Source organism: Streptomyces sp. NPDC001100 (assembly GCF_053598575.1).
Genome location: NZ_JBSFKO010000019.1, coordinates 1 through 112,660 on the forward strand (window position 1 = coordinate 1; position 112,660 = coordinate 112,660).

General features: G+C 69.9%; 104 protein-coding genes, 1 pseudogene and 1 riboswitch (1 of these 106 cut by a window edge). Of the genes and pseudogenes, 39 read left to right on the top strand and 66 right to left on the bottom strand.

Translation table 11 applies throughout. From position 1 onward, the window contains the following. The 3 genes from ACWDEW_RS26420 to ACWDEW_RS26430 form a co-directional block, all read right to left on the bottom strand. The coding region (locus ACWDEW_RS26420; RefSeq protein ID WP_450515583.1) for an NADH-quinone oxidoreductase subunit C at window positions 1-1,536 on the bottom strand (1,536 nt) is incomplete at its 3' end. Beyond that, window positions 1,533-2,276, bottom strand: a complete 744-nt coding sequence (locus ACWDEW_RS26425; protein ID WP_450515584.1) for an NADH-quinone oxidoreductase subunit B — start codon at window positions 2,274-2,276, stop codon at window positions 1,533-1,535. The genes ACWDEW_RS26420 and ACWDEW_RS26425, both read right to left, overlap by 4 nt. Next, the gene (locus ACWDEW_RS26430) at window positions 2,267-2,713 is read right to left on the bottom strand and encodes an NADH-quinone oxidoreductase subunit A (RefSeq protein WP_200716810.1); all 447 of its coding nucleotides are present in this window, start codon (window positions 2,711-2,713) and stop codon (window positions 2,267-2,269) included. Before ACWDEW_RS26430 ends, ACWDEW_RS26425 begins: the two co-directional genes overlap by 10 nt. 285 nt (window positions 2,714-2,998) lie before the next feature. Here ACWDEW_RS26430 and ACWDEW_RS26435 point away from each other — a divergent pair, with 285 nt between their 5' ends. Both ACWDEW_RS26435 and ACWDEW_RS26440 read left to right on the top strand, forming a co-directional pair. After that, window positions 2,999-4,216 carry a sensor histidine kinase gene (locus tag ACWDEW_RS26435; RefSeq protein WP_450515585.1) on the top strand — a complete coding sequence of 406 codons (1,218 nt, stop codon included), beginning with the start codon at window positions 2,999-3,001 and terminating at the stop codon, window positions 4,214-4,216. Window positions 4,217-4,354: 138 nt separating this feature from the next. Then, complete coding sequence (locus ACWDEW_RS26440; RefSeq protein WP_450515586.1) at window positions 4,355-5,710, top strand: sensor histidine kinase; 1,356 nt, start codon at window positions 4,355-4,357, stop codon at window positions 5,708-5,710. Window positions 5,711-5,766: 56 nt separating this feature from the next. Here the strand turns inward: ACWDEW_RS26440 and ACWDEW_RS26445 are convergent, their stop codons facing one another. Continuing rightward, window positions 5,767-6,777 (bottom strand): quinone oxidoreductase family protein, encoded by a 1,011-nt coding sequence (locus ACWDEW_RS26445; RefSeq protein WP_450515587.1) that lies wholly within the window; start codon window positions 6,775-6,777, stop codon window positions 5,767-5,769. A 342-nt stretch (window positions 6,778-7,119) separates the two neighbouring features. On the opposite strand from ACWDEW_RS26445, the gene ACWDEW_RS26450 reads away from it, so the two are divergent. From ACWDEW_RS26450 to ACWDEW_RS26460, 3 genes are all read left to right on the top strand, one after another. Beyond that, complete coding sequence (locus tag ACWDEW_RS26450) at window positions 7,120-7,779, top strand: response regulator transcription factor (protein WP_026179104.1); 660 nt, start codon at window positions 7,120-7,122, stop codon at window positions 7,777-7,779. Window positions 7,780-8,028: 249 nt separating this feature from the next. Then, window positions 8,029-9,966, top strand: coding sequence for a 2-oxoacid:acceptor oxidoreductase subunit alpha (locus ACWDEW_RS26455; RefSeq protein WP_450515588.1), 1,938 nt, complete (start codon window positions 8,029-8,031; stop codon window positions 9,964-9,966). Next, a complete protein-coding gene (locus ACWDEW_RS26460) occupies window positions 9,959-11,038 on the top strand; it encodes a 2-oxoacid:ferredoxin oxidoreductase subunit beta (RefSeq protein ID WP_450515589.1) in 1,080 nt (359 codons plus the stop codon). Before ACWDEW_RS26455 ends, ACWDEW_RS26460 begins: the two co-directional genes overlap by 8 nt. A gap of 63 nt (window positions 11,039-11,101) precedes the next feature. Here ACWDEW_RS26460 and ACWDEW_RS26465 read toward each other — a convergent pair whose 3' ends face one another. From ACWDEW_RS26465 to ACWDEW_RS26475, 3 genes are all read right to left on the bottom strand, one after another. After that, window positions 11,102-11,389, bottom strand: a complete 288-nt coding sequence (locus ACWDEW_RS26465) for a hypothetical protein (protein ID WP_450515591.1) — start codon at window positions 11,387-11,389, stop codon at window positions 11,102-11,104. Between the two features lie 112 nt (window positions 11,390-11,501). Beyond that, a complete protein-coding gene (locus ACWDEW_RS26470; RefSeq protein ID WP_450515592.1) occupies window positions 11,502-11,936 on the bottom strand; it encodes a DUF6082 family protein in 435 nt (144 codons plus the stop codon). Window positions 11,937-12,286: 350 nt separating this feature from the next. Continuing rightward, window positions 12,287-12,691 (bottom strand): winged helix-turn-helix transcriptional regulator, encoded by a 405-nt coding sequence (locus ACWDEW_RS26475; protein ID WP_450515594.1) that lies wholly within the window; start codon window positions 12,689-12,691, stop codon window positions 12,287-12,289. Between the two features lie 89 nt (window positions 12,692-12,780). Between ACWDEW_RS26475 and ACWDEW_RS26480 the strand changes: the two genes are divergently transcribed. The 3 genes from ACWDEW_RS26480 (at window position 12,781) to ACWDEW_RS26490 (ending at window position 15,317) form a co-directional block, all read left to right on the top strand. Then, window positions 12,781-13,635: an SDR family oxidoreductase gene (locus ACWDEW_RS26480; RefSeq protein WP_450515596.1), complete on the top strand. Its 855-nt coding sequence runs from the start codon at window positions 12,781-12,783 to the stop codon at window positions 13,633-13,635. 214 nt (window positions 13,636-13,849) lie between these two features. Beyond that, window positions 13,850-14,767 carry an EamA family transporter RarD gene (rarD, locus tag ACWDEW_RS26485; RefSeq protein ID WP_450515843.1) on the top strand — a complete coding sequence of 306 codons (918 nt, stop codon included), beginning with the start codon at window positions 13,850-13,852 and terminating at the stop codon, window positions 14,765-14,767. Window positions 14,768-14,834: 67 nt separating this feature from the next. Further along, window positions 14,835-15,317 (top strand): VOC family protein, encoded by a 483-nt coding sequence (locus ACWDEW_RS26490; protein ID WP_450515597.1) that lies wholly within the window; start codon window positions 14,835-14,837, stop codon window positions 15,315-15,317. Between the two features lie 82 nt (window positions 15,318-15,399). On the opposite strand, the gene ACWDEW_RS26495 is transcribed toward ACWDEW_RS26490, so the two are convergent. Then, window positions 15,400-16,980 (bottom strand): tetratricopeptide repeat protein, encoded by a 1,581-nt coding sequence (locus ACWDEW_RS26495; RefSeq protein WP_450515599.1) that lies wholly within the window; start codon window positions 16,978-16,980, stop codon window positions 15,400-15,402. 206 nt (window positions 16,981-17,186) lie between these two features. Between ACWDEW_RS26495 and ACWDEW_RS26500 the strand changes: the two genes are divergently transcribed. Together ACWDEW_RS26500 and ACWDEW_RS26505 are read left to right on the top strand one after the other, a co-directional pair. Then, window positions 17,187-17,717, top strand: coding sequence for a DUF6668 family protein (locus ACWDEW_RS26500; RefSeq protein WP_450515600.1), 531 nt, complete (start codon window positions 17,187-17,189; stop codon window positions 17,715-17,717). A 276-nt stretch (window positions 17,718-17,993) separates the two neighbouring features. Next, complete coding sequence (locus tag ACWDEW_RS26505) at window positions 17,994-18,581, top strand: flavodoxin family protein (RefSeq protein ID WP_450515602.1); 588 nt, start codon at window positions 17,994-17,996, stop codon at window positions 18,579-18,581. A 20-nt stretch (window positions 18,582-18,601) separates the two neighbouring features. Here ACWDEW_RS26505 and ACWDEW_RS26510 read toward each other — a convergent pair whose 3' ends face one another. Genes ACWDEW_RS26510 through ACWDEW_RS26520 form a run of 3 tightly spaced genes read right to left on the bottom strand, consistent with a single transcriptional unit; the run spans window position 18,602 to window position 21,699 of the window. Further along, complete coding sequence (locus ACWDEW_RS26510; protein ID WP_450515604.1) at window positions 18,602-19,474, bottom strand: ABC transporter permease; 873 nt, start codon at window positions 19,472-19,474, stop codon at window positions 18,602-18,604. After that, on the bottom strand, window positions 19,461-20,435 hold the full coding sequence (locus ACWDEW_RS26515) for an ABC transporter ATP-binding protein (RefSeq protein ID WP_450515606.1): 975 nt from the start codon (window positions 20,433-20,435) through the stop codon (window positions 19,461-19,463). The genes ACWDEW_RS26510 and ACWDEW_RS26515 overlap by 14 nt, the downstream gene beginning before the upstream one ends. Window positions 20,436-20,472: 37 nt before the next feature. Continuing rightward, window positions 20,473-21,699: a LolA family protein gene (locus tag ACWDEW_RS26520; RefSeq protein ID WP_450515608.1), complete on the bottom strand. Its 1,227-nt coding sequence runs from the start codon at window positions 21,697-21,699 to the stop codon at window positions 20,473-20,475. A 353-nt stretch (window positions 21,700-22,052) separates the two neighbouring features. Between ACWDEW_RS26520 and ACWDEW_RS26525 the strand changes: the two genes are divergently transcribed. Beyond that, complete coding sequence (locus tag ACWDEW_RS26525; RefSeq protein WP_450515610.1) at window positions 22,053-22,577, top strand: hypothetical protein; 525 nt, start codon at window positions 22,053-22,055, stop codon at window positions 22,575-22,577. Window positions 22,578-22,583: 6 nt separating this feature from the next. Here the strand turns inward: ACWDEW_RS26525 and ACWDEW_RS26530 are convergent, their stop codons facing one another. Beyond that, window positions 22,584-23,594, bottom strand: a complete 1,011-nt coding sequence (locus tag ACWDEW_RS26530; protein ID WP_450515612.1) for a polyprenyl synthetase family protein — start codon at window positions 23,592-23,594, stop codon at window positions 22,584-22,586. Between the two features lie 208 nt (window positions 23,595-23,802). Here ACWDEW_RS26530 and ACWDEW_RS26535 point away from each other — a divergent pair, with 208 nt between their 5' ends. From ACWDEW_RS26535 to ACWDEW_RS26545, 3 genes are all read left to right on the top strand, one after another. Further along, window positions 23,803-25,305 (top strand): peptide MFS transporter, encoded by a 1,503-nt coding sequence (locus ACWDEW_RS26535; protein WP_450515613.1) that lies wholly within the window; start codon window positions 23,803-23,805, stop codon window positions 25,303-25,305. A 16-nt stretch (window positions 25,306-25,321) separates the two neighbouring features. After that, complete coding sequence (locus ACWDEW_RS26540; protein WP_450515615.1) at window positions 25,322-27,316, top strand: CocE/NonD family hydrolase; 1,995 nt, start codon at window positions 25,322-25,324, stop codon at window positions 27,314-27,316. Between the two features lie 262 nt (window positions 27,317-27,578). After that, a riboswitch (cyclic di-AMP (ydaO/yuaA leader) is annotated at window positions 27,579-27,750 on the top strand. Window positions 27,751-27,753: 3 nt separating this feature from the next. Then, window positions 27,754-28,221 (top strand): transglycosylase SLT domain-containing protein, encoded by a 468-nt coding sequence (locus tag ACWDEW_RS26545; RefSeq protein WP_019074260.1) that lies wholly within the window; start codon window positions 27,754-27,756, stop codon window positions 28,219-28,221. An 89-nt stretch (window positions 28,222-28,310) separates the two neighbouring features. Here the strand turns inward: ACWDEW_RS26545 and ACWDEW_RS26550 are convergent, their stop codons facing one another. The 5 genes from ACWDEW_RS26550 to ACWDEW_RS26570 all read right to left on the bottom strand — a co-directional run bounded on the left by ACWDEW_RS26550 (window position 28,311) and on the right by ACWDEW_RS26570 (window position 33,505). After that, window positions 28,311-29,117: an HAD family hydrolase gene (locus tag ACWDEW_RS26550; protein WP_450515617.1), complete on the bottom strand. Its 807-nt coding sequence runs from the start codon at window positions 29,115-29,117 to the stop codon at window positions 28,311-28,313. Between the two features lie 106 nt (window positions 29,118-29,223). Further along, entirely contained in the window at window positions 29,224-30,252 is a 1,029-nt protein-coding gene (locus ACWDEW_RS26555) for a LacI family DNA-binding transcriptional regulator (RefSeq protein ID WP_450515618.1), read from the bottom strand. Window positions 30,253-30,309: 57 nt separating this feature from the next. Further along, a complete protein-coding gene (locus ACWDEW_RS26560; RefSeq protein ID WP_450515620.1) occupies window positions 30,310-31,188 on the bottom strand; it encodes a carbohydrate ABC transporter permease in 879 nt (292 codons plus the stop codon). Then, on the bottom strand, window positions 31,185-32,174 hold the full coding sequence (locus ACWDEW_RS26565; protein WP_450515622.1) for a carbohydrate ABC transporter permease: 990 nt from the start codon (window positions 32,172-32,174) through the stop codon (window positions 31,185-31,187). The genes ACWDEW_RS26560 and ACWDEW_RS26565 overlap by 4 nt, the downstream gene beginning before the upstream one ends. After that, window positions 32,171-33,505 (bottom strand): ABC transporter substrate-binding protein, encoded by a 1,335-nt coding sequence (locus ACWDEW_RS26570; RefSeq protein ID WP_450515624.1) that lies wholly within the window; start codon window positions 33,503-33,505, stop codon window positions 32,171-32,173. Before ACWDEW_RS26570 ends, ACWDEW_RS26565 begins: the two co-directional genes overlap by 4 nt. 177 nt (window positions 33,506-33,682) lie before the next feature. On the opposite strand from ACWDEW_RS26570, the gene ACWDEW_RS26575 reads away from it, so the two are divergent. From ACWDEW_RS26575 to ACWDEW_RS26585, 3 genes are all read left to right on the top strand, one after another. Further along, a complete protein-coding gene (locus ACWDEW_RS26575) occupies window positions 33,683-35,689 on the top strand; it encodes a beta-galactosidase (RefSeq protein WP_450515625.1) in 2,007 nt (668 codons plus the stop codon). A 76-nt stretch (window positions 35,690-35,765) separates the two neighbouring features. Next, on the top strand, window positions 35,766-36,908 hold the full coding sequence (locus ACWDEW_RS26580) for a glycoside hydrolase family 53 protein (RefSeq protein WP_450515627.1): 1,143 nt from the start codon (window positions 35,766-35,768) through the stop codon (window positions 36,906-36,908). Between the two features lie 308 nt (window positions 36,909-37,216). Beyond that, a complete protein-coding gene (locus tag ACWDEW_RS26585) occupies window positions 37,217-37,822 on the top strand; it encodes a hypothetical protein (RefSeq protein ID WP_450515629.1) in 606 nt (201 codons plus the stop codon). Window positions 37,823-37,837: 15 nt separating this feature from the next. On the opposite strand, the gene ACWDEW_RS26590 is transcribed toward ACWDEW_RS26585, so the two are convergent. Then, window positions 37,838-39,040 (bottom strand): NAD(P)-binding domain-containing protein, encoded by a 1,203-nt coding sequence (locus tag ACWDEW_RS26590; RefSeq protein WP_450515631.1) that lies wholly within the window; start codon window positions 39,038-39,040, stop codon window positions 37,838-37,840. A gap of 98 nt (window positions 39,041-39,138) precedes the next feature. Further along, window positions 39,139-40,413 (bottom strand): carboxylate--amine ligase, encoded by a 1,275-nt coding sequence (locus ACWDEW_RS26595; protein WP_450515633.1) that lies wholly within the window; start codon window positions 40,411-40,413, stop codon window positions 39,139-39,141. Between the two features lie 197 nt (window positions 40,414-40,610). Here ACWDEW_RS26595 and fahA point away from each other — a divergent pair, with 197 nt between their 5' ends. Further along, a complete protein-coding gene (gene fahA / locus ACWDEW_RS26600) occupies window positions 40,611-41,825 on the top strand; it encodes a fumarylacetoacetase (protein ID WP_450515635.1) in 1,215 nt (404 codons plus the stop codon). Window positions 41,826-42,091: 266 nt separating this feature from the next. Further along, complete coding sequence (locus ACWDEW_RS26605; protein ID WP_450515637.1) at window positions 42,092-43,030, top strand: M56 family metallopeptidase; 939 nt, start codon at window positions 42,092-42,094, stop codon at window positions 43,028-43,030. 49 nt (window positions 43,031-43,079) lie between these two features. Here ACWDEW_RS26605 and recQ read toward each other — a convergent pair whose 3' ends face one another. Further along, window positions 43,080-45,146, bottom strand: coding sequence for a DNA helicase RecQ (recQ, locus tag ACWDEW_RS26610; protein WP_450515638.1), 2,067 nt, complete (start codon window positions 45,144-45,146; stop codon window positions 43,080-43,082). Between the two features lie 253 nt (window positions 45,147-45,399). Between recQ and ACWDEW_RS26615 the strand changes: the two genes are divergently transcribed. Then, window positions 45,400-45,948 carry a hypothetical protein gene (locus ACWDEW_RS26615; RefSeq protein WP_450515640.1) on the top strand — a complete coding sequence of 183 codons (549 nt, stop codon included), beginning with the start codon at window positions 45,400-45,402 and terminating at the stop codon, window positions 45,946-45,948. Between the two features lie 66 nt (window positions 45,949-46,014). Here the strand turns inward: ACWDEW_RS26615 and nuoN are convergent, their stop codons facing one another. The 14 genes from nuoN to ACWDEW_RS26685 are packed head-to-tail and all read right to left on the bottom strand — an operon-like array spanning window position 46,015 to window position 61,948. Next, window positions 46,015-47,670 carry an NADH-quinone oxidoreductase subunit NuoN gene (gene nuoN, locus ACWDEW_RS26620; protein ID WP_359608973.1) on the bottom strand — a complete coding sequence of 552 codons (1,656 nt, stop codon included), beginning with the start codon at window positions 47,668-47,670 and terminating at the stop codon, window positions 46,015-46,017. Continuing rightward, on the bottom strand, window positions 47,667-49,238 hold the full coding sequence (locus ACWDEW_RS26625) for an NADH-quinone oxidoreductase subunit M (protein WP_450515642.1): 1,572 nt from the start codon (window positions 49,236-49,238) through the stop codon (window positions 47,667-47,669). Before ACWDEW_RS26625 ends, nuoN begins: the two co-directional genes overlap by 4 nt. A 5-nt stretch (window positions 49,239-49,243) precedes the next feature. Further along, complete coding sequence (gene nuoL, locus ACWDEW_RS26630; protein ID WP_450515644.1) at window positions 49,244-51,139, bottom strand: NADH-quinone oxidoreductase subunit L; 1,896 nt, start codon at window positions 51,137-51,139, stop codon at window positions 49,244-49,246. Window positions 51,140-51,153: 14 nt separating this feature from the next. Continuing rightward, window positions 51,154-51,453 carry an NADH-quinone oxidoreductase subunit NuoK gene (gene nuoK, locus ACWDEW_RS26635; RefSeq protein WP_016437642.1) on the bottom strand — a complete coding sequence of 100 codons (300 nt, stop codon included), beginning with the start codon at window positions 51,451-51,453 and terminating at the stop codon, window positions 51,154-51,156. Then, window positions 51,450-52,298 carry an NADH-quinone oxidoreductase subunit J gene (locus ACWDEW_RS26640; RefSeq protein ID WP_450515646.1) on the bottom strand — a complete coding sequence of 283 codons (849 nt, stop codon included), beginning with the start codon at window positions 52,296-52,298 and terminating at the stop codon, window positions 51,450-51,452. Before ACWDEW_RS26640 ends, nuoK begins: the two co-directional genes overlap by 4 nt. After that, on the bottom strand, window positions 52,295-52,897 hold the full coding sequence (gene nuoI, locus ACWDEW_RS26645; RefSeq protein ID WP_450515648.1) for an NADH-quinone oxidoreductase subunit NuoI: 603 nt from the start codon (window positions 52,895-52,897) through the stop codon (window positions 52,295-52,297). The genes ACWDEW_RS26640 and nuoI overlap by 4 nt, the downstream gene beginning before the upstream one ends. After that, the gene (gene nuoH, locus ACWDEW_RS26650) at window positions 52,890-54,257 is read right to left on the bottom strand and encodes an NADH-quinone oxidoreductase subunit NuoH (RefSeq protein WP_450515650.1); all 1,368 of its coding nucleotides are present in this window, start codon (window positions 54,255-54,257) and stop codon (window positions 52,890-52,892) included. The genes nuoI and nuoH overlap by 8 nt, the downstream gene beginning before the upstream one ends. Further along, complete coding sequence (locus ACWDEW_RS26655) at window positions 54,254-56,758, bottom strand: NADH-quinone oxidoreductase subunit G (protein ID WP_450515652.1); 2,505 nt, start codon at window positions 56,756-56,758, stop codon at window positions 54,254-54,256. Before ACWDEW_RS26655 ends, nuoH begins: the two co-directional genes overlap by 4 nt. Further along, a complete protein-coding gene (gene nuoF / locus ACWDEW_RS26660; protein ID WP_019074287.1) occupies window positions 56,755-58,101 on the bottom strand; it encodes an NADH-quinone oxidoreductase subunit NuoF in 1,347 nt (448 codons plus the stop codon). The genes ACWDEW_RS26655 and nuoF overlap by 4 nt, the downstream gene beginning before the upstream one ends. Continuing rightward, entirely contained in the window at window positions 58,101-58,949 is an 849-nt protein-coding gene (gene nuoE / locus ACWDEW_RS26665; protein WP_450515654.1) for an NADH-quinone oxidoreductase subunit NuoE, read from the bottom strand. Before nuoE ends, nuoF begins: the two co-directional genes overlap by 1 nt. Further along, a complete protein-coding gene (locus tag ACWDEW_RS26670) occupies window positions 58,946-60,283 on the bottom strand; it encodes an NADH-quinone oxidoreductase subunit D (protein WP_450515656.1) in 1,338 nt (445 codons plus the stop codon). Before ACWDEW_RS26670 ends, nuoE begins: the two co-directional genes overlap by 4 nt. Then, window positions 60,280-61,023, bottom strand: coding sequence for an NADH-quinone oxidoreductase subunit C (locus ACWDEW_RS26675; RefSeq protein ID WP_450515658.1), 744 nt, complete (start codon window positions 61,021-61,023; stop codon window positions 60,280-60,282). Before ACWDEW_RS26675 ends, ACWDEW_RS26670 begins: the two co-directional genes overlap by 4 nt. Continuing rightward, window positions 61,020-61,574, bottom strand: a complete 555-nt coding sequence (locus ACWDEW_RS26680; protein WP_007383964.1) for a NuoB/complex I 20 kDa subunit family protein — start codon at window positions 61,572-61,574, stop codon at window positions 61,020-61,022. The genes ACWDEW_RS26675 and ACWDEW_RS26680 overlap by 4 nt, the downstream gene beginning before the upstream one ends. Window positions 61,575-61,588: 14 nt before the next feature. Next, window positions 61,589-61,948, bottom strand: coding sequence for an NADH-quinone oxidoreductase subunit A (locus ACWDEW_RS26685; RefSeq protein WP_007383963.1), 360 nt, complete (start codon window positions 61,946-61,948; stop codon window positions 61,589-61,591). Window positions 61,949-62,693: 745 nt separating this feature from the next. On the opposite strand from ACWDEW_RS26685, the gene ACWDEW_RS26690 reads away from it, so the two are divergent. Continuing rightward, entirely contained in the window at window positions 62,694-63,497 is an 804-nt protein-coding gene (locus ACWDEW_RS26690; protein WP_450515660.1) for a C40 family peptidase, read from the top strand. A 196-nt stretch (window positions 63,498-63,693) separates the two neighbouring features. Continuing rightward, complete coding sequence (gene def / locus ACWDEW_RS26695; protein ID WP_450515662.1) at window positions 63,694-64,320, top strand: peptide deformylase; 627 nt, start codon at window positions 63,694-63,696, stop codon at window positions 64,318-64,320. 13 nt (window positions 64,321-64,333) lie between these two features. Here the strand turns inward: def and ACWDEW_RS26700 are convergent, their stop codons facing one another. After that, complete coding sequence (locus tag ACWDEW_RS26700; protein ID WP_400979569.1) at window positions 64,334-65,617, bottom strand: geranylgeranyl reductase family protein; 1,284 nt, start codon at window positions 65,615-65,617, stop codon at window positions 64,334-64,336. A gap of 98 nt (window positions 65,618-65,715) precedes the next feature. On the opposite strand from ACWDEW_RS26700, the gene ACWDEW_RS26705 reads away from it, so the two are divergent. Together ACWDEW_RS26705 and ACWDEW_RS26710 are read left to right on the top strand one after the other, a co-directional pair. Beyond that, window positions 65,716-66,222: a GNAT family N-acetyltransferase gene (locus tag ACWDEW_RS26705; protein WP_450515664.1), complete on the top strand. Its 507-nt coding sequence runs from the start codon at window positions 65,716-65,718 to the stop codon at window positions 66,220-66,222. 120 nt (window positions 66,223-66,342) lie between these two features. Beyond that, window positions 66,343-66,657, top strand: coding sequence for a PASTA domain-containing protein (locus ACWDEW_RS26710; RefSeq protein WP_450515666.1), 315 nt, complete (start codon window positions 66,343-66,345; stop codon window positions 66,655-66,657). A 62-nt stretch (window positions 66,658-66,719) separates the two neighbouring features. Here ACWDEW_RS26710 and ACWDEW_RS26715 read toward each other — a convergent pair whose 3' ends face one another. From ACWDEW_RS26715 to ACWDEW_RS26730, 4 genes are all read right to left on the bottom strand, one after another. After that, window positions 66,720-67,424 (bottom strand): demethylmenaquinone methyltransferase, encoded by a 705-nt coding sequence (locus ACWDEW_RS26715; RefSeq protein ID WP_450515668.1) that lies wholly within the window; start codon window positions 67,422-67,424, stop codon window positions 66,720-66,722. Window positions 67,425-67,485: 61 nt separating this feature from the next. Beyond that, the gene (locus ACWDEW_RS26720) at window positions 67,486-68,832 is read right to left on the bottom strand and encodes an acyltransferase family protein (protein WP_450515670.1); all 1,347 of its coding nucleotides are present in this window, start codon (window positions 68,830-68,832) and stop codon (window positions 67,486-67,488) included. Beyond that, window positions 68,829-71,234, bottom strand: coding sequence for a bifunctional polysaccharide deacetylase/glycosyltransferase family 2 protein (locus ACWDEW_RS26725; protein WP_450515672.1), 2,406 nt, complete (start codon window positions 71,232-71,234; stop codon window positions 68,829-68,831). The genes ACWDEW_RS26720 and ACWDEW_RS26725 overlap by 4 nt, the downstream gene beginning before the upstream one ends. Before the next feature lie 19 nt (window positions 71,235-71,253). Then, window positions 71,254-71,562: a hypothetical protein gene (locus ACWDEW_RS26730; RefSeq protein ID WP_450515673.1), complete on the bottom strand. Its 309-nt coding sequence runs from the start codon at window positions 71,560-71,562 to the stop codon at window positions 71,254-71,256. A gap of 401 nt (window positions 71,563-71,963) precedes the next feature. On the opposite strand from ACWDEW_RS26730, the gene ACWDEW_RS26735 reads away from it, so the two are divergent. Further along, window positions 71,964-73,010, top strand: coding sequence for a chitinase (locus ACWDEW_RS26735; protein ID WP_450515675.1), 1,047 nt, complete (start codon window positions 71,964-71,966; stop codon window positions 73,008-73,010). A gap of 95 nt (window positions 73,011-73,105) precedes the next feature. Here the strand turns inward: ACWDEW_RS26735 and ACWDEW_RS26740 are convergent, their stop codons facing one another. The 5 genes from ACWDEW_RS26740 to ACWDEW_RS26760 form a co-directional block, all read right to left on the bottom strand. After that, the gene (locus ACWDEW_RS26740) at window positions 73,106-73,510 is read right to left on the bottom strand and encodes an imidazolonepropionase-like domain-containing protein (RefSeq protein ID WP_450515677.1); all 405 of its coding nucleotides are present in this window, start codon (window positions 73,508-73,510) and stop codon (window positions 73,106-73,108) included. Between the two features lie 7 nt (window positions 73,511-73,517). After that, complete coding sequence (gene mqnC, locus ACWDEW_RS26745; protein WP_450515679.1) at window positions 73,518-74,717, bottom strand: cyclic dehypoxanthinyl futalosine synthase; 1,200 nt, start codon at window positions 74,715-74,717, stop codon at window positions 73,518-73,520. Between the two features lie 72 nt (window positions 74,718-74,789). Continuing rightward, the gene (locus ACWDEW_RS26750) at window positions 74,790-75,371 is read right to left on the bottom strand and encodes a hypothetical protein (protein WP_450515681.1); all 582 of its coding nucleotides are present in this window, start codon (window positions 75,369-75,371) and stop codon (window positions 74,790-74,792) included. A gap of 7 nt (window positions 75,372-75,378) precedes the next feature. Next, the gene (locus ACWDEW_RS26755) at window positions 75,379-77,181 is read right to left on the bottom strand and encodes a serine/threonine-protein kinase (RefSeq protein ID WP_450515683.1); all 1,803 of its coding nucleotides are present in this window, start codon (window positions 77,179-77,181) and stop codon (window positions 75,379-75,381) included. 60 nt (window positions 77,182-77,241) lie between these two features. Beyond that, entirely contained in the window at window positions 77,242-78,090 is an 849-nt protein-coding gene (locus tag ACWDEW_RS26760) for a menaquinone biosynthetic enzyme MqnA/MqnD family protein (protein ID WP_450515684.1), read from the bottom strand. Between the two features lie 286 nt (window positions 78,091-78,376). Between ACWDEW_RS26760 and ACWDEW_RS26765 the strand changes: the two genes are divergently transcribed. Continuing rightward, complete coding sequence (locus ACWDEW_RS26765) at window positions 78,377-78,580, top strand: cold-shock protein (RefSeq protein WP_003992177.1); 204 nt, start codon at window positions 78,377-78,379, stop codon at window positions 78,578-78,580. 157 nt (window positions 78,581-78,737) lie between these two features. Further along, window positions 78,738-79,433, top strand: coding sequence for a class I SAM-dependent DNA methyltransferase (locus ACWDEW_RS26770; protein ID WP_450515686.1), 696 nt, complete (start codon window positions 78,738-78,740; stop codon window positions 79,431-79,433). Here ACWDEW_RS26770 and ACWDEW_RS26775 read toward each other — a convergent pair. The 7 genes from ACWDEW_RS26775 to ACWDEW_RS26805 form a co-directional block, all read right to left on the bottom strand. Next, window positions 79,386-79,907 (bottom strand): hypothetical protein, encoded by a 522-nt coding sequence (locus ACWDEW_RS26775; RefSeq protein WP_450515688.1) that lies wholly within the window; start codon window positions 79,905-79,907, stop codon window positions 79,386-79,388. The genes ACWDEW_RS26770 and ACWDEW_RS26775 overlap by 48 nt on opposite strands. Beyond that, window positions 79,904-80,449: a hypothetical protein gene (locus ACWDEW_RS26780; protein ID WP_450515690.1), complete on the bottom strand. Its 546-nt coding sequence runs from the start codon at window positions 80,447-80,449 to the stop codon at window positions 79,904-79,906. Before ACWDEW_RS26780 ends, ACWDEW_RS26775 begins: the two co-directional genes overlap by 4 nt. Next, complete coding sequence (locus ACWDEW_RS26785) at window positions 80,430-81,704, bottom strand: WXG100 family type VII secretion target (protein ID WP_450515692.1); 1,275 nt, start codon at window positions 81,702-81,704, stop codon at window positions 80,430-80,432. Before ACWDEW_RS26785 ends, ACWDEW_RS26780 begins: the two co-directional genes overlap by 20 nt. After that, a complete protein-coding gene (locus tag ACWDEW_RS26790) occupies window positions 81,704-82,006 on the bottom strand; it encodes a DUF6317 family protein (protein ID WP_093627414.1) in 303 nt (100 codons plus the stop codon). The genes ACWDEW_RS26785 and ACWDEW_RS26790 overlap by 1 nt, the downstream gene beginning before the upstream one ends. Continuing rightward, window positions 82,006-82,494: an SAV_915 family protein gene (locus tag ACWDEW_RS26795; protein ID WP_450515694.1), complete on the bottom strand. Its 489-nt coding sequence runs from the start codon at window positions 82,492-82,494 to the stop codon at window positions 82,006-82,008. The genes ACWDEW_RS26790 and ACWDEW_RS26795 overlap by 1 nt, the downstream gene beginning before the upstream one ends. Window positions 82,495-82,695: 201 nt before the next feature. Further along, on the bottom strand, window positions 82,696-84,468 hold the full coding sequence (kstD, locus tag ACWDEW_RS26800; protein ID WP_450515696.1) for a 3-oxosteroid 1-dehydrogenase: 1,773 nt from the start codon (window positions 84,466-84,468) through the stop codon (window positions 82,696-82,698). 105 nt (window positions 84,469-84,573) lie between these two features. Then, window positions 84,574-86,487, bottom strand: a complete 1,914-nt coding sequence (locus tag ACWDEW_RS26805) for an AMP-dependent synthetase/ligase (protein ID WP_450515698.1) — start codon at window positions 86,485-86,487, stop codon at window positions 84,574-84,576. 341 nt (window positions 86,488-86,828) lie between these two features. On the opposite strand from ACWDEW_RS26805, the gene ACWDEW_RS26810 reads away from it, so the two are divergent. Then, window positions 86,829-87,677: a MaoC family dehydratase gene (locus tag ACWDEW_RS26810; protein WP_450515845.1), complete on the top strand. Its 849-nt coding sequence runs from the start codon at window positions 86,829-86,831 to the stop codon at window positions 87,675-87,677. 207 nt (window positions 87,678-87,884) lie between these two features. Then, a complete protein-coding gene (locus ACWDEW_RS26815) occupies window positions 87,885-89,177 on the top strand; it encodes a DUF6716 putative glycosyltransferase (protein WP_450515700.1) in 1,293 nt (430 codons plus the stop codon). Between the two features lie 4 nt (window positions 89,178-89,181). Here ACWDEW_RS26815 and ACWDEW_RS26820 read toward each other — a convergent pair whose 3' ends face one another. From ACWDEW_RS26820 to ACWDEW_RS26845, 6 genes are all read right to left on the bottom strand, one after another. Then, window positions 89,182-89,847, bottom strand: a complete 666-nt coding sequence (locus ACWDEW_RS26820) for a TetR/AcrR family transcriptional regulator (protein ID WP_450515701.1) — start codon at window positions 89,845-89,847, stop codon at window positions 89,182-89,184. Window positions 89,848-89,874: 27 nt separating this feature from the next. Then, window positions 89,875-90,174, bottom strand: coding sequence for a DUF4229 domain-containing protein (locus ACWDEW_RS26825; RefSeq protein WP_019074321.1), 300 nt, complete (start codon window positions 90,172-90,174; stop codon window positions 89,875-89,877). Window positions 90,175-90,272: 98 nt separating this feature from the next. Beyond that, complete coding sequence (locus ACWDEW_RS26830) at window positions 90,273-90,797, bottom strand: N-acetyltransferase family protein (protein WP_450515703.1); 525 nt, start codon at window positions 90,795-90,797, stop codon at window positions 90,273-90,275. A gap of 10 nt (window positions 90,798-90,807) precedes the next feature. Further along, a complete protein-coding gene (gene mqnE, locus ACWDEW_RS26835; RefSeq protein ID WP_019074323.1) occupies window positions 90,808-91,971 on the bottom strand; it encodes an aminofutalosine synthase MqnE in 1,164 nt (387 codons plus the stop codon). Between the two features lie 84 nt (window positions 91,972-92,055). Continuing rightward, window positions 92,056-92,511, bottom strand: coding sequence for an Lrp/AsnC family transcriptional regulator (locus ACWDEW_RS26840; protein ID WP_262063773.1), 456 nt, complete (start codon window positions 92,509-92,511; stop codon window positions 92,056-92,058). A 73-nt stretch (window positions 92,512-92,584) separates the two neighbouring features. Continuing rightward, on the bottom strand, window positions 92,585-93,226 hold the full coding sequence (locus ACWDEW_RS26845; RefSeq protein WP_450515706.1) for a UbiX family flavin prenyltransferase: 642 nt from the start codon (window positions 93,224-93,226) through the stop codon (window positions 92,585-92,587). A gap of 153 nt (window positions 93,227-93,379) precedes the next feature. Here ACWDEW_RS26845 and ACWDEW_RS26850 point away from each other — a divergent pair, with 153 nt between their 5' ends. Further along, window positions 93,380-93,985, top strand: a complete 606-nt coding sequence (locus ACWDEW_RS26850; protein ID WP_450515708.1) for a rhomboid family intramembrane serine protease — start codon at window positions 93,380-93,382, stop codon at window positions 93,983-93,985. Here the strand turns inward: ACWDEW_RS26850 and ACWDEW_RS26855 are convergent. Genes ACWDEW_RS26855 through ACWDEW_RS26865 form a run of 3 tightly spaced genes read right to left on the bottom strand, consistent with a single transcriptional unit; the run spans window position 93,976 to window position 96,898 of the window. After that, on the bottom strand, window positions 93,976-94,533 hold the full coding sequence (locus ACWDEW_RS26855) for a Uma2 family endonuclease (protein WP_450515710.1): 558 nt from the start codon (window positions 94,531-94,533) through the stop codon (window positions 93,976-93,978). The two genes, ACWDEW_RS26850 and ACWDEW_RS26855, sit on opposite strands and share 10 nt — an antisense overlap. A gap of 14 nt (window positions 94,534-94,547) precedes the next feature. Next, window positions 94,548-95,450, bottom strand: coding sequence for a menaquinone biosynthesis prenyltransferase MqnP (mqnP, locus tag ACWDEW_RS26860; RefSeq protein ID WP_450515712.1), 903 nt, complete (start codon window positions 95,448-95,450; stop codon window positions 94,548-94,550). Next, the gene (locus tag ACWDEW_RS26865; protein ID WP_450515713.1) at window positions 95,447-96,898 is read right to left on the bottom strand and encodes a menaquinone biosynthesis decarboxylase; all 1,452 of its coding nucleotides are present in this window, start codon (window positions 96,896-96,898) and stop codon (window positions 95,447-95,449) included. The genes mqnP and ACWDEW_RS26865 overlap by 4 nt, the downstream gene beginning before the upstream one ends. A 76-nt stretch (window positions 96,899-96,974) precedes the next feature. Here ACWDEW_RS26865 and ACWDEW_RS26870 point away from each other — a divergent pair, with 76 nt between their 5' ends. Beyond that, complete coding sequence (locus tag ACWDEW_RS26870; protein WP_450515715.1) at window positions 96,975-97,274, top strand: PLD nuclease N-terminal domain-containing protein; 300 nt, start codon at window positions 96,975-96,977, stop codon at window positions 97,272-97,274. Window positions 97,275-97,370: 96 nt separating this feature from the next. Further along, window positions 97,371-98,798: a purine-cytosine permease family protein gene (locus ACWDEW_RS26875; RefSeq protein WP_450515717.1), complete on the top strand. Its 1,428-nt coding sequence runs from the start codon at window positions 97,371-97,373 to the stop codon at window positions 98,796-98,798. A 330-nt stretch (window positions 98,799-99,128) separates the two neighbouring features. Here the strand turns inward: ACWDEW_RS26875 and ACWDEW_RS26880 are convergent, their stop codons facing one another. Together ACWDEW_RS26880 and ACWDEW_RS26885 are read right to left on the bottom strand one after the other, a co-directional pair. Continuing rightward, on the bottom strand, window positions 99,129-100,028 hold the full coding sequence (locus ACWDEW_RS26880; protein WP_450515847.1) for an SDR family oxidoreductase: 900 nt from the start codon (window positions 100,026-100,028) through the stop codon (window positions 99,129-99,131). 12 nt (window positions 100,029-100,040) lie between these two features. Then, complete coding sequence (locus ACWDEW_RS26885; protein ID WP_362972925.1) at window positions 100,041-100,382, bottom strand: ArsR/SmtB family transcription factor; 342 nt, start codon at window positions 100,380-100,382, stop codon at window positions 100,041-100,043. 88 nt (window positions 100,383-100,470) lie between these two features. Between ACWDEW_RS26885 and ACWDEW_RS26890 the strand changes: the two genes are divergently transcribed. The 3 genes from ACWDEW_RS26890 (at window position 100,471) to ACWDEW_RS26900 (ending at window position 103,241) form a co-directional block, all read left to right on the top strand. Continuing rightward, entirely contained in the window at window positions 100,471-101,442 is a 972-nt protein-coding gene (locus ACWDEW_RS26890; RefSeq protein ID WP_450515719.1) for a quinone oxidoreductase family protein, read from the top strand. A 201-nt stretch (window positions 101,443-101,643) separates the two neighbouring features. Further along, on the top strand, window positions 101,644-102,258 hold the full coding sequence (locus tag ACWDEW_RS26895) for a TetR/AcrR family transcriptional regulator (protein WP_450515721.1): 615 nt from the start codon (window positions 101,644-101,646) through the stop codon (window positions 102,256-102,258). A gap of 53 nt (window positions 102,259-102,311) precedes the next feature. Next, window positions 102,312-103,241, top strand: a complete 930-nt coding sequence (locus tag ACWDEW_RS26900; RefSeq protein WP_450515723.1) for a transglutaminase-like domain-containing protein — start codon at window positions 102,312-102,314, stop codon at window positions 103,239-103,241. Here the strand turns inward: ACWDEW_RS26900 and ACWDEW_RS26905 are convergent. Then, window positions 103,238-104,497 (bottom strand): PucR family transcriptional regulator, encoded by a 1,260-nt coding sequence (locus tag ACWDEW_RS26905; protein WP_450515725.1) that lies wholly within the window; start codon window positions 104,495-104,497, stop codon window positions 103,238-103,240. The two genes, ACWDEW_RS26900 and ACWDEW_RS26905, sit on opposite strands and share 4 nt — an antisense overlap. Window positions 104,498-104,597: 100 nt before the next feature. Here ACWDEW_RS26905 and ACWDEW_RS26910 point away from each other — a divergent pair, with 100 nt between their 5' ends. From ACWDEW_RS26910 to ACWDEW_RS26925, 4 genes are all read left to right on the top strand, one after another. Then, window positions 104,598-105,056, top strand: coding sequence for a nucleoside deaminase (locus ACWDEW_RS26910; RefSeq protein ID WP_450515727.1), 459 nt, complete (start codon window positions 104,598-104,600; stop codon window positions 105,054-105,056). Beyond that, complete coding sequence (locus ACWDEW_RS26915; protein WP_450515729.1) at window positions 105,049-106,026, top strand: isopenicillin N synthase family dioxygenase; 978 nt, start codon at window positions 105,049-105,051, stop codon at window positions 106,024-106,026. The genes ACWDEW_RS26910 and ACWDEW_RS26915 overlap by 8 nt, the downstream gene beginning before the upstream one ends. Window positions 106,027-106,154: 128 nt before the next feature. Then, entirely contained in the window at window positions 106,155-108,299 is a 2,145-nt protein-coding gene (locus tag ACWDEW_RS26920) for a hypothetical protein (RefSeq protein ID WP_450515731.1), read from the top strand. Then, window positions 108,296-109,837, top strand: coding sequence for a hypothetical protein (locus ACWDEW_RS26925; RefSeq protein WP_450515733.1), 1,542 nt, complete (start codon window positions 108,296-108,298; stop codon window positions 109,835-109,837). The genes ACWDEW_RS26920 and ACWDEW_RS26925 overlap by 4 nt, the downstream gene beginning before the upstream one ends. 13 nt (window positions 109,838-109,850) lie before the next feature. On the opposite strand, the pseudogene ACWDEW_RS26930 reads toward ACWDEW_RS26925, so the two are convergent. From ACWDEW_RS26930 to resB, 3 genes and pseudogenes are all read right to left on the bottom strand, one after another. Then, a pseudogene (locus ACWDEW_RS26930) lies at window positions 109,851-110,588 on the bottom strand (CU044_5270 family protein); the annotation flags it as partial. 110 nt (window positions 110,589-110,698) lie between these two features. Beyond that, window positions 110,699-111,781: a c-type cytochrome biogenesis protein CcsB gene (gene ccsB / locus ACWDEW_RS26935; protein WP_450515735.1), complete on the bottom strand. Its 1,083-nt coding sequence runs from the start codon at window positions 111,779-111,781 to the stop codon at window positions 110,699-110,701. Continuing rightward, on the bottom strand, window positions 111,778-112,660 hold the 3' portion of the coding sequence (gene resB / locus ACWDEW_RS26940; RefSeq protein ID WP_450515737.1) for a cytochrome c biogenesis protein ResB. 854 nt of this gene lie beyond the right edge of the window; only the last 883 of its 1,737 coding nucleotides appear in the window; its start codon lies off the right edge, out of view; its stop codon occupies window positions 111,778-111,780. The genes ccsB and resB overlap by 4 nt, the downstream gene beginning before the upstream one ends.

Genomic DNA, 112,660 nt, shown 5'->3' on the forward strand with positions numbered 1-112,660 from the left:
TTCGGCTTCGGCTTCGGCTTCGGCTTCGGCTTCGGCTTCGGCTTCGGCTTCGGCTGACGGTCCGTGGGACGGCCTCGTGGTGGAGGCCGACTCGGACACCGGCTGCGGCTTCTGCTGCAGCTCCGGCTCCGGCTCCGACACCGGCTTCGGCTCGGACTCCGACTGGGATGCCCGCTCGTCGAAGGCGGGCCGGGCGTGGTGCCACGGTGCGTCCGGGCTGCGGGGTGTGGTGGGGGGCTGGGCGGGAGTGTCCTCCCCTGCCGGTACCGATTCCGGTGCGGGTGCCGGGCCCTGCTGCGAAGCTGAGCCGTCGCTCGCGCTGCGTGACCGTCGGGGGGTTGCCGTGCCCGTCGGTTGTTGACTCGCCGAGCCTTCCGATGCGCTACGGGCGCGGCGCGGTGTGGCCGGGGTTCCCGAGGCCGGTTCCCCGGCCGTGGTCCCGCCGACCTCAGTCCCAGTCCCAGTCCCGGCCTCGGTCCCAGTCCCCGCCCCGGGCCCGGCCTCGCGGATCTGGCTCGCCGAACCCTCGCTCGCGCTCCGCGCCCGGCGTGGCCCGGTCGACGGCACCGCACGGCCGCGCCCGCTCTCGGTCGAGGGCACCACAGAGGTGCCCTCGGCCGCCTGACCCTCGGTCGACGGCACCGCACCCTCTGGCGCTGTCGTCGGCGCAGGCGCCGCCTTCTCGGCCTCGGGCACCTCACTCCCGCCCGGTGCGGCCTGACTCGCCGAGCCGTCCGCTGCCGTGCGGGCACGCCGTGCCGGCCGGTCACCTGGTGCACCCGTTCCTCGCACCGGACGGTCGCCTGCCCCACCCTCTGCTCGTACCGGACGGTCGCCCGCCGCCCGGGCCGGTCGCTCCCCCGCGGCCGCACGTACCGGGCGGTCTCCTGCCCCGCCCTGTCCTCGCGTCGGACGGTCGCCCGCCGCTCGGGCAGCGCCTCGGGCGGGGCGGGCCGGGGCCGGCGGGAGTTGGCCCTTCAGGGGGCCCCATTCGTTCGGGTCGGGGACGCCCGGCGGGAGCATCTGGCGGCGTTTGGGGCCGCCGTGGTCGGACTCGCCCGGTTCTTTTGCACCGGGCCAGGCCTTGGCCACGCGGGCCGCCAGGACGAAGTCCTTACGGAGGGGGTGGCCTTCGAAGGTTTCCGGGAGAAGGAGGTGGTCCAGTGCCGGGTGGCCCTCGAAGTCGACGCCGAACATCTCGTGCGTCTCGCGTTCGTGCCAGGCGGCGCCCGCGTAGACGTCGACGGCGGTGGGGAGTACCGGGGCCTCGTGCGGGACCGTCGTACGGACGAGGAGTCGGCGTACCGGTGACAGCGCCACGACGTGGGCCGAGACGCGGAAGCCGGTGCCGGGTTCGTCGACCGCGCTCAACCAGTCGAAGTAGGTGCAGCCGAGGTCGTCGCGGGCGGTGCGCAGGGCGGCGAGCCAGGTGGTGGGCGGTACGTCGACCGTGAGGAGTTCGTAGGACTCCTCGGCCGTGGCCTCCGTACCGAAGAGTTCCTCGGTGGGCGCCGGCAGCCAGCCGACGGCGGTCATCGGGCGTCCCCCGACCCGGAGTTGGAGTTGGAGTTGGAGTTCGAACCGGAACCGGAACCAGAGTCCGAGACGGAACCGGAGTCCGAGCCGGAACCGGAGGGAATCTCCTCAGCCTCACCCGAACTCCCGCCGGGCACCGGCGACGGCGTCGGGGCCGGCGACGGCGCCGCGACCAACCCGCTCTGCAAAGCCGCCGTCGAAGGCCGCGCCCCCGACGCCCCGTACCCGTACCGCTCCCCCAGCGACTCCCGGGCGATCTTCTCCTGGAGTTTGAGGATGCCCTGGAGCAGGGCTTCGGGGCGGGGCGGGCAGCCGGGGACGTAGACGTCGACCGGGATGATCTGGTCGACGCCCTTGGTGACGGAGTAGGAGTCCCAGTAGGGGCCGCCGCAGTTGCTGCACGCGCCGAAGGAGATGACGTACTTGGGCTCGGGCATCTGCTCGTAGAGGCGTTTCACGGCGGGGGCCATCTTGTCGGTGACCGTGCCGGAGACGACCATCAGGTCGGCCTGGCGCGGGCCGGGGGCGAAGGGGATCACGCCGAGGCGGATGAAGTCGTGGCGGGCCATGGACGCGGCGATGAACTCGATGGCGCAGCAGGCGAGGCCGAAGTTGAAGACCCAGAGGGAGTAGCGGCGGCCCCAGTTGAGGACGACCTTCATCGGTTCGGGGGCGAGGCGGGCGAGGGTGCCCAGTCGTTTCGGCTCCGGGAGCAGCACGGGCTCGGGGTTCACGTCCATGTCAGGACGCCCTTCTTGTATGCGTACAGCAGGCCCACGGTGAGGAAGCCGAGGAAGACGAACATCTCGACGAGGGTGGTCGCGCCGTAGCCCGGGGCGGCGAAGACCGTGGCCCAGGGGAAGAGGAAGATCGAGTCGACGGCGAAGATGACGTAGAGGAACGCGTAGACGTAGTACCGGACTTGGGTGTGGGCCCAGCCCTCACCGACGGGGTCGACGCCGCACTCGTAGGTGAGGAGTTTCTCAGGGGTGGGGACGACCGGGCGCAGCAGGCGGCCGGCGCCGAAGGCCACGGCGACGAAGAGGACGCCGACGACGGTGAGCAGGCCCACGACGGAGTAGGAATGGAAGTAGTCCGCCGCGACGACCACGGCCGGTTCCCGGAGGGCGACCGGCGAGGTCGCCGGCAAACCGTCCGGCAAGGTCCCCTGCACCATCTCCCGCAAGTCCGACCCCTCCTCTTCCCCATGGGCCCGCTGCAGGCCCGTTCCCCACAGGCCCGCTGCAGGCCCGCTCCGATGCCCCGGTGACCCATGTGAACTCTGTGTTCGACGATGTGTACGCACGGGAGTCTAGGCCCTGTTAAAGGGGCGGTAAGCAGCCCGTCGGGGCTTGAGATCCGGTCGGAATGATGAGATGGAGGCGATGGTGGGGTTTTCCCCCGGGAACCGGGGCGGCGGACCTCATGGCGCCGGGGCCGCTCGCGCGGCACGCTGGCCCATATGACCGTACGCATCCCCTACGCCGACCCGGCGGCCTCCGGTGGCGACAAGCTCGACGAGCCGTTGCCGCCGGCCCGTTTCGCCTACGACAGACACACCTGGAAGGAGATCGCGCATCTCCTGACGAATCTGCCGGTGTCGGTGTTCGGCTTCGTCTATGTGGTGACGATGCTGTCCGTCAGTGGCGGGCTGACCATCACCGTGGTCGGGTTCCCGCTGCTCGCGCTGGGGTTGATGGGCGCGCGGCTGGTCGGGAAGTTCGAGCGGGGCCGGGCCCGGCGGCTGCTCGGGGTGCGGATCGAGGAGCCGAGCCCGTTGCCGTTGCGCAAGGGCGGCGGGCTGCTGCAGCGGGTGTGGATGGCGCTGAAGGACCCGGTGGGCTGGCGGACGGTGCTGTACGACGGGATGCGGCTGCCGTGGGGCATCGCCACCTTCACGATCACGCTGACCTCCTTGTTCGTGCTGTGGCCTGTGCTGCCGTTCATCGCGCGGGGGTTGACGAACGTGGACCGGGCGATGGTGCGCGGTCTCCTGTCCCCCTCCGACGAACTGGAGCGCCGTATCGCCGAGTTGGAGTCGGACCGGGGTGTCGTGGTCGACACGGCGGCGGCGGATCTGCGGCGGATCGAACGCGATCTGCACGACGGGGCGCAGGCCCGGCTGGTGAATCTGGCCATGGGGCTCGGGCTGGCCAAGGAGAAGCTGCTGGAGGGGCAGGCGGACGAGCACGTTGCCGCGATGGTCGACGAGGCGCACGGCGAGGTGAAACTCGCGCTGCAGGAACTGCGGGACCTGGCCCGCGGGATCCACCCCGCAGTACTCACCGACCGCGGGCTCGACGCGGCCCTGTCCTCGGTCGCCTCGCGCTGCACGGTGCCGGTGAAGGTGACGGCCGAACTGGGGGCGCGTCCGGCGGCGGCGATCGAGGGGATCGCCTACTTCACCGTGTCCGAGCTGCTGCAGAACATCAGCAAGCACAGTGGCGCCCGTACCGCGTCGGTGGACGTGTGGCGGGCGGACGACCGGCTGCTGATCCAGGTGTGGGACGACGGCCGCGGCGGCGCACGCCTGGACGGCGGCACGGGCATGCGCGGTCTCGCCGACCGACTGGGCGCCGTGGACGGCCTGTTCGTCCTCGACTCCCCGCCCGGCGGCCCCACGACGGTCACCGCGGAGTTGCCCTGGCGCCCCCGCACCTCCGAACCGGGCAGGGGGTAGGGAAAACCCCCCTCCGAGGACGCCGACGGACTCCATGGCCCGTGGACCTGCGACCGAGCAGTGTGGAGATACGACAGCACGGCTGCGGAAACCACCCGACTGCGCGAGCAGGCGGACGAACAGGACAGGACTACGCCGATGGCCACGGAGTACGGGCAGGGGTACGGACAGGGGTACGGACCGCACGGCACGCTCGACCTCGACGAGCGGCGCCGGCGCCGGCTGCCGGCCGCGCTGCGCGCGCCCCTGGAGGCGCGCAGCTGGCGCGAGTTCGGCTACGTACTGCTGAGCCTGCCGATCAGCATCATGCTCTTCACCTACGCGGTCACGATGGTCGCGCTGGGCGCGGGCCTGCTGATCACCTTCCTCGGCGTACCGGTCCTGGCGGGCGCCCTGGCCGGCTGCCGCGGCTTCGGCGCGCTGGAGCGGGCGCGGGCCCGCCGGCTGCTCGACCTGGACGTCGCCGACCCCGAGCCGCTGCGCATGAAGAAGAACGGCCCGCTGGCCTGGATCGGCGCCGTCCTCAAGAGTGGCACGTCCTGGCGCCATCTCCTGTACGCGGTGCTGCACTTCCCGTGGGCGGTCTTCTCCTTCGTCGTAGCCCTCAACTTCTGGGCCTACGGCTGGGCCCTGCTGACGTACCCGCTGTGGTTCTGGCTCTTCCCGATGTACGGCGGTGGGGGCGGCCTTCAGCTCTACGGCGACGAGCACCACCGGATCTATCTGGACAACCCCTTCGAGATCACCGTGACTGCACTGGTGGGACTGCTGTTCACGCTGGCCGCCCCGTGGATCGTGCGGGCGCTGACGATGGTGGACCGGCTGCTGGTGCACGGGCTCCTCGGACCGTCGACCCTGGCGACACGGGTCGTGGAGCTGGAGTCGGACCGGGGTGTCGTGGTCGACACGGCGGCGGCGGATCTGCGGCGGATCGAGCGCGACCTGCACGACGGGGCGCAGGCCCGGCTGGTGGCGCTGGCCATGGATCTGGGGCTGGCGAAGGAGAAGCTGACGGAGGACCCGCAGGCCGCGGCGCGGATGGTGGGCGAGGCGCACGGCGAGGTGAAGACGGCGTTGCAGGAGCTGCGGGACCTGGCCCGCGGGATCCACCCCGCAGTACTCACCGACCGCGGGCTCGACGCGGCCCTGTCCTCGGTCGCCTCGCGCTGCACGGTGCCGGTGAAGGTGGACGTGGACCTGCCGTCGCGGCCGGCCGCCGCGATCGAGGGCATCGCGTATTTCACCGTCTCCGAGCTGCTGCAGAACATCAGCAAGCACGCGAAGGCCACCTGGGCGGCGGTCGACGTGTGGCGGGTGGAGAACCGGCTGATGCTCCAGGTCGTGGACAACGGGGTGGGCGGCGCGGACGCCTCCGGCGGTTCGGGGCTCGCCGGTCTCGCCGGGCGGCTGGACGCGGTGGACGGGATCCTGGTGGTCGACTCACCGCCGGGCGGCCCGACGAGGATCACGGCGGAGCTGCCCTGGCGGGGCTGAGCGCCGACCACGAACGTGCCGTGGCCCCGGGATGTCTCCGGGCCCACGGCACTCGTCTACGCCGGATCGCCCACCGCCAGCACCACCTTCCCCCGGTTCCGCCCCTCCCCCGGCAGCCGGTGCGCCTCCGCCGCGTCCGCCAGCGGGTACTCCTCCGTGACATCGATCCGTACGGCACCGGAGGCGGCCCGTGCCAGGGCGCCGAGCGCGTGGGCGCGCACCGTCGCCGGGGCGCGGCGGGCGAGGTCGCCGATGTTGTAGCCAGTGAGGGTGCGGTCGCCGATGTTGTAGCCGGTGAGGGTGCGGTTGTTCTTCCTGATCGGGAGGACGGGGAGCTGGAGGTCGGGGTGGCGGCCCGCTTCGCCGTAGACCGCGAGGCGGCCGAAGGGGGCCGGGACCTCGAAGCTCGCCAGCCGGGTGGGGCCGCCGACCGGGTCGAGGACGATGTCGACGCCCCGGCCCGAGGTGGCCGCGAGGACCGCCTCGGGGAAGCCCTCGCGGACGAAGACCTCGTCGTAGCCGAAGGAGCGGCGGGCGTACTCCGCCTTCTCCGGGGTGCCGACGGTGCCGTAGACCGCGGTGGCCCCCAGCGCCCGGGCGAGCTGCGCCGCCGCACCGCCGACACCGCCCGCCGCCGCGTGGACGAGGACCGTGTGGCCGGGCACGATCCGGGCCGCGCCGACCAGCACACCGTAGGCCGTCGTCAGAACGAGCGCGGCACCCCCGGCCGTACGCAGGTCGAGGCCGCCCGCCCGCCGGTCGGAGTCGCCAGTACCGCCATCAAGGCCGCCCCCCAGCGGGAATGCGAACGCCGCCCGAGCCACCGCGTACTCCGCGTAGCCCCCGCCGTCCGGGAGGTACGCCGTCACCGTGTCGCCGACCGTCACTCCCGTCACGCCCTCGCTGAGCGCCGCCACCCGGCCGGAGGCCTCCAGGCCCGTGACGGTCTCGCCGTCGGGTTCGCCGAAGTCGCCGAGGCGGTGCTGTATCTCGCCGTAGTGGACGCCTGCGTAGGCGACGCGGATCAGGAGCTCGCCGGGGCCCGGCACGGGGTCGGGGAGGTCCACGAGGCGCGCAGTACCTCCGGTCCGCCGGTCTCCTTGAACGCGCTCGCCCGCATGGGCCCATCCCTCCGTGTCGAGTGCCCGGCGCCCGGTGATCGGGACCGGGTCGTGCGGAGAGCCGAAACCTGCGATCTCCTGTCCCTGTTCCGGCCGTCCGAAGGCGTGAGTTCCGGCCGTCCGAAGGCATGTCGTTCCGGCCGTCCGGGGTGCCCCGGTCCGAATTCCGCTCGCCCGGGCGCACCGCGGTCCGAATACTGGAATGCTGGACTTGTCGTGCGGACGGACGCGAACAGGGCGCGGACGGGCAGGGCGGGCTATGGGGGGCCGAACATCGTGGAGGACAGAGTGCGGGTGGTCATCGCCGAGGACTCGGTGCTGCTGAGGGAGGGCCTGACCCGGTTGCTGACCGACCGCGGGCACGACGTGGTGGCCGGGGTGGGCGACGGGGACGCGCTGGTCAAGACGATCACCGAGCTGGCCGACCAGGGCGCGCTGCCGGACGTGGTCGTGGCCGATGTGCGGATGCCGCCGACCCACACGGACGAGGGCGTACGGGCGGCCGTGGAGCTGCGCAAGGCGCATCCCGGTCTCGGTGTGCTGGTGCTGTCGCAGTACGTGGAGGAGCGCTACGCCACCGAACTGCTGGCCGGTTCCACCCATGGCGTGGGCTATCTGCTGAAGGACCGGGTGGCCGAGGTACGGGAGTTCGTCGACGCGGTGGTGCGGGTGGCCTCGGGGGGTACGGCGCTGGACCCGGAGGTGGTCGCGCAGTTGCTGGGGCGCAGCCGCAAGCAGGACGTGCTGGTGCGGCTCACCCCGCGGGAGCGGGAGGTGCTGGGGCTGATGGCGGAGGGGCGGACGAACTCCGCGATAGCCCGGCAGCTGGTGGTGAGCGACGGCGCGGTCGAGAAGCACGTCAGCAACATCTTCCTGAAGCTGGGGCTGTCGCCGAGTGACGGGGATCACCGGCGTGTTCTGGCCGTCCTCACCTACCTCAACTCCTGACAAACTGACACGGTGTCAGACATCAGCCACCAGTCGGGTCGAGAACCGGACAATGCATGAGGAGCGTCTTCAAGGGAAGCGCCGGGGGGCGAGAAATCATGACAAGTCAGGTTGTCAAGCCGTCTCAAAACAGTGTCCACCATGCGAACGGCCCAAGGAAGGCGACCCTTACGGACGTAGGGTTGATCCTGGGAGGGTCGGCGGTTCGACCATGCCCGGACAGCGTCCTCGAAGAGGAGGTCCAGTTCAGTGACCAGCCAGGTCAGTAGCCCAGCGGAACAGGCCGACGGAGCCGACAGCACGTTGGTCGGGGAGCAACGCAAACCGGCGGGGGTGAAGGACGTCCACCGCCTGGACCGGGTCATCATCCGGTTCGCCGGTGACTCGGGTGACGGTATGCAGCTCACCGGTGACCGCTTCACCTCGGAGACGGCGTCCTTCGGAAACGACCTCTCCACACTGCCGAACTTCCCGGCCGAGATCCGCGCCCCCGCAGGCACCCTGCCGGGGGTTTCGTCGTTCCAGCTGCATTTCGCCGACCACGACATCCTGACCCCGGGCGACGCGCCCAACGTGCTGGTCGCGATGAACCCGGCCGCCCTGAAGGCGAACATCGGTGACGTTCCGCGCGGTGCGGAGATCATCGTCAACACGGACGAGTTCACCAAACGGGCGCTGCAGAAGGTGGGTTACTCCGCCTCGCCCCTCGACGACGGCTCGCTGGACGGCTACAGCCTCCATCCCGTCCCCCTCACCACCCTCACCGTGGAGGCGCTCAAGGACTTCGGCCTGACCCGCAAGGAGGCCGAGCGCAGCAAGAACATGTTCGCGCTGGGCCTGCTGTCGTGGATGTACCACCGGCCGACCGAGGGCACGGAGAAGTTCCTCAAGTCCAAGTTCGCCAAGAAGCCGGAGATCGCGGCGGCCAACATCGCCGCGTTCAGGGCGGGTTGGAACTTCGGCGAGACGACGGAGGACTTCGCGGTCTCCTACGAGGTCGCCCCGGCCGCCACCGCGTTCCCGACCGGCACCTACCGCAACATCTCCGGGAACCTGGCCCTGTCCTACGGCTTGATCGCCGCGTCCCGGCAGGCGGACCTCCCCCTGTTCCTGGGCTCGTACCCGATCACCCCGGCCTCCGACATCCTGCACGAGCTCAGCAGGCACAAGAACTTCGGCGTACGGACCTTCCAGGCCGAGGACGAGATCGCCGGCATCGGCGCGGCCCTGGGCGCGGCCTTCGGCGGCTCGCTGGCCGTCACCACCACGTCCGGCCCGGGGGTGGCGCTGAAGTCGGAGACGATCGGTCTCGCCGTCTCCCTCGAACTCCCGCTCCTCGTCCTGGACATCCAGCGCGGCGGACCCTCCACCGGCCTGCCGACCAAGACCGAACAGGCCGACCTGCTCCAGGCGATGTTCGGGCGCAACGGCGAGGCGCCGGTCCCGATCGTCGCCCCGTGCACCCCGGCCGACTGCTTCGACGCGGCGATCGAGGCCGCGCGGATCGCGCTCACCTACCGCACCCCGGTGATGCTCCTCTCGGACGGCTACCTGGCCAACGGCTCCGAGCCATGGCGCATCCCGGAAATCGACGAACTCCCGGACCTCACGGTCCAGTTCGCCCAGGGCCCGAACCACACCCTGGACGACGGCACCGAGGTCTTCTGGCCCTACAAGCGCGACCCGCAGACCCTCGCCCGCCCCTGGGCGATCCCCGGCACCCCCGGCCTCGAACACCGCATCGGCGGCATCGAGAAGCAGGACGGCACGGGCAACATCTCCTACGACCCCGCCAACCACGACTTCATGGTCCGCACCCGCCAGGCCAAGATCGACGGCATCGACGTACCGGATCTGGACGTCGACGACCCGCACGAGGCGCGCACGCTGGTCCTCGGCTGGGGCTCGACGTTCGGCCCGATCACGGCGGCGGTACGGCGCCTGCGTGCCTCCGGCGAGTCGATCGCCCAGGCGCACCTGCGCCACCTCAACCCCTTCCCGCGGAATCTCGGCGCGGTCCTGAAGCGTTACGACAGAGTGGTGATCCCCGAGATGAACCTCGGCCAGCTCGCCACGCTGGTCCGGGCGAAGTACCTGGTCGACGCGCACTCGTACAACCAGGTCAACGGAATGCCGTTCAAGGCTGAGCAGCTCGCCACGGCTCTCAAGGAGGCCATCGATGGCTGAGACGTCCACGGAAGGCACGGGCACGATCGAGGCACTTTCGCTCGTCCCCAAGGCCGAGGCAGTGCAGTCCATGAAGGACTTCAAGTCCGATCAGGAAGTGCGCTGGTGCCCCGGCTGCGGTGACTACGCGATCCTCGCGGCGGTGCAGGGTTTCATGCCGGAACTGGGCCTGGCCAAGGAGAACGTCGTCTTCGTCTCCGGCATCGGCTGCTCCTCCCGCTTCCCGTACTACATGAACACGTACGGCATGCACTCCATCCACGGCCGCGCGCCCGCCATCGCGACCGGACTCGCCTCGTCCAGGCGGGACTTGAGCGTCTGGGTGGTCACGGGCGACGGCGACGCCCTCTCGATCGGCGGCAACCATCTGATCCACGCACTGCGCCGTAACGTCAACCTGAAGATCCTCCTCTTCAACAACCGGATCTACGGCCTGACGAAGGGCCAGTACTCGCCGACCTCGGAGGTCGGAAAGATCACGAAGTCGACGCCCATGGGCTCCCTGGACGCCCCCTTCAACCCGGTGTCCCTGGCCATCGGCGCGGAGGCGTCCTTCGTGGCCCGCACGATCGACTCGGACCGCAAACACCTCACCCAGGTCCTGCGCGAGGCCGCCGCCCACCCCGGCACGGCGCTCGTCGAGATCTACCAGAACTGCAACATCTTCAACGACGGCGCCTTCGACGCCCTGAAAGACCGCCAACAGGCCGAGGAGGCGGTGATCCGCCTCGAACACGGGCGGCCGATCCGGTTCGGCGCGGACGGTGCGCGGGGTGTCGTACGGGACGCGGCGACGGGTGACCTGAAGGTGATCGACGTGACACCGGAGAACGAGTCCCAGGTCCTGGTGCACGACGCCCACGCGACATCTCCGACAACAGCCTTCGCCCTGTCCCGCCTGGCCGACCCGGACACCCTGCACCACACGCCGATCGGTGTCCTCCGGTCCGTGGAACGGCCGGTGTACGACACGCAGATGGCGGACCAGCTCGATTCCGCGATCGTGCAGAACGGGAAGGGTGACTTGGCTGCGCTTCTTGCCGGCGGGGACACCTGGACGGTGGTGGGCTGACGGTTCGTCCCACTAAAACGTGAGGGCCTGGGCGTGCTGCCCAGGCCCTCTTCTCCGTTCACGTCACGCGTCGGGGATGTCCCGCTTGGCTCTCAGGAGAGTGTCGCGGGTGATGACGACGATGCGCTCGTAGTCGGCGCGGGCGGCGTCGGCGGGGAGGAGGGCGTCGAGTTCTTCGGTGCGGTCGGTGCCAATCACGGCGAAGGTGCCGTCGGTCAACTCGAAGAGGTCAGGGCAGGTTTCACCATTCATACTCCCTCGCTGCCGAGGGGAATCGCCGAGCCGGCGGACAACACTAACGCGAGGGAATTCGGTGTGCACGGAGACCCTGTTCCAGGGCCAGGCACACATGAGGCCCGGCCCTCCGATGAGACGTAGGACACGTCCGATGAATGGTACCCCTCGTGTCCCACCAGTTCACCGCAATGGAATGTGACACCAGATCAGGTCTCGTGACACCACGTCAGCTCTCGTCGGACAACCCGACTACCCACCACTCGTCCGGATCCTCGGCGAGCTCCTCCATGATGAGGTCAACCGCCTTGCCGACCCTCGCCTCATGCGACTCCCCCAACAGACTGCGGCGGTGCTCGGCGGTCATCGCCCAGTACTCCTTGAACACCTGATTCCGCGCCAGAACCCGTAAGTACCCGATCATTTCAGCCCACCCGTAGGCGCCGATGCGCTGTCCCAGCATGGTCGCGCTGTACTCGCGGTTGACGAACAGCACCTGCCGCCGCTTGCTGTCCGACAGGCCCTCAAGCGTGCTCATCGCCGACGCCAGAGCGGGATCCGCCATCGCGTGATCGACCTGGGCCGCCGTAATGCGATGCAGCTGAATCAGGTTGGCGTTGCGGATTTCGTCGGCGAGTCGGGTGACTTCGACCAGAAGGTGCAAGGCCAGTTCTTCCTGGCGGCGTCGCCAGGCCTGACGCGGAAAAGGGACACGTGTCCGGCCAACCCTCGACCGTCCTGCAGAACCGATTCCTCGCGCGTCCGAATTCTGTCTGGCCAATGCGAACCCCCGAATAGGCGTCCACTCGCCGGTCGACGATCTCGCGGGCGGGACGATGACCAGCGGGCGGTTGGGCACAGCGCCCCACCCCAGCATGCCCGGCGATTCAAGACAGCGTGAGAGGCGGAGAGGGGGCGCATGGATGGACGTACCGCTCATGTCAACCGGCGCCCTGACATGTGTGTGCCCGGCGAGCGCCCGCCGCATTCCTGCGCCGGAGGCATCCGCGCTGCTCAGCCCCGCCCCTTCGCCTCGTCGTAGGCCTCCCGCGCCTTCTCCACCTCCCCCATCCGCGCCTCCGTCCACAGCGCCAGCCCCCGCACCTGTTCCGCCGCTTCGCGGCCCAGGTCGGTCAGGGAGTAGTCGACCCGCGGCGGGATCACCGGCTTGGCGTCGCGGTGGACCAAGCCGTCCCGCTCCAGGGTCTGGAGTGTCTGCGCCAGCATCTTCTCGCTGACCTGCCGCACCTGCCCGACCGCCCGGCGGAGTTCGCTGAAGCGGTAGGGGCGGTCGAGGAGTTCGATGAGGACGAGGACGCCCCAGCGGGATGTCACGTGTTCCAGGACCAGGCGGTACGGGCACATCCCCTCGCCCGCGACATACCTGCCCTTGTCCGCCACCTCGCTGCTTACCGTCATGGAAGTACCTTACTTCAAAGTGTGTACTTTCCCAGAGTTAGCGCACCTCATATGGTTAGTGCCATCGCACCCCACAAGGAGTTGGCATCATGAGCATCGTCGTCACCGGAGCCACCGGACACCTCGGCCGTCACGTAGTGGAGCAGCTGCTGGAGAAGGTTCCGGCCGACCAGGTCACCGCCGTCGTGCGCACCCCGGAGAAGGCCGCCGACTTCGCCGATCGCGGCGTGAAGATCGCGGTCGCGGACTACAACTCCCCCGAGACCTTCGACTCCGTCTTCGCCGCCGGCGACAAGGTGCTGCTGATCTCCGGCAACGAGTTCGACAAGGGCCGCGTCGGACAGCACAAGATCGTCATCGACGCCGCCAAGGCCGCCGGCGTGGCGCTCCTCGCCTACACCAGCGCCCCCGGCACCCTCACCGCCGCCCTGGCCGACGACCACCGCGGCACCGAGGAGGCGCTGCTCGCCTCCGGTCTGCCGTACACCCTGCTGCGCAACGGCTGGTACAACGAGAACTACACCGAGCAGCTGGCCCCGGTCCTGGAGCACGGCGCCGTCGTGAACGCCGCCGGTGACGGCCGGGTCTCCTCCGCCTCCCGCGCCGACTACGCCGCTGCCGCCGTCGCCGTACTGACCGGCGAGGGCCACGAGAACCAGACGTACGAACTGGGCGGCGACGAGGCCTGGGGCTTCGCCGAGTACGCGGCCGAGCTGAGCCGGCAGACCGGCAAGGAGATCGCCCACAACAACGTCCCCGGCGAGGTCCTCGTCGGCATCCTCACCGGCGCCGGGCTGCCCGAGCCGTTCGCCGCGATCCTCGCCGGTGTCGACGCCTCCATCGAGAAGGGCGAACTGGTCGTAGCGAGCGGTGACCTGTCCCGGCTCTCCGGCCGTCCGACCACGCCGATCGCCGAGTCGATCGCGCTCGCGCTCAAGGGCTGACACCGCTCACACACGGAAGCGCCTCCGCCTGTCATGACCGTATGGCGATACGGGCATGACAGACGGGGGCGCTCGGCGCTACCTTCGTGCAGGTTGCACCGACGCAGCCGGGGCGAGGCGCGCGAAGGAGGGGCCCGTGAGCGGGAAGCCGAGCGGGAGGCCGAAGGGCGAACAGCACCACATAGGACTGCTGAACGGCTTCGCGGCATACGGCATGTGGGGACTGGTCCCGCTGTTCTGGCCGCTGCTCAAACCGGCCGGCGCCGCCGAGATCCTCGCCCACCGGATGGTGTGGTCGCTCGCCTTCGTCGTCGTGGCGCTCCTCGTGGTCCGGCGCTGGGCCTGGATCGGCGAACTGCTGCGCCAGCCTCGCAAGGTGGGGCTCGTCGCGATCGCCGCGGGCTTCATCACCGTCAACTGGGGCGTCTACATCTGGGCCGTGAACAGCGGCCATGTCGTCGAGGCCTCGCTCGGCTACTTCATCAACCCCCTCGTCACCATCGCGATCGGCGTCCTGCTCCTGAAGGAACGGCTGCGCCCGGCGCAGTGGGCCGCGGTCGGCGTCGGCCTCGCCGCCGTGATCGTGCTGACCGTCGGCTACGGGCAGCCGCCCTGGATCTCCCTCTGCCTCGCCTTCTCCTTCGCGACCTACGGACTGGTGAAGAAGAAGGTCAACCTCGGCGGCATCGAGTCGCTGGCCGCGGAGACCGCGATCCAGTTCCTGCCCGCGCTCGGCTATCTGCTGTGGCTGGGCGCGCACGGCGGGGCGACGTTCGCGCAGGAGGGCGCCGGGCACGCCGCGCTGCTCGCCTCCACCGGCATCGTCACCGCACTCCCTCTCGTGTGCTTCGGCGCGGCGGCGATCCGGGTGCCGTTGTCGACGCTGGGGCTGCTCCAGTACCTGGCCCCGGTGTTCCAGTTCCTGCTCGGCATCCTCTACTTCCACGAGTCCATGCCACCCGCACGCTGGGCGGGCTTCGCACTGGTGTGGCTGGCCCTCGTCCTGCTGACGACGGACGCGTGGCGCTCGTCCCGGAGGGGCAGGGCGGCAGCGGCGGCGGCAACAGTCGTAGTCCTACGGGACAAGGGCCCGGCTCCGGACACGAACCCCGTGGACACGGTCGAGGCGTAGTCCGGCGGGCGCAGCGGGCGCGTCCGGTCGGCGGCGACTGTCAGTGCCGGGTGCCACAGTGGATGGCATGACACAGACTCCCGAGCCGACAGGCACCCCCGCCCCGGTCCACTGGAAGCTCGTCGTCGACGCCGCCGACCCGCACGCGCAGGCGGACTTCTGGGCCGCCGCGCTGCACTACGAGGCCGAGGACAACAGCGCGCTCGTCGAACGGCTCCTGGAGCTGGGCGCGTTGCCCGCCGCCGCGACGGTCGAGTTCCACGGCCGCCCGGCCTTCCGCGACCTGATGGCCGTACGGCATCCCGAGGACCCGTACGACAAGGAGCGCGGCACCGGGCTCGGCCGGCGGCTGCTGTTCCAGCGGGTGCCGGAGGCGAAGACCGTCAAGAACCGGCTGCACATCGATCTGCATCCGGGGGAAGGACGGCGGGAGGCGGAGGTGGCACGGCTGACGGGGCTGGGCGCGAGCGTGCTGCGCCAGGTGTCGGAGCCCGCCGGCGCGTGGGTGGTGATGGCGGACCCGGAGGGCAACGAGTTCTGCGTGTCGTAGGCCCCCTCCCGCAGCCCTTCGCACAGCCTTTCCCGCAGCTCCTTCTTGCAGCTCCTTCTTGCAGCCTTTCCCGCGGCGGGGTTCAGTCGGTGGTGCGGCGGGCGCGTTCGGTGAGGCGGCCCATGCGGGCGCGGGCGGACTCCAGTTGCTCGATGTCGTCGACGGCGGGGCCGTCCTCGGTGGCGAGTTCGGTCCACAGGTCGATCAGGGCGCGGCCGAGGGACAGTCCCTGCCCGGGGTCGCGTACGGCGCGCCAGGCGGTGGCCGCGCTCTGGACGTTGCCGTAGGCGCCCTCCGCGTCGTGGGCGCGGTGGCGGATGCCGGCGAGGTCGAGGGAGAGGTGGAAGGAACGGACCGGGTCACCGGCCAAGTAGGCGATGTAGGCGGTGAGTTCACGCAGCCGCAGCACTTCGGAGTGGTCGGGCCCGAGGGCGCCGGCCGCCTCGTCCACGGTCCGCTCCGCCAGTCCCGCCGCCTCGTCGATCCGACCCGCCTTCACGGCCTCGTTGATCAGCGCCATCGGCTCCGCGAGAAACGCGACACCCTCGCCGGCGGTCACCAACGGATCGTCCCCCAGCACGGCCTCGGCCACCGCGTCGAACCCACGGGCGGGCGTCGGCTTGGGATCCGGTTCGGGCGCGGTGAGCACCAGGTCGGGGATGGGGGCGGGAGCGGGGGCGGGTGCGGGTACTGGGGCGGGGTTGAAGCTGGGTGCGGAGGTGGGGAGGGGGGCGGGGTCGGGGGCGCGTTCGGGGGTGAAGGGGAGGCGCTCCGGAGTGAGCGGCGGGGTGTCCGCGACAGGCGGGACATCCCTGCCCGGCGGAAGAGCGTTGGCCCGCGGCGGAGCGTCCATGTTCGGCGGAAGGGCGTCCACGGCCCGCGGCGGAGCGTCCATGTTCGGCGGCGGGCCGAACTGCCCCGTCGGGGGCTGGACCGAGCCGAGCGGTGTGCCGGTCCGCGCCGACTCCGGTACGGCGGGCAGGGGGAACGTCGGCGCGGTCTCCCCCGCAGACTCGGGCACCGCCCGCAACGGGAACGTCGGGACCACCTGCCCCGTCGCCCCTCTCTCCGGTTCCGGCACGTGCACCGCCCGCAGCCGATGCGTCGCCGGGTCGACACCCGGAAGGCGGTCCCCGGGCGCCCGCTCCGGTTCCGGGTGCGGTTCCGGGTGCGGTTCCGGGTGCGGTTCCGGGTGCGGTTCCGCTGCTACGACCGCTGCGGGCGCGGGCGGAAGGACCGGCGGGAGTGCCGGCTGCGGCGGTGGAAAGCCCGCCGGGGCGCCGGTACCCGAGGGCGCCGCCGCGATCTCGCCCACCCGCGCCGTACCGCCCGTACCGCCCGTGCCCCCCGTCGCCCGCGGCTCCGCCGTGAAGTGCGTGGAGCCGTCCAGGTCCATCTGGAGGGGGACGACGTAACCGATGCGGTCGTCGTGGATCGTGGCGTGGACGGGGTGGCCGGTGGCCGTGGCGATGCGGTGGAGGTGGGTCAGGACCACCTGCTGGATCTCCTCGCCCGGTGGCACGGTGACCGGCACGCCACCGATCGACGCGCCGCCCGCGCCCGGGCCGTCCACGGGGACGCGTACCTCGAAGGGTGACGCCGCGGGTGCCGAGCGTGCCGCTCGCTTCTGTTCCCGCTTCTTCTCGCGGCTGAGTCGAGACATCGGTTCCCTCACTCGCATGCGCCGGGGAGCCGGCCGGCGCTCCCCAGCGTCAAGATCCGTTCGTACGCGTACTGTTGAGTCTCGCCGTCCCCTTCCGGTTCTCAGGTCACCGCGACGTCACAGCCTCGTCCCAGGAGTTCCCGGACCCGTCGCGCCCGTTCGGAGACCGTGAGGATCCGGCGGGGCCACGAGGGAGGAGCTCGGTCATGCAGACAGGTGGACGGCGGGGGCCTGAGATCTGGCTCCGCGGACCGGTGGACGACGGTCCACGCGCGGGCACACCTGCGGCGCCCGGGCACGTCTCCAGTATCCCCGCCTCCCCGCGCCGCTTCTCCTGGGTCGCCACCCACGGCGGCGCCGGCGTCACCACCCTCACTGCGGTCTACGGCGGCCAGGACTGCGGACGCGACTGGCCCGGGCCCGAGGACCCGCCGTCGGTGCTGTTCGTAGCCCGTACGCACGCGGCCGGGCTGGCGTCCGTCTCGCGGGCCGTGGAGGCGTTCCGGCGCGGTGCGGCACCGGCCGGGCTGGACCTCGACGCGGTGGTCCTGGTCGCGGACGCACCGGGGCGGCTGCCGCGCGAGCTCGCCGCGCACGTCAGGGCGATCGAGTCGGTGATCGACGTGTACCGGGTGCCCTGGGTACCGGCCTGGCGGCTGGGCGACCCGAGCGGTGAGCCGCCCCGCGAGACCGAGGCACTGGTCCGGCTCACGGGGTCCGATCGACGCCCTCGCTGACACCCGCGCCCCGATCGACCCCGTCGACCCCCTGTCGCCCCCGTCGATCCCCATCGATCCCTTGTCGCCCCCGTCGACTCCCTTCGATCCCCCGTCGGTCCCCTCCTGTCGACTCCCGTCGCCCCCCGTCGCCCCCCGTCGGTCCCCGTCGCCCCTCGCCGCCCTCGCCGCCCCGTCGACCCTCGCCGCCCCTCGCCGCCCCATAGACAAGTAATTGCGCACGCATATAATGCATACGGCTATAACGCCCGCGCGCCGACTATCCCTGGGGGACCCATGACCCGCCGTTTCCTCTTCGTCCTGGGCAGTGCCCGCGGCGACGGCAACACCGAACTGCTCGCCCGCCGGGCCGCCGAGCAGCTGCCCCCTGACGTGGAGCAGGAGTGGATACGCCTCGCCGAGCACCCGCTCCCCGACTTCGTGGACCTCCGGCACGACGGCCCCGTCCAGGCGCCCACCGACGACAACGTCACACGGCTCCTCGACGCCACCCTCGCCGCGACGGACATCGTGATCGCCTCGCCGGTCTACTGGTACTCCCTGTCCGGCCTCACCAAGCGCTACCTGGACTACTGGTCCGGCTGGCTGCGGGTTCCCGGCGCCGACTTCAGGGCGACGATGGCCGGCCGCACCCTGTGGGGCGTCTCCGTGCTCGCCGGGGAGGAAGAGGTGGTCGCCGATCCGCTGGTCGGCACGCTCAACAACTCGGCCGCGTACCTGAGGATGCGCTTCGGCGGGGTCCTGCTGGGCAACGGCAGCGACCGGGGTGACGTACTGAAGGACGAGCGGGCGCTGGCCCGGGCGAAGACGTTCTTCGCGCGGGATCCTGCTCCGGCCCGCTTCCCGCACGAGACCGGAATCTGACCGGAATCCGACCGGGCGTCCTACGCCGTGATGTCCTTCGCCGTGAACCTCGCCCACGCCGCCGAGCCGAACACCGCCGCGTACAGCACCTGGAGGCCGAGGTTCTTCACCAGGTCGTCCCAGTAGACCGGGTCGCGCATGAGGTCGGCGAAGGACAGCCAGTAGTGGGAGAAGAAGTACGGCTGGAGCGCGTGCAGTTGGGGGATCTGGTCGAGGATCTGGACGGTGATCAGCAGGCCCACGGTCGTCGCCATGGCCGCGATGCCGCTGCTCGTCATCGTCGAGACGAAGAGCCCCAGGGCCGCTACGCCGATGAGGGAGGCGGCGACCACCAGCGCGATCAGCAGGGCCCGGCCGAGACCGTCCGCGAAGCTGATCTGGGTGCCGGAGATCGTCGTCAGGTCGCCGAGTGGGAAGAGCAGCGCCCCGACCGTGAGCGCCGAGAGCGCCACCACGAGGGTGGCGACCAGGCAGAACGTCATCACCGTCGCGTACTTGGTGAGCAGCAGGCGGGTGCGGCCCGCCGGGGCGACGAGGAGGTAGCGCAGGGTGCCGCCGCCGGCCTCGCCGGCGATCGCGTCGCCCGCGACGACCCCGATGGCCATGGGGAGGAAGAAGGGGAGGGTCGCGGCCAGTGCCGTGAACACCAGGAACAGGCCGTTGTTGGTGATCTGCGCGATGAACGCCGGTCCTCCGCCGCCGTCTCCGCGCCCGGGCCCCGATCCGTCCTGCGTCTCCAGCTTGACCGCGATGCCGACGAGGATCGGCACGGCGGCCAGGACGCCGAGCAGGGCGAGGGTGCGCCAGCGGCGGAACGTGGTCACCAGCTCGCTGCGCAGCAGTCCGAAGGTCCACAACGGGCTGACTCTGCGCAGCACTTCAGCCTGCGACATCGAAGCCCTCCCCCGTGAGCGCCACGAACGCGTCCTCCAGGGAGGCCCGTTCGACGCCGAAGCCGCGGACGCGGACCCCGGCGGTCACCAACGCCTTGTTCACCTCGGCCAGTTCACGGTCCGGCGGCTCCGCCGTCACCCGCTCCTCGGCCACGACCACGTCGGCCAGTCCCTGTTCCTTCAGCACCCGGGCCGCGTCGCCGATGTCGGGGGTCGCCACGAACAGCCGCCCCCTGGTCCCGGCCGCCAGGTCGGTCACCGAGCCCTGGGTGATCAGCTTGCCCTGGGCCATCACGGCCGCGTGGGTGCAGACCTGCTCGATCTCGTCCAGGAGGTGGGAGGAGAGGAAGACCGTCGTACCGTCGGAGGCCAACTCCCGGATCAGGGAACGGATTTCCCGCATGCCCTGCGGGTCGAGGCCGTTGGTCGGCTCGTCCAGCACGAGCAGCTTGCGGGGCTGGAGCAGTGCGGAGGCGAGGCCGAGGCGCTGCTTCATGCCCAGGGAGTAGGCCTTGGCCTTCTTGCCGGAGGCCGCCGTCAGACCGACCCGGTCGAGCGCGGCGGCGACGCGGGTCCGCCGGGTGCGCGGGTCGGCGGTCGGGTCGGCGGCGTCGTAGCGCAGGAGGTTGTCGCGGCCGGAGAGGAAGCCGTACAGGGCGGGGCCCTCGATCAGGGCGCCGACCTGCGGCAGGACCGTGCGGACGGATCTCGGCATGGGGCGGCCCAGGACGCGGGCCGTGCCGGAGGTGGGTTCGATCAGGCCCATCAACATGCGGATGGTGGTGGTCTTGCCGGAGCCGTTGGGGCCGAGGAAGCCGAAGACGCTGCCCGCCGGGACGGTCAGGTCCAGACCGTCCACGGCGAGCTGTCCGCCGCGGAAGCGCTTGGTGAGGCCGCGGGTGGCGATGATGCCGCCGCCCGCGTCCGCCTGTTCCGTCTGCTCAGCGGACGGTTCGTCCATCGGCTCCCTCGATTCCCGTGCTCCACAAGGTACTTGCCTACTTCGCCGCGTCGGCCGCCTTCACCAGCGCGCTCTTGGTGACCGCGCCGACGTAGACCTTGCCGTCGTCGGTGACCAGGGCGTTGATCAGCCGGGTCGAGTAGACCGTGCCCGAGCCGAAGGAGCCCTTGACCTGGTCACCGAGCGAGCTGAGGAAGCCGCCGAGGTCGCCGCCGCCGGACGAGGAGCCGGTCGGGATCCCCTGGCCGCCGGTCTCGAAGACGGCGATGGAGTTCCAGCCCTTGCCGATGACCGTGGGATCGTCGGCGCTCTTGCCGAGCCCCTTGTCCGCCTTGTTCGTCTTGTCGTCCTTGCCGAACGGGGCGGAGTGGTCCGGGGTGGCCTTCGCCGGACTGTCCTCCGTGGTGACCTTCGCGCCCTTGGGGGTCTTGAAGTCGAAGGTGGAGGCGGCCGGCTTGGCGAGGCTGAGCTGGGTGAAGCCGACGTCGACGACGGCCGCGCCGCCGCTCGCCGGGGTGAGCGTGAACTTGAGCGGCAGGCCGGTCTTCGCGTCGACCGCGACACTGATGGTGCCGACCGTCGTGCCGGACTGCTTGGGCTTGATCAGCAGCTTGTAGGCGTCGCGGCCCGCGACGTGCTCGGTGCCGTCGACGGTGACCGAGGTGGTCGAGTCGACCGACTTCAGCGCCTCGTCGGTGAGGCCCTTGGGCGTGGCCCGGGTCTCGTCGCCCTTGGACGTGTCGGCGGAGGTCGTGGCGTGGAAGACCTCGTTCGACTGACTGTCGTAGCCCCAGACATCCTTGCCGTTGTGGATGAGGCTGTACTCCGCCGCGTTCTCCAGGAGGGAGACCTTCTGCTTGTCGGGGCCGTCGGCCGCGACGCGCAGGGTGTGGCTGCCGGTGGCCAGCTCGGTGAGCTTGGCGGTGGGATCGGCGGAGGAGCCGTCGCCGGACTTCGTGGCGCCGGACATCAGGCTGCTCTCCAGGCCGCCGAGGTCGGGCAGGCCCAGGTCCGTGCTGATCTTCACCGTGCCGGACAGCTGCTGGACGTCCGACTTGGCGACCTTGTCGAGGAGCTGCTGTGCGGTGATCTTCGGGAGATTCGGGTCGCCGGAGTCGGCGAGCGCGGGGACCAGTCCGATGGTCGCCGCCGCCACCCCCACCACGGTGACCGGGACGATGTACCGCGCCGCCCTGCGCCGCCCGGCCCGGAGCTCGTCGACCTCTCCGGTGTCCGTGCTGTCGTCGGTTTCGTACGGTGCCATGTCTGCCTTACCTCCGTCGTCGGCGGCGGCCAGTCCGTCCTCTGCGCTCCCCCAGTTCTCGACTTCGCTCGAACCGGGAGGTGCCCCCATCACCCTGTGCCGCCATTCTCACCCGAATCGGTGAGGAGTGGTGATTTCCGTGTTCTCCATCTGACCAAATCCGCGAGGGATAAGCGTCAGACCCGGGAGCCAACTCCGCGTACACCTGGGGTATGACACGCGGACGCGGCAGCTCTCCGAAACCCCTAGGGGAAGGCACAGCCCGCGCAGGTCAGTTGACCGGCATCGAGTAGAAACCGCTCCGAATCCGTACATATGGGTGGCAGCACACCGCATCGACCGAAGGGGTCGCCATGCACGCCACCCAGCACCTCACCGGATACGCGGTCACGGGCGCCGCGGTCCTGACCCTCACGCTCGCCGGATGCGGAAGCGGCGGCGGCAGTGGAAGCGGCGGTTCGGCCGGCACTCCGGCCGCGGTCACCACCGGGACGACCCTCATGACCGCCAAGGTCGACAAGGTGGGCACCGTCGTGACCGACAGCAAGGGGTACGTCCTCTACCGCTTCGACGCCGACTCGGTCCACCCGACGAGGGTCAGCTGCTACGGCACCTGCGCCGTGGTGTGGCCCGCCGCGACCGCCAAGGGCTCCGTCACCGTCAAGGGCATCGACAAGAAGCTCGTCTCGACGGTCAAGCGCTCCGACGGGACCTCACAGCTCACCCTGGCCGGCTGGCCGCTCTACCGGTACGCCAAGGACGACCAGCCCAAAGAGGCCTACGGCCAGGGCGTGGACGGCACCTGGTGGGCGGTGACGCCCACAGGGGCGAAGGCCACGGCCGCCTCCTCGTCCAGTACAGGAGGGAGCGGCTACTGAACGGGCTCAGCCCGCGCGGTGCACCACCGCGTCGCACATCTCCAGGAGGGCGACCTTGGCATCGCACTCGGGGAGCGGGGCGAGGGCCGCGCGGGCGTCCTCCGCGTAGCGCACGGTGTCGCGGCGGGCCTGCTCCAGGGCCGGGTGCTCGCGGAGCCGGGAGATGGCCTCGGCGAGCCGGTCGTCGTCCGTGAGGTCGGAGTCGAGCAGTTCGCACAGGGCGATGTCCTCGGCGAGACCGAGGCGGTCCGCGCGCTCCCGGAGCCGTAGCACCGGCAGGGTGGGGATGCCCTCGCGCAGGTCCGTGCCGGGGGTCTTGCCGGACTCGTGGCCGTCGGAGGCGATGTCCAGGACGTCGTCGGCGAGCTGGAAGGCGACGCCGAGGCGCTCGCCGTACTGGGTGAGGACGTCCACGACCGTGTCGTCGCAGCCGGCCATCATCGCGCCGAACCGGCAGGCGACCGCGACCAGGGAGCCGGTCTTGCCGCCGAGCACGTCGAGGTAGTGCTCGACCGGGTCACGCCCGTCGGAGGGTCCTGCGGTCTCCAGGATCTGGCCGGTGACCAGGCGTTCGAACGCCTCGGCCTGCACCCGCACCGCCTCGGGGCCGAGGTCGGCCAGGGTGTGCGACGCGCGCGCGAAGAGGAAGTCGCCGGTGAGGACCGCGACCGAGTTGCCCCAGCGGGTGTTGGCGCTCTCCACGCCCCGGCGCACGGCGGCCTCGTCCATCACGTCGTCGTGGTAGAGCGTGGCGAGATGGGTCAGTTCGACGACGACCGCCGAGGGGACGACCCCCGGCGCGTAGGGATCGCCGAACTGCGCGGCGAGCATCACGAGGAGCGGCCTGAACCGCTTCCCGCCCGCGCGCACGAGATGCTGGGCGGCCTCCGTGATGAAGGGCACCTCGCTCTTGGTGGCTTCGAGCAGACCCTCCTCGACTGCCGCCATTCCGGCCTGGACATCGGCTTCCAGAGCCTGGTCCCGCACGCTCAGCCCGAACGGCCCGACGACGGTCACGAGGGGTCTCCTGTCTGCTGGTGTCCCTGGGCGGTCACACGGTTTGTCGATAGGTCGCTGCCATCACTCAAGTCAGCGTATCCGGTCGGCTTTCGATCACCCATGCCGCCCACCCCGTCCACCCCAGGCGGTATCGGATCATGACCGGTATGTTTTTGATCACCTGATAAGAACGGATATTTATCGACTTAGGTGGAAGCAGTGGATCGTGTCCCGTACCGCAGTTGAAGCCGAGCCCGCCGACCAGCCGCCTCCCGGGGACGACCACGCCTTCTTCGGCCAGCCCAAGGGGCTGCTCACGCTCTCCGGCCTTGAGGTCTGGGAGCGTTTCTCGTTCCTGGGCATGCAGGCCATCCTCGTCCTCTACTTCGCGGATACCGTCGCGCACGGCGGCATGGGCATGTCGTCCGGAACGGCCGCATCCGTATCCGCAGCCTATGGAACGCTGGTCTACCTCGTCTCGGTCGCGGGCGGCTGGCTCGCCGACCGCATCCTCGGCTCCTACCGCGCGGTGCTGTGGGGCGGCGTCCTGATCGCCTGCGGGCACTACGCGATGGCGGTCCCCACGGCCACGATGACCTGGGCCGGCCTCGGCCTCATCAGCGCGGGCACCGGCCTGCTCAAGCCCAACGTGGCCACCATGGTCGGCAAGCTCTACCGCACCGACGACGAGCGCCGGGACGCCGGTTTCGCGCTCTACTACATGGCGATCAACATCGGCGCCTTCGCGGGCCCGCTGATCACCGGCTGGCTCGGCGACCACGAGGGCTGGCACTGGGGCTTCTCGGCCGCCGCGGTCGGCATGACCTTCGGGCTGATCCAGTACGTCGCCGGGCGGGGTCACCTCGCCGGCCGCCGGAACACCGCCGAGTTCGCACTCGCACCGGACGCGCTGCGCCGCGCGGTACGACTCATCGTCGTAGGCATCCTGGCGGCCGCCGTGCTCGCGACCGCGCTGGCCCTCGCCGGGTGGCTCACCATGGGCCGCTTCGTCGACCTGCTCACCGTCGTCTCGGTCGTCGCACCCGTCGTGTACTTCGCGGTGATGTTCATGAGTCCGCGCGTGACCGCCGAGGAACGCGGCCGACTGCGCCCGTACATCGTGCTGTTCCTGGCCTCCACGGTCTTCAACTTCATTCTCTTCCAGGCCTATTCGACGATGATGCTGCTGGCCGCGTCGAACGCCGAGACGACCATCCTGGGCTTCGACTTCCCCGCGAGCTGGTACGCAAGCGCGCTCGGCGCCTTCGAGGTCGGGCTCGCGCCCGTGGTCGCCGCGCTCTGGGTCCGCATGGGCCGCGGCCAGCCGCACGCCTCCAACAAGATCGCGATCGGCGTCGTCCTGGGCGGCCTGTCGTTCCTGCTGATGGTCCTGCCGACCAGCGGGCACAGCGGCGACGCCTACCGCATGTCGGCCTGGTGGATCGTCGGCTCGTACTTCCTGCTCGGCCTCGGCGACATCCTCCTGGAGACCTCCGGGATGTCGGCCACCACGAAGCTCGCCCCGGCCGCGTTCTCCAGCCAGACCATGTCCCTCTGGTTCCTGTCCCTCGCGCTCGCGAACGGCATCCAGGCCCAGACGGTGAAGCTCTACGACGACGTCTCCAAGCCGGCCTACTTCGGCGTCAACGGCGCGATCGCGGTGGCCGCCGGCCTCGCGGTGATGGCCGCCGCGCCCTGGCTGCGCCGCACCATGCACCCGGTCCACTGAACCCAGGGGTCCCCTCATGCGCATCCGTACGTCCTTCCCCCACGAGACGGCCCACGAGGACATCCGCATCCCGATGCCCGACGGAACACGCCTCTACGCGCGCGTGTGGCGCCCGCTGACGGACGAACCCGTACCGGCGCTCCTCGAATACCTCCCGTACCGCCTGACCGACTGGACCGCGCCCCGCGACGCCCAGCGCCACCCCTGGTACGCGGGCCACGGCTACGCCTCCGTGCGGGTCGACGTGCGCGGCCACGGCAACAGCGAGGGCGCGCCCGGCGACGAGTACGACGCGCAGGAACTCGCGGACGGCGTCGAGGTGGTCAACTGGCTTGCCGCGCAGCCCTGGTGCACCGGCAAGGTGGGCATGTTCGGGATCTCCTGGGGCGGCTTCAACTCCCTCCAGATCGCCGCCCTCGCGCCGGAACCGCTGAAGGCGATCGTCACCGTCTGCTCCACCGACGACCGCTACGACAACGACGTGCACTACATGGGCGGTTCGGCCCTCGCCGTCGACCTGCACGCCTGGGCGGCCACCATGCTCGCCTTCGTCGCCCGCCCGCCGGACCCCGAGTACGCGGGCCTGGTCTGGCGCGACATGTGGCTCAAGCGCCTGGAGCGGATCGACCCGTTCATCCACACCTGGCTCGCCCACCAGCTCCGCGACGACTACTGGAGGCACGGCAGCGTCTGTGAGGACTACGGCGCGATCGGCGCCGCCGTCCTGGCGGTGGGCGGCTGGCACGACCCGTACCGCGACACGGTCCTGCGGCTCGTCGAACACCTCCCGCCCGACCGGGTGCGCGGTCTGATCGGACCGTGGTCCCACCAGTACCCCGACCGGGGCCTGCCGCCAGGACCCGCGATCGGCTTCCTCCAGGAGACGCTGCGCTGGTGGGACCACTGGCTGAAGGGCGAGGACACGGGAGTCATGGAGGAACCTCCGCTGCGGGCCTACGTCAGCGACTCGCATCCTCCGGCCACGGCCTACGACACCCTGCCGGGCCGTTGGGTCGGCGAGCCCACGTGGCCCTCGCCCCACGTGAAGACGACGACGTACGGCCTCCGGGGCGCGCCCGTCCTGGTGCGCTCCCCCATGCACACCGGTGTGGACGCGGGCCGGTTCTTCCCGTTCGGGAACGACGCCGACCTGCCGCCGGACCAGCGGGACGAGGACGCGCGGTCGGCGTGCTTCGAGTTCGAGGTGCCGGCCGAGACGTGGGTACTGGGGCGGCCGAGGGTGCGGCTGCGGCTGACCTGCGGTGTGCCGCGCGGGCAGGTGGTCGCGCGGCTGTGCGATGTCGCGCCGGACGGGTCGTCGACGCTGGTCACCCGCGGTGTGCTGAACCTGTCGGCCCGGCACGGGCGGGACCGGGCGGTGCCGTGGACGCCGGGCACCACGGAGGACGTGACCTTCGAACTGAACGGCATCGGGCACGCGTTTCCGCCGGGCCATCGGATCCGGCTCGCGGTGTCGTCGGCGTACTGGCCCTGGATCTGGCCGCAGCCGGAGTCCGGGGCGGGGTTCACGCTGGATCCGGAGGGATGTGCGATGGAACTTCCGGTGCGGGAAAGGGAGTTGACGTACGACATTCGCTTCGACGAGCCCGAGGAGGCCGCGCCGATCGGGGTCAACCACCCCGCCACGCTGGACGAGCCGCGGCCCGAGCGGCTGGTCGTGCGGGATGTGGCGAAGGGTGAGTGGCGGCTGGAGGTGGATCCCCGGTACGGCGGCACGCGGGTGTATCCGGACGGGCTCGAATTCACCGAGGACGCGCTGGAGACGTACACGATCGACGAGTCGGACCCTTTGTCCGCCCGCACGCGGTCCGACTGGACGATCCGGCTGCATCGGCCGGAGCTGGGATGGGACACGACCGTGCGGACGCGGTCCGAGATCACCTGCGACGAAACGGACTTTATTACCTCGAATGAGGTGATCTGCACCGAGGGCAGCGAAGTGATCTTTCACCGCACTTGGGAGAAAAGGATTCCGAGAACTGCCAGTTGAGGACGAATGCCCGATTTGCCGTTCTTTATCTCGCCGTGAGTTGGGTCACGCGTTTGTGTGCGTGGCCTGTGGTCCTGCGTTTTTACGTTTCCCTTGTGGTTATTGACAGTTGAACCTTGGCTTACGCAAAGGATCAAGTGCCCCATACGCCTCAGACCAAGGTCAATAGGGGTTAGGTGTGATTCCGCCACTTGTTCCGGACATGTGCTCTCGCATAGTTTCCGGGCCTGTCGAGCGGAACGCCGAATCCTGCCGCCGCCCGGCATCCCAGTCACGAACTTCTCGCACGGCAGGAGCGGGGGACCCAGGTAAGTCGCCGGACCGGTCGCTGCGACCGGGACGGCTCGGGGTTAAGTCACGTCCGTGAGGGCGTGGCCGGGCACCTCCCAGCCCGAACCCGACAGCTCACCTCGCAGGCGACGGAGAGGAACCTCGTCATGCCTGCATCCGCTCAGTCCCGCCGCGCCCGCCTTGTCCGCCGTGTCGTTGTCGCCGGTACCGGTGTCGCGATCCTCGCGCTGCCTGTCGTCGGGGCGACCACCGCCTCGGCCGCCACGACCTCGTCGACCACGCTCGCCGGATACCCCAACACCCTTGACGGGTGGATCCGTGAGTCGCTCGCGATCATGGCGCAGAAGGGAATTCCGGGTACGTACAACGGGATCTACCGGAACGTGATCCGTGAGTCGTCCGGCAACCCGTACGCGATCAACAACTGGGACTCCAACGCGGCGGCGGGTACGCCGTCGAAGGGGCTGCTCCAGGTGATCGACCCGACGTTCAACGCGTATCACGTTGCCGGGACTTCGTTCGATCCGTACGACCCGGTTGCGAACATCACCGCCGCCTGCAACTACGCGGCGGCCGTGTATGGCTCCATCGACAACGTGTACGGGGCTTACTAGAGACTGTCGGATCAGCCACGACGGGTTGTCTGTCCGTCTGCCGCGCCGTCGTGGCTGGTCGCGCGGTTCCCGCGCCCCTGAAAGACGCTTCAGTCGAGGAGTCTTTCCAGGACCAGCGCGATGCCGTCGTCCTCGTTCGACTTCGTCACCTCGTCGGCCACCGCCTTGAGTTCGGGGTGGGCGTTGGCCATCGCCACTCCGTGGGCCGCCCAGTCGAACATGGGGATGTCGTTCGGCATGTCGCCGAAGGCGATGGTGTCGGACGGGGTCAGGCCCAAGTGGCGGGCCGCCAGGGCGAGGCCCGTCGCCTTGGTGATGCCGAGTGGCTGGAGTTCGACGGTACCGGGACCCGACATGGTGACCGAGGCCAGGGAACCGACCACCGAGCGGGCCGTGGACGCCAACTCGTCGTCCTCCAGGGCGGGGTGACGGAGCAACACCTTGCTGATCGGTTCGGACCACAAGTCGTCGCGCCTGCCCACCCGTACGGCGGGGAGCGTGGGGTGCGGCATCAAGTAGCCGGGCTCGATGAGGGTGAGGCCGTCCACTCCGTCCTGGTCGACCGCCGCGAACACCTGGCCCACTTCCGCCTCGATCTTGCCGAGCGCGGTCTCCGCCAGCTCACGGTCCAGGGTGACCGACCAGAGCAGACGGTCCGCGCCGGCGTCGTACAACTGCGCGCCCTGTCCGCACACCGCGAGCCCCCTGCTGCCGAGGTCTTCGAGGAGCGGGCGCACCCTCGGAGCGGGCCGGCCGGTGACGACCAGGTGCCGGGCGCCGGCCGCCGACGCCCTCGCCAGTGCGATGCGGGACCGGTCGGAGAGCGTGTCGTCGCCGCGCAGCAGCGTCCCGTCCAGGTCGGTGGCGATCAGTGCATATGCGAGGGGTGCGGCCATGATCAGAGAATACGGATGGAACGCCCCACCGACTCGACACGAACCGGACGGCTGCTGCCTTCACATACGTTGACCCGAGTTCCGGTTGGTTTGACAGTTACGGCGGTTATGCCGACTCCCGGATCACCAGTTCGGTGGGCAGGATCACGCCCGCCGTGTCCTCGCCGGCGATCTGCGCGAGCAGCATGCGGACCATTTCGGCGCTGATGCGGTCGTAGGGCTGGCGCATGGTCGTGAGGGCCGGGGTGATCGCCGTGGCCGCCGCCGAGTCGTCGAAGCCTCCGACAGCGATGTCATCCGGGACCGAACGGCCGGATTGCTGGAGGGTGTTGACGACTCCCAGAGCCATCAGGTCCGACGCCACGAACACCGCGTCCAGGTCGGGGGCCCGCGTCAGGAGTCTGCGGGCCGCTTCCTCGCCGCCCGTGCGGCGGTAGTCGCCTTCCACGACGAGTGCGGGGTCGTGGGGCAGGCCCGCCTCCGTGAGGACGTCCCGGTAGCCGGCCAGGCGGTCGGGGCCGCCCGGCGCGTCGAGCGGGCCGGTGACCATGGCGATGCGGCGTCTGCCGCGGGAGATGAGGTGGCGGACCATTTCCTGGGCGCCGTCGCGGTCGGCCGCGGCCACGTAGCTGTACTTGGAGGCGGGGCCGAGCGGTTTGCCGCAGGCCACCAACGGGATGCCGGCGTCGCGGAGTTCGGCCGCCACCGGGTCGCCGCTGTGGTTGGAGACCAGCAGGACTCCGTCCACGTGGCCCGAGGTGATGTAGCGGGTGAGGCGGCGGCGGTCGTCCTTGGAGGAGGCCAGCATCAGGAGCAGGGGGATGTCGTGGCGGGCCAGGTGCTCGGTGCAACCCCGCAGCAGGACATTGAAGTTGGGGTCCTCGAAGAACTTCTCCTGCGGCTCGGTGAGGAGGAACGCCACCGAGTCCGACCGTCCGGTGCTCAGGGAGCGGGCGTGCCGGTTGACGACGTAGCCCGTCTTCCTGATCGCCGTCTCCACGGCGGTGCGGGCGGCCGGCGAGACGTAGTGGCCGCCGTTCAGGAAGCGGGAGACGGTCCCCCGGGAGACGCCTGCCTCCCGGGCCACGTCGTGGATGGTGGGCGGTTTGCGGCGTCCGTTCGGACTGGTGGTCATGGTCCTCGTTCTGCCGGTTCAGTGCGGTGGGGGGAGGTACTGCTCGCTACATACGTCTCACGCCTTGACCGAGCCGCTCAGCAGGTCCAGGGACCAGAACCGCTGGATCACCAGGAAGAGCGCGATCAGCGGCAGGATCGCGAGGAAGCAGCCCATGATGACCAGCGTGTAGAGGGCGGGCTGTGAGGCGCCCTGGTTGAGCAGGGTGTAAAGGCCCAGCGTGATCGGGAACTTGGTGTCGTCCGCGAGCATCACGTACGGCAGCAGGAAGTTGTTCCAGATGCCGACGAACTGGAACAGGAACACCGTGATGAGCCCCGGCATCATCATCGGGACCGCGATCCGCGAGAAGATCCGCCACTCGCTCGCGCCGTCCATGCGGGCGGCTTCGAGGAGTTCGGCGGGCACGGAGGCCGCCGCGTAGATACGGACGAGGTAGACGCCGTACGGGGAGAGGATCGACGGCAGGAGCATCGACCAGTACGAGTCGGCCAGGCCCAGCTTCGAGAGGAGCAGGTACTGCGGGACCGTCAGCACGATGCTCGGGACCAGGACGCCGGCCAGCATCAGCTTGAAGACGAACTCCCGGCCGCGGAAGGCGAATCGGCCCAGCGCGTAGCCGCCGGCGGCCGAGACCGCGGCGGAGAGCAGGGCGCCGCCGCCCGCGTAGAAGAGGGAGTTGACCATCCACTCCCAGTAGATGCCGTTCCGGTAGGAGCTCAACTCCTTGAAGTTGTCGAGGAATCCGGAGCCGGGGGCGAAGGTGAAGGTGGAGAAGAGTTCGCCGTGGCCCTTGCTGGCGGCGATGACCACCCAGGCCACGGGGATCAGGCAGTACAACGAGCCGAGGATCAGTACCAGGGTCGGCACCCACGCGGTGCGCTTCGGCTTGCCGAGTCCCTGGCCGTCGGTGGCGGTGAGGGTGAGGGGGGTCATGCCCGGTCCTCCCGGGTGTAGCGGTCGGAGACGCGCAGCAGCGTGAAGGAGACCACGAAGGTCGCCAGGGCCAGGACCACCGCGGTGGCGGACGCGCCGTAGATGTCGGACCTGAGGAAGGCGCTGTCGTAGATGGCCATCAGCGGACTCCAGGTACCGGAGAGGCCGTTGGTCAGCGGCTTGAGGGCCATGGGCTCGGTGAAGACCTGGAGGGTGGCGATGACCGAGAAGAAGAACGTGAGCACGAGGGAGGGCAGCACGATCGGGATCTTGATCCGCAGGGCGATCTTCAGGTCGGAGGCGCCGTCGATCTTCGCGGCCTCGTAGATCTCCTGCGGTATCGAGCGCAGGGCCGTGTAGATCACGATCATGTTGAAGCCGGTGCCGCCCCACACCGCGATGTTCGCGAAGGAGAGGTACAGGTTGCCGCCGTCGAACAGGTCGGGCTGCGGGAGGTTGAACTCGCGCAGGAGGTAGTAGAAGGGGCTGACCGTCGGGAGGTAGAGGAAGCCCCACATCAGGGCGGCGATGATGCCGGGGACGGCGTACGGCAGGAAGATCGCCAGGCGGGCGAACTTGGCGCTGCGCGCCTGCGGGGTGTCCAGCATCAGCGCGAAGACCAGGGCCAGACCGAGCATCGTGGGGATGACGATCAGGCCGTAGCCGAAGGCGCGCAGGACGCTGTGGCCGAACTCGGAGTCGTTCAGGACGTCGGTGTAGTTGCCGATGCCGTTCCACACCTGCTGACGGGCGCCCTTGCCGAGGCCGATGCCCTTGACCTGGACCTTGTGGAGACTGAGCCACACCGCGTACCCGATCGGTACGACGGTGAAGGCGGCGAACAGGAGCACGGCCGGTACGAGGAACCAGTACGGCGCGCTGCGGCCACGGCGGCGGATGCGGCGGGGGCGGACGGTGGTGGCGGTGCCGTCCGCCAAGGGCCCGGCCGTCGTGCTGCCGGAGCCCTTGAGCGGAGTGGCGGTCATGCCTCGGTCACCTTGAAGCCCTGCTTCTTCATGTCGGTGAAGGTCGCCGACTGCATGGTGGCGAGCGCGGTGTCGAACTGGGCGGACTTCTTCGCCTTGGTGGCCTTGCCGAAGGCGTCGCTGAAGGTGTCGTAGGCGACCTGGACGTTCGGGCCCCAGGCGGAGGCTGCCGTGGTGGCGGCGATCTTCGCGGCGGTGTCGTAGAAGTCGGTCTGGTTCGGGAAGAACGCGGGCGGGGTGAGCACCGAGCCGGACTGGCCCTTGGTGGCCGCCGGGTAGATCGCGACCTCCTTGACCAGGGCGGCCAGCGCCTCCGGGTCGGTGTTCAGCCAGGCCGCGAACTTGGCCGCGGCCTCGGCGTGCTTGGAGTCGGTGGAGACACCGGTGGAGGAGCCGCCCCAGCTGCCGGTGACGTTCTCGCCCGCGGACCACTGCGGCAGCGGGGCCATACGCCACTTGCCCTTGGTGTCGGGGGCCGAGCTGACCAGCACACCGGGCGCCCACACGGCGGAGACCCAGGCGATGTTGGTGCCCTTGTTCAGGGCGTTGTTCCAAGCCGGCGTGTACATCGGCTGGTTGTCGATCACGCCCTCCTGGACGAGACCGCCCCAGAAGTCGGCGACCTTCTTGGTGGCCGCGTCGTCGATGCCGACGGTCCACTTGCCGCCGCTCTCCACGGTCCACCACTTGGCGCCGGCCTGCTGCGCCAACCCGGCGAACAGACCGGGGTCGTTGGAGGAGAACGTCGTCAAGTAGGCGTTCGGCAGTGCCTTCTTGGCGGCGCGGGCGGTCTTGGCGAAGTCGTCCCAGGTGGCCGGGACGGTCAGGTTGTGCTGCTTGAACAGGTCCTCGCGGTAGAAGAACATCAGCGGGCCGGAGTCCTGCGGTATCGCGTAGACCGCGTCGGTGCCGAGCGTGACCATGCCCCAAAGGCCCTCGGCGAACTCGGACTTGGCGGACTTCGCGTACTTGGAGATGTCGGCGAGGACGTCGTTGGAGACCAGCGTCGGCAGCGCCTGGTACTCGACCTGGATCAGGTCGGGGGCGTTGCCGGCCTTCTTCGCGGTGATCAGCTTGGAGATGATGTCCTTGCCCGCGGCCTGCTTGGAGACGGTGACCGTGATGTCCGGGTTCTTCTTGTTCCAGATCGCGGCGACCTTGTCCATGTTCGGCGCCCAGGACCAGTAGGTCAGCTTGACGGGCCCGCTGCTCTTGCCGGAGTCGTCGTCGGAACCGCCGCAGGCGGCGAGGGTGCTCGTCAGGCCGACAGCGGCGGCCCCGGCAAGAATGCTGCGCCTGCTGATCTGGCGGCGGTGGATCGACATCTTCATCTCCCCTGACTGAGTGCGAGCCTGTCCACGGCTCTGTGACCGTGCACAGTAGAGAATTGTTTCGAACCCTTGTCAATGGGTGTCGCCTGGGGTTACCTACTTGTTGCTGACGGGTTGGAGCCGCGACCATTCATGTGCACGATCACAGAAACAGCCCTCTACTTCGGGAGTGAACCTATGCCGTCCCCCGTCCCCCACGACCGTCTGCCACTCGCCTTCGGAGGTGACTACAACCCCGAACAGTGGCCGCGGGAGGTCTGGGAGGAGGACGTACGGCTGATGCGGGAGGCCGGTGTCACGGCGGTCTCCCTCGGCGTCTTCTCCTGGGCCCGTCTTGAGCCGCGACCGGGCGAGTACGACTGGGAGTGGCTGGACACGGTGATCGGCCTGCTGCACGGTGCGGGCATCGCGGTGAACCTCGGCACGCCCACGGTCGTACCGCCGGCGTGGTTCTACCGCGCGCACCCCGACGCACTGCCGGTGACGCGGGAGGGCGTGCGCCTCGCCTTCGGCTCGCGCGGCGCGATCTGCCACTCGAACCCCGCCTACCGCGCGGCGGCGACGACGATCACACGGGTGCTGGCCGAGCGCTACGGCAGCCACCCGGCCGTCGTCCTGTGGCACGTCCACAACGAGTACGGCGCCCCTGTGCTCGCCTGCTACTGCGATGTGTGCGCGGCGGCCTTCCGGGTCTGGCTGCGGGAGCGCCACGACACCCTCGACGCCCTCAACCACGCCTGGGGAACGGCCTTTTGGGGCCAGCAGTACGGCGACTGGGAGGAGATCACCCCGCCCCGCGCGACCCCGTCCGTATGCAATCCGACCCAGCAGCTCGACTACCACCGCTTCGCCGACGCACAGGCCCGCGCCAACTTCGCCGCCGAGCGGGACATCCTGCACCGCCTCTCCCCCGGCGTGCCCGTCACCACCAACTTCATGGTCGCGCCGAGCCAGGGCCAGACCGTCGACTACTGGGCCTGGGCCAAGGAGGTCGACCTCGTCACCAACGACCACTACCTGATGACGGACGGCCGCCGCACCCACGTGAACCTGGCGCTGGCCGCCGACTTGACCCGCTCGGTGGCGGGCGGCGGCCCGTGGCTGCTCCTGGAACATGCCACGTCCGGGGTCAATTGGCAGCCGTACAACCCCGCGAAGCGTCCCGGTGAGATGGCCCGCAACTCACTCGGGCATGTGGCGCGCGGCTCCGAGGGCGCGATGTTCTTCCAGTGGCGGCAGTCGCAGTCGGGCGCGGAGAAGTTCCATACGGCGATGCTGGCGAACTCCGGTACGGACAACCGGGGTTGGCGCGAGGTGACGGAACTCGGCCGCCGGGTGGGGGACTTGAGCCGGGCCGGGCTGCGGGGCACCCGGACGCGCGGTGACGTGGCGATGGTGTGGTCGTGGGACTCCTGGTGGGCGCAGAGCCTGGAGTGGCGGCCGAGCCAGGACCTGGACGCGCGGGAGCGCCTGGACTCCTTCTACGAGGCGCTCTACGACCGGCACTTGACGGTGGACTTCCTGCCGCCGACGGGGTTGGGGGACCTGGACCCGGCGCGGTATCCGCTGCTGGTGGTGCCGCAGTTGTACTCGGCGCCGGTCGGGGTGGGGGGCGATCTGGAGCGGTACGTCTCGCGGGGCGGGACACTGCTGGTCTCCTTCTTCTCCGGGATCGTCGACGAGAACGACACGCTGCATCCGGGCGCGTATCCGGGGGCGCTGCGGGACGTACTCGGCCTGACCGTCGAGGAGTTCGACCCGTTGCTGCCGGGCGAGACGCTGTCGGTGCGGGGTGCGGACGGGTCGTCGTACACGGCGGATCTCTGGTCGGAGGTCGTGATCCCGGGTGCGGGCTGCGAGACGGTCGCGGTCTTCGCGGACGGTCGTACGGCGGGCGGGGCGGCGCTGACGCGGCATCCGGTGGGGTCGGGTTCGGCGTGGTACCTGGCGACGCGGCTGACCGGTGCCGACCTGGCCGCCGTGGTGGACCTCGCCCTCGCGGACGCGGGCATCACGCCGGTCGATCTGCCGCGCGATGTCGAACTCGTCGTACGGGAGGGCGAGTCGGGGACGTTCCGTTTCGCGGTGAACCACACCGGGAGCGAGGTGAAGGTGGTGCTGCCGGACGGGAGCCGGGCGGCGGTACCGGCGGGCGGGGTGGAGGTCTTCCGCGACCCGCGCTGACCTCCGCTCGACCCGTTTGCTTCTTCGGCTCAACTCGCTTGTTTCTTTGGTTGCTTGGTGAAGGGAAGCTTTTGTGATGCGCAGACGCAGTGTTCTCACGGCGGCGGGTGCGGCGGCACTCTCGATCCCGGTGTTGGCGGCAGCGCCCGCGGTCGCCGCCGACCGGCGCCGGCTGGAGATCCGGGGGATGGACATCTCGTCGCTCCCCAAGGACGAGGCCTTCGGTGCGGTGTACCGCCGTGCGGACGGCCGCCGGGACGATCCGATCCGCATCCTCGCGGATGCCGGGGTGACCCACGCGCGCCTCAAGGTCTGGGTGAACCCGGCCGACGGCTACAACAACAAGCGGCACATCCTCCCGCTGGCCAGGCGGCTGCGCCGGGCCGGGATCGGCATCTGGGTCGACTTCCACTACTCCGACACCTGGGCCGACCCGTCCCACCAGACCAAGCCGGCGGCCTGGGCGGACCTGGATGTGGCGGGCCTGACGAGGGCGGTCTACGACCACACGGCCGATGTGCTGGGCGCGTTGCGCCGCCAGGGCACCCCGGCCGACCTGGTGCAGATCGGCAACGAGATCAACGGCGGCCTGCTCTGGCCCACCGGCAAGAACTGGGGTGACGACGCCGGGGGTTGGGGCAACCTGACGACCTTCCTCAAGGCGGGTCTGACGGCGGCGCGTGACACCACCCCCCGCATCCGCACGATGCTCCACATCGCCTCGGGCGGCGACAACGGCACGTCCCGCTGGTGGTACGACAACGTGGTGGCCGACGGGGTCGACTTCGACATCATCGCCCAGTCGTACTACCCGTTCTGGCACGGCGCCCCGGCCGCCGCCGCGGCCAACTTGGCGGATCTGGCGGCCCGTTACGACAAGCCGGTCCTGATCGCGGAGACGGCGTACCCGTTCACGCTGGAGAGCGAGGACGCGACGAACGACATCATGTACGACCCCTCGCAGCTGACGGAGGGCTACCCGGCGACCCCGGCGGGCCAGGCGGCGTGGCTGCGCACGGTGGCGGACCTGATGGTGGATGTGCCTGGGGGTGCGGGGCTGGGCTACTGCTACTGGGAGGGCGTCTGGACGTACCGCAAGGGCGACGGCTGGGACCCGACCGATCCGACGTCCGGCAACGCGTGGGAGAACCTGGCGCTGTTCGACTTCGACGACAAGGCGCTGCCGGGGTTGCGGACGCTGGGCCGCTACCGGTCGTAGAGCTGCTGGAAGGAGCTCGCGTTCTGGAACTGCGGTGCGGCACCGTCCGGCCCAGGCCGCGTCCCCCGCTGCCCCCTCCTCAGCTCACCTCACCTCATCCAAAAAAGTGTGTCACTTTCCCGCTGAACCGTCACACTTCCACACTCCCTCGCCCCGGGACCGGCCTGGCATGTTCACCCCCGAACAACGCGACCGCACCCGCGCCCGACTCCTCGCCCGCGCCCGAGGCCGACGACTCGATCGTCGGCTTCGCCGTCACCGGCTCGCATGCCACCGGCGACGGCGACCGCTGGTCGGACACGGACATCGTGCTGGCCGTCCGGGGCGAGGTCGCCGCAGCCGTAGCGCGGTGGACGGCGTGGGTCTACGGCGAGTTCGGCGCCCTGCACCACTGGGACCTCGGCGTGGGTGGCGCGAGCGTCATCCGGGTCTTCCTGCTGCCCGGATGGGTGGAGCTGGACGTCACCTTCTCACCGGAGTCGGAGTTCGGCGCCCGGGGCCCGCAGTGGCGGACGGTCTTCGGCAGCCCGCAGGCACAGCCGCCGTTCGCCCCGCCCGACCGCGACACACTCATCGGCTTCGCCTGGCACCACGCCCTGCACGCCCGCATCTGCGTCGAACGCGCCCGCCCCTGGCAGGCGGCGCACTGGATCAACGCCCTGCGCGACCAGCTGATCGCCCTCACCTGCCTGCGACTTGACCTCCCCATCGCCTACTCGAAGGGCGCCCACCTCCTCCCGGAGGAGGTGACCGCCCCTCTGGAGCCGACCCTCGTCCGCTCCCTCGCCGTACCCGAACTCCGCCGCGCGCTGACCGCGACGATCACCGCGGCGACGGCCGAACTGGACCGTTCCGCCCCGGAGTTGGCGCCCCGTCTGGTCCCGATGCTCCTGGAGCTGACGCAGGACACGTAGGGCGGATTCCGTCAACTACCCGTGCGCCGCCGCCAGATGCTTCGCCAGCCGCGGTGACGCGAACTCCGTCCCGCACACGAACCGCATCACCGGCCCGTACGACGACGCGGCCGGCAGCCCCGTGAAGTACACCCCCGGCACGGACGACACGTACCCGGCACCGAGCTTCGGCGTACCCCGGCTGACCGCGAGCTGGGTGCGCAGCTCGTGCCCCAGGAAGTCCATCGCCGCGATGTCGACCCGGTAGCCCGTCGCCGAGATGACGTGGTCGGCGGTGAGGCGCTCGGTACCGCCGCCGTGCGTGCCGACCGTCAGGACCGGGCTGCCGGCCTCCGCGTCCGCCCGTACGATCCGGTCGACCTCGCTGACCTGCACCTTCCCCTCGAACCGCTCGCGCAGCCACCACGCGCCGAGCGGACCGAGCACCCGGCGCACCAGATAGTGGCGGGTCCCCTCGGGGAGGAAGCGGTACGGCTGCGGGTAGTAGCTCAGCGCCCACAGCGACCAGGCGCGCCCGAAGGGGGACTCCGGGCGCAGCTTCGGCTGGTCCCAGGGTGCCGCGCCGAAGGCGACCCGGCCGTGCCCGCGCGAGACGATCCGGACCTGCGCGCCCGCCTCCGCCGCGAGTACCGCCGTCTCCAGCGCGGACTGGCCGGCGCCGACGACGATCAGTTCCTTGCCCTTGAACCCGCTCAGGTCGTGGTGCTGGGAGCTGTGCGAGACGGGGCCGGTGGGTGCGGGGCCGTCGGCCGCCGCTGCCGCCAGCTCGGGCGGGAGGTGGGCCAGGCCGTACAGCCCCGTGGCCACCACGACCGCGCGGGCCGTGAACAACTCCCCCGAGTCCAGCTTGAGTTCGAAGCCGCCGCCCTTGTTCCGGTCAACCGACACGACCCGTACCCGCTCCAGTTCGGGCACCAGCTTCTGCTGGAACCACTCGCCGTAGCCGATGAAGGTCTCGACGGGGATGATGTCCTCGTCGGTGACCAGACGGGGGATGCCGGCCGCGTCGCAGTAGTCGACGAGGTTGTGGCCGGGCTGCGGGGCGTCGAAGTTGGAGGCGGCCGGGGTCGACTTCAGGAGCATTCCGGCCGGCATGTGGTCGCGCCAGCTGACCATGGGCTCGCCGAAGACTCGGACCGGGATGCCGCGCGCCCGCAGATGCGCGGCGGTGGACAGGCCGAACGGGCCGGCGCCGATGATTGCTACCGGTTGAATCACGAAGTCCCTCCCCAGGACGTCATTTCGCCACTTCGTGCTGGAGCTGCCGCCAACTGGCCGGTGCCGGCTACTACTTGTCGGCCTCTACTTGTCGGCCACTACTGCTGGCTGCCGCTACTGGTACTGCCGCCGCGCCGGTTGGTGCGCCACAGCTGGTACAGGTGCTTCGCGCCCGGCCGCACGAAGCGAGCGAGCATCGTGAAGAACGGCCGCAGGTCGTCACCCGCGAGCCAGGCCAGCTCGGTCCCGCTCGCCCTCACCGGTGCGTGCGGCGTCGTATAGCCGCTGCGGCGGTAGGCGAGGAGGGCGGGCAGGTCGATGTTCTCCACGATGTACCGGTGGCCGGCGCGCTGTTCCCCCTCCGGGACGGGGCGGCCGGTCAGGTCGAGGTGCATGGCGCGGACGACGTCCACCCCCGACTCGTTCTCGAAGAGCCGGAACTGGGCGCCCATGCGGGGGTTGAAGTCGAGCAGTTTGTACTGACCGTCGCGCCGGTCGAAGCGCAGGTCGAGGTCGACGATTCCGGTGAAGCCGATCTGCTTGATGAAACGCGCGGCGAGATCCGCGAGTTCCGGATTGTCCACTACGTATGCGTTTGCCGTCATGCCCGCGTGCGGCGGCCAGGAGCGCACCTTGACGCCGGTGAACATGGCGAGCGGGGTGGAGTCCTGGTCGAAGTAGGCGTGCACGATCCAGTCCTCGGCCTCCTCCCTCGGCAGGTACTCCTGGAGGATCACGCCGGGGTGCTCGCCCCAGTCACGGGCGAGCGCGAGCAGCCCCTCGCGGGTGGCGATCCTCGTCGTGCCGTTCACCGCGGGCCGGGAGCGTCGTACGAACGCCTCCCGGTTCTTGGCCACGATCGGGAAGCGGGCCTTCTCCGCAAAGTCGACGATGTCGTCGTAGGACTGCGGGAAGGCGGCAGTGGGGCTGGGGATGCCGTGTTCCACGCAGAGTTCGTGCAGCCCCTGTTTGCTGGCGAGGTGGCGCGGCAGTTTCGGATCCACGCGCGGTAACAGGAAACGGTCGGTGAGCGCGTCCTGATGCTCGGCGATCAGGACGGCGGCCTCCTCGTCGGTGGGGATGAGGACGGTGGGACGCCCGATGCGGCGCCCGATGCGCAGCAGTCCCTCGACGAGTCGTTCGGGTTCCTCGGTGCCGGTCGTCGGCCAGACGAACGCGCGTTCCAGATAACGGGATGCCGCGGCCGGTGTGTATCGGTCCTCCGTGATTGCATACATCGGCACGCCGAGACGGCCGAGACTGCGGATCGCCCCCACCCCGCCGTGATGCAGCGGATAGGAGCCGAACTTCACGATCAGGCCCGGCACCGCGCGGTCGGCCTCAAAAGGCACACTGCCGGTGCGTTTGGCCACGGGTCCCCCCACGTGTCCCCCCTACGGACCGGACCCACCCCGTCCGTGTCCCCCAAAGGACGCTAAGCCGGAATTGCCTCCTCCGACAAGACCTATTCGGACATTGCGAACTCTTTAGACACTGCCGGTCCCTGCAACTCACCCGTAACGTGTGGCGCGGCCACATGCGAGTACGTACGAGAGTGAGGCAGCACCCCATGCCCCCCTTCGATCTTCCCGAGGGCGACCCCTTCGGCCCGCACAACCTTCCCTACGGCGTCTTCTCGCCCCTCGGCTCGGACGAACGGACCGTCGGCGTCCGGTACGGCGACCAGGTCCTCGACGCGGGCGCCGCCGCCGCCGCGCTCGGCTCGCCGTACGTCTCCCTGCTCGCGCACCCCACTCTCGACCCGCTGCTCGCCGCGGGCCGTACGGCCTGGTCGGACGTCCGGCGCGCGCTGACCGCGTGGGTGACGGTGCCCTCCCACCAGGAGACGATCGCCCCCTTCCTCCACCCGCTCACCGCGGTGACCCTGCACCTCCCCTTCGAGGTCGCGGACTACGTCGACTTCTACGCCTCCGAGAACCACGCCCGGAACGTCGGCCGCATCTTCCGCCCCGACGCACCCGACTCCCTGACCCCCAACTGGAAGCATCTGCCCATCGGTTACCACGGCCGCGCGGGCACGATCGTGGTCTCGGACACGGAGGTCGTACGACCGTCCGGGCAGCGCAAAGCCCCGTCCGACCCGACGCCCGTCTTCGGCCCGTCGATCCGCCTGGACATCGAGGCGGAGGTCGGCTTCGTGGTCGGTACGCCGTCGCGGATGGGCGAGCCGGTGCCGCTCGCCGACTTCCGCGAGCACGTCTTCGGCCTGTGCCTCCTCAACGACTGGTCGGCGCGCGACATCCAGGCCTGGGAGTACGTCCCCCTCGGCCCGTTCCTCGGCAAGTCCTTCGCCACCTCGGTGTCGGCGTGGATCACCCCGCTGGACGCGCTGGAGGACGCGCGGGTCGCGCCGCCCGAGCGCACGCACGAACTCCTTCCCTATCTGGACGACTCGGCGGAGGAGCCCGGCGGCTACGACCTCCGCATCTCGGTCGCGATCAACGGCCATGTCGTCTCCGAGCCTCCGTTCTCCACCATGTACTGGACCGCCGCGCAGCAACTCGCCCAGATGACGGTCAACGGCGCCTCCCTGCGCACCGGCGACCTGTACGGCTCCGGCACGGTCAGCGGGCCCGCCGAACGCGAGCGCGGTTCGCTGCTGGAGCTGACCTGGAACGGGCGGGACGCCCTCGAACTCCCGGACGGCAAGCGGACGTTCCTGGAGGACGGGGATGTCGTGACCCTGTCGGCATGGGCACCTGGCGCGGACGGCACGCGGGTGGGTCTGGGCGAGGTCACCGGGCGGATCGTGGGGCGAGGCTGAGGTGAGGTGTGGGCGGGAGGGGTGAGGCAGCTCGCGGGCCGGCACCAAGGCGGGTCGCGGGCGAGGCGTGAGGCGGCTCGCGGGCCGGAGTTGGGGCGGTCGCGGGTGCGCCGGGTGCTCGCCGTACACCTGACTCCGGCCGCCCGGACAGTCATACTGACGGCGGGCGGGCCCACACCTCGTGCACCCGCCGCGGGTACAGCCGCACCCGCACCTCCCGTCGTTCCCTCTGTCTGTGCCGTTGACCAGGATCCGGAGCCCGTGGCATGACTGTCTGCCTGCTCCTGCTGAGCGTCGTCGCCCTCTCGGCCGCCGTGCCGGTTCCGCGTGCGCTGACCCGGGCCGTGTGGCCCGAGCGGGAACCCGTGGTCGGCCTGTGGGTGTGGCAGTGCCTGGTCGCCACGGTCCTGCTGTGCTGTCTGGGCGCTCTCGTGCTCGGCGCGGCGGCCGTCTTCCACACCGTCCGCGACCATGTCTTCGCCCCGGCCCCGCCCGCCGTCACCGCGGCCTACGACCTCTCCGCCGCCCCCGTCTGGGCCGTCGCCCTCACGCTGTCGCTGGCGTGCGGCGCCGCCTGGACGACGGCGATGCTGGCCCGCGAACTCGCCGAGGCCCGCCGCCGACGCGGTCAGGCCCGCGCCCATCTGCGCGAGCGCGCCCCCGACCTGCCCGCCGGGCTGCCCCCGGCGCGCGGTCCCCTCCTCGTCCTGGAGGACGAGTACCCGGACGCCTGGTGGATGCCGGGCCATCCGCCCCAACTGGTCGTCACCACGGGCGCCCTGCACCGCCTCACCGGCCACCAGCTCGACGCGGTCCTCACCCACGAACGCGGTCACGCCCGCGCCCACCACGACTGGCTGCTGCATCTGTCGACCGCGCTGGCCTCCGGTTTCCCGCGCGTCCCGCTGTTCGCCCACTTCTGCGACCAGACCCACCGCCTGGTGGAACTCGCCGCCGACGACACCGCCTCCCGCCAGTGCGGCCACCTCACCACCGCACTGGCACTGATCGAACTGAACAACCACCGCGGCGTCCTCTCCTGCGCCTCCAGCCACCGCCTCCTCGGCGAACGAGTCGACCGCCTCCTGGACCCCCGCCCCCGCCTGGGCCGCCGCCGCCGAGCCCTGACGACGACGGTCGCGACGCTGGTCCCCCTCCTCCCGCTGCTGATCGTGTTCGCGCCGGGGCTGACAGCGCTGACCTGAGGCCCGAGGCACGGCGGGCGTTGCTGCCGATCCCCTCACCTGCGAGCGGCTACATCCAGTCCTCGGGCTCCGGCTCCGCATCCATCTCGGGCCAGTAGTCCGCGCCGGGGTCAACGTCCTTCGCCGCCCGACCCGGTGCGGGTGCCGTCGCCTGTGCCGGCACCGGCACCTGCGCCGCGGCCGCAGTCGCAGTCGCAGTCGCAGTCGCAGTCGCAGTCGCAGTCGGCGCATCGCCCAGCGAGGCCAGCACGCCGATCACACCCTCCCCGTACGTCGCCAGCTTCTTCTCGCCGACTCCGCTGATCTCCCCCAACTGCCCCACCGACGTGGGCCACACCGTCGCGATCTCCCGGAGCGTGGCGTCGTGGAAGATGACGTACGCCGGAACCCCCTGCTCCCGGGCCTGCTCCGCACGCCAGGCGCGCAGGGCCTCGAAGGCGGGCTGCAAGGACTCGGGCAACTCCACCGCCGCGGCCTTCGCCTTGCGCTCACCCCGGCCGGAGGACGACGACCGCGAAGTCGCCGGCTTCTTCGGCTCCTTGCGCAGCGGCACCTCCCGCTCGCGCCGCAACACCGTGCCGCTCGCCTCGGTGAGCACCAGCGTGCCGTACTCCCCTTCGACCGCGAGCAGCCCCTGTGCCAGCAACTGCCGCACGACGCCCCGCCATTCACCCTCGGCCAGGTCCTCGCCGATGCCGAACACGGACAGCTGGTCGTGGTCGAACTGGATCACCTTGGCGGTCCGGCGTCCCATGAGGATGTCCACGATCTGTACGGCGCCGAACTTCTGGCCCCGCTCCCGCTGCAGCCGTACCACCGTCGACAGCACCTTCTGCGCGGCGACCGTGCCGTCCCAGGTCTCCGGCGGGGTGAGGCAGGTGTCGCAGTTGCCACAGGCCGCCGCGTCCGGGTCCTGGCCGAAGTAGGCGAGCAGCTGGCCTCGCCGGCACTGTGCCGTCTCGCAGAGCGCGAGCATGGCCTCCAGGTGGGCGGCGGCCCGGCGGCGGAACGCCTCGTCGCCCTCGCTGGACTGGATCATCTTGCGCTGCTGTATGACGTCGTTCAGGCCGTACGCCATCCAGGCCGTGGAGGGCATTCCGTCCCGCCCGGCGCGGCCCGTCTCCTGGTAGTAGCCCTCGACGGACTTGGGCAGGTCGAGGTGGGCGACGAACCGTACGTCCGGCTTGTCGATGCCCATGCCGAAGGCGATGGTCGCGACGACGATCAGCCCGTCCTCGCGCAGGAACCGGGACTGGTGCGCCGCGCGGGTGCCCGAGTCGAGGCCCGCGTGGTACGGCACCGCCTCGATGCCGTTGCGGGACAGGAACTCGGCGGTCGCCTCGACGGACTTGCGCGAGAGGCAGTACACGATGCCCGCGTCGCCCGCGTGCTCCTCGCGCAGGAAGCTCAGCAGCTGCTTCTTGGGGTCGGCCTTCGGCACGATCCGGTACTGGATGTTGGGCCGGTCGAAGCTCGCCACGAAGTGCCGGGCGTCCGGCATCTTCAGCCGCTGGGTGATCTCCTTGTGCGTGGCGTCCGTGGCCGTCGCCGTGAGCGCGATCCTCGGGACGTCCGGCCAGCGCTCGCCCAGCAGCGAGAGGGAGAGGTAGTCCGGGCGGAAGTCGTGGCCCCACGAGGACACGCAGTGCGCCTCGTCGATCGCGAACACCGAGATCTTGCCGCGCGAGAGCAGGTCCAGGGTGGAGTCGAGCCGCAGCCGCTCCGGCGCGAGATAGATGAGGTCCAGCTCGCCGGCGAGGAACTCCGCCTCGACCACGCGCCGCTCGTCGAAGTCCTGCGTCGAGTTCATGAACCCGGCGCGCACACCCAGCGCCCGCAGCGCGTCCACCTGGTCCTGCATCAGCGCGATGAGCGGGGAGACGACAACGCCCGTACCGGGTCTGACCAGGGACGGAATCTGGTAGCACAGCGACTTGCCGCCGCCGGTCGGCATGAGGACCACGGCGTCGCCGCCGGCCACCACATGCTCGATGACCTCTTCCTGCGCGCCGCGGAAGCTGTCGTAGCCGAAGACGCGGTGGAGCGTGGCCAGTGCCTCGCTCTCGCCGTGTGCCGTCGGCGTCCGTACTTCGGTCGTCACAACCGTCCCGCCCATCCCGTGCATCGCTCGTCCCCCGTACGTCGTCCCTCGACCACTGCGTCCACGATAGGGCTCCGCGCTGACAGCGTCGGAGTTATCCACAGGCCGGCGGCGGTGACCGGGTGTGGTCAGTCGAATGGCTCCCGTCACATGGCGCGACCCATGCGGGCGGAACATGCTGCTCGGGCGGGCAGGGGGAGGTCCGCCACGCCACCGACCGGACGGCGCGCCGTGCGCGGACGCCTCCCGAAGTCCAAGGAGCCCCACCATGTTCCCTCGGCCGCTGTCCCCTCGGCCCTCGTCCTCCCGGCCCCCGCTGGGCGCCGTCAAGGCCGCCGTCGCGGTGGCGACGGCCGCGGCCTTCGCGCTGACGGCCGCCCCGGCCCAGGCCGCGTCCGACCCCGACCCGTCCGTGTGGACCACGCTGAGCAAGACGTACCAGGCGACCTCGAAGTACGGGTACGAGGCGTTCGCCGCGGGCGGCGGCTACGCACGCACCGACACCTGTGTCTCCGATCCCACCGAGGGCGGCATGGGCTACCACTACGTCAACCCGGCGAACATCGGTTCACTCGATCCGGCGAAACCGGCGGCTCTGCTGTACGCGGACGGGTCCGACTTCGTCGAGGGACGCCGGCTGGTCGCGGTCGAGTGGGTCGTGAAGGACTCGGGGCAGGCGGCGCCGACCCTGTTCGGGCAGACCTTCCAGAAGGACCAGCTCCCGGGCTATTTCACGCTCCACGCCTGGATCTACGAGCCCAACTCCAAGGGCCTGTTCGCCCCCTGGAACCCCGAGGTCGTCTGCCCGAAGGCCTGACCGCACATGCACGAAGGCCCCGGCCCCCACGAGGGGAACCGGGGCCTTCGGCCGGTACTCGGCCGCTCAGCGGACGAAGACCCCCGCCTGGTTGGCCAGGTCCAGGAAGTACTGCGGGGCCACACCGAGGACGAGCGTGGCCGCCACGGCCACCCCGATCGTCGCCATGGTCAACGGGGACGGGACCGCGACGGTGGGGCCGTCGGGCCTCGGCTCGCTGAAGAACATGAGCACGATCACGCGGATGTAGAAGAACGCCGCGATGGCGGAGGAGAGCACACCGACCACGACCAGCGGGGCCGCGCCGCCGGCCGCCGCCGCCTTGAACACGGCGAACTTCCCGGCGAAGCCGGCCGTCAGCGGAATACCCGCGAAGGACAGCAGGAACACCGCGAAGACAGCCGCGACCAGTGGCGACCTGCGCCCGAGCCCGGCCCACTTCGACAGGTGCGTCGCCTCGCCGCCCGCGTCCCGTACGAGGGTGACGACCGCGAAGGCGCCGATCGTCACGAACGAGTACGCGCCCAGGTAGAAGAGCACGGACGAGACGCCGTCCCGGGTCGTCGCGATGACACCGGCGAGGATGAAGCCCGCGTGCGCGATCGACGAGTACGCCAGGAGCCGCTTGATGTCGGTCTGGGTGATCGCGACGATCGCGCCGCCCAGCATCGTGATGATCGCGACGCCCCACATGACGGGCCGCCAGTCCCAGCGCAGGCCGGGCAGCACGACGTAGAGGAGCCGGAGCAGCGCTCCGAAGGCGGCCACCTTGGTCGCGGCGGCCATGAAGCCGGTGACCGGGGTCGGGGCGCCCTGGTAGACGTCGGGCGTCCACATGTGGAACGGCACCGCGCCCACCTTGAACAGCAGCCCCATGACGATCATCGCGCCGCCGATGAGCAGCAGCGCGTCGTTGCCCATGGTGTCCGCGAGGGCGGGGTTGATGTTGGTGATGGAGCCGTCGACGACCTGCGCGATCGTGGCGTACGACATCGAGCCCGCGTAGCCGTAGAGCAGCGCGATGCCGAAGAGGGTGAACGCGGAGGCGAAGGCGCCGAGGAGGAAGTACTTGACCGCGGCCTCCTGCGACAGGAGCCGCTTGCGGCGGGCCAGGGCGCACAGGAGGTAGAGCGGGAGGGAGAAGACTTCCAGGGCCACGAACAGGGTCAACAGGTCGTTGGCGGACGGGAAGACGAGCATTCCGGAGACCGCGAAAAGCAGGAGCGGGAAGACCTCCGTGGTGGTGAACCCGGCCTTGACCGCGGCCTTCTCGCTGTCGCTGCCGGGCACGGACGCGCCCTGTGCGGCGAAGGAGTCGACCCGGTTGCCGTGTGCCTCGGGGTCGAGGCGTCGCTCGGCGAAGGTGAACAGGCCGACCAGTCCGGAGAGCAGGATCACACCCTGGAGGAACAGGGAGGGTCCGTCGACCGCGATCGCGCCCATCGCCGCGATGTGCGCCTTGGTTGTGCCGTACCCGTCCGCCGCGAGCGCCACGACCGCCGCGAAGGCGGCGCAGAGCGCCACGACGGACACGAACACCTGGGCGTAGTAACGGGACTTGCGCGGGACGAACGCCTCGACCAGTACCCCGATGAGCGCCGCGCCGAGGATGATCAAGGTGGGCGACAATTGCCCGTACTCGATCTTCGGTGCGGGGATCTTCGAGATCGGGTCCGCGGCTGCCGCCGTTGTCCACAGGCTGTGGACGGCTGTTGCGCTCACTTGGCCGCCTCCACCGAGGGCTTGGGATCCTTCTTGTGTACGTCGGACAGGGTCTGCTTGACCGACGGGTTCACGATGTCCGTGACCGGCTTCGGGTAGACGCCGAGGAAGATCAGCAGCACGATCAGCGGGGCGACGACCAGGAGTTCACGCGGTCGCAGGTCCGGCATCGCGGCGACCTCGGGCTTCACCGGGCCGGTCATCGTCCGCTGGTAGAGGACGAGGGTGTAGAGCGCGGCGAGGACGATGCCGAAGGTCGCGATGATCCCGATGGCCGGGTAGCGAGTGAACGTGCCGACCAGGACCAGGAACTCGCTCACGAAGGGCGCGAGTCCCGGCAGCGACAGGGTCGCCAGGCTGCCGATCAGGAAGGTGCCGGCGAGCACCGGGGCCACCTTCTGCACCCCTCCGTAGTCGGCGATCAGACGCGAGCCGCGCCGCGAGATCAGGAAGCCGGCGACCAGCATCAACGCGGCCGTGGAAATACCGTGGTTGACCATGTAGAGCGTCGCGCCGGACTGGCCCTGGCTGGTCATCGCGAAGATGCCCAGGATGATGAACCCGAAGTGCGAGATCGACGCGTACGCCACCAGCCGCTTGATGTCCCGCTGTCCGACCGCGAGCAGCGCCCCGTAGATGATGCTGATCAGGGCGAGGACGAGGATGACGGGCGTCGCCCACTTGCTGGCCTCCGGGAAGAGCTGGAGGCAGAAGCGGAGCATCGCGAAGGTGCCGACCTTGTCGACGACCGCCGTGATGAGCACGGCGACCGGCGCGGTGGACTCCTGCATGGCGTTGGGCAGCCAGGTGTGCAGCGGCCACAGCGGCGCCTTCACCGCGAAGGCGAAGAAGAAGCCGAGGAACAGCCAGCGTTCGGTGTTGGTCGCCATGTGCAGCGTGCCGTTGGCCCGCGCCTGCGCGATCTCCGCGAGCGAGAAGTTCCCGGCCACCACGTAGAGGCCGATCACGGCCGCCAGCATGATGAGCCCGCCGACCAGGTTGTAGAGCAGGAACTTGACCGCCGCGTACGACCGTTGGGTCGCCGCCGCCTCGTCGCCGTGCTCGTGGGCCCGGTCCCCGAAGCCGCCGATGAGGAAGTACATCGGGATCAGCATGGCTTCGAAGAAGATGTAGAAGAGGAAGACGTCGGTGGCCTCGAAGGAGATGATCACCATCGCCTCCACCGCAAGGATGAGGGCGAAGAAGCCCTGGGTGGGCCGCCAGCGCTTGCTGCCGGTCTCCAGGGGGTCGGCGTCGTGCCAGCCGGCCAGGATCACGAACGGGATCAGCAGGGCGGTGAGCGCGATGAGCGCGACCGCGATGCCGTCCACGCCGAGTTCGTAGCGGACGCCGAAGTCGGCGATCCAGGCGTGGGACTCGGTGAGTTGGTAGCGGTCGCCGCCCGGGTCGAAGCGGACCAGGACGGCGATGCCCAGCGCGAGCGTCGCCAGCGAGACGGACAGCGCCAGCCATTTCGCGGCGGTGCGCCGGGCGGCCGGGACGGCGGCCGTGGCCACCGCCCCGAGGGCCGGGAGCGCCGCCGTCGCTGTCAGGAGGGGAAAGGACATCGGTATCAGACCGCCCTCATCAGCAGGGTCGCGGCGACGAGGATGGCCGCACCGCCGAACATCGAGACCGCGTACGACCGCGCGTAGCCGTTCTGCAGCTTGCGCAGCCTTCCGGAGAGGCCGCCCATGGAGGCCGCCGTGCCGTTGACGACGCCGTCGACCAGGGTGTGGTCGACGTAGACCAGGGAGCGGGTGAGGTGCTCGCCGCCGCGCACCAGGACGACGTGGTTGAAGTCGTCCTGAAGGAGGTCGCGGCGGGCGGCCCGGGTGAGCAGCGAGCCGCGCGGGGCGACGGCCGGGACCGGACGGCGCCCGTACTGCGCCCAGGCGATCGCCACGCCGACGATCAGCACGGCCATGGTGGCCAGGGTGACCGTCAGGGCGCTGACCGGGGAGTTGCCCTCCTCGTGGCCGGTGATGGGCTCCAGCCAGTGCAGGAAGCGGTTCCCGATCCCGAAGAAGGCGCCCGCGAAGACCGATCCGAAGGCCAGCACGATCATCGGGATCGTCATCGTCCTCGGGGACTCGTGCGGGTGCGGCTCGTTGCCGTTCTCGTCGGGCTGCCAGCGCTTCTCGCCGAAGAAGGTCATCAGCATCACGCGCGTCATGTAGAACGCCGTGATGGCCGCGCCCAGCAGGGCCGCGCCGCCGAGGATCCAGCCCTCGGTGCCGCCCTTGGCGAAGGCCGCCTCGATGATCTTGTCCTTGGAGAAGAAGCCGGACAGCCCCGGGAAACCGATGATGGCGAGATAGCCGAGGCCGAAGGTGATGAAGGTGACCGGCATGTACTTCCTGAGGCCGCCGTACTTCCTCATGTCGACCTCGTCGTTCATGCCGTGCATGACCGAACCGGCGCCGAGGAAGAGCCCGGCCTTGAAGAAGCCGTGCGTCACCAGGTGCATGATCGCGAAGACGTAGCCGATGGGGCCGAGCCCTGCGGCGAGCACCATGTAGCCGATCTGCGACATGGTCGAGCCGGCCAGCGCCTTCTTGATGTCGTCCTTCGCGCAACCGACGATCGCACCGAACAGGAGCGTGACGGCACCGACGACGGTGACCACCAACTGCGCGTCCGGTGCCGCGTTGAAGATCGCTCCGGAGCGGACGATCAGGTACACGCCTGCGGTCACCATGGTCGCCGCGTGGATGAGGGCCGAGACCGGGGTCGGGCCCTCCATCGCGTCGCCGAGCCAGGACTGCAGCGGCACCTGGGCGGACTTGCCGCAGGCGGCGAGCAGCAGCATCAGGGCGATGCCGGTGAGTTTGCCCTCGGAGGCGTCGCCGACGTGGCTGAGGACCGGGCCGAAGGCGAAGGTCCCGAACGTCGTGAACATCAGCATGATGGCGATCGACAGGCCCATGTCGCCGACCCGGTTGACCAGGAAGGCCTTCTTCGCGGCGGTGGCCGCGCTGGGCTTGTGCTGCCAGAAGCCGATCAGCAGGTAGGAGGCGAGACCGACGCCTTCCCAACCGACGTACAGCAGAAGGTAGTTGTCGGCGAGGACGAGGATCAGCATCGCCGCGAGGAACAGGTTCAGATAGCCGAAGAAGCGGCGGCGGCGCTCGTCGTGCTCCATGTACCCGACCGAGTACAGGTGGATGAGCGAGCCGACACCGGTGATCAGCAGGACGAAGGTCATCGACAGCTGGTCGAGGCGGAAGGTGACGTCCGCCTGGAAGCCCTCGACGGGGACCCAGGTCCACAGGTGCTGCATGAGCGTCCGGTGCTCGGCGTTCTTCCCCAGCAGGTCGGTGAAGAGGACGACACCGATCACGAAGGAGGCGGACGACAGGAGCGTGCCGATCCAGTGGCCGACGGCATCGAGCCGCCGGCCGCCGCACAGCAGGACGACCGCTCCGAGCAGAGGCGCCGCTACCAGCAGCGCAATCAGGTTCTCCACGATTCAGCGACCCCTCAGAGCTTCATCAGGCTGGCGTCGTCGACCGAGGCCGAGTGGCGGGAACGGAACAGCGACACGATGATCGCGAGCCCGACCACGACCTCCGCGGCGGCGACGACCATCGTGAAGAAGGCGATGACCTGACCGTCGAGGTTGCCGTGCATCCGGGAGAAGGTGACGAACGCGAGGTTGCAGGCGTTGAGCATCAACTCGATGCACATGAAGACGACGATCGCGTTCCGCCTGATCAGTACGCCGGTGGCGCCGATCGTGAACAACAGGGCGGAGAGATAGAGGTAGTTGACGGGGTTCACTTCGACGCCTCCTCGGTCCGCTTGAGGTTCGCCGGCTCGATCGCGGTCCGCTCCAGGCGCTCCTCGGCGCGCTGCTCCAGGGCCCGCAGATCGTTCAGCGCCTCGCTGGACACGTCACGGATCTGGCCGCGGTCGCGGAGCGTCTTGCTGACCGTGAGCTCGGACGGGGTGCCGTCGGGCAGCAGTCCCTGGACGTCCACCGCGTTGTGCCGGGCGTAGACGCCGGGGGCCGGGAGCGGCGGGACGTGCTTGCCCTCGCGGACGCGCTGTTCGGACAGCTCGCGCTGGGTCTTGGGCCGCTCGGTGCGCTCGCGGTGCGTGAGCACCATGGCGCCGACGGCGGCCGTGATCAGCAGGGCGCCGGTGATTTCGAAGGCGAAGACGTACTTGGTGAAGATGAGGGCGGCCAGGCCCTGCACATTGCCGTTCGCGTTGGCCGTGGCCAGGCCGTCGAACTGGTTGAGGGAGGCGTTGCCGATGCCCGCGACCAGCAGGATGCCGAAGCCGAGCCCGCAGAGAAGGGCCAGCCAGCGCTGGCCCTTGATGGTCTCCGTCAGGGAGTCGGCGGCCGTGACGCCGACCAGCATCACCACGAAGAGGAACAGCATCATGATCGCGCCGGTGTAGACGACGATCTGGACGACGCCCAGGAAGTAGGCGCCGTTGGCGAGGTAGAACACCGCCAGGACGATCATGGTCCCGGCGAGGGAGAGGGCGCTGTGCACGGCCCTCTTCATGAGGATGGTGGACAGGGCGCCGATAACCGCGACCGTGCCGAGGACCCAGAACTGGAAGGCCTCGCCGGTGGAGGTCGAGTAGGCGGCGGCGGTGAACTGCGCGCTCATGCCTCCACCCCCTCTTCCTCGGGCTTCTCACTCTTGGAGACGGCCACTTGGGGCACCGTCCCGGGTGCTGCCTCCGTCACCAGGCCCCGGTAGTAGTCCTGTTCGGTCATCCCCGGGTAGATGGCGTGCGGGCTGTCGACCATGGTGTCGTCGAGGCCGGCCAGCAGCTGTTCCTTGGTGTAGATGAGGTTGGCGCGGCTGCTGTCGGCCAGTTCGAACTCGTTGGTCATCGTCAACGCGCGCGTGGGGCACGCCTCGATGCACAGGCCGCACAGGATGCAGCGGGCGTAGTTGATCTGGTAGACGCGGCCGTACCGCTCGCCCGGCGAGTAGCGCTCCTCGTCGGTGTTGTCGGCGCCCTCCACATAGATGGCGTCGGCGGGGCAGGCCCAGGCGCACAGCTCGCAGCCGACGCACTTCTCCAGGCCGTCCGGATGGCGGTTGAGCTGGTGCCGTCCGTGGAACCGGGGGGCTGTGGTCTTCTGCTGCTCCGGGTACTGCTCGGTCAGCCGCTTCTTGAACATGGCCTTGAAGGTCACGCCGAAGCCGGCCACGGGGTTCTGGAAACCGGGTGTGGTCTCCTTGGGCTCCTCAGCCATCGGACGCCTCCTTTCCATCCAGAGATCCGTCACTGCCAGTATCCGGACCACCACTGACAATCAGCTCCCGCTCGCGTCGCGAGGGGCGCCGAGGCACCGGCGGCAACTCCTGTCCCGGCAGCGGCGGTACGGGGAATCCGCCCGCCATCGCGTCGAACCCGGCGGGTTCCTCGGCCAGTTGCGCGTCCTCCTTGGCCTTCTGGCGGAACATGTCCGCGATGAAGGACAGCAACAGCAGGGCGAGCACACCGCCGACGATGTAGAGGGTGATGTCGGCGAAGTCGTAGTTCTGGTTCCGGAGGGTCCGTACGGTCGCGACGAGCATCAGCCAGACCACGGAGACCGGGATGAGGACCTTCCAGCCGAGCTTCATCAACTGGTCGTAGCGCACGCGCGGGAGGGTGCCGCGGAGCCAGATGAAGAAGAACAGCAGCAGTTGGACCTTGATGACGAACCAGAGCATCGGCCACCAGCCGTGGTTCGCGCCCTCCCAGAAGGAGCTGATCGGCCACGGGGCCCGCCAGCCGCCCAGGAAGAGCGTGGTCGACACCGCGGAGACCGTCACCATGTTCACGTACTCGGCGAGCATGAAGAGCGCGAACTTGATGGACGAGTACTCGGTGTTGAAGCCGCCGACCAGGTCGCCCTCGGACTCCGGCATGTCGAAGGGGGCGCGGTTGGTCTCGCCGATCATCGTGATGACGTAGATGATGAAGGAGACCGGCAGCAGGACGATGTACCAGCGGTCGTGCTGTTGTTCAACGATCGTCGACGTGGACATCGACCCGGAGTAGAGGAACACCGAGGCGAACGCGGCGCCCATGGCGATCTCGTAGGAGATCATCTGGGCGCAGGAGCGCAGGCCGCCCAGGAGCGGGTAGGTGGAGCCGGAACTCCAGCCCGCGAGGACGATGCCGTAGATGCCGACCGAGGCGACCGCGAGGATGTAGAGCATCGCGATCGGCAGGTCGGTGAGCTGCATCGTGGTGCGGTGGCCGAAGATCGACACCTCGTTGTCGGCCGGTCCGAAGGGGATGACCGCGATCGCCATGAAGGCCGGGATGGCCGCGACGACCGGCGCCAGGATGTAGACCACCTTGTCGGCACGCTTGACGATGAGGTCTTCCTTGAGCATCAGCTTCACGCCGTCGGCGAGCGACTGGAGCATGCCCCAGGGGCCGTGCCGGTTGGGGCCGATGCGCAGTTGCATCCAGGCGACGACCTTGCGTTCCCAGACGATCGAGAACAGCACGGTGATCATCAGGAAGGCGAAGCAGAACACCGCCTTGACGACGACCAGCCACCAGGGGTCGCGGCCGAACATCGAGAGGTCTTCCGCGGCGAGGTACAGATTGCTCATGCCTCCACCTCCTTGGGGGCCTCGCCCGCGGGCGTGGCCGGGCCGATGCGGACGAGTGCGCCGGGCAGCGCCCCGGTGTCGGAGGCGACGCCCCCGCCGGTGGAGTTCAGCGGGAGCCAGACCACGCGGTCGGGCATCTCCGTGATCAGCAGCGGGAGTTCGACGGTTCCGGAGGCGCCGGTCACGGCGAGGGTGTCGCCGTCCTTGACACCCGCCTCGGCGGCGGTGGCGGCCGACACGCGCGCGTGGGCGGCGTGCCGGGTGCCGGCGAGTGCGTCGTCGCCCTCCTGGAGGGCGCCCCGGTCGAGCAGCAGCCGGTGCCCGGCGAGCACGGCCTCCCCGGCGGCGGGCCGCGGCAGCACGCCCGCGGTCTCCAGCGGTTCGGTGGCCCGCGGCCCGTCCCAGGCGCCCAGCCGGTCCAACTCCGCGCGCGCGGTGCGCAGATCGGGCAGTCCCAGGTGGACGTCCATGGCGTCGGCCAGCATGTGCAGGACGCGCGCGTCGGTGGGGGCGAGGGTGCGGGTCATCTGGTCGGGCTTGAGCGCGGCGTCGAAGAAGCGCACCCTGCCCTCCCAGTTGAGGAAGGTGCCCGCCTTCTCGGCGACCGCCGCGACCGGAAGGACCACATCCGCGTGTTCGGTGATCTCACTGGGCCGCAGTTCGAGCGAGACCACGAAGCCGACCTCGTCGAGTGCCGCACGCGTGCGTGCCGGGTCGGGCAGGTCGCCCGGCTCGACACCGGCGACGAGCAGCGCCCGCAGTTCACCGCCCGCGGCGGCCTCGACGATCTGGCCGGCGTCGCGGCCGTAGCGGTGCGGGAGTTCGGCGACACCCCAGGCGGCGGCGACCTCCTCACGCGCGCGTGGATCGGTCGCCGGACGTCCGCCCGGCAGCAGCGACGGCAGCGCCCCCGCCTCGATCGCGCCGCGCTCCCCGGCCCGGCGCGGGATCCACACCAGCCGGGCACCGGTCGCGGACGCGGCCCGTACGGCGGCGGTGAGGCCTCCGGCGACGGCGGCCAGCCGCTCGCCGACGACGATCACCGCGCCCTCGGTGCGCAGCGCCTCGGAGGCGCGGGCTCCGTCGTCCTCCAGGCCGACCCCGCTCGCGAGCGCGTCCAGCCATTCGGTCTCGGTGCCGGGAGCGGCCGGCAGCAGCGTGCCGCCCGCCTTCTCCAGCCCGCGCGTGGCGAACGTGGCCAGCGAGAACACCCGCTGCCCGTGCGTGCGCGAGGCCTTGCGCAGCCGCAGGAAGACGCCGGGCGCCTCCTCCTCGGACTCGAACCCGACCAGCAGTACGGCGGGCGCCTTCTCCAGGGATGTGTACGTGACGCCCGTGCCGTCGAGGTCCCGGCCGCGGCCCGCGACCCGGGCGGCCAGGAAGTCGGCCTCCTCGCTGCTGTGCACGCGCGCGCGGAAGTCGATGTCGTTCGTGTCGAGCGCCACGCGCGCGAACTTGCTGTACGCGTAGGCGTCCTCGATGGTGAGCCGGCCGCCGGTCAGGACACCGGTGCGGCCCCGCGAGGCGAGCAGTCCCTGGGCGGCGATCTGGAGCGCCTCCGGCCAGGAGGCGGGGACGAGTTCGCCCTCGGGGTTGCGGATCAGCGGCGTCTGCAGCCGGTCGCGCTGCTGCGCGTACCGGAAGGCGAAGCGCCCCTTGTCGCAGATCCACTCCTCGTTGACCTCCGGGTCCACGGCCGCCAGGCGCCGCATGACCTTGCCGCGCCGGTGGTCGGTGCGGGTCGCGCAGCCCCCGGAGCAGTGCTCGCACACGGAGGGCGTGGAGACCAGGTCGAAGGGGCGGGAGCGGAATCGGTACGCCGCCGAGGTCAGCGCGCCCACCGGGCAGATCTGGATGGTGTTCCCGGAGAAGTACGACTCGAAGGGGTCGCCTTCACCGGTGCCGACCTGTTGCAGCGCGCCGCGCTCCAGCAGCTCGATCATCGGGTCGCCCGCGATCTGGTTGGAGAACCGGGTGCAGCGCGCGCACAACACGCACCGCTCGCGGTCCAGCAGCACCTGGGTGGAGATCGGGACGGGCTTCTCGTAGGTCCGCTTCCTGCCCTCGAAGCGGGAGTCCGCCTGACCGTGGGACATCGCCTGGTTCTGCAGGGGGCACTCGCCGCCCTTGTCGCAGACCGGGCAGTCCAGCGGGTGGTTGATGAGGAGCAGCTCCATCACACCGTGCTGGGCCTTCTCGGCCACGGGCGAGCTGAGCTGGGTCTTGACGACCATGCCGTCCGTGCACGTGATCGTGCAGGACGCCATCGGTTTGCGCTGGCCCTCGACCTCGACGATGCACTGACGGCAGGCGCCGGCCGGATCGAGGAGAGGGTGGTCGCAGAACCGGGGGATCTCGATGCCGAGTTGCTCGGCGGCGCGGATGACCAGGGTGCCCTTGGGCACACTGATCTCGGCGCCGTCGATCGTCAGCGAGACGAGATCTTCCGGCGGGACCGCCGCCTCCCCTCCACCGGAGGGAGCGCTCGTGGTCACCGTCATGCGTTCACCTCCGTGCGGTCGGCCCAGGCCGTGGACTTGGCCGGGTCGAAGGGGCAGCCCCGGCCCGTGATGTGCTGCTCGTACTCCTCGCGGAAGTACTTGAGCGAGGAGAAGATCGGCGAGGCGGCGCCGTCGCCGAGGGCGCAGAAGGACTTGCCGTTGATGTTGTCGGCGATGTCGTTCAGCTTGTCGAGGTCGGACATCGCGCCCTTGCCGGCCTCGATGTCGCGCAGCAACTGCACGAGCCAGTACGTCCCTTCGCGGCACGGGGTGCACTTGCCGCAGGACTCGTGGGCGTAGAACTCGGTCCAGCGGGTGACGGCACGCACGACGCAGGTCGTCTCGTCGAAACACTGCAGAGCTTTTGTGCCGAGCATGGAACCCGCGGCACCCACTCCTTCGTAATCAAGAGGGACGTCGAGGTGCTCGTCGGTGAACATCGGCGTGGAAGAACCGCCCGGCGTCCAGAACTTGAGGCGGTGCCCGGCGCGCATCCCGCCGCTCATGTCGAGCAGTTGGCGGAGTGTGATGCCGAGGGGCGCCTCGTACTGACCGGGGCTGGTGACATGGCCGGAGAGCGAGTAGAGCGTGAAGCCCGGAGACTTCTCGCTGCCCATCGACCTGAACCATTCCTTGCCTTTTTGCAGAATCGCGGGAACCGACGCGATCGACTCGACGTTATTCACCACAGTCGGGCACGCATAGAGGCCCGCGACGGCAGGGAAAGGGGGACGGAGCCGCGGTTGACCACGGCGGCCTTCGAGCGAGTCGAGCAGTGCGGTCTCCTCACCGCAGATGTACGCGCCCGCACCCGCGTGCACGGTGAGCTGCAGGTCCAGGCCACTGCCCAGGATGTTCTCGCCGAGGTAGCCCGCCGCGTAGGCCTCGCGCACGGCCTCGTGCAACCGCCGCAATACGGGGACGACTTCACCACGCAGATAGATGAAGGCATGCGAAGACCTGATGGCATAACACGCGATGACAATGCCCTCGATGAGGCTGTGCGGGTTCGCGAAGAGGAGCGGGATGTCCTTACAGGTCCCGGGCTCCGACTCGTCGGCGTTGACAACTAGATAGTGCGGTTTTCCATCCCCTTGGGGAATGAATTGCCATTTCATTCCGGTGGGGAAGCCGGCGCCACCGCGACCGCGCAGACCGGAGTCCTTCACATAGGCGATGAGGTCGTCCGGCGACATGGCGAGCGCCTTGCGGAGCCCCTCGTATCCCTCGTGCCTTCGGTACGTGTCCAGAGTCCAGGACTCGTCCTCGTCCCAGAAGGCCGACAGCACGGGTGCGAGCAGCTTCTCGGGGCTGTGGTCTTTCAGTTCGGGTGCCAAGGTCATCACTCCCCCTCCTCGGCGACAGGCCCCGCCGGGTGGGCGGGGTCGGAGGCCGACGTGTCCTGCGGCGCGTCGTGCGAACTGAGGTGCTCGGCCGGCGACTGGCCTTGCGGCGCTCCGGAGCCGCGCGGATGGACCACGCGCGCGGGTGCGGTCTCTCCCCTGGCCAGGCGGAGGCCCACCAGCGACGCGGGTCCCGCACCGCCGCTCGCCTCGACGGCCCCGGGCCGCTCGTCGGGGAAGCCGGCGAGGATCCGCGCGGTCTCCTTGAAGGTGCACATCGGCGCCCCGCGCGTGGGCTCCACGGGTGCGCCCGAGCGCAGGTCGTCGACGAGGCGCCGGGCGCTGGCGGGGGTCTGGTTGTCGAAGAACTCCCAGTTGACCATCACCACCGGCGCGAAGTCGCAGGCCGCGTTGCACTCGATGTGCTCCAGGGTGACCTTGCCGTCGTCGGTGGTCTCACCGTTGCCGACGCCCAGGTGCTCCTGGAGCGACTCGAAGATCGCGTCACCGCCCATCACCGCACACAGGGTGTTGGTGCAGACCCCGACCTGGTAGTCGCCGCTCGGGCGACGCCGGTACATCGTGTAGAAGGTCGCGACGGCGGCGACCTCGGCCGTCGTCAGCTCCAGCAGGTCCGCACAGAACTGCTGCCCCGTGCGCGTGACATGTCCTTCCTCCGCCTGCACGAGGTGCAGCAACGGCAGGAGGGCCGAGCGGGAGTCCGGGTAGCGGGCGATGATCTCCCGCCCGTCGGCCTCCAGCCGGGCCCGGACGTCGTCCGGGTAAGCGGGCGCGGGCAGTTGGGGCATGCCCAGGCTGACGCCCTGCTCCGAAGAACTGGTGGTCACCGGTCGACGCCTCCCATCACGGGGTCGATGGACGCGACGGCGACGATGACGTCGGCGACCTGGCCGCCCTCGCACATCGCCGCCATGGCCTGAAGGTTGGTGAAGGACGGGTCCCTGAAGTGGACCCGGTAGGGGCGGGTGCCTCCGTCGGAAACGGCGTGCACCCCGAGTTCGCCCTTGGGCGACTCGACCGCCGCGTACGCCTGTCCCGGCGGTACGCGGAAGCCCTCGGTCACCAGCTTGAAGTGGTGGATCAGGGCCTCCATGGAGGTGCCCATGATCTTCTTGATGTGGTCGAGCGAGTTGCCCAACCCGTCCGGCCCGAGCGCGAGTTGGGCGGGCCAGGCGATCTTCTTGTCGGCGACCATGACCGGGCCGGGCTGCAGCCGGTCCAGGCACTGCTCGACGATCCTCAGCGACTGGCGCATCTCCTCAAGACGGATGAGGAAGCGGCCGTAGGAGTCGCAGGTGTCGGCGGTCGGGATGTCGAAGTCGTACGTCTCGTAGTCGCAGTACGGCTGCGCCTTGCGCAGGTCGTGCGGCAGACCGGTGGAGCGCAGGATCGGGCCGGTGGCGCCGAGGGCCATGCAGCCGGCCAGGTCGAGGTAACCGACGTCCTGCATACGGGCCTTGAAGATGGGGTTCCCGGTGGCGAGCTTGTCGTACTCCGGGAGGTTCTTCTTCATCTTCTTCACGAACTCGCGGATCTGGTCCACCGCGCCGGGCGGCAGGTCCTGGGCGAGTCCGCCGGGGCGGATGTACGCGTGGTTCATCCGCAGGCCCGTGATGAGCTCGTAGATGTCGAGAATCATTTCACGATCACGGAATCCGTAGATCATGATCGTGGTGGCGCCGAGCTCCATACCGCCGGTGGCGATGCACACCAGGTGGGAGGACATCCGGTTCAGCTCCATCAGGAGCACCCGGATGATCTTCGCCCGCTCGGTGATCTGGTCCTCGACGCCGAGGAGTTTCTCGACGGCGAGACAGTAGGCGGTCTCGTTGAAGAAGGACGTCAGGTAGTCCATGCGCGTCACGAACGTGGTGCCCTGCGTCCACGTGCGGTATTCGAGGTTCTTCTCGATACCGGTGTGCAGGTAGCCGATGCCGCAGCGGGCCTCGGTGACCGTCTCGCCGTCGATCTCCAGGATCAGGCGGAGCACACCGTGCGTGGAGGGGTGCTGGGGCCCCATGTTGACGATGATGCGCTCGTCGTCGGCCCGGGCCGCGGACTGGACGACCTCGTCCCAGTCGCCACCGGTGACCGTATATACGGTCCCCTCGGTGGTCTCGCGTGCCGAAGCTGCGGAGGCGGATGCTGACTGCGTGCTCACGAGTACGACCTCCGCTGGTCCGGAGCCGGGATCTGGGCGCCCTTGTACTCGACGGCGATGCCGCCGAGGGGGTAGTCCTTGCGCTGCGGGTGGCCCGGCCAGTCGTCCGGCATCATGATCCGCGTCAGGGCCGGGTGACCGTCGAAGACGATGCCGAAGAAGTCGTAGGTCTCGCGCTCGTGCCAGTCGTTGGTCGGGTAGACCGGGACCAGGGACGGGATGTGCGGATCGCTGTCCGGGGCGCTGACTTCGAGGCGGATCAGCCGGTTGTGGGTGATCGAGCGCAGGTGGTAGACGGCGTGCAGTTCGCGGCCCTTGTCGTGGAGGTAGTGGACCGCGCTCACCCCCGTGCAGAGCTCGAAGCGCAGGGCCGGGTCGTCGCGCAGGGTCTGGGCGACGCGGACCAGGTGCTCGCGTTCGATGTGGAAGGTGAGTTCACCGCGGTCGACGATCGTTTTTTCGATCGCGTTGCCGGGCAGCAGGCCCTGTTCCTCCAGGGCGCCCTCCAGTTCGTCGGCGACCTCGTCGAACCAGCCGCCGTAGGGCCGGCTCGCGGCTCCCGGGAGGCGGACCGAGCGGACCAGGCCGCCGTAACCGGAGGTGTCGCCACCGTTGTTGGCGCCGAACATGCCGCGCTGGACGCGGATCTCCTCACCGCCTTCGCCGCGCTGGCCGGGGAGGTTGGAGGCACCGAGATCCTTCTCGGGGTTGACTCCGTTGGTGCCGTTCGCGTCGCTCACCGCAGCAGGCCCTTCATCTCGATGGTGGGCAGTGCCTTGAGCGCCGCCTCCTCCGCCTCGCGGGCCGCCTCCTCGGCGTTCACGCCGAGCTTGGAGGACTGGATCTTCTGGTGGAGCTTGAGGATCGCGTCCATCAGCATCTCGGGCCGTGGCGGGCAGCCCGGGAGATAGATGTCGACCGGGACGATGTGGTCGACGCCCTGGACGATCGCGTAGTTGTTGAACATGCCGCCCGACGAGGCGCAGACCCCCATGGAGATCACCCACTTGGGGTTCGGCATCTGGTCATAGACCTGCCGCAGCACCGGCGCCATCTTCTGGCTGACCCGGCCCGCGACGATCATCAGGTCCGCCTGGCGGGGTGATCCGCGGAAGACCTCCATGCCGAAGCGCGCCAGGTCGTACCGTCCGGCGCCGGTCGTCATCATCTCGATGGCGCAGCAGGCGAGTCCGAACGTGGCCGGGAAGACGGACGCCTTGCGCACCCAGCCCGCGGCCTGCTCGACGGTGGTGAGCAGGAAGCCGCTCGGCAGCTTTTCTTCGAGTCCCATGAGTTAAAGGCCCCTCAGTCCCATTCCAGGCCGCCGCGCCGCCATACGTACGCGTACGCGACGAAGACGGTGAGCACGAAGAGCAGCATCTCCACGAGCCCGAAAACACCCAGGGCGTCGAAGGTGACGGCCCAGGGGTAGAGGAAGACGATCTCGATGTCGAAGACGATGAAGAGCATCGCCGTCAGGTAGTACTTGATGGGGAAGCGCCCGCCGCCGGCCGGCGTGGGGGTCGGCTCGATGCCGCACTCGTACGCTTCGAGCTTGGCCCGGTTGTACCGCTTCGGACCGATCAGCGTGGCCATGACCACGGAGAAGATCGCAAAGCCTGCCCCGAGGGCTCCCAGTACGAGGATGGGCGCATACGCGTTCACCGCTCCTCGCTCCTCTCAGTCGGCACTGACTGCTGGCGATGGCGTCGGACTCACACCCACCTCACACACTCGGCAACTCCCGCCCGTCCCGGCGAAGATCGCGAACATGTGAAGCAGGTCACAAGCCCAACCGCTCCGCATCTTATGCCCGTCGCTCTGTGATCTGCGACACGGGGTATTACACAAGCTTTGTGATCTCCACCACCCGGCGAAGGATCATCACGTCGAGTGAGCGGCGATCTTCACACATGAAGCGCCCGCGCGATCACCTGACGTGACATTTGCGCTCGTCACCGCAGGCCGAGAGCGGCGTCTCCATATCAAGAGACTTCTCTTGCATGCAAATTGGAGTTGGACGCGGCGGCTTGGTAGTGGGAGCCCGTTCACACGTCGGAGGGAGTCGCACGGCACGGTGTGGACGCGTGCACGCGTTCACGAAGTCGACCGCCCGCGATACCCACACAGGACGCGAGCATTCCGGTAACCGTTCCGTGACCTGCACCACACTCATGAGAGGCGAATGAGAGCCGGGCTTGGCCACCTGTCCCAACCAGTGGTAAGCGGCGGGCAATTCGGGCGTAACGACGAAAGGCCGTGATCACCGGCCTGATCGCCCAGGTCCGCAATGTCCGTTACGGCGTCAATAAGGAACGGCACACCCGAAGTTCGTGGTGCCCGTTGAACAATTGTGGCGCAGCACACGTTTCTTGAAGGTATGGAGGAGCCCCTGATACCGGTTGGTCTCATGTCCCACACCGCTCACATACGCAGCCACCGGAAACCCCGCCGCAGCGCGACGACGAACATCGCCGTGCGGGCCGGAGTTGCCGGTGGCGTTCTCAGCATGGCGGCGGCGGGCGCGGCCTCGGCCAACGCGGCCGAGACGACGCAGACCCTGCAACTGCCCACCCTGACGGCCGATCTGTCCACCCAGGTCGCACAGTCCGCCGAAGCCACCCAGCAGGCCGCGGCGAACTACCAGCTGCGCGCCGAGCGCGACGCGGCCGCCGCAAACGCCGCGAAGCAGGCGAAGGCGGACCTGGCGGACGCCAAGAAGAAGGCGGAGGCGAAGAAGAAGGCCCAGGAGGCCGCCCGTAAGGCCGCTGCGGAGCGTGCCACGTCACGCAGCACCGAGCGGACCACCCTGGCCGCCTCCACGGGCACCAGTACCTCCACGAGCTCTTCCACGGCCACGGGTTCGGCCGCGGCCGTCGTGGCCTTCGTGAAGGCGCAGATCGGCAAGTCCTACGTCCTGGGCGCCACCGGCCCCAGCGCCTACGACTGCTCCGGGCTCGTCGGTGCCGCCTTCAAGCAGGTCGGCATCAGCCTGCCGCGTGTCTCCCAGGACCAGTCGACCGCAGGTACTCAGGTGTCCCTGAGCAACCTTCAGGCCGGCGACATCCTGTACTGGGGCAGCGCGGGCAGCGCGTACCACGTCGCGGTGTATGTGGGCGACGGCATGTTCGTCGGCGCGCAGAACCCCTCCACCGGCATCGTGGAGCGGCCGCTGTCCTACGACCCGCCGACCGGCGCGGTGCGGGTGCTCTGAGCCCGCGCACGACGCCGTGAGCATGGGACCGTCGCCTCGGGGGCGACGGTCCCCTCGGCGTACCCCCACCGGGCTCTCCGGGCACACCCCGCGTTCCCTCTACCGGAGTTCGCGGCTCTCCTGAAAGGCTCTTCTCTCAAGGTTCTTCAGTGCGGCTAACCAGACAGCCGGACGCCAAACCCGAGGAGAGCAAGTCATGCCCCGTGTCTTCGTCCAGGGAAGTCCCGTCGACTCCTACCCCCGCCCCGCACCCGAGGCCGGACGCGGCAGCGTGCGCCGGGTCACCGAGGTCGGTGAAGAGGTCCTGCACCGGCCGAGCCGGGACGTCACCGAGTTCGGGCCCGACCTCACCGCGCTCATCGACGACATGTTCCTCACCATGTACGTCGCCGACGGAGCCGGCCTCGCGGCCAATCAAGTGGGCGTGGATCTGCGCCTGTTCGTGTACGACTGCCCGGACGACGACGGTGTCCGACATGTCGGACACATCGTCAACCCGGTGCTGGACCCGCTCGACCCGGCCGCGCGCCGGCTGCTCGACGAGGGCGAGGGGTGCCTGTCGGTGCCGGGTGCGGTGATGGACGTACCGCGTCCGGACCGGGCCGTGGTGCGCGGGCTCGACAAGGACGGCAACGCGCTGGTGATCGAGGGCACGGGGTACTTCGCGCGCTGCCTCGCCCATGAGACCGACCACGTCAACGGGCAGGTCTATCTGGACCGTCTCTCCAAGCGGGACCGCAAGGAGGCGCTGCGGCAGGTGGCGGACCGGCGGGACGAGGTGTTCGCCCGCCGGGCCGCCAAGGCCAAAGCCCTGACCACCTGATCACCGCCAGGGGTCACGCCTTCGGCGCCACCTTGCTCAGCCCGTTGATGATGCGGTCCATCGCGTCGCCGCCCGTGGGGTCGGTGAGGTTGGCCAGCATCTTCAGGGTGAACTTCATCAGCAGGGGGTGCGTCAGGCCGCGCTGGGCCGCGATCTTCATGACCTTCGGGTTGCCGATGAGCTTCACGAAGGCGCGGCCCAGCGTGTAGTAGCCGCCGTAGGTGTCCTTGAGGACCTGCGGGTAGCGGCGCAGGGCCAGTTCGCGGCTCGCCGGGGTCGGGCGGGCGTGGGCCTGGACGATGACGTCGGCGGCGATCTGACCGGACTCCATGGCGTAGGCGATGCCCTCGCCGTTGAAGGGGTTCACCAGGCCGCCGGCGTCGCCGACCAGCAACAGGCCCTTCGTGTAGTGGGGTTGGCGGTTGAAGGCCATCGGGAGGGCGGCGCCGCGGATCGGACCGGTCATGTTTTCGGGGGTGTAGCCCCAGTCCTCGGGCATGGACGCGCACCAGGCCTTCAGCACCTCGCGCCAGTCCAACTCCTTGAAGGAGTCGGAGGTGTTGAGGACACCGAGGCCGACGTTCGAGGTGCCGTCGCCCATGCCGAAGATCCAGCCGTAGCCGGGCAGGAGACGGTCCTCGGCGCCGCGGCGGTCCCACAGTTCCAGCCAGGACTCCAGGTAGTCGTCCTTGTGGCGGGGCGAGGTGAAGTACGTGCGCACCGCGACACCCATCGGGCGGTCCTCGCGGCGGTGCAGGCCCATCGCGAGGGAGAGGCGGGTGGAGTTGCCGTCGGCGGCGACCACCAGGGGCGCGTGGAAGGTGACTTCGCGTTTCTCCTCGCCGAGCTTGGCGTTGACCCCGGTGATGTGGCCGGTGCGCTCGTCGATGATCGGGGCGCCGACGTTGCAGCGCTCGTAGAGGCGGGCGCCCGCCTTCTGGGCGTTGCGGGCGAGCTGTTCGTCGAAGTCGTCGCGCTTGCGGACGAGGCCGTAGTCCGGGAAGGAGGCGAGTTCCGGCCAGTCCAGCTGGAGGCGGACGCCGCCGCCGATGATGCGCAGGCCCTTGTTGCGCAGCCAGCCGGCCTCCTCGGAGATGTCGATGCCCATGGCCACGAGCTGTTTGGTGGCGCGCGGGGTGAGGCCGTCGCCGCAGACCTTCTCGCGCGGGAACTCGGTCTTCTCCAGGAGGAGGACGTCGAGTCCGGACTTGGCGAGGTGGTAGGCGGTGGCGGAGCCGGCTGGCCCCGCGCCGACGACGATCACATCGGCGGTGTTTTCGGAGAGGGGCTCGGTCACGGCGGGATCTCCCCAAGTTCGGAATCTGCGTGCCGACCGGCACTGGACATGGGCAGTCTATTCAGCGCCACTGATCACCAGGCTGAAGGGCTGCCCCCGTGAACCGAGCTCTCCCCGCAGTACGGCTGCGCGTCCCCACCGACGAGGACGCCGTCGCCTGGCACCGGGTGTTCGACCACCCGGACGTCATGGAGTTCCACGGCGGCAGGCCCGCGGAACTGTCCGTCTACGAGGAGCTCACCGCCCGCCAGCGCCGGCACGACGCGGAGCGCGGTTTCTGTCTGTGGACCATGCTCGACGACTCGGACCGCGTGATCGGCTTCACCGGCGCCCAGCCCTGGCCACAGGACTGGGGACCGAAGGGCGAGATCGAGATCGGCTGGCGGCTGGGCCGGGAGTTCTGGGGCCAGGGATACGTCACGGCGGCGGCGGAGATGACCCTGGAGCGGGTGCGCGCCGCGGGTGTGCCGAGCGTGGTGGCGATGGTGCTGGCCCGCAACACCCGGTCGATCGCGGTGACCCGACGGCTGGGGATGAGCCTCGACGAGGTCTTCACCACGCCCTCGCGGGCGGAGGAGGGGCACTGCTACCGGCTCACACTGTAACCGAAAGTAACCAACAGCTACAGAAAGACACTTGACGCTTCCGGTCGGGACCGGACCGGGGTTACCCTTCCGGTACCGCTGGGGGTGACATCTGTGCGCTTAACGCCCAAAACACCTGAAGTGCGCGTACCGCGGCTCGTCGGCCTGATGGCCGTGGACGCGCGCGAGACAGCCCAGGCTCGCGGCCTGTTCCTCAACGCGCCGGACCGGCCCGACTTCCATCTCGCCGTCGTCGACTACGTCGTACGGCAGTACCCGCAGCCCGATGCCGAGGTGCCGCGGGACTCCATGGTCTACGTGTGGTTCGACCTCGGTGAGGGGGACGGCGGGGGCGGGATGCGCGAGCCGCGGATACCGCGGCCGCCGAGCGGCGGGATGCAGCGCGAGCTGGACGAGCCGCCGGGCGACGCGTTCTTCGCGACGGTGATCAGCTAGCCGGTGATCAGCTGGCCGGTGATGGGCCGGCGGAGCCCACACCGCGGGCGCGGCCCGAGCCGTCAGCAGCCTGTGGCGCCCTTGAAGCCGCGGTGCAGGGCGACGATCCCGCCGCTCAGGTTGCGGTGGGCCACCTTCGACCAGCCGGCCTTGCGCAGGCGCTCGGCGAGCGCGGGCTGGTCGGGCCAGGCGCGGATGGACTCGGCGAGGTAGACGTACGCGTCCGGGTTCGAGGAGACCGCGCGGGCGACCGGCGGCAGGGCGCGCATCAGGTACTCGGTGTAGACCGTGCGGAAGGGCGCCCAGGTCGGGTGCGAGAACTCGCAGATCACCACCCGGCCACCGGGCTTGGTCACCCGGTACAGCTCACGCAGCGCGGTGTCCGTGTCGTGCACATTGCGCAGCCCGAAGGAGATCGTCACGGCGTCGAACGTGTCGTCCTTGAACGGCAGTTTCGTGGCGTCGCCGGCCGTGAGCGGCAGCCAGGGGTGGCGCTTCTTGCCGACCTGGAGCATGCCGAGGGAGAAGTCGCAGGGGACGACGTAGGCGCCGCTCTGCGCGAAGGGGAGCGAGGAGGTGGCCGTACCGGCGGCCAGGTCCAGGATCTTCTGCGCGGGGCGGGCGTCGACCGCCTTGGTGACCTCCTTGCGCCATCGGCGGTCCTGGCCGAGCGACAGCACGTCGTTGGTCAGGTCGTACCGTTCCGCCACGTCGTCGAACATCGAGGCGACTTCGTGCGGCTGCTTGTCCAGGGATGCGCGGGTCACGGGCCCATTGTGGCAGTACGGGCCGGGCACCCCGAAGGCGCCCGGCCCGTAATCAGAGACTTCACGACGGCAGGAGTCTCGGTTTCTTCTTCGCGGCCACGTCCTCCACCCAGCCGCACAGCACGATGAAGACCGCGATGAGAATCCAGCCGATGCCGAACATGAACCACTGGCTCCCCAGCGGCAGCCACTTCTCGAAGGCGGGCACCTTCCAGAACTGGTCGGTCAGCGGCACCGCAAGCACCAGCGCGATCTCGTGCCAGAGATAGATCGTCACGGCCCGGGAGTTGAAGATCGTGACGACCCGGTCGAGGCGCTTGAAGCGGGTCAGCCAGGCGAAGTCGATGTTGAAGTAGGCCTTGGCCCACATCAGCAGCATGACGTAACCGGCCGACCAGTAGGTCTGGGCGAGCGGGCTCTCGTCCAGGTCGTAGGTGCCGCCTGCCTCGGCCTGGTGCGTGAAGGCGTACCAGCCGCCGAAGACGATCGCGGCGATCGACAGCGTGACCGCCAGGAAGGGCCTCAGTTTCTGGAGCACCCCGTCGCGGTGGGCGAAGCCGAGGATCCAGCAGAAGAGGTACGTCGACAGGTCCCAGAGGGCGTTGCCGAAGCGATTGTCCGGCCCCGACCACACGTACTTCAGGACGACGATCGGCACCAGCGTCAGCAGCAGCACCGGGATCGGCGCCTTGCGGAAGATCCACAGCAGGGCCGGGGAGAGCAGCACGAACCACAGATACGTCCGCAGGTACCAGAGGATCTCCCAGGCCTGGAGGCCCCAGGAGTTGCCCGGCGGATCCCCGACCGGCACCACCCAGAAGATGATCTGCCAGCCCGGCATCCAGTCGTGGATCATCATCGCCACGACCACGAAGAAGCCCCAGAACCAGAACGGCGGCAGCAGCCTCCGCATCCGGCTCCTGACCACCTTCAAGGCGGGTCGCTCCAGCGACTTCGCCATCAGCGTCCCGGCCAGCCCGAACATGATCCCCATGGAGGGGAACACCATCCCGCACCAGGCCCACCCGAAGGTGTGGTACGTCACCACCCGGATCAGCGCGACGGCCCGCAGCGTGTCGAAGTACCGGTCCCGGCCCGCCGGTTTGGGCACGGGCTTCGACTCGGGAGCCTCCTCGACGACCACCGACTCCGGCTCGGCCACCGGCTCGGGCACCACCTCCGGTTCCACGACGGGAAGAGGCGCCGTCGCGTGCACCGGCGGCCCGTAGTCGACGTACTGCGGAGGCTGTTGCTGCTGGTACGGCTGCTGCGGTTGTGGATACGGGTACGGCTGCTGCGGCTGGCCGTACGCGTCGTAGCCGTAGGGCTGTTGGGGGTACTGAGGTTGCTGGGGCTGTTGGGGTGTGCCGTACCCAGCGCCGTATCCCTGTTGCTGCTCCCAGGTCATCCGTTCGCTCCCGCCGGTGTGCCGACCTCGCCGGTGCGCTTGAGTTTCTGCCAGCGCAGCCGGCCGCCGGTCAGGGCGGTGATGCTGGAGTGGATGAGGACCAGGTACATCATCTGGCGGTAGGCCAGTTGCTGCAGCGGCATCATCAACAGGTAGCGGTACTTCTCCTTGTCCAGCCTGAACGCGTAGGCGGCGCACAGGAGTTGGATGCCGAGGACCGCGAACCACATCGCGAGGGAGGCCCAGAAGTCGACGAAGATCATCGAGTAGACGGTGAAGACGTCGATCAGCGGGGCGAAGACCGGCGTGATGATCTGGAAGATCACCACCAGGGGCATGCCGACCCGGCCGAAGCGGCCCGAAGGACCCTTGTCCGTCAGGGACTTGCGGTGTTTCCAAAGGGCCTGCATGGTGCCGTAGGACCAGCGGTAGCGCTGCGACCAGAGCTGCTTGAGGGAGGCCGGGGCCTCGGTCCAGGCCCTGGCGTGCTCCTGGTAGACGACCCGCCAGCCCTCGCGGTGCATGGCGATGGTGATGTCCGTGTCCTCGGCGAGGGTGTCCTCGCTCATGCCGCCGACCTGGAGCACCGCCTCGCGGCGGAACGCGCCGATCGCGCCCGGGATGGTGGGCATGCAGCGCAGCAGGTCGTACATGCGGCGGTCGAGGTTGAAGCCCATCACGTACTCGATGTGCTGCCAGGCGCCGATGACCGTGTTGCGGTTGCCGACCTTGGCGTTGCCCGCGACCGCGCCGACCTCCGGGTCGGCGAAGGGCTGGACGAGCTGTCGTACGGTGTCGGGTTCGAAGACGGTGTCGCCGTCCATCATCACGACGATGTCGTAACTCGCGCTGCGCACACCGTTGTTGAGGGCGGCGGGCTTGCCGGCGTTCTCCTGGCGGATGACGCGGACGTTGTCCATGCCGAACGAGCGGGCCGCCTCGCGGGCGATCTCCGAGGTGCCGTCCGAGGAGCCGTCGTCGACGACGATGATCTCGATCGGGTGGGTGCTCTTAGCCAGTGACTCAAGGGTGTTGGCGATGCATTCCTTCTCGTTGTAGGCCGGGACGATGACGGTCACCGGGCGGGTGACGGTCGGACCCCAGCTGAACCGGCGTTTGTTGCGCTGTCTGTAGTGACGGCGGGCGAGGATCAGCATCATCCCGAAGCGGCTCATCACGGCCACGCCCACGACCGTGAGGCCCGCCGCGAGTCCCGGCACCACCCACTCGGCGACCATGACGGCGTAGATGAGCGCCCTGCCCTCGTAGAGGGTCATGCCGGTGGCCTCGCGGTGGGCGCCCTGCTGGACCGAGATGCGTCGCGTTCCGCTCTGGGTGCCGCTCCCGGTGCCGCCGACGGCCGAGCCGACCGTCTGGCCGCCGCCCGAGGTGGTGCCGGCGGGCGCTCCGGAAGGTGCCGCGGAGGGCTGCGCGCCGGCCTCGACGGTGCCGGTGCTCGTCCCGGCGGCGGCACCAGCGCCCGCACCCGCACCCGTGCCGTTGGCCGCCCTCTGGGCGGAGGCGTTCTTGGCGATGGCGCCGCTCACGGTGGTGAACGTGTAGCCCTTCGCCTTCATCTTCTCGATGTACTGCGGCAGCGCCTTCATGGTCTGCGTGCGCACACCGCCGGCGTCGTGGAAGAGCACCGAGGAGCCCGAAGTCCCGGACGGCGTGGCCCACTTGATGATCTTCGCGACACCGGGCTGCTTCCAGTCGTCGCTGTCGGTGTCGACGAAGACGCTGGTGTAGCCGGAGGCGCCGAGCTTCTTGTAGACGGGGTAGCTGTAGTTGTCGATGGCGTCCGTCTCCGAGGAGTACGGCGCGCGGAACAGCGTGGTGGTGATGCCGGCCGCGCCCGCGAGCGCGAGCTGCGTCTGTTCCATCTCCCGCTCGATGCGGGCGTCGCTCTGGTAGGAGAGGTCGACGTGGGTGAAGGTGTGGATGCCCACCTCGTTGCCCTGCGCGACCATCTCCTTCACGATGCTCGGGTAGCGCGAGACCATCGAGCCCACCAGGAAGAACGTGCCCGGCACGTCGTACTTCTTGAGGATCTTCAGGACCGCGGGCGTGTAGGTGGGGTTCGGGCCGTCGTCGAAGGTGAGGACGATGGTCTTCTTCGGGATCGTCCGGGTGACCGGCGAGCCGTTGCGGAAGGTCAGGATCGGGCCGCCGTTGAGCACCTTGTCGGGGACCTTGCTTGCGCTCGCGCCGTCCCGGACGCGCTGGTCGCCGCCGACTTCCGCGCGCAGGTAGCCGTCGAGCAGCATCACGCAGGTGAGGCCGAGGAGAAGCAGCAGGGCGAGGATCACTCGGGGCCGTTGGAGCGCGGCGGCCTTGCCGGCCGCGCGCTCCATCCGAGTGGGGGCGCGTCGGCGCCCACGCGAGGGAGTCGTCGTAGTCATGGCTGCGGTGGCGCTCCGGTCAGTGTGCGGTGGCTGAGGAGGACGGGGCCGCACTCTTGGGGGCGCCCGAAGGGGTGTCGGTCGGAGCGCCGGTCGGAACACCGGAGGGCGCTACGCCGCCTCTGCCACCGTTGGGGCCGTAGCCGCCCCCGGGGGCCGAACCGGCCTGGCCGCCGCCGAAGGGCAGCAGTGAGGAGGGGTTCATGGAGATGCCCAAGCCCATGAACGCCATGCCGAGTACGAACGCGTACCCCAGGCAGACGGTGCCCATGAGAAGGCCGATCCGGCGCAGCACCTTTGACCGGCGGCCGGAGTTGTCAACGAACACGGGGCCTTCTGCGGACCCGTTGCCGGCTTTGCGGCGGCGACCGCGCGCAGAAGCGTGGTTATCGATGGCGGACTCGGATTGCATTCCCCAGACATTAGGTCGCCTTTATGTGACCAAAACTCTGGTTCTCTTGTGAGCCCGCCAAGAAAAACGACGCAACCTGTGCCTTTCCTTAGAGAACCCAGGAAATGCCTTATGAACGGCCGGTGTCGGTAGTGTCCTCAATCTTCCGCTTCGTCGCCCGAGTTGACCGATTCGAGCAACGATACCCGTGGGTTTCCCATGTTTTCTCTGTCTTCGTAAGACACAGCCCCATGTGCTTCATTTAGGCTTCGGAAACCGACTCTGTTTCCATCCTGAGACAGAAATCACCGTCCCGAGACGGAAAGGGTGCATGCTCAATGAGGAGTTTCCTGAAACCGGCGGCCGGGCTCACCTGCTTGTTTGCCCTGACGGTCACCGGCTGCTCCTCAAGCTCCGGGGACTCGTCCGACGCGGCCCCGTCGGCACCACAGAAAACGAGCACGGCCCCCTCCGAAAGTGCCTCTCCGAGGCCTTCGAACTCCGCGTCCAGCACGTCCTACGCCCCGTACGTCAGCGTCACCACCGCCTCCGACATGGACGGCACGGGGTCCCCGACGACATACAACCTCGCCTTCGCGATCGCCTCCGGCAGCAGCTGCACGCCGAAGTGGAACGGCACGACCGCGATCGGCAACGCGGCCGTGAAATCCAGGATCGCGGCGCTCAAGACGTCCGGCGCGACCGTCCGCGTCTCCTTCGGCGGGGCCTCCGGCAAGGAGCTGGCCGAGACCTGTACGAGTGTCACCGCGCTCGCGAAGGCCTACGGCGAGGCGCTGGACGCGGCCGGTTCGACGCAGGCCGACTTCGACATCGAGGGCGACGCGCTCACCGACTCTGCGTCGGTCGCCCTGCGGTCCAAGGCGATAGCCGTGCTCCAGAAGGAACGCACCGACCTCAAGGTGTCCTTCACACTGCCCGTGATGCCGTCCGGTCTCGACTCCGACAGCCTGGCGCTGCTGGAGTCCGCGAACGACAACGCGGTCGCCGTCTCCACGGTCAACATCATGACCATGAACTACGGCGAGTCGTACACCAAGGACATGGGCGACTACGCGATCACGTCCGCCACGGCCACGCACACCCAGTTGAAGAAGGTGTTCGGGCTTTCGGACGCCGGGGCGTGGCAGGGGATGGCGTTGACCTCGATGATCGGGGTGAACGATGTTTCCGGTGAGACGTTTTCCCTCTCGGACGCGGCGCAGGTGCGGACGTTTGCCGAGGAGAAGGAGATCGCGTGGGTGTCGATGTGGTCGACGTTTCGGGATCAGCAGTGTGAGAGCGGGTCGTCCGATGATGACGCTGCTACCGATTGCAGTGGGGTGACGCAGAGTTCGGGGGCGTTCGGGGAAGCTTTTGCCGGGTGATGGGTGCGTTGCCGGGTGACGGTGCGTTGTGGCTGGTCGCGCCCACGCGGCGGAGCCGCACAATGTCACAGCCCCGCGCCCCTAAAGAACTGCGCCTAGCGGAGTCTGTGAAGTAGCCGGCCCGCACACACCGTTGCGATGCAGGTGCCGGCCTCGTCGAATACGGCGAGGTCGGCTCGGCCCTGGTCGGCGGCGGTTGGGTGAGTGAGGATCTGGACGTCGTTCCGTTTCGCCGCCGACCGGAGTTCGGCCGAGTCGACGTACTTCTCCAAGACAGCCGTCGCGCCCGACTTGAGGACGGCGTGGATCCGCTCCCGTGGGCTCGGGCCGTCCGGGAGTGGGCCCTCGTGGACGCGGGCCGGGCCCAGGGCGCCCGGCCAGCTCCGCACCCGTGCGCCGGGAAAGCGGGCCTGGATGTCCGCCAGGGTCCCGACGCCCGCGATCCGGGCCCCCTCTACGGCTACGGCCCCGCCCTCGTCCGCCGTGTGAATCGTCAGCACAGGAGCCCTAGTTGGCGGACAGCAGCTTCAACTCGGGGTGAGCGGTGCCGCCTTCGATCGCCGTGGACGAGATGTGGGACATGACCCGCTCGTCGACGGGGTCGTTCGCCGGGTCGTCGTGGACGACGATGTGCTCGTACGTCGTGGTCCGCTGGGCCGGTACGCGGCCCGCCTTGCGGATCAGGTCGATGATCTCCATGCGGTTGGAGCGGTGCTTGGCGCCGGCCGAGGAGACGACGTTCTCCTCCAGCATGATCGAGCCGAGATCGTCCGCGCCGTAGTGCAGGGAGAGCTGGCCGACCTCCTTGCCGGTGGTGAGCCAACTGCCCTGGATGTGGGCGATGTTGTCCATGAAGAGGCGGGCGATGGCGATCATGCGCAGGTACTCGAAGAGCGTGGCCTGCGTGCGGCCCTTGAGGTGGTTGTTCTCGGGCTGGTAGGTGTACGGGATGAAGGCCCGGAAGCCGCCCGTCCGGTCCTGCACGTCACGGATCATCCGCAGGTGCTCGATGCGCTCGGCGTTGGTCTCGCCGGTGCCCATGAGCATGGTCGACGTGGACTCGACGCCCAGGTTGTGCGCCGCCTCCATGATCTCCAGCCAGCGCTCGCCGGACTCCTTGAGCGGGGCGATCGCCTTGCGCGGGCGGGCGGGCAGCAGTTCCGCGCCGGCGCCGGCGAAGGAGTCCAGACCGGCCGCGTGGATGCGGGAGATGGCCTCCTCGACGGAGACCTTCGAGATACGGGCCATGTGCTCGACCTCGGATGCGCCGAGGGAGTGGATGACCAGCTGGGGGTAGGCGGCCTTGATCGCGGCGAAGTGCTTCTCGTAGTACTCGACGCCGTAGTCCGGGTGGTGCCCGCCCTGGAACATGATCTGCGTGCCGCCGAGTTCGACGGTCTCCGCGCACCGGCGCAGGATGTCGTCGAGATCACGCGTCCAGCCCTTGGCGGTGTCCTTCGGGGCGGCGTAGAAGGCACAGAACTTGCACGCCGTGACGCACACGTTCGTGTAGTTGATGTTCCGCTCGATGATGTACGTCGCGATGTGCTCCGTACCCGCGTACCGGCGCTTGCGTACGGCGTCGGCGGCGGCGCCGAGCGCGTGCAGCGGGGCGTCGCGGTAGAGGTCGAGCGCCTCTTCGGGGGTGATGCGCCCGCCCTCGGCGGCACGGTCGAGGACGGACTGAAGCTCGGCCTTCTCGGTCACCGGGAGGTCCCTTTCGTCAAGGGTTGTGGACGGACCTTGCCAGCCTACGCCAGCACATATCGCATCCCGACCTCAGGCCGTGTACGCCCCGACCAGCAGACCGAGGAAGGCGCCCGCGAGCAGAAACGGGCCGAAACGGACGCCCGCCCGCCGTCTCCCGCCGGGGACGGCCCCGTACACCGCCCGCAGCACAAAGCCCGCGAACGCGCCCAGCATCAGCGTCGGCCACCCGTACCACCCGAGTACGGCCCCCGCCCCGACCGCGAGCTTCACCTCTCCGAGGCTCAGACCACCGCCGCCGGGGTCGAGGCGGGACAGCCCGTAGTACCCGGCGCCGAGCGCGAACGCCCCGAGCAGTGCGGTCGTCCAGTGGCCGGCGTGTTCGGGCAGAAAACGCGCGACACCGAGGAGGGCGAGGGCGACGCCCGTGGCGGGAAGCGCCAGTTCGGTGACGGCGGGCAGCAGCGCGACCGGCGCGAGCAGCAGCCAGACAGCCAGCTCGGGTCTGATCCCGGTGGCGACGGCGAGGGCGACGCACACCAGGACCACGAGGAGCGCGGTACCGGCACCGCGCCGCCCGGCCCGCGCGACCACCGCGCCCGCACCGGCGCCCCACACTCCCGCGAGGGCGATGAGCAGATGGTCGTAGTCCATCGGACCGCTACCCGACCTTGGACAGCCGTGCGGTCGGGGAGCCCTCGGCCGAGCTGTCCGACGCGTAGGTGAGGTCGTCGCCGGTGGGAGTGAGGGTGACGGTGTGGGCGGCCTGGTTGCACACGTCGCGGTTGGTCTTCGCGCCCGCCGCGCTCGCGACGAGCCGGGTCCTGGTCACCTGCTTCAGGGTCAGTACGTCGTCGCAGACACCGCCGAGCTGGTCGGTCTGCCGCAGGACGCCCAGCTGCTGCCCGACGCCCGCCTTGGCGATCGTGAGCCGGAAGCTCCCGTCCGGGAGAGTGCCGCCGAGCGCGGTGCCCTCGCCCTCCCAGGTGCCGAGATAGGCGGCGGGGACGGACTGCGGCGGGGTGGGGACGGGTGAACTCGGGCCACTGCTCGGCTCCTTGCTGGCCGCGGTGGTCGTACCGCTGCTCGGCTCACCGCTGTACTCGTTGCCCGGCCCGCCGGTCGAGGTCGCCGTGGGCGCCGAGCCCGCGGAGGCGTCCGAGCCCTTGTCGCCCGGGTGGATCCAGTAGAGGAAGACCGGTACCAGGGTCGCCACCGCGAGCGCCCCGGCGACGGCCAGGGCGACCGTGCAGCCGACCCTGCGCCCCCGCCCGCCCGCACCCGGAGCCGATGTGGCGGCGACGGACACGGAGAACTTCCCCGGCCGCTTGCCGCCGGAGTCCGGCGGGACGGTGTCGCTCAGAGGCAGGCCGTCGTGCGGAGGCGTGTCACGGGGTCCGGGCACGAAGGTGGGCGGCCCCACGGGCGACCCCAGAGGTGGCCCCACCGGCTGCTTCGACATCACCGGCGCCGGTCCGAACACCCCGCCCTCGACGACACCGCCCCCCGCCCCCACCGAAGGACTGCTGAACGCCACCGGCCCCGACGGCACTCCCTCGGTCACCCCCGCAGCCTCAAGGTTCAGCAGCTGTACGGCACTTCGGCTGACCTGTTCGACCAGCGCCCCCGGCAGCCAGCCACCGGCGACCAGCCGGGCGGCGCCTTCGGGAGCGAGCCGCCGGGACACCTCGCCCGGACTGGGTCGCGAGGCAGGGTCCTTGGCGAGACAGGACAGGGCCAGCTCCCGCAACTCGCCCCCCATCTCGCCCAGTTCGGGTTCCTCGTGGACGACCTTGTAGAGCAGCGCGGCCGAGGAGTCACCGCGGAAGGGCGACTCGCCGGTGGCCGCGTAGACCAGCACGGCCCCCAGGGAGAAGACGTCCGACGCCCCCGTCGCCCCCTTCCCGAGGATCTGCTCGGGGGCCATGTAGCCGGGTGAGCCGACGGAGACGCCGGTGGAGGTGAGGGAGGCGGTGCCGTCCGTGGCACGGGCGATCCCGAAGTCGATGAGGAGGGGCCCGTCGAGAGTGAGGAGCACGTTGGACGGCTTCACGTCCCGGTGCACGAGCCCCAGTTCGTGGACGGCCGTCAGCGCCTCGGCGAGCCCCGCGCCCAGGGCCCGTACCGAAGCGGTGGGCAGTGGTCCGCCGTCCGCCACGGCGGCGGAGAGCGACGGGCCGGCCGCGTACGCCGTGGCGACCCACGGCACGGCGGCCTCCGGGTCGGCGTCCAGGACGGGAGCGGTCCAGGCGCCGCCCACCCGGCGCGCGGCGTCGACCTCGCGGCGGAAGCGGGCGCGGAACTCCTCGTCGAGCGCGAAGTGCGGATGCACGATCTTGACCGCGACCGTACGGCCGCCCGCGCTGCGCCCGAGATAGACCCGCCCCATCCCGCCGGAGCCGAGCCGTCCGAGCAGCCGGTAGGGCCCCACGACCGTGGGTTCGTCGCTGCCGAGCGGTTGCATGCCGTCCACCCCTCCCCCGTACGACTTCCAGCAGGGTAGTGCGCCGCGCCCCTCCGGTTCCTAGGGCTGGAGCAGTTCCACCTTCACGTCGGCCGGGAAGCCGGTCGTCGCGCCGACGCGGCGGGCGAACTCGGTGACCGCGGCCAGCTGGGGCGCGCCGAAGCGGAAGTCGAGGGTGGTGAAGTAACGCTCCAGGACCTCTTCGTCGAAGTCCTCCCAGCGGGCGGCCTGTTCGGCGACCTTGCCGACCTCTTCCAGGGAGAGGTTGCGGGAGGCGAGGAAGGCCTCGTGCACCTTGCGGGTGATGACCGGCTCGCGCTCCAGGTAGTCGCGGCGGGCGGCCCACACGGCGAAGACGAACGGCAGCCCGGTCCACTCCTTCCAGAGCGTGCCGAGGTCGTGCACCTCCAGCCCGAAGCGCGGCCCGTCGAGCAGGTTGGCGCGCAGCGCCGCGTCACCGATGAGTACGGCGGCCTCGGCCTCCTGCATCATCAGGCTCAGGTCGGGCGGGCAGGTGTAGTAGTCGGGCTGGACGCCGTAGCGCTCGGCGAGGAGGAGCTGGGCGAGCCGGACGGAGGTCCGCGAGGTGGAGCCGAGGGCGACCCGGCGGCCGTCGAGCTGGTCCAGCGGGACCTGCGAGACGATCACGCAGGACATCACCGGGCCGTCGCAGCCGACGGCGATGTCCGGGAAGGCGACCAGGTCGTCGGCGTTGCGGAGGAACTCGACGAGCGTGATGGGCCCGATGTCGAGGTCCCCGCGCACCAGCTGCTCGCTGAGCTTCTCCGGGGTGTCCTTGGTGAGCTCGAAGTCGAGAAGCGTGCCCGTTCTCGCGAGCCCCCAGTACAGGGGCAGGCAGTTCAGGAACTGGATGTGGCCGACGCGCGGCCGGGTGCGAGAATTGTCCACAACGCGAGGCTAGACCTCATGAGGTACGCTCCATACTTCGGCCCCACAGTCAAGCCTTTGGCGATCTTCAAACGTCCGGGTGATGTGATCTTGGCCTCTATTGCTTTCGGCTGCCCGCGTGCTAGGCTCGCCGCAAGTTGCAGTTTGGTTTCCCTTGCAGTACAGAGCCTGCGGAGCATGTAACCGCAGGCTCTAGTCGTTTTCAGACGTATGCAGTAGTGCGGGACTTGTTTTCACACTTGCAGGGTTCTGGAGCAGGGCAACCCTTTGGGCCCAAGGAGGGCTTATGGCTACCGGAACCGTGAAGTGGTTCAACGCCGAAAAGGGCTTTGGCTTCATCGCCCAAGAAGGCGGCGGCCCCGACGTCTTCGTTCACTACTCCGCGATCAACGCGAGCGGTTTCCGTTCGCTGGAGGAGAACCAGCAGGTCTCCTTCGACGTGACCCAGGGCCCGAAGGGCCCGCAGGCGGAGAACGTCACCCCCGTCTGAGTCACACGATCGTAGTTATTCGGTCTCGGAGCCTGGTGCTTTGATCCGGAACAGATAGCAGTACCCAAGGAGCCCCGCGCCGCAAGGCGACGGGGCTCCTGCCTTTGCCTCCGGCGGTCGGGCGGGCTGTCGGTGGGGGTCGGTAGGGTCCCGGCCCATGACATCCACCGAGGACGAAGCCGAATCCGAGGCCCAATCCGAATCCGACTTCGTGACCACCACCCGGACCTTCTACGACGCGGTCGCCGAGGAGTACGCGGAGATGTTCGCCGGGGAGCTCACCGGGCCGCGGGACGGGGCGGTACTGGCCGACTTCGCCGCGCTGGTGAACCGTGGCGGAGGCGGACAGGTGGCCGACCTCGGCTGCGGACCGGGTCGTACGACCGCGCACCTCGCCTCCCTCGGCCTGGACGTCTTCGGCCTCGACCTGTCCTCGTCGATGCTCGCGATCGCCCGCCGTGAGAACCCGGACCTGCCCTTCCGGCAGGGCTCGATGCTGGAACTGGACATCCCCGACGGGACCCTCGCGGGGGCCGTCTCCTGGTACTCGTCCATCCACACCCCTGTGGACCGACTCCCGTCCCTCTTCGCGGAGTTCCACCGCGTCCTGGCACCCGGCGGCCATCTCCTGATCGCCTTCCAGGCGGGCGACCGGCCCCTCACCCTCGACCGTCCCTTCGGCCACCCGGTCCGCCTGGACTTCGAACGGCGACGACCGGAGGCGATGGCCGGGCTGCTGGAGGCGGCGGGGTTCGCGGTGCGGTCGCGGATCGTACGGGAGGCGAACACGGAACTCGGGGAGACGTCAGCGCAGGCGTTTCTGACCGGTCGTAAGACCGCGGCTGTTCTCTAGAGCTCGGCGGGCGCCGACCTCGCTGGGGTATTCGCGGACGGTGAAGGCGGCGGCCACCCAGCCGACGCAGCCCGCCACGAGGGCCGGAGCGACCGGTGCCGCGACCAGCCAGAGGGCTCGGCCCGCGACGGCGAGTCCGGTGGAGCGCCGGGTCTCGTCCCGCTTCGCCTGACGGGCCTGGTCGGGCGTCGGTGGGTCCAGCAGCTTCCTGCGGAGGTCCCGCCGCTGGACCCGCCATCCCCAGACAAGGGCCCCGACGGACACCACGGCCTGCGCCCCGTCCCACACCGTGCGCACCGTCGGCGGCAGGCTGGTGCGGAAGCCTCTGTAGAGGACGAGCGCGATGTAGCAGAAGAAGGCCATCACGAGGAGCCAGAGCAGGGCCCCGGAGGCGCGGCGCAGCCAGTAGCGGGGGCCACGCTGGTACCAAGTGGTGCCGAGCCCGGGGAGCTTCGGGATGTCGGAGGGGATCATGTGCCCGAGGGATGCTCCTGGAGCCAGCGGCGGGCGCCGACCTCGCTCGGATATTCGCGGACGGTGGTCCAGGCGGCGAGCCAGCCGACGAGGTACGCGGCGAAGGCCGGCATGACGGGCGCGGCCAGGGCGATGAGCACCCGCCCGCCCACGGCGCCGAAGCCGGCCGACCTGCCGGCCTGCCGGTTGTGGTCGCGCTTGGCGATCCAGGTCTGCTTCGGGCTGGGCGGGTCCAGGAGGGCCTGTCGATGTCCCCGGCGCTGCTTGATCCAGCCCCAGACCAGGGCCGCGCAGGCCGCGACCACCTGCACACAGTCGCACACCGTGCGTACGGTGTGCGGCATCTCGTCCCGGAAGCCTGCGTAGAGGGCCAGCGAAAAGAAGGAGATCCCCGCCATCAGGATGAGGAGGAACAGCGTGGTGCGGGTCCGGCACAGCCAGTAGAGCGCGCCGCGCTTGTACCAGGTCCTGCCGAGCTTCGGCAGCTTCGGGATCTCCACGGGGGCCCCGGCGGCGGTGACCTCAGAAGATGCTTTTGACACCGTGCCACACGTCCTTCGTCAGTCGTTTCGCGTCGTCCCAGGTCTCCGTGCCCACATGGCCCGCACCGGTGAGTACACCGCCGACCACGCCGTGGTCATGGATGTCCTCGCTCCAGTGCTCGTGGACGGCGTGGTCAAGGACGCTGGTCGCGACGATCGTCGCACCGACCCCGACGACCGCGACCGCGACCGCACCCTCGACAGGCGCCGCCGCCACCGCCAGTGCCCCCGCCGCCACACCCCCCACGGCCACCCCGACATCCACCGTCACCGAGTGCTGCCACGACCACCCCTTGTCGTGGTCGTCCTTCGCCTCCACCAACCCGCACGCGGCGGCCGCTGCGACGTCGATGACCGGGACCTCCTTGAGGAACTCGGGCAGTGCCTCAAGCCCTTTGCCCAGTCTCAACGCGTCCGCCGCGTCGGCGAGTTTGACGTTCAGGAGCCGGTCGTACGGGAGCTTGCTGCTGCCGATGTCGGCGCGGGCGATGGCCTCCTCCAGGGAGTCGACCTGCATGACGGCGTCGCGGTAGGCGCCCTTCGCGGGCAGGTCCTTGGGGAGGGAGCGGCCCGCCTTCTGGTACGCCTTGCGTTCCGCGCGGAGTTCCTTCTTCGCGGTCTGCTCCGCGGCCTTCGCGTCGTCGAGCTGGGTGCGCGCCTTCTTGCCGCCGGCCCGCGCGTCCTCCGCGTCGTAGGCGTACAGACCGCGCAGCGCGTCGGCGATGGTGATCTTGTCGCCGGTCGACACCGGGTCCGTGACCTGGGCGTACAACCCGCGCAGTTTGTCCGCGGCGACCAGCCGGGCGTGCTGGGCGGTGTGCGCGACCTGCTTGCGGACCGTGTCGTACTCGGTCATCGCGGAGATCGTCTTCTGGTCCGCCGCGCTGGGCGGGTTCGCCGTGACCATGGCCAGGGGCACACCCTTGTCGCCCATGGGCACGCCCTTGCCCGTGGCGACGTGCTCGGCGTTCTGGAGTGCCGTCTCGCATGTGGACAGCGCGTCGGCGAGGGTGCCGAGGATGTCCCCGACCTCGAACACCAGGCTGGCGAAGGCACCCGCCGTCAGCGCGTCCTCGCTCCACTGCGCGCGGAACTCCTCCGCCGCGTCGCCCTTCCACCCGGCGTCGTCGACGAGCGACTCGACGGCATTGGTCACCGGCCGCACCACGTCGTCGAGTTGGTCCTTGGCGTTCTTGTACGTGGTGGCCATGGTGTGCAGTCCGCCGATGTCGCCGCCGATCCAGCTGTCGCCCATCAGCCGTCCCCCACCATCAGGTCCTCGAACACTCCGTGGACGTCGACGTCGTGCCGGTGGAAGGAGTCGCGCGCGTACGCGACCTTGTCGCCGTGGTCGTCCAGCCGGTCGGCGAAGCCGATGTGCAGACCGAGGATGAGGTGGGCGACCTCCTTGATCGCGTCGTCGAGGCCGGCGTCACCGCCGCTCACCACGGGCGGGGAGACCTGAGGCTGGAGTTTGCGGTAGTCGGTGGCCTGGTCGTGGAAGGTGGTGGCCATCGAGGTGAGGTCGCTCAGCACCGCCTTGAAGTCGGCCGACATCAGCGCACCTCCCGTGCGTAGGCGGCCACGTCGGCCGGCTGCCAGTTGTGCCGCCCCGGAGCGACCTTCGGGTCGAGGACCACGGTGGCGCCCCGCTCCCCCAGCGCCTCGGCGAGCGGCCCGATCGAGGTGAGCACCCACGGCTGGGCCTCGCCGAACGCGGTCACCAGCTTCTCCACCGTGGTGAAGGCGTAGGCCGCGGTGTGCCCCGGGGGATGCTCGAAGAGTTCGTAGACGACGAACGGCACCCGGACCGGCCGCCCGTCGTCGTCCACCGCTTCGACATACCGAGGATGAGCGGGCACGAACACAGCCGTCTCGTACGGCGGCACCCCGGGCCGTGGCCCCGGCCGCCCGTCCGCCGAAGGCCCGGGTGGCGGTGTCGCCTCCGCGTAGTCGAGCAGGCTCGACCGGCGTACCTCGGGCACCTCCGCTGCCGCCGACCCCTGTGCGTACTCAAGAAGGCGTGACCGGTTCGGCTCCCCCACCGCCGTCTCCTCATCCCCGTAGGTCGTGATCGTCGCTGTGGACGTGTTCGCGCCATCACAGTAGCCACCGACCGAGGGCCCAAATCCGGCTATGTCCGCCCTACCGGCCCGTTGCATGCGCAATGCATACGGCCGCTTGGCAACGGCCTGGCCATCCCTTGACCCCGTGATGACCAGGCCGGGTCAGCAGCCCCGCGGCCGCTACAGCGCCCCCGCCAGATCCAGCGCCGCCACATACCCGAACGTCATCGCCGGACCGATCGTCGAGCCCGCGCCCGCGTAGCTGTGGCCCATCACCGCCGCGCTCGCGTTGCCCGCCGCGTACAGGCCCGGGATCACCGAACCGTCCGCCCGCAGCACCCGCGCCCGTGCGTCCGTGCGCATCCCGCCCTTGGTGCCGAGGTCGCCGGGGACGATGCGGAGGGCGTAGTACGGGGGGAGCCAGAGCGGGGCGAGGCAGGAGTCGGGGAGGATCGCGGGGTCCGTGTAGTAGTGGTCGTAGGCGCTGTCGCCGCGTCCGAAGTCGGTGTCCTTGCCGCCGGCCGCGAGGGAGTTGAAGCGGGTGACGGTGGAGCGGAGGGCCGCCGCCGGGACGCCGATCGAGGAGGCCAGGGCGTCCCACGTCCACGCCTTGTGGGCCGCGCCGGAGCTGTACCACTCGTCGGGGAAGGGGAGCGTCGGCAGCACGTCCCTGAAGAGGTAGCGGTTGCGGTAGTTCTGGTCGACGATCAGATAGGCCGGGATGTCGGGGGCGGCGGCGTTGCGGTCGTACATCGTGTGGACGACGTCGCTGTAGGGGGCGGCCTCGTTGACGAAGCGGGAACCGGCCTGGTTGATCAACAGGCCGCCGGGGAGGGTGCGTTCGGCGAGGCAGAAGTAGGGGTCGGCGGGGAGCGGGATGGCCGGGCCCCACCAGGCGTCGTCCATCAGTGCGAGCGAGGCGCCCGCCCTCTGGCCCGCCTGGATGCCGTCACCGGTGTTCTCCTTCGCGCCGACCGTCCAGTCCGTGCCGATGGGCTGGCGCTGGTACTGGGCGCGCATGGCCGCGTTGTGCTCGAAGCCGCCGGAGCCGACCACGACCCCGCGCCGGGCGCGGACCAGACCGGCGGTTCCGTTGCGGGTGACGACGGCTCCGGTGACGGCGCCGGCCTCCAAGTGCAGGTCGGTCAAAGGGGTGTTGAGCCATACCGGCACCTGCGCGGACTGGAGTCCGGCGCGCAGTCCTGCGGCGAGGGACTGGCCCATGGTGAGCGGCTTCTGTCCGAGCAGCGCCGCCTGGGTGCCGCGGGCCAGGCACTGGGTGGCCACGGCGGCGCCCTTCGCGTTGACCGCGGCCAGGGCGAGCCACTTGTAGTCGGCGCTGAAGACGACCATGCCGGCCGGGACGGTGAGGTACGGCGGGTTGAGGTGGGCGAGTTCGGCGCCGAGGATGTTGCCGTCGAGCTGGTCGGGTTCTATGGAACGGCCGTTGGGAAGGCCGCCCGGCAACTCCGGGTAGTAGTCGCTGTATCCCTCCATCCAGCGGAAGCGCAGCGGGCTGTTGGCCATGACGAAGGAGACCATGGCGGGGCCGTGGGCGAGGAAGGACTGCTGCCGCTCGGCGGGGACGTCGGCGCCGACGACCGCGGCGAGGTAAGTGGCCGCCTTGGCGGGGGTGTCGGGGACTCCGGCGGCCAGGATCACCGGGTTGTTGGGGATCCAGATCCCGGCGCCCGAGCGGGCCGCCGAGCCCCCGAAGGTCGGCGCCTTCTCCACCACGACACAGCTCAGGCCCTGCTTGGCGGCGGTCAGCGCGGCGGTCATCCCGGCCGCTCCGGAGCCGATCACCACGACGTCGTAGGTGCCGAGGAGGGGAAGGTCGGCCGCGCGGGCCGGGGAGGAGACTCCGGCGACGGCCAGCGCGGCGACCGCACCACCGGCCAACACGCTTCTTCTGCCCGGGAGTTCCGCATGTGCGTCCGTGCTCGGGGTCATGGCCGCTCCAGCCCGACGGGGAAATGGGCTGGGAATGTCGCGCGGGGGTCTTGTGAAGTCAATAACCAGGTCTGCGCCAAAACGCCAAATCGCCCCGAACAGTGCTTAGTTCGCGTACAGCGCCTCGATGTCCCGCTCGAAGTCCCGCATCACGACCTCCCGCCGCAACTTCATCGACGGCGTCAGATGTCCCGCCGCCTCGGTGAAGTCGACCGGGAGGACGCTGAAGCGGCGGATGGACTCGGGGCGGGAGACCAGCTTGTTGGCGTCGTCGACGGCGCGTTGCAGGACCGCTCTCAACTCGTCGTCGTCGACGAGGAGTTCGGCGGGGACGGGGTGTTTGCCGTTCATCTGGCGCCAGTGGGTGATGCCTTCGAGGTCGAGGGTGATGAGGGCGGCGACGTAGGGGCGGCGGTCGCCGACGACGATGCACTGGGCGATCAGGGGGTGGGCGCGCAGCCAGTTCTCCAGCGGGGCCGGCGCCACGTTCTTGCCGCCCGCGGTGATCAGGATCTCCTTCTTGCGGCCGGTGATGGTCAGATAGCCCTCGTCGTCGAGATGGCCGATGTCGCCGGTGGCGAGCCAGCCGTCCTGGGAGGCGGGGGCGACCCCGTCGCCGTGCGGGTCCCAGTAGCCGCGGAAGACCTGGCCGCCGGCGAGCAGGATCTCCCCGTCGGAGGCGATCCGGACCCTGGTGCCGGGCATCGGCCAACCCACCGTCCCCAGGCGGGGTTTGAGAGGTGGCGTGCAGGTCGCCGCGGCCGTGGTCTCGGTCAGGCCGTAGCCCTCGAAGATCTCGATGCCCGCGCCGGCGTAGAACGCGGCGAGCCGGCGGCCCAGCGGGGAGCCGCCGCAGATGACGTAACGGAGCTTGCCGCCCAGCGCGTTGCGGATCTTGCGGTAGACCAGCGGGTCGTAGAAGGCGCGGGCCGTCCTCAGCGGGCCGCTCGGGCCCGAGCCCTGGCCGGACTGGCGGGTCTCCAGGGCCTCGCCGTAGCGGACGGCCGCGTTGGTCGCGCGGTCGAAGATCTTGCCGCGGCCGCTCTTCTCCGCCTTCGCCCGGGCGTTGTTGAAGACCTTCTCCAGCATGTACGGGATGGCCAGCAGGAAGGTGGGCTGGAAGCTCGCGAGATCCGCCAGCAGGTCCTCGGACTTGAGGCTCGCGGCGTGGCCGAGGCGGACCCGGGCGCGGATGCAGGCGACCGCGACCATCCGGCCGAAGACATGGGAGTACGGGAGGAAGAGGAGCGTGGAGGGTTCCTCGTTCGACTTGTTCTTGAAGACGCCGTAGAGGAGTTCGATCGCGTTGTCGACCTCGGCGAGGAAGTTGCCGTGGGTGATCGCGCAGCCCTTGGGGCGGCCGGTGGTGCCCGAGGTGTAGATGACGGTGGCGAGCGTGTCGGGCAGCAACACCCCACGGCGTACGGCGACTTCCTGGTCCGGGACGGTCCGGCCCAGTTCGGCCAGCCGGTCCAGGTGCCCCTTCTCGAAGATCCACATGTGGCGCAGGTCGGGGAGGCGTGGCGTCTCCGGGCCGAGTGACGACGCCTGCGCGACGGTTTCGGCGGCCATCGCGACCGCGCCGGTGTCCTGGAGGATCCAGCGGATCTGGAAGAGGGAGGAGGTCGGGTAGATGGGGACGGTGACCAGACCGGCGGCCCACGCGGCGAAGTCGAGGAGCGTCCACTCGTACGAGGTGCGCGCCATGACAGCGATCCGGTCGCCCGGCGCGAGGCCCTCCGCGATCAGTCCCTTGGCGAGGGCCTGCACCTGCTCGGCGAACTCGGCCGCCGTGACGTCCACCCAACTCCCGTCCTCCGCCTGTCTGCTGAGGACCAGGTGGTCGGGGGCCGCCGCCGCGTTCTCGAACGGCACGTCGGCGAGCGAGCCGTGGGTGGCCGGCGGGACCAGCGGCGGTACGGAGACCTCGCGGACCACGCCGTCCAGCCGCCGTATCTCGGGCTCCACGAGTACGGGCGCGCCGTCGTAGTCGTAGCCGGACGGGTAGGCGAGGGACATGGCAGCTCCTGAGGCGTGCAGCTTGTACCGCTCTGCTGCATTAGGTACGCATGGCGCGTACCGAGGTGTTCATCTACGACCGACGGCCGGGTGTTACCTCGGGTCAGGTCGAAGATCGTACGGGTCCCTCGTGGGGACTTTGTGCGGGTTCGGGGGTGGTACGGAGCCGGGCCTGTGCAACCTCGGCGGGTTCGCAGCGTTTTGTCGGCCGTGGGCCGGCCATGCGTCGTCCATGCACCCGCCATGGGCCGCCCGGCTCGCCCCACTTGGCCTTACCTGCGGTAACCTTACTCCGAAGTAAGATGAAAAGAGCCGCCCAGGACACCACCCGGGAGTGGGACATGGCCAACCCCTATCCACCCCTCACCGACACCCCCGCGCTCACCCCGCTCCTTCTCCGCGGCGCCCTGCTCTCCCCCTTCAAACGGCCCCGCGCCGACGCCGAGTTCCCCCGCACCCGGCTCGTCCTGCCCGGCGTCCGCGTGGACCTGGCCAAGCTGGCCGCCTACGAGCGGGTGTGCGGCTTCCCCACCGGCGACGACGCCCTGCCCGTCACCTATCCGCACGTCCTCGGCTTCCCCCTGGCCATGCGCCTGATGAGCTGCCGCGCCTTCCCGCTGCCGCTGCTCGGCCTGGTCCACACCTCGGTGGAGATCACCCGGCACACCGCGACACCCGCCACCGGCGAGTACGAACTGACGGTCTACGTCGACGAGTTGGCCCCGCACCGGCGCGGCACCGAGGCGAAGGTCACGACGGAGATGCGGGCCGACGGCGCACTCGTGTGGGAGTCACGCAGCACCTATCTCGCCCGGCACCGCACCGAGGCGCGGCCGCCCGCGGCGACGGAGGAGTCCGAGCCGCTGCCCACCGTCGCCGAGTGGCGGCTCGGCGAGGACGTGGGCCGGCGCTACGGCGCCGCGTCCGGCGACCGCAACCCCATCCACCTCCACCCGCTCACCGCCCGCCTGTTCGGCTTCCCCCGGGCCATCGCGCACGGCATGTGGACGGCGGCCCGCTGCCTCGCCGCCCACGGGACCCCCGAACGCGCGCTGGTCCGGGCCGAGTTCAGGGCCCCGGTGCTGCTGCCGGGAACCGTGGAGTACGCGGCGCTCGACGACCGCTTCGCCCTGCGGGACGCGACCGGCCGGACACACGTGGAGGGGTTCGTGCGCCGGGTCGTTGTCTGAACCCCCATGAACACTGGGCGAACAAAGGATGTCCGGCCCCTTCCGGGCGATCGCGAAACCCCAGGCGAACAAAGGGCCCTTGAGGATTCCGCACAGGAGAACCCCAGCCCGCCCAAGGCACTTTCAAGACATCGCTCATACGTTCCTCAGGGTTCGTTCTTACCCTCGGCTCACTTCGCCGGACCCGCCAGGAAGGGCCCCTGAGCCATGCCCCCCAGACGCATCGCCGTACTCGCCGACTCGGACACCCGCTGGAAGTGGGGCGCGTCCGTGGCACAGCAGATCGCCCCGGGGCACGCCCTCGACGCGTACTTCCTGCGCGGCCGGTCGACCCCCACCGAGCGGCAGCTCGCCGAGATCGGCATCGAGCCCGACACCGCGCGCGAACTCCCCGCCGCCGAACTGGTCGACGACGCGGAACTGGCCGACGCCGACATCGTCGTCATGGCCGTCTCCGGCGGCACGGTCCTCGCCCTCACCCACAGCCTCGGCCTCGCCTGGGCGGGCCGCGAACACCGGCCGATCACCGTCACCGGATACGTCGGCGTCGTCTACGAGAAGATGATCGACGGCCTGCTCACCCGCGGCGGCACCGACGTCGTCCTCGCCAACTCCACCTACGACGCGGACCGGTTCGGCGCCGCGTTCGCCGGCGTCGGCATCGACCCGGACTCGGTCGTCGAGTGCGCGCTGCCCTTCCTCGGCGGCGAGCCCTACCGGCCGTCCACCGAACGGCCGTTCACCCTCACCTTCGCCGTCCAGCCCTCCGTTCCCAAGAGCAAGCAGGACCGGCTACGACTGCTGGAACGGGCCGCCGCGCACGCCCGGCACCACCCCGACCGCCAGGTCCTGATGAAGCTGCGCAGCCTCCCCGGCGAACACACCACCCACGTCGAGGCCGACCCCTACCAGCTCCTCGTCCAGAACCTCGCCGAACCCGCCCCCGCCAACCTCCAGTTGGTCTACGGCAACATGGGCGAGGTCCTCGACCGCACCGACCTGCTGGTGACCGTCAGCTCCACCGCCGCGCTGGAGTCGATGCAGCGGGGAATCCCCACCGCGATCCTCACCGACTTCGGCGTCCGCGAGGCACACGGCAACCACTACTTCATCCACTCCGGCTGCCTCGCCTCCTGGGACGAACTCGACGCCGGCGCGCTGCCGTTGCCCGACCCCGCCTGGGCCGACGCCCAGGGCATCGGCAAGAGCGACCCCTACGCCGCCGCCCGCGCCCGCGTGGCCGCGCTGCGCGCCGCGGGACCCCTGCCGACGCTGCGCCCCTACTACACACCGGAACGCGCCGGCATCTACCTGGGCGGCCTCCTGGCCCGCAACGGCTTCGACGAGAAGGGCCGCCCGCTCAACACCCCGCTGGGCGCGGGCGGTTCGGGCCGGGTGAAGAGAGCCGTACGAGGAGTGGCCCGGCGCGGCGCCAAGGCCGTGTACCGGGTGGGATACCAGCGGGTGGCGCCGACGCTGCGCAAGTGGGGGGCCGTCTGAGACCTCAGGGTCGGTCCTCGGTGGTCGCCGGCGGTGACCAGGGCCGCCCCTCCATCAGGTTGCCGAGGCCGGCCCACGCGAAGTTCATCAGGGTCGCCGCCGTCTGCTTCGCGGTGACCCCCGGAGTCGCGTTGGACCAGGCGGCGAGGGACTCGGCGGCACCGACCAGCGCCTCCGCGAGGCCGGCCACCTCGCGCTCGGCCAGGTCGGGATCACGGTCGCGGTGCGCCTCGCGGGCGGTGACCGCGATCAACTCGGTGACGAACGCGACGAGTTCGGCGCGCAGCGCGGCCACCTCGGCCGCGAAGGGCTCACCGTGGGTGCGGGCCTGGAGATGCAGGACGGACCAGCCGTCCGGGTGCTGGGCGGTGTGGGTGAAGAACGCCCGCAGCCCGTCCCAGAGTTGGCGGTCGGCGGGCGAACGGGTGTCGACCCCGGCCCGCACCGCCTCGGTGAGCGCCTGGCCCTCGCGCCGGATGCACGCGGTGAACAGGTCTTCCTTCGAGTTCAGGTAGAGATACACCAACGGCTTGGACACGCCCGCGAGTTCGGCTATCTCGTCCATCGACGCGGCCATGTAGCCGCGCTGTCCGAAGGTCCGCACGGCGGCGTCGAGCATCTGCTGCTCACGGACCGCGCGCGGCATCCGCTTGGTCTTCACGGCACCCATGGGGGCAAGGGTAGTTCGACCCAGGAGTCAGGAAGTCTGTCCCTGCGGACCGGCGGCGTCGACGGCCTCGTCCTCCTGGTTGCGGTTGGCGTCCAGGTTGGCCTTCATCCGGTCGACCCGCTCGACGATCTGCACCGAGGCCCGGTCCCGCACCCCGCGCAGCACCACGAAGCTGATCGGCGCCGAGATCACCAGCGCCAGCAGCACGATCCACATGCCGTTGGACTCACCGAAGCCGCGCGGGAAGACGCCGAGGTAGACGAGGCCCCAGACGACTCCGAGGCAGCCCGCGAAGACTCCGAGGCGCATCAGCGTGTAGCGGAACATCTCAATCCACTCTTCCGTAACCGTGACGAACAGGCCCATCCAGTGAAGCACGCGCCCCCACCGATCTTCCGGCGGGGTGCGCGGCCCACCCCGGCGGCTCAGAGCAGCGGCAGCAGCATGAAGATGTCGTCCCGGTCGTCCCCCGGGGCGACACGGATCGCGCCGGGCACCCGGCCGACCTCCTTGTAGCCGCAGGAGCCGTAGAACCGCTCCAGGCCGTGCCCGCCCCGGCAGGTGAGGCGGATCGCCTCGATGCCGTCGAGGCCGCGGGCGGCCCGCTCGGCGGCGGCCAGCAGGTCCCGCCCATACCCCTTGCCCTGGTGACGGGGGTGGACCATCACCGTGTAGAGCCAGATCCAGTGCAGCATCAGCCGGTGCGTGTTGAACGCGAGGAACACGGTCGCGGCGACCGTGCCCGTCTCGTCCCGGCCGACCAGCAGCCGGGTGCGGCCCTCCGCCATGGAGACGAAGTGCTTGATCAGCTCGGGCCGTATCTCGTCCACCGTGACCGGCGCGACGAAGCCGACCGAGCCGCCCGCGTTGGAGACGTCCGCCCAGAGGGTGAGGATCTCCTCGCGCAGGGCAGGGGTTGTCGCGGGGTCCAGTTCGAAAGTGAGCGCCATCGTTCGGTGGTCACACTCGCATCGGCTGCGGGGACTCGCGCCGCGCCGGGTCCGGGCCGTCGTACTCGCGGATGATCTCGTAACGCGTGTTCCGCTCGACCGGCTGGAAACCGGCGTCGCGGATCAGGTCGAGGAGGTCGTCGCGGGTGAGCTTGTTCGGGGTGCCGTAGTTGTCGGCGTCGTGCGTGATCTTGTACTCGACGACCGAGCCGTCCATGTCGTCCGCGCCGTGCTGGAGCGCGAGCTGCGCGGTCTGGACGCCGTGCATCACCCAGAAGACCTTGACGTGCGGGACGTTGTCGAAGAGCAGCCGGGAGACAGCGAAGGTCTTCAGCGCCTCGGCGCCCGTGGCCATCTGCGTCCGCGCCTGCAGCCGGTTCCGGACCTTGCCGTCCTTCATGTCCACGAAGTCGTGCTGGTAGCGCAGCGGGATGAAGACCTGGAAACCGCCGGTCTCGTCCTGGAGTTCACGCAGCCGCAGCACGTGGTCCACGCGGTGGCGCGGCTCCTCGATGTGGCCGTAGAGCATGGTGCACGGGGTCTTGAGACCCTTCTCGTGCGCCAGCCGGTGGATGCGCGACCAGTCCTCCCAGTGCGTGCGGTGGTCCACGATGTGCTGGCGGACCTCCCAGTCGAAGATCTCCGCGCCACCGCCGGTCAACGACTCCAGACCCGCGTCGATCAGCTCGTCGAGGATCTCGGAGGCGCTGAGCCCCGAGATCGTCTCGAAGTGGTGGATCTCCGTCGCCGTGAAGGCCTTCAGCGAGACGTTCGGGAGGGCCTTCTTCAGCTCGCTCAGGGAGCGCGGGTAGTAGCGCCAGGGGAGGTTCGGGTGCAGGCCGTTGACGATGTGCAGCTCGGTGAGGTTCTCGCCCTCCATCGCCTTGGCGAGGCGGACGGCCTCCTCGATGCGCATCGTGTACGCGTCCTTCTCGCCCGGCTTGCGCTGGAACGAGCAGTAGGCGCAGGACGCCGTGCACACGTTGGTCATGTTGAGGTGGCGGTTGACGTTGAAGTGGACGACATCGCCGTTCTTCCGCGTCCGCACCTCGTGCGCCAGCCCGCCGAGCCAGGCCAGGTCGTCCGACTCGTAGAGCGCGACGCCGTCCTCGCGGGACAGCCGCTCACCGGAGCGGACCTTCTGCTCCAGCTCGCGCTTGAGCCCGACATCCATGCCCATACCTCTTCCTAAGACAGACTCGGTCAACGGTACTCCCCCACCCTTCGGGCGGGAGGGGCCCCAAACGGCGCTTCGCGCCTACGCCTCTTCGGGCAGCTCTCCGACCCGGTTCTCCCACTTCGTGGAGAGCACGATGGTCGTACGAGTACGGGACACGCCCTTGGTCCCGGACAGCCGTCGGATGGTCTTCTCCAGGCCGTCCACGTCCGGTGCCCGCACCTTGAGCATGAACGAGTCCTCGCCCGCGATGAACCAGCAGTCCTCGATCTCGCTGAGGTCCTTCAGCCGGGCCGCCACGTCCTCGTGGTCGGCGGCGTCCGAGAGGGAGATGCCGATCAGGGCGATCACGCCGAGGCCGAGCGAGGCCGAGTCGACGGTCGCACGGTAGCCGGTGATGACACCGGCCGCCTCCAGCCGGTTGATGCGGTCGGTGACGCTGGGTCCCGACAGGCCGACGAGGCGCCCCAGCTCCGCGTAGGAGGCCCGGCCGTTCTCTCTCAGGGCCTGGATGAGCTGCCTGTCCACCGCGTCCATGCGATCGATTGCCTTCCGGTGATGACGATGAGGATGAATTACTGGGTGCCGTACGTCAGTTGTCGGTGCTGCGTCAGTTGTCGGTGGTGCGGGAACCCCCGAGGTCGCCCTTCCACCGGCGGTACAGATCGTGCTCGACGCCCGCGGCGTCCAGGACCCGCCCGGCGACGAAGTCCACCAGGTCCTGGATGTGGGTGGCGCCCGCGTAGAAACCGGGCGAGGCCGGCACCACGGCCGCGCCTAGGTCGTCCAGGGTCACCAGGTGCCGCAGTGTCTGCCCGTTCAACGGCGTCTCGCGGACGGACACCACCAGCGGGCGCCGCTCCTTGAGGGTCACGCTCGCCGCCCGCTGCAACAGGTCCTTGCTCAGCCCGAGGGCGACCCCGGCGACACAGGCGGTCGACGCCGGCACGATCAGCATCCCCTTCGCGGGATACGACCCCGAGGACGGCCCCGCCGCGAGGTCGCCCGCGCTCCAGTGCCGTACGGCATCGGTGTCGATGGCGTGCTCGAATGTGCCGGGCTTGCCGTCGGCGCCGCGGGCCAGCCATTCGCGCAGGTCGTCCTGCCAGTGCGCGTCCCTGAAGGAGATCCCCGTCTCGTCGAGGAGGGTGAGCCGGGACGCCCGGGACACGACGAGGTCGACACTCTCGCCCGCGTCGAGGAGCCCGCGCAGCACCGCAGCCGCGTATGGGGTGCCGGAAGCGCCGGACACCCCTACGATCCAAGGCGTACGCGGCGTCTCTCCTGGCTTGACTGGGTTCACGGGACCGAGCCTAGCTGGCGTCGCGGAACGGGAACCGGCCAAGGGTGCCGGGGCGTTCTTCTGTGGGGACGAGTGGACCGCGAGTGGACCGTGGGGGGTGCCATGTCCGGTACGGAGTCGGAGTGGTCGCGGGGCGACCGCGCGAAGGCCGCGGCCAAGCTGATGGTGGGCTGGGTCGCGCTGTTGTGGCTGCTCGAAGTGGTGGACGTGGTGTCCGGCCACGCGCTCGACAGCCTCGGGATCGTGCCGCGTGAGCCGTCCGAACTGATCGACATCGTGCCGGCCGCGTTCATCCACTTCGGCTTCGCCCATGTGGCGGCGAACAGCGTGCCGCTGCTGGTGTTCGGCTTCCTCGCCGCGCTGGGCGGCATCCGCCGCTTCGCCGCGGTCTGCGCGCTGGTCATCGTCGCGGACGGCCTGGGCGTCTGGCTCATATCCCCGGCCCACACCAACACGGCGGGCGCCTCCGGCCTGATCTTCGGCCTCTTCGGCTTCCTGCTGGTCACCGGCTTCGTCGAGCGCCGCCCGCTGGGCATCGCGGTGGGCCTGCTGATCGGCGTGGTCTGGGGCACGTCGATCCTGTTCGGCCTCGCGCCCACGCAGTCGGGGGTGAGCTGGCAGGCCCACCTGATCGGACTGGCGGCGGGGGTGGGGGCGGCGTTCGCGTTCCGGCGCCCCGCCCAACAGAGGCCGGCGCTTCAGGCCTGAGGGCGGGCTCTCGGGTCGACCGGGAGGTGAGCGGTGCGGATCGTGAGCCTGCCCAGCGGGGAGTCGACGGCGACATCGGTTCCGTACGGGATGGTGTCGCGGCCGCGGTAGCCGTCAGGTCCCGGGTTCCACATCGTGACGCAGTGACCCTTGAGGGAGTCGAGGATCAAATAGTTGGCGATGCCCCGGGAGGCATACCAGCGGGGCTTGACCTCGTAGTCGCGGTGGATGCTGCCCTGAGACACCACCTCAACCACGAACTCGATGAGGTCCGGCGGATATGCCATGCGATTCTCGGCCTCCGCCGCGGCGGGAATGACCGCAAGGTCCGGGCAGAACTCATTGGCGTCGTCGAACGGAAAGGCCACATCGCTCACCAGGCCACGGTCCGACGGCAGCTGCCCCTCGACGGTGGCCCACAGCTGCTGAATCGTGCGCCCGTGGTGCGGTGTGTCCGGTGTCGCCACCACGCTGCCCTCGACGATCTCCGTCAGGAACCCGGGAAACGCGTCCTCGAAACGAGAGAGCTGCGCGTGCAGACGGTCCATGGGCCGCACGCTACTCACACGGTCAGACCCCGGACCAGCAGATCCAGCAGCGCACACACGAACAGTGCGATCCCGATGAACCCGTTGACGCTGAAGAACGCCCTGTTCAGCCGCGAAAGATCATGCGGCCGCACGATCGAGTGCTCGTAGACGAACGCGCCCGCGACGATCAGCAGGCCGAACCAGAAGAAGGCACCCGCGCCGGTCGCCGCGCCGTACCAGGCGAGGAGGGCCGTGGTGATGGCGTGGCAGACGCGCGCGCCCCAGATGGACGCCGGGATGCCGAAGCGCGCCGGCACCGACATCACACCGATCTCGCGGTCGGTCTCGATGTCCTGGCAGGCGTAGATCAGGTCGAAGCCGCCGATCCAGATGCCGACGGCCAGACCGAGGATCACCGCGTCCCAGGACCACTCGCCGGTGATCGCCAGCCAGCCGCCGACCGGGCCCATCGCCTGGGCGAGACCGAGGATGGCCTGCGGGAAGTTCGTGAACCGCTTGCCGTAGGGGTAGACCACCATCGGGATCACCGCGATGGGGGCCAGCGCCAGGCACAGCGGGTTGAGGAGCGCCGCCGAGCCCAGGAAGACGACCAGCGCGACGAGCGCGCCCGTCCACGCGTGCCTGACCGTCATCGCGCCGGTCACCAGCTCGCGGTGTGCGGTGCGCGGGTTACGGGCGTCGATCTCCCGGTCGATGATCCGGTTGACCGCCATCGCGAACGTGCGCAGCCCCACCATGCAGATGGTGACCAGCAGCAGCCGCCCCCAGTGGATGTTCCCGTCCAGCCGGAACATCGCGGTCAGTGCCGCGATGTAGGCGAAGGGCAGGGCGAAGACGGAGTGCTCGATCATGACGAGGCGCAGGAACGCCTTGGTGCGCCCCGGCTGCGGGATCGCGGCTGACGCGCTGCTCACAGGCCGTACTCCTTCCACCGGCGGTCGACCTTCGCCGCCGTCTCCGGGTCGGACAGCACCATCTCGGGCCAGCCGCCGTCCCGCGTGTAGCCCTCCTCGGGCCACTTCCTCGTCGCGTCGATCCCCGCCTTGCCACCCCAGAACTGCTGGTAGGAGGCATGGTCGAGATGATCGACGGGTCCTTCCACGACCGACAGGTCCCGGGCGTAGTCCGTGTTGCCCAGCGCCCGCCACGCGACCTCGTGCAGATCGTGGACGTCACAGTCGGCGTCGACGACCACGATCAGCTTGGTCAGGGACATCATGTGCGCACCCCAGACCGCGTGCATCACCTTCTGGGCGTGCTTCGGGTACTTCTTGTCGATGGAGACGATCGCGCAGTTGTGGAATCCGCCCGCTTCGGGCAGGTGGTAGTCCACGATGTCCGGCACGATGATCTTCAGGAGGGGGAGGAAGAAGCGCTCGGTCGCCCGTCCCAGCGGTCCGTCCTCCGTCGGAGGCCGCCCTACGACGATCGACTGAAGCAACGGCCGCTTCCGCATCGTCACGCAGTCGATGGTGAGGGCGGGGAACGGCTCCTGGGGCGTGTAGAACCCGGTGTGGTCGCCGAACGGCCCCTCCGGCAGCATCTCGCCGGGCTCCAGCCACCCCTCGATGACGACCTCGGCCTGCGCCGGCACCTGCAGCGGCACGGTCTTGCAGTCGACCATCTCGATCCGCTTTCCCGCGATGAACCCGGCGAAGAGGTACTCGTCGATGTCACCGGGAAGCGGCGCGGTGGAGGCGTAGGTCACGGCGGGCGGACACCCGAAGGCGATGGCGACCGGCAGCCGCTCCCCCCTCCGGGCCGCGACCTGGTAGTGGTTCCGGCTGTCCTTGTGGATCTGCCAGTGCATGCCGATGGTGCGCTTGTCGTGCCGCTGGAGCCGGTAGAGCCCGAGATTGCGGATCCCGCTCTCCGGGTCCTTGGTGTGCGTGAGCCCGAGATTGAAGAAGGACCCGCCGTCCTGCGGCCAGGTGAACAGCGCGGGCAGCGCGTCGAGATCGACGTCGTCCCCGTGCAGCACGACCTCCTGCACGGGCGCGTCCTTGACCTTCTTCGGCGGTACGTGCGTCATCGAGCCGAGCTTCCCGAAGGCGTCCCGCACGCCCACGAACCCCTGCGGCAGCTCGGGCCGCAGCAGCCCGCCGATCTTGTCGGAGATGTCGCCGTACGACTTCAGCCCCAGCGCCTTCAGCAGCCGCCGGTCGGTCCCGAAGACGTTCATGGCGAGGGGCATCGAGGACCCCTTCACCTTCTCGAAGAGAAGCGCGGGCCCACCGGCCTTCTGGACCCGGTCGACGATCTCCCCGACCTCCAGATACGGGTCCACCTCGGCCTTGATGCGCTTGAGGTCTCCCTCGCGCTCCAGTGCCCTGAGCAGGGAGCGAAGATCGTCGTAAGCCATGTGTCCAAGTATCTGCCACCCGCTAACCTGACCCCGTCACCGGGGCCGTCCCACCACTCAGGAGAATCTCGCCGCCATGCTCAGGTATCTGCCCTTCCTGCTGGTCCTGGCCCTGTGGATCTACGCCTTCGTGGACTGCCTGAACACGCCCGAGGAGGACGTGCGGGGCATGCCGAAGCTGGCGTGGGTGTTCGTCATCCTGCTCTTCGGAGAGGTCCTGGTCGGCCCGGTGGCCTGGCTGATCGCGGGCCGGGCGCGGCGGAACCCGGACGGGGCGACGGCCGCGGAGGGCCGGTGGATCGCGCCGGACGACAACCCCGAGTTCCTGAAGTCCCTGAACAAGGACGACCCCAAGCCGGACCCGAAGGCCGAGTAGACCGAGCAGTACGTGCAGGTTGTACGCAGGTGAGCGGCCCGGTACGGACAATGCGCCTCTGGGCCCGGACCGGCAGGAACCGGACACTTACCTCGCATGACGACTGCTCCCGCCGACTCAACCGGCACCCTCGCCCCCGAATACGGTGACAAGGTCATCGCCGTCGAGACGGCCGGTGCCGAGCCCATCCCCGACGCCGAACGCCACGGCAGCCCCCTCCAGCTCCTGTGGACCTGGGCATCCCCGAACATCGAGTTCGCGACCGTCTACATCGGCGTGATCTCGGTCCTCTTCTTCGGCCTGAGCTTCTGGCAGGCGACCGCCGCGATCGTCCTGGGCACCGGCCTCGGCGCGATCACCCAGGGCTTCCTCTCCCTGGACGGCCCGCGCTTCGGCGTCCCGCAGATGGTGATCGGCCGCTTCTCCTTCGGCTTCCGCGGCAACATCCTCCCGTCGGCGGCCAACGGCCTGGTCGCGGGCGTCGGTTGGTTCGCGGTGAACAGCGTGAGCGCGGCGTTCGCACTGAACACGCTGACGGGCCTGCGCCCCCTCCCGTCGCTGTTGCTCGTGGTGGTGGCCGAGATCCTGATCGGCTTCATCGGCCACAACTTCGTGCACACCTTCGAGAAGTACGCGTTCCCGGCGCTCGCGGTGATCTTCCTGCTGGCCGGAGTATGGACCTTCAAGGACGCACACCTCGGCGGGGGCGGCACGGGCGGCGGCGTGGGCGGCTTCCTTCTGGCCTTCAGCGCGGCCTGGGGCTACGCGGCGGGCTGGAACCCGTACGCCACGGACTACTCGCGCTACCTCCCGCGCACGGCGAACAGGTTCAGGACCATCCTCTACCCGGCGGTCGGCCTGTTCGTGTCCGTCACCTTCGTGGCGGTGATGGGCGCGGCCTCGGCGACGCTGCTGGCCCCCAAGGACGCGACGCCCACGGCCGCCTTCACCGGCCATCTCCCCGGCTGGCTGGGCGACTTGGTGCTGATCGCGATCATCCTCGGCGCGGTCTCGGCGAACGCGCTGAACGTCTACTCCGGCGCGATCTCCCTCACCGCGCTGGGCCTGAAGCTCCCCGCGTGGCTGAACCGCAGCGTCCTGGTGGTGGTCTCGGGCGTGGCCGGTACGGCGGCGGCGTGGGCGTCACTGTCCGACGCGGGCTCGGCGTACGAAGCGTTCCTGCTGGTCATCGCGTACTGGGTGGCGCCCTGGCTGGGCGTGGTCCTGGTGGAGCGCTGGTACCAGTCCCGCACCCCCACCGAGGAACTGGCCCCCCGCCTCACCGACCCCACCTTCACCAACTGGCCCGGCCTGGCAGCCCTGTTGATCGGCATCGCGGTCTCGGTCCCCCTCTTCTCCAACCAGGAGGACTACGTCGGCTACGTCCCGAAGCACTGGCCGTCGTTCGGCGACAGCACGCCGATCGTGGGGTTCGTGCTGAGCGCGGTGCTGTACGTGGTGCTGCGTTCGGTTCTCCGCCCGAAGGCGGGGATTCAGCCTCAGCCGAACAAGGTCGACGCCTGATTCACGTGCTCGACCTTGATGTACCGGCCGTTCTCAGCTCGGTCACGCCCTTCACGACGGCCCTGCGGACCTCGTCGTCGAAGGCGGCCGAGGGCACGCGCCACACGTCCACGCTCGTACGGTCCTCGTCGGGGGAGAGGCAGGTGTGGCCGGCGGCGTAGCGGTCGGCGTGGGCGAGCTTGTCGATGCGGGCGACGACGCGTTCGAGGGGTTCGAGGGGGGAGTTGTCGTCGTAGGCGTGGGGGGGTGTCGACGGGGCGGGTGCCGGCGCACGCGCGATCGACGCCGGTGGCTGCCCTGGGCATCCTGGGCATCACGGACGCGGAACGGTCAGCGCACCCAGCTACCGGTGAGGGCCTGGACGGCGGAGCCGTCGGGGTCGGCGAGGGTGGTGGCGACGAAGTCGCGGGCCCACTGCGAGGTCTGGACGCGGAAGGGCGGGTGGGCGGCGGTCAGGGCGTCGACGATCGGGGCGGCCGCCTCGGCCGGCGTCTGGGCGTTGCCGAACGACTGCTGGGTGCGGGCGATGTAGGCCTGAAGGGCCGGGGCATAGGGACCGGCGGCGGCGAGCAGGGCCGGGACGTCCAGGCCGAGGTTGGCGACGAACTCGCTGGCCACCGCGCCCGGTTCGACCACGGTGACGTCGACGCCGACGGTCGCGGCGACCGGCGCGAGCGACTGCATGAAGCCCTCGACGGCGAACTTGGCCGCGCAGTACGCCTCGTTGAAGGGCTGGCCGACGGCGCCGCCGACGCTGCTGACGGTGATCACCCGGCCCTTCGACGCGCGGAGGTGCGGCAGGGCGGCCCGGGTCATCGCCACCACGCCGAAGAAGTTGACCTCCATGGCCGCGCGGACGTCCTCGACGCTGCTCTGCTCGATGGTGCCGACCTGGGCGGCACCGGCGTTGTTGACCAGCGCGTCCAGGCGGCCGTGCTCGGCGACGACCTCGTCCAGGCAGGCGGTGAGACCGGCGGTGTCGGTCACGTCCAGCCGCCTGACCTGGACGTGGTTCGCGACGCCCGCCTCGGCGGCGGCCTTGAGCAGGGCGTCCGCCTTGCCGGTGTCGCGCATGGTGGCGACGGTCGTCCAGCCCGCCCGCGCGGTGCCGACGGCCGTGGCCAGGCCGATGCCGGAGGACGTGCCGGTGATCAGAACCGTCTTCGGAGAGGCCATGAGGGTCTTCCTTGCCTGGAGTACGACGGGCCCTTGTTCAGCACATGACCCGATACATGACCCGATTCATTCTGCACGCAGGACGAGTTCCAGCAGCCCCGGGAACCGGGCACCGAACTCTTCCCTCCGCAGCCGGTTGACCCGCTTGGGCCCCTCGTCCCGCTGTTCCACGATCCCCGCGCCCCGCAGCACGGCGAAGTGGTGGCTCAGCGCGGCCTTGCCCACGGGCACGTCGAAGCTGCCGCAGCTGCGGGACCAGTCCGCCGAACCGGCCAACTCCCTCACCAGGGTGATGCGTACGGGATCGGCGAGGGCAGCGAGGGCCGTCTGTACGGGGACGCCGTCGGGGTGGGTGTGCTCGGGGGCGGAGCGGTGACTGGTGCCGCCGCCGGTCCGTTGTGCCGCCATGTCCGCCTCCCGCTTGCCGAGTGTTCGATGAAAACCATACACTCGCGAGTGTTCGCTTTTCATTGAACAGTCGAGCGGGGAGTCCAGCATGCGCGCAGTCGAGTTCCAGGAGTACGGCGGTCCCGAGGTCCTGAAGGTCGTGGAGGCGGAGACACCGCGTCCCGGCCCGGGACAGGTGAGCGTCGACGTGGCGTACACCGGGGTGAACTTCGCCGACCTCAAGGCGCGCGGCGAGGGATACCGGGTGCCAAGTCTCCCCTTCGTACCGGGACTTGAGATCTCGGGCCGCATCCGGGAGGTCGGCGCCGGTGTCGAGGGCCTCACCGTGGGCCAGGAGGTGGCGGCCCTGACGGCGGGCGGCGCGTACGCGGAGGTGGCCGTGAGCGACGCGACGACGACTTTCCCTGTTCCCGAGGCCCTGGACCTCCGCACGGCCGCGACCCTCCCCACCGTCCTCCCGACCGCCTACGCCCTCGTCCACACCGTCGGCCGCCTCCGGCGCGGCGAGACACTGCTCGTGCAGGGCGCGGCGGGCGGAATCGGCACGGTGGTGGGGCAGTTGGCGCGGGCGGCGGGGGCCGGGGCGGTGTTCGGGGTCGTATCGAGCGCGGCGAAGGCGGAGTTCGCGCGGGGGTACGGCTACGACGACGTGTTCGTGGGCGAGTTCGAGACACCGGTGCGGGCGGTGACGTCCGGGCGCGGGGTCGACCTGGCTCTGGACCCGGTGGGCGGCGACACGCTCCGCGCCGCCCTGGCCTCCCTCGCGACCTACGGCCGCCTGGTCTCCTTCGGCAACGCGAGCTCGGCGCCGCCGTGGCAGGTGGGCCAGCCCGAGCTGTACCCCGGCGCCCTCTCCGTCTCCGGCTTCTCGATCCTCACCCTGGCCCAGACCGACCCCGCGGCCCTGCGAGCCCTGACCGAGCGGGCGTTCGCCACGGTGGCCGACGGCACGGTGTCCCTGCCGGTGACGGCGGAGTTCGGCTTGTCGGAGGCGGCGGAGGCGCACCGGCTGATGGGGGCACGGACGAGCACGGGGAAGCTGCTGCTCAAGGTTGGCTGAACCGGTCTCCGTGTGGCCCGACGGGCACCGTTCCAGCCGGCTCTCACCGGGCCCACGGCCGTCCGTATCCCCCGAAACGGACGGACGCGGGCCCGGCGACACCCCCAAGTCTGGATCGCCCCATGACCACACCGAAAGAGGGTTCCAGAAATCTGCTCTAGAAATTCACTCTAGAACCGGACTCCCAATACGCTGTCCCGCATGAGCCCCAAGCAACACCGCGGCGAGGTCACCGCAGACCTGCTCCTCGACGCCGCGCTGCGCGTCTTCGCGGAACAGGGTGAACAGGGCCTCACCGTCAACGCCGTGACCAAGGCCAGTGGTGTCAGCCTCGGCAGCCTCTATCACCACTTCGGCAGTCTCGACGGGCTCTACGACGCCCTCACGCAACGCTGGTTGAGCCGGCTGCTGGGCGAGTTGGTCACCGCGCTGCGGACGACCCGTACCGCCCGCACCGGCATCCGCGCGATCGTACGGACGTATCTGAGCTTCGTCCGCGAACACCGTGACGCCGCCCTGCTGTTGCACTCCGCCAGAACCGACCAGCGCAACATGACCCGGGCCAGGGAACTGCGCGACTCTCAGGAGGCCAGGCTGTCGGTGTTCGCGCGCTGGATGCAAGTCCACGTGGATTCAGGGGAGTTGGCGCCACTTCCCCCGGCTCTCATCGAGTCGCTCGTCCTGGGCCCGCTGATCGGCGTGATCCGCCGCTGGCTGTCCGACATCGATGTCGACGACGACGCACTCGACCTCGACCTGGCCGCGCGCGTCCTGCCGGATCGGATCTGGCGCTCCGTCGCCGCCGACCCCAGGTGAAGTGTCCCTGGGCTATGGACAATCCGGGGCGAATTTTGACACGGTGCCGTGTCATGGCCCTCGACTTCCGCACCTTCTACACCACCCAGAGCACCTACTCCGACCCCGGCGCCCTCGCCTCCCGCTACGTGGACCTCCCCCGCGACCCCACCCAACTCGCCCGTATCACCCGCGACTTGATCGTCCACCGCCTGGAAGCCGGCTTCTACGACCACGTCCACCCCACCGACCGTCTCCACAACGACGCCGAGACCCGCTACATCGACGACATCCTCCGTATCCTCGTCGACCGGAACGACGCCCCGCTCACTCAACGACGCGACGTGGGCGACCGGTTCGTCGGGACCTGCCGGGACTTCTCGCTGCTGCACTGCTCGTTCCTGCGCCATCTGGGCATCCCGGCCCGCATCCGCTCCGGCTTCGCCGACTACTTCAGCGAAAACGGCTCCGACCGCTTCCACAGCGATCACGTCGTCACCGAGTACTGGCACGACGACCGCGGCTGGCTCCTCGCCGACTCCCAGCTCACCGACCCCGTCGTCGCCGACCACTGGAACCTCGGCTTCGACCCGATGGACGTACCCCGCGACCGATTCCTCGTCGCGGGCGAGGCCTGGCAGGCCATCCGCGCAGGTGGCGCGGACCCGGCGACCTTCGGACTGCATCCGCCGGAGGAGGGGCCGTTCTGGGGCGAGCGGTTCGTCGCCGGCAACATCCGCCTCGACCTCGCCGCCCTGAACAAGGTCGAGACCCTGCTCTGGGACGTGTGGAGCGAGGACGAGGGCAAGCCCGGCGAGCCGTTGCCGGAGTCCTCACGCCTCTTCTACGACCGTGTCGCCCCGGTCGTCAGCGGCGAGGTCTCCTTCGACGCCGTACGGAAACTGTTCACCGAGGACGACATCCTGCGCACCCCGCCGACGGTGACCTGCTACGCCCCCTTCAACGGCCCCAGCCGAGTCACCCTGCGCCCCGCCATCGTCTAGGCCACGGTCCGCAGCCCCCGCACCTGAGCCGCCCCCATTCCCCGCACCACCCGATGCGCGCACACCGCCGCCAGCAACTCCCCCAGCAGATCCGGATCGTCGATCTCCAAGCCCAGCAGCGACTCGATCCGCTCCAACCGCTGGTAGAGCGACTGGCGGCCGATGTGCAGCAGGGCCGCCGTCCGGGTGGGCGAGCAGCCGTGTCGCAGGTGGACCTCCAGCGTGCGCACCAGGTCGCTCGGGTGTGCCGCCTCCCACGCCAGCAGCGGGCCCAGCGCGTGCTGGACGAGGCGGGCCAGGCGGTCGCGGTTCGCGTCGACGCCGCCCCGGGTGAGCTCCCGTTCCAGTGCCAGCGCCCGTGCCGAGGTCACCAACGGGCCTTCGGGTGCGGCGGGTTCGGCGGCCGGGACCGTCAGCGCGAGTTCCAGCGTCGTACGGGCCGCCCGCAGGGTGTCGCTCCAGCGCAGCCAGCCGCTGCCGGCGTCGACCACGTGCCCGACCGCGACCGTCAGCCCGGGATCCGCGGCCGTACGGAAGGCCTCCTGGACAGCGCGGATCGGGTCGCCCGAGACGGAGCCGGACAGGGCCAGCAGCGCCAGTACGTCCCCCGGAAACGCCGCCCGCAGCACGCTCGCCCCGCCCAGCAGCCGTACCGCCCGGTCGACGGAGGAGACCTCGCGCGTGCCGTGGACGGAGACGCCGATCAGGCGGGCACCCGGGCCGGGGTGGAAGCCCGCGAGCGCGGACCGCGCCTCGACCTCCGGCTGGTTCAGCGCGGCACGGTCCGCGAGGTCGGCCAGCAGGGCGGCGGTGTGGTCGTCGCCCCAGGGTCGTACGACGGAGCGGCCGGACAGGCCGCGGGCGACGATCGCCCGGTTGGCGGCCTCGGTGATCCGCACGAAGGGGACGACCCGGTGCAGGGCGAGCAGGGGAAGGCCCAGTCGGCGGGCCTCGTCCGTCACCTCCGGTGGCATCGTCGGGAGGGAGCGGCCGATCTCCACCGCCAGGCCGGACGCGCCCCGCGCGGCCAGCTCGCGGACGTAGCGGCGGCGGATCTCGGCGGCGGTGTCGGTGAGGCCGAAGCCGTTGGTGAGGAGGAGTTCGCCGCCGTCGAGGAAGTTCGCGCCCTCGTAGACCTCGCTGGAGTGGACCCAGCGCACGGGCCGGTCGAGGGCGGCCTCGCCGGCCAGGAGTTCGGGCTCGGAGGCGCGGACCGGGTCGAGGGCCAGGACCTCACGGAGGGTGAGTGCGGGCACGGGAACCTCCAGAGGCGCGGACAGTTCGTCCGGGTACGGGTTGCGGGGAGAGTACTTTCCGCACGTTGCCCTCGTGTTTCGGCGACTGGAGAGTGAGCACATGAAGCCTTTGGATCAGGCACGGGCGAGCGCCTGGCTCGCCACCGCCGTCGAGGAGGCCCGCGCCGGACTCGGCGAGGGCGGCATCCCGATCGGTGCCGCGCTCTACGGCGCCGACGGCACCCTGCTGGGACGCGGCCACAACCGGCGCGTCCAGGACGACGACCCCTCGATGCACGCGGAGACGGCCGCCTTCCGGGCGGCGGGCCGGCAGCGGTCGTACAGGGGTACGACGATGGTGACGACCCTCTCCCCCTGCTGGTACTGCAGCGGGCTCGTGCGGCAGTTCGGTATTTCGCGGGTCGTGGTCGGGGAGGCCGCGACCTTCCACGGCGGGCACGACTGGCTCGCCGAGCACGGTGTGGAGATCGTCCTGCTCGACGATGCCGAGTGCACCCGGCTGATGCGCGACTTCATCAAGAACAACCCGGCACTCTGGAACGAGGACATCGGTGACTGAGCCCCAGACCCCACCCCGTATTCCGACCATCGATCTGCGTCCCTGGATCGACGGGGACGAGGAGACCCGCAAGGACATCGCCCGTACCGTCGACAGTGCCCTGCAGACGGCCGGGTTCCTGCTCGTCACCGGGCACGGGGTCGATCCGGCGCTGCGGTCCCGGATCCGGGAGGCCGCGCGCGCCTTCTTCGCGCTGCCGGTCGATGTCAAGGAGCCGTACTCCGCGAAGGTGGGTGGTCGCGGGTGGCTCGGGCCCGGTGCCGAGGCCAACGGGTATTCGGAGGGGACCGAAACCCCGCCGGATCTGAAGGAGTCGCTGACCTTCGCGACGCACCGGCCGTTCGAGGACCCGGTGGTCAATGCCGAGTGGTACGCGCCGAACGTGTGGCCGACGGAGATCCCCGGGCTCCAGGAACTGTGCGAGGAGTACCTCGACCGGATGGGCGAGCTGGAGAAGCAGCTGCTGTCGCTGCTCGGGGAGGCGCTCGGGCTCGGACCCGACTTCTTCTCGCGGCACATGGACCATCCGACGTACGGGTTCAACATCAACTGGTACCCGGGGGTGGAGGTCGTCGGCGAGCCGGAGCCGGGGCAGTTCCGGATCGGGCCGCACACCGACTTCGGGACGGTGACGATCCTCGACCGGCAGGCCGGGAAGGGGGGACTTCAGGTCTTCACCGACGAGGGGGGTTGGGAGGACGCGCCGTTCGATCCCGACGCCTTCACCATCAACATCGGTGATCTGATGGCCCGTTGGACCGGTGACCGGTGGCGGTCGGGGCGGCACCGGGTGCTGCCGCCGCCCGCCGACGCGCCTGCCGAGGAGCTGATGTCGCTGGTCTACTTCGGCGAGTGCACCCCGGGCACGCTGGTGGAGTCGGTGCCCGCGCCGGTCGGGCGGGTGGCGTACGAGGCCGTCGACTCGCATGTCTATCTGCGGGAGAAGCTCGACTCGATCACCGTCGAATAGCCCCCTGTTCTGACATTTTCGTAACCCAACGGACACCACGTGACCTAGTCCGAACCAACTCCCCCTATTTACTCTGGTGTTGATAGACAGGTTCCGGTGTGCCGGGCGACCGCTCAGGGGGAGATGCGGTGGGTAGAGGGCTGCACGGCCGCGGGGCGCTGTTCGAGGCACAGCCTCCCGGTCTCGCCTCGCGGCTGACCGGGCTGCGCCCCTACCAGCTGCTCACCTCGCCGTACGAACACCCGGAACCGCCCTTCGTGGTGCTCGCGGGCGCACGCGGGCTCGGCAAGAGCACGGTGCTGGCCGAGTTGCGGACCGCCTACCGCGGGCACACGCCGGTCGCGCTGATCGACTGCGAGGCCGACCGGCTCGTACGGCTGCCGGACGGGCGGCCCGCCGCGACCTGGTCGCCGGTGTGGCAGGCGCTGACCACGGTCGCGGAGCAGTTGCGGGAGCCGGTGGTGCACGGCGCCGGCGCCATCGACTTCCCGCGTCTGGAGGCCGGGCTGCTCGCGGTGTGCGCCACCGGCTGGGACGCCCGCGACGAGGACAGCGCCCGGGAGGAGGCCCGGCGGATCCTGCTGCTGAGCGATCCGGCCCGGCGCTGGTCGGTGATCGCGCAGGGCTGGGCCACCAGGGTCGCCTCCCGGCTGATCGCCAATGTGTCGGGTACCGGGCCGGTCGGCCAGGCCTTCATCGAGGCGACCCTCGACACCCTCTTCGACCTGGTGTGGACGCCGAACGGGCTGTTGAAGGCGGGCGCCGACTGGTACCGCGACTATCCGGGCGCGAGCGGTGACCCCAAGCGCGGGCTGATCGAGATCGCCCGGGACTTCCGCGCCGACGGCACCTCCCGCACGGACGCCGAACGCTGGCTGCTGCGCGCGCTGCTGGCCGACCTGGGCGACACCTACCGGCGCCGGTGGGAGCGGATGCGCCGGGTCGGGCGGCCGGTCGTGCTGATCGACAATGTGCAGTCGGGGCCGGGTCCCGGGCTGATGAAGGCCGTACTGAAGGAACGTTCGGACGGTGTCGGCGACCAGGTGGCCTTCTTCGCCGCGCTGCGCGGCGACCGGCATCCCGATCTGCCGGACGCGGTGCGGCATCCGCTGCCGGAGGTGGGGCGGGCCAGCGGCTGGGCGCCGGGGGCTTCGCCGTCCTCGCGGGCCCTGCTGGTGACGCTGCCGCCGCTGACTCCGGAGGAGACCCGCCGGGTCATCGCGGACGTCTGCGCGACCGAGCGGATCCGGGTCGAGGTGCCGCCCCAACTGCCGTACGCCATCCACCGGTTGACGGCCGGCAGTCCGCTGGGTGCGGCGCTGCTCGGGGAGGCGGTACGGCAGACCCGGCCGGTGGGGGCGGTGAGTCCCGGGGAGCTGCTGACCGCCGGGCTGAAGCCGGAGGGTGACGTGGCGAATGATCCGCGGCCCGTGTACCGGGAGTTGCTGGACCGGCTGGTGGCGCCCGGGATCGCGGAGGAGCTGGCCGTGCTGGCCACCGCGCACGACGGGGACTCGGCGCGGGCACTGGCCCAGGGGCGGCGGCTGCGGGACAGTTTCGGCGCCTCCGGGGTCAACCGGCTGCGCACACAGCTCACTTCGGAGGGTCTGCCGCCGGCGGCGGGCTATTTCGTGGGCGATCCGTTCCTGCGCACACTGCTTCTGCTGCGGCTGCATCTGGACGACGCGGACCACGGGCGCTGGCGGGCGGTGCACCGTTCGCTGCTCTCGCACTACGAGGGGCTGCCCGGCAGCCCGGACGCCCCGTCCCGCGCCCGTTTCCGGCTGCACCACGAACTCGCGCTCGGCGACACGGCGGACGCGGTGGAGTACCTGCGGGACAACTTCCGCCTGATCCCGCCGCGGGCCTGGCTGGAGACCCTGCTGTTCGTGACGGCGGCGCCCTACTACCACGCGCACGATCCGCACGGCCGGGACATCGGCGCGGCAGGCGATCACCGCAAGGCCGTCGCGCTCGCCCGCACGGACGCCGAGGAGCGGCCGCCGGACGGCGTGGACCCGGTCCTGCATCTGACGGTACGGCGGCTGCTGCACGCGGTGTGGCAGGTGACGGATCCGCTGGTGCTGCCGGACGGGGAGGTCGCGGACCGGATGCACTTCGATCTGGAGCAGCTGTCGACGGTCTGGCCGGCGGGCAGCGAACTGCTGTACCGGGCCGCGCAGCAGTGGCCGGAGGACGCGCTGGCCGGGCGTCCGCTGCGGGTGCCCGGCCGTGCGGGCGGCGACGACGACGGAAGCGGGGGCCTGCGGTGAGGCGACGGCTGCGCGAGCTGTTCGAGGAGATCCGGACCATCCCGGTCTACCGGTACACGGCCCTGGTGGTGGCGGCCGTCCTGGTCGCGGGCCTGGTGGTGCTGGTCCGTACGGCGCTGCACGAGGACCGGTCCTGCGCGGCCGGGGTGGCCCGGCCCGAGGGCAGCGACGAGTGCGTGGGGGTGTCGACGTCGGCGTTCGACTTCGGGCAGCGCCGGTTCGCCGACACGATCAGGGCGGTGGCCCGTGAGAACGGCCGCCTGAAGGCGGGGACGTATGTCTCGGTCGCGCTCTACGAGCCGTTCACCGCGACCGACACCGACACGATGAACGATGTGCTGCACGAGTTGCAGGGTGCCTATCTCGCGCAGTACGCGGCCAACCACGACGACAACGGCGAGACCCCGTACATCAGGCTGGTGCTCGCCAACCCCGGTGCCACGGGCACCCATTGGGAGCGGGCGGTCGACCGGATCGTGGCGATGACGAAGTCGGCGGACCGGCTGCGGGCGGTCACCGGGATAGGGACGAGCACCGACAACAACAAGAAGGCCGTGGCGGAACTGACCCGGCTCGGCGTCCCGGTGGTCGGCTCCTCCATCACCGCCGACGACCTCGCCAACGGGCAGCGGGGCAAGGACCCTTACCCCGGCCTCGCCCGGGTCTCCCCCACCAACACCGACGAGGCCCGCGCGCTGGCCTCCTTCGCCAAGGTGACGGCGGACCGGGCGCTGCTGGTCTACGACAAGCCGGGCGACCCGTACACGAAGACACTCCAGCAGGCCTTCACCACGCTGCTGAAGGGATCGCCGTACGGCTCCTGGCCGTTCACGCCGCCCGCGGACCGCAGCCAGGAGGGCAGTACGCCCAACACCTTCCGGCAGATCACCGACCTGGTCTGCGACACGGACGCCAAGCTGGACACCGTGTTCTTCGCCGGGCGCCACACCCAACTGCGCCAGTTCATCAACGCGTTGGGCCGCCGCGGCTGCCAGTCCCGGAAGTTCACCGTGCTCACCGGCGACGAGGGCTCGTACCTGACCGGCGACAGCCAACTCGACGCCGGTGCCCTCCAGCACGGTGTCTCGGTCCGCTACACCGCGCTCGCCCACCCGGACGCCTGGCTCAAGAACGCCCCGGCGACCGGGGGTTCGGCCCAGGACTCGCAGGAACTCGACAAGCTCCTCGCCGCCGCCAAGGCCGCACCGGTCGGCCCGATCGGCACGGTCGCCCTCGCCGACGGGCAGTCGATCATCGCCTACGACGCGATGCAACTCGCCGTCCACGGCGTCCGCGAGGCCACCCCGGCCCAGCGGAAGATCCCGCCGCTGTCCGACGTCGGCCTCCAATGGCCGCAGGTGAAGGGCTCGTTGCGGGTGAGCGGGGCGAGCGGCTGGATCTGCCTGGACGTCCACGGCAACCCGTACGACAAGGCCGTACCGATCGTGGAACTCACCCCGAAGGGCGCCGCCCGCTTCGTCAAACTCGCCTGGCCGGAGGGCAGGCCCCCGTCGAAGGAGTGCCTGCCTCCGGCCTGAACACCACTGTCTCCTACGGCCGTTGGCCCGCCTTGTCGACCACGGCCCGGCGCAGGACGGCGGTGTTGGCGGTGACCGTGCCCTTCTTCACGCCGGCGTTGTCCTTGGTGGCCACCTCGCGCTCGCCGAGGAACTCGTAGGTCTTCGCGTCGAAGATCCACTCGTCCCGGAGCGGGTTGTCGGGGTCGGTGCGGGCGATGCCGATCCCTGGCCGGCCGACGGCGTCCACCACGTGCTCGACCGTCGTGACGCCGGGAATCCTGGCCACCGCGCGGAAGAGTGCCGCGCTCTGCGCGGGCGGCACGATCGCGTCGCGGAGGAGATCGCCGACCAGCACGAACATCGCCTGGCTCTGCTCCTGACCGCCGTACTTCAGGGCGGACCTGGCGAGGTAGTCGTACATCGCGTCGGCGTCGGTCGGCAGTGTCCTGACGTGGTTGTAGAAGGAGGAGACGTCCCAGCCCGCCTTGCCCGGTTTCACGTCCGGCGGGACGGTGTACTCTCCCAGGCCCGCCTGCCGCACCAACCCGGTGTGCAGGCCGTCCACCGACATCCACACCTCCTGCCGGTGCAGCGGATCGACCTGGGTCTTCGCGCCCTCGCCGGAGTGCGGGTACGACACCTTGCTCTCCACATACACGAACTGGTCGTCGCGGACCGTGCCGTAGGACTTCTCGTGCTCGGCCGCCAGCGCGATGTCCTCCAGGAGGGCGACCGTCGAAGAGCTCACCGAAGGCGTCGTGGTCCCCCGCGCGGATGCGGTGCCTCAGATTCGTATCCACACCCTCTTGGCTGTCCGTACGGCGAAGGCCGGTTCCGGTGACCCCCGTCACACGGAACCGGCCTTCGCCGTAGGGGACTTCAGACGCCGGCGTAGGAGTGCTTGCCGCCGACGAAGATGTTGACGCCGTAGTAGTTGAAGATCCAGCAGCCGAAGGCGATCAGGGCCAGGTAGGCGGCCTTGCGGCCCTTCCAGCCGGCCGTGGCGCGGGCGTGCAGGTAGCAGGCGTAGGCGACCCAGGTGATGAACGCCCAGGTCTCCTTCGGGTCCCAGCCCCAGTAGCGGCCCCACGCGGACTCGGCCCAGATCGAGCCCGCGATGATCGTGAACGTCCACAGCGGGAAGACGGCCGCGTTGACGCGGTAGGAGAACTTGTCGAGGTTCGCCGAGGCGGGCAGCCGCTCCATCACGGAGGTGGCGAAGGCGCCGGGCTTGCCGCCGCTCGCGAGCTTGCTCTCGTACGAGTCCTTGAAGAGGTAGAGCAGCGTGCCGACGGCGCCCACGTAGAAGACCGCGCCGCAGATGATCGCCGTCGACACGTGGATGTACAGCCAGTACGAGTGGAGAGCGGGAACCAACTGGTCGCTGGCGGTGTACAAGACAGTGACGGCGATACCGAGATCGAGGAGGACCGTCGTGACCAGGAACAGGCCGAGCCAGCGCACGTTCTTCTTGAGCAGCAGCAGCGTGAGGTACACGCCGACGGCGACCGTGGAGAAGGTGATGTTGAACTCGTACATGTTGCCCCAGGGCGCCCGCTCCACCGAGGCCGCGCGGGCGATGACGCCGCTCAGCTCGATGAGGAAGGCGAGCACCGTGAGGGACACGGCGATACGCCCGTAGAGGTCGCCCTGCTCGTCCCCGCCGTGCGCGCCGGGACCGTCCGGCACGTCGCGCGAGCCGGACGCGGCCCGGACGACGACCTTCGGCCGCTCCAGGACGGCGGTGCCGCCCGCGTTCTGCACGGTGACGGCGGGTGCGGCCGCCTTCTTCGCGGCGGCACCGGTCAGCGCGGCGGCCGTACGGCCGATCTTGCTGCGGCTGCCGAAGGTCCACTCGGCGATGTACGCCAGGAAGGCCAGGGTGTAGACGGCCATCGAGGAGTAGATCAGCGTGTTGCTGATGTTGGCCAGGTGCTCGTTGGTGGCGGCGGCGATGTTCACTGCTGCTCAGCCCCTTCGGGGGGTACGGAGGGTTCGTCGTCGGTCTTCGTCGGGGCCCGGTCGTGCACGAGTGCCGCCAGGTCGCCGAGTTCCTCGGGGAGTTTCGCGGACTCGCTGCGGCCGAGCCCGGCCATCTCGACGACGGTGCTGCCGTCGTCGCCGGTGGTGGCGCGCACCCAGACGCGGCGGCGCTGGATGAACAGGGAGCCGGCCAGACCGAAGATCGCGGTGAGCGCGCCGGCCAGCGCCCAGTCGGTGCCTGGCTGCTGGACGACCTGGAAGCCCGCCCATTCCTTGATCTGCTTGTCGAAGGTGATCGACCCGGCGCCGTTGGGCAGGGTCATCGTCTCGCCGGGCAGCAGCTGCTGCTTGAGGATGTTGCCCTTGGAGTCCTTGAACTGCTTCAGGTTCTTGGTCTCCAGCTGGTACACGTTCTGCGGGATGCCCGAGTTGACGCCCAGGTCGCCGTGGTAGCCGGTGACGTTGAGCACCGGGTAGTCGAGCCCGGGGTACTGGGAGAACATCGTGCCGCTGCTCTTGGCGTACGTCGGCACGAACACGGCGGCGAAGCCGAGCTGTTCGGAGACGCCCTGGGCGTTCTTGTAGCCGTCGAGGACCTTGATGGCGCCCTGCGAGGTGACGTTGGAGTCGATCGGCAGCATCGGCACGGCCTGGTGGAAGACCACGTTGCCCTTGCCGTCCCGGACGGTGACGACGGGGGCGTAGCCGTGGCTGACCAGGTAGACCTTCGAGTCGCCGATCTCCAGCGGCTCGTTGACCTTGATGGTGTGCTTCTCGGCCTTGCCGTAGGCGCCGACGCTGTAGGTGATGTCGGCCTGGAAGGTGCGCGGGGTGCCCCGGTTGGGGCCGGTGCGCTCG

What these genes read in the sequence shown, in the direction of transcription:
- ACWDEW_RS26425 (WP_450515584.1), bottom strand. Translation starts at nt 2,276, where the DNA reads ATGGACGTGAACCCCGAGCCCGTGCTGCTCCCGGAGCCGAAACGACTG.
- ACWDEW_RS26430 (WP_200716810.1), bottom strand. Translation starts at nt 2,713, where the DNA reads ATGGTGCAGGGGACCTTGCCGGACGGTTTGCCGGCGACCTCGCCGGTC.
- ACWDEW_RS26435 (WP_450515585.1), top strand. Translation starts at nt 2,999, where the DNA reads ATGACCGTACGCATCCCCTACGCCGACCCGGCGGCCTCCGGTGGCGAC.
- ACWDEW_RS26440 (WP_450515586.1), top strand. Translation starts at nt 4,355, where the DNA reads ATGGCCACGGAGTACGGGCAGGGGTACGGACAGGGGTACGGACCGCAC.
- ACWDEW_RS26460 (WP_450515589.1), top strand. Translation starts at nt 9,959, where the DNA reads ATGGCTGAGACGTCCACGGAAGGCACGGGCACGATCGAGGCACTTTCG.
- ACWDEW_RS26465 (WP_450515591.1), bottom strand. Translation starts at nt 11,389, where the DNA reads ATGTGTGCCTGGCCCTGGAACAGGGTCTCCGTGCACACCGAATTCCCT.
- ACWDEW_RS26475 (WP_450515594.1), bottom strand. Translation starts at nt 12,691, where the DNA reads ATGACGGTAAGCAGCGAGGTGGCGGACAAGGGCAGGTATGTCGCGGGC.
- ACWDEW_RS26480 (WP_450515596.1), top strand. Translation starts at nt 12,781, where the DNA reads ATGAGCATCGTCGTCACCGGAGCCACCGGACACCTCGGCCGTCACGTA.
- rarD (WP_450515843.1), top strand. Translation starts at nt 13,850, where the DNA reads ATGTGGGGACTGGTCCCGCTGTTCTGGCCGCTGCTCAAACCGGCCGGC.
- ACWDEW_RS26490 (WP_450515597.1), top strand. Translation starts at nt 14,835, where the DNA reads ATGACACAGACTCCCGAGCCGACAGGCACCCCCGCCCCGGTCCACTGG.
- ACWDEW_RS26495 (WP_450515599.1), bottom strand. Translation starts at nt 16,980, where the DNA reads ATGTCTCGACTCAGCCGCGAGAAGAAGCGGGAACAGAAGCGAGCGGCA.
- ACWDEW_RS26500 (WP_450515600.1), top strand. Translation starts at nt 17,187, where the DNA reads ATGCAGACAGGTGGACGGCGGGGGCCTGAGATCTGGCTCCGCGGACCG.
- ACWDEW_RS26505 (WP_450515602.1), top strand. Translation starts at nt 17,994, where the DNA reads ATGACCCGCCGTTTCCTCTTCGTCCTGGGCAGTGCCCGCGGCGACGGC.
- ACWDEW_RS26510 (WP_450515604.1), bottom strand. Translation starts at nt 19,474, where the DNA reads ATGTCGCAGGCTGAAGTGCTGCGCAGAGTCAGCCCGTTGTGGACCTTC.
- ACWDEW_RS26515 (WP_450515606.1), bottom strand. Translation starts at nt 20,435, where the DNA reads ATGGACGAACCGTCCGCTGAGCAGACGGAACAGGCGGACGCGGGCGGC.
- ACWDEW_RS26520 (WP_450515608.1), bottom strand. Translation starts at nt 21,699, where the DNA reads ATGGCACCGTACGAAACCGACGACAGCACGGACACCGGAGAGGTCGAC.
- ACWDEW_RS26525 (WP_450515610.1), top strand. Translation starts at nt 22,053, where the DNA reads ATGCACGCCACCCAGCACCTCACCGGATACGCGGTCACGGGCGCCGCG.
- ACWDEW_RS26540 (WP_450515615.1), top strand. Translation starts at nt 25,322, where the DNA reads ATGCGCATCCGTACGTCCTTCCCCCACGAGACGGCCCACGAGGACATC.
- ACWDEW_RS26545 (WP_019074260.1), top strand. Translation starts at nt 27,754, where the DNA reads ATGCCTGCATCCGCTCAGTCCCGCCGCGCCCGCCTTGTCCGCCGTGTC.
- ACWDEW_RS26550 (WP_450515617.1), bottom strand. Translation starts at nt 29,117, where the DNA reads ATGGCCGCACCCCTCGCATATGCACTGATCGCCACCGACCTGGACGGG.
- ACWDEW_RS26555 (WP_450515618.1), bottom strand. Translation starts at nt 30,252, where the DNA reads ATGACCACCAGTCCGAACGGACGCCGCAAACCGCCCACCATCCACGAC.
- ACWDEW_RS26560 (WP_450515620.1), bottom strand. Translation starts at nt 31,188, where the DNA reads ATGACCCCCCTCACCCTCACCGCCACCGACGGCCAGGGACTCGGCAAG.
- ACWDEW_RS26565 (WP_450515622.1), bottom strand. Translation starts at nt 32,174, where the DNA reads ATGACCGCCACTCCGCTCAAGGGCTCCGGCAGCACGACGGCCGGGCCC.
- ACWDEW_RS26570 (WP_450515624.1), bottom strand. Translation starts at nt 33,505, where the DNA reads ATGAAGATGTCGATCCACCGCCGCCAGATCAGCAGGCGCAGCATTCTT.
- ACWDEW_RS26575 (WP_450515625.1), top strand. Translation starts at nt 33,683, where the DNA reads ATGCCGTCCCCCGTCCCCCACGACCGTCTGCCACTCGCCTTCGGAGGT.
- ACWDEW_RS26580 (WP_450515627.1), top strand. Translation starts at nt 35,766, where the DNA reads ATGCGCAGACGCAGTGTTCTCACGGCGGCGGGTGCGGCGGCACTCTCG.
- fahA (WP_450515635.1), top strand. Translation starts at nt 40,611, where the DNA reads ATGCCCCCCTTCGATCTTCCCGAGGGCGACCCCTTCGGCCCGCACAAC.
- ACWDEW_RS26605 (WP_450515637.1), top strand. Translation starts at nt 42,092, where the DNA reads ATGACTGTCTGCCTGCTCCTGCTGAGCGTCGTCGCCCTCTCGGCCGCC.
- recQ (WP_450515638.1), bottom strand. Translation starts at nt 45,146, where the DNA reads ATGGGCGGGACGGTTGTGACGACCGAAGTACGGACGCCGACGGCACAC.
- ACWDEW_RS26615 (WP_450515640.1), top strand. Translation starts at nt 45,400, where the DNA reads ATGTTCCCTCGGCCGCTGTCCCCTCGGCCCTCGTCCTCCCGGCCCCCG.
- ACWDEW_RS26625 (WP_450515642.1), bottom strand. Translation starts at nt 49,238, where the DNA reads ATGTCCTTTCCCCTCCTGACAGCGACGGCGGCGCTCCCGGCCCTCGGG.
- ACWDEW_RS26640 (WP_450515646.1), bottom strand. Translation starts at nt 52,298, where the DNA reads ATGAGCGCGCAGTTCACCGCCGCCGCCTACTCGACCTCCACCGGCGAG.
- nuoI (WP_450515648.1), bottom strand. Translation starts at nt 52,897, where the DNA reads ATGGCTGAGGAGCCCAAGGAGACCACACCCGGTTTCCAGAACCCCGTG.
- nuoH (WP_450515650.1), bottom strand. Translation starts at nt 54,257, where the DNA reads ATGAGCAATCTGTACCTCGCCGCGGAAGACCTCTCGATGTTCGGCCGC.
- ACWDEW_RS26655 (WP_450515652.1), bottom strand. Translation starts at nt 56,758, where the DNA reads ATGACGGTGACCACGAGCGCTCCCTCCGGTGGAGGGGAGGCGGCGGTC.
- nuoF (WP_019074287.1), bottom strand. Translation starts at nt 58,101, where the DNA reads ATGACCTTGGCACCCGAACTGAAAGACCACAGCCCCGAGAAGCTGCTC.
- ACWDEW_RS26680 (WP_007383964.1), bottom strand. Translation starts at nt 61,574, where the DNA reads ATGGGACTCGAAGAAAAGCTGCCGAGCGGCTTCCTGCTCACCACCGTC.
- ACWDEW_RS26690 (WP_450515660.1), top strand. Translation starts at nt 62,694, where the DNA reads ATGTCCCACACCGCTCACATACGCAGCCACCGGAAACCCCGCCGCAGC.
- def (WP_450515662.1), top strand. Translation starts at nt 63,694, where the DNA reads ATGCCCCGTGTCTTCGTCCAGGGAAGTCCCGTCGACTCCTACCCCCGC.
- ACWDEW_RS26720 (WP_450515670.1), bottom strand. Translation starts at nt 68,832, where the DNA reads ATGACCTGGGAGCAGCAACAGGGATACGGCGCTGGGTACGGCACACCC.
- ACWDEW_RS26725 (WP_450515672.1), bottom strand. Translation starts at nt 71,234, where the DNA reads ATGACTACGACGACTCCCTCGCGTGGGCGCCGACGCGCCCCCACTCGG.
- ACWDEW_RS26735 (WP_450515675.1), top strand. Translation starts at nt 71,964, where the DNA reads ATGAGGAGTTTCCTGAAACCGGCGGCCGGGCTCACCTGCTTGTTTGCC.
- ACWDEW_RS26750 (WP_450515681.1), bottom strand. Translation starts at nt 75,371, where the DNA reads ATGGACTACGACCATCTGCTCATCGCCCTCGCGGGAGTGTGGGGCGCC.
- ACWDEW_RS26755 (WP_450515683.1), bottom strand. Translation starts at nt 77,181, where the DNA reads ATGCAACCGCTCGGCAGCGACGAACCCACGGTCGTGGGGCCCTACCGG.
- ACWDEW_RS26765 (WP_003992177.1), top strand. Translation starts at nt 78,377, where the DNA reads ATGGCTACCGGAACCGTGAAGTGGTTCAACGCCGAAAAGGGCTTTGGC.
- ACWDEW_RS26770 (WP_450515686.1), top strand. Translation starts at nt 78,738, where the DNA reads ATGACATCCACCGAGGACGAAGCCGAATCCGAGGCCCAATCCGAATCC.
- ACWDEW_RS26775 (WP_450515688.1), bottom strand. Translation starts at nt 79,907, where the DNA reads ATGATCCCCTCCGACATCCCGAAGCTCCCCGGGCTCGGCACCACTTGG.
- ACWDEW_RS26785 (WP_450515692.1), bottom strand. Translation starts at nt 81,704, where the DNA reads ATGGGCGACAGCTGGATCGGCGGCGACATCGGCGGACTGCACACCATG.
- ACWDEW_RS26790 (WP_093627414.1), bottom strand. Translation starts at nt 82,006, where the DNA reads ATGTCGGCCGACTTCAAGGCGGTGCTGAGCGACCTCACCTCGATGGCC.
- kstD (WP_450515696.1), bottom strand. Translation starts at nt 84,468, where the DNA reads ATGACCCCGAGCACGGACGCACATGCGGAACTCCCGGGCAGAAGAAGC.
- ACWDEW_RS26805 (WP_450515698.1), bottom strand. Translation starts at nt 86,487, where the DNA reads ATGTCCCTCGCCTACCCGTCCGGCTACGACTACGACGGCGCGCCCGTA.
- ACWDEW_RS26810 (WP_450515845.1), top strand. Translation starts at nt 86,829, where the DNA reads ATGGCCAACCCCTATCCACCCCTCACCGACACCCCCGCGCTCACCCCG.
- ACWDEW_RS26815 (WP_450515700.1), top strand. Translation starts at nt 87,885, where the DNA reads ATGCCCCCCAGACGCATCGCCGTACTCGCCGACTCGGACACCCGCTGG.
- ACWDEW_RS26820 (WP_450515701.1), bottom strand. Translation starts at nt 89,847, where the DNA reads ATGGGTGCCGTGAAGACCAAGCGGATGCCGCGCGCGGTCCGTGAGCAG.
- ACWDEW_RS26825 (WP_019074321.1), bottom strand. Translation starts at nt 90,174, where the DNA reads ATGTTCCGCTACACGCTGATGCGCCTCGGAGTCTTCGCGGGCTGCCTC.
- ACWDEW_RS26830 (WP_450515703.1), bottom strand. Translation starts at nt 90,797, where the DNA reads ATGGCGCTCACTTTCGAACTGGACCCCGCGACAACCCCTGCCCTGCGC.
- mqnE (WP_019074323.1), bottom strand. Translation starts at nt 91,971, where the DNA reads ATGGATGTCGGGCTCAAGCGCGAGCTGGAGCAGAAGGTCCGCTCCGGT.
- ACWDEW_RS26840 (WP_262063773.1), bottom strand. Translation starts at nt 92,511, where the DNA reads ATGGACGCGGTGGACAGGCAGCTCATCCAGGCCCTGAGAGAGAACGGC.
- ACWDEW_RS26850 (WP_450515708.1), top strand. Translation starts at nt 93,380, where the DNA reads ATGTCCGGTACGGAGTCGGAGTGGTCGCGGGGCGACCGCGCGAAGGCC.
- ACWDEW_RS26855 (WP_450515710.1), bottom strand. Translation starts at nt 94,533, where the DNA reads ATGGACCGTCTGCACGCGCAGCTCTCTCGTTTCGAGGACGCGTTTCCC.
- ACWDEW_RS26865 (WP_450515713.1), bottom strand. Translation starts at nt 96,898, where the DNA reads ATGGCTTACGACGATCTTCGCTCCCTGCTCAGGGCACTGGAGCGCGAG.
- ACWDEW_RS26870 (WP_450515715.1), top strand. Translation starts at nt 96,975, where the DNA reads ATGCTCAGGTATCTGCCCTTCCTGCTGGTCCTGGCCCTGTGGATCTAC.
- ACWDEW_RS26875 (WP_450515717.1), top strand. Translation starts at nt 97,371, where the DNA reads ATGACGACTGCTCCCGCCGACTCAACCGGCACCCTCGCCCCCGAATAC.
- ACWDEW_RS26885 (WP_362972925.1), bottom strand. Translation starts at nt 100,382, where the DNA reads ATGGCGGCACAACGGACCGGCGGCGGCACCAGTCACCGCTCCGCCCCC.
- ACWDEW_RS26890 (WP_450515719.1), top strand. Translation starts at nt 100,471, where the DNA reads ATGCGCGCAGTCGAGTTCCAGGAGTACGGCGGTCCCGAGGTCCTGAAG.
- ACWDEW_RS26895 (WP_450515721.1), top strand. Translation starts at nt 101,644, where the DNA reads ATGAGCCCCAAGCAACACCGCGGCGAGGTCACCGCAGACCTGCTCCTC.
- ACWDEW_RS26900 (WP_450515723.1), top strand. Translation starts at nt 102,312, where the DNA reads ATGGCCCTCGACTTCCGCACCTTCTACACCACCCAGAGCACCTACTCC.
- ACWDEW_RS26910 (WP_450515727.1), top strand. Translation starts at nt 104,598, where the DNA reads ATGAAGCCTTTGGATCAGGCACGGGCGAGCGCCTGGCTCGCCACCGCC.